Origin of the sequence: Streptomyces sp. NPDC096132, from assembly GCF_044763345.1 — a bacterium.
Taxonomy (GTDB): Bacteria; Actinomycetota; Actinomycetes; order Streptomycetales; family Streptomycetaceae; genus Streptomyces.
Map to the genome: position 1 here is coordinate 1 of NZ_JBIWGA010000027.1, position 115,343 is coordinate 115,343.

Sequence of the window (115,343 nt, forward strand, 5' to 3'; positions counted from 1 at the left end):
ATCCTCAGGGGGGGGTGTGGCGTGGGGGTGGGGGTTGTTGGGGGCCCCGGGGCCGGGCGCGGGGGGCGGGGCCCGGCGGCGGGGGGGGGGGGCCCCCCCCCGGGGCCCCCACCACCCCCCTTCTTCTTCTCTCTCTTCTCTCAGCCTGATGGACGGCATACGCATGAGATCCAAACCCCCACGTCTCTCCCCGACAGCCCTGCACCGGCCGATAGCCCTGGCCGTGTCGGCGCTCATGGTCGGCGGACTGATCCAGGCCGCGGCGAGTCCGGCCGCGGCAGCCGGCGGCCACCCCCTGCCCGCCGTGCCCAAGGCCGACAAGGCGGTCCCCGGTACCAACGGCATCAAGATCAAGCCCCGTACGCTCACCAAGGGCCCCAGGACGCCCGCGAAAGCACCGAAGAGCACCTGGCCGAAGGCCGCCGCCGCCACGGTGAGGCTGCCGGAGCACGGCACCGCCCGGGCCGGCGCGCTGCCCCTGGCCTTCGCCCCCGTGAAGAAGGCGGGCGAAGCCGCCCAGGGCACCGTCGAGGCCCGCGTCACCAGCCGTGACCAGGCCCGCCGCGCCGGCATCGACGGCCTGCTCTTCACCCTTGAGGCGAAGAACCCCACGAACAAGGCACCCGCGCTCAGGTCCGCCGACGCGGGCAAGGGGGCCGGCAAGGTCTCCGTCACCGTCGACTACGCGGACTTCGCCGAGGCCTACGGCGGCGGTTACGCCTCCCGGCTGCACCTCGTGCAGCTGCCCGCCTGCGCGCTCACCACCCCCGCCAAGGAGGCCTGCCGCAAGAGCACGCCCCTGGCCGGCCGCAACGACACCGACGCCAGGACGCTGACCGCGAGCGCGGTGAGCCTGCGCTCCGGCAGCATGACGGTCCTGGCCGCAGCCGCCGAGACCGGCGGCGAGAAGGGCGACTACAAGGCCACCTCGCTCTCCCCGTCCGCGACCTGGAACACCAATCTCAACACCGGTGACTTCACCTGGTCGTACGACATGCCGGTGCCCGACGTGCCCGGCGACCTCACACCGGAGGTGGGCCTGGACTACTCCTCGGGCTCCGTCGACGGCCGCACCGGCACCACCAACAACCAGGGCTCCTGGGTGGGCGACGGCTTCGACCTGTGGCCCGGCTACATCGAGCGCCGCTACAAGCCCTGCGCCGAGGACGGTGAGAAGAGGGCCGACGGCAGCAAGCCGGGCGACCTGTGCTGGTCCTACGACAACGCGTTCATCTCCTTCAACGGCAAGGGCGGTGAGCTGGTCCCCGCCGGCGACGGCGAGTTCAAGCTGACGCAGGACGACGGCACCCGCGTCGCCCATCTCGACAGCACCGACCGCGGCAACGGCGACGACAACGGCGAGTACTGGCGGGTCACGACCCCCGACGGCACCCGCTACTACTTCGGCTACCACCGTCTGCCCGGCTGGACCGACGGCAAGGAGACCACCGACTCCACCTGGACCGTGCCGGTCTTCGGCAACAACGCCGGTGAGCCGTGCCACGCCTCCGACTTCGCCGGCTCCTGGTGCCCTCAGGCCTGGCGGTGGAACCTCGACTACGTCGTGGACACCCACGGCAACGCGATGGGCTACCACTACGTCAAGGAGACCAACAACTACGGCCGCAACCTCAAGGCCGAGGACGACACCCCGTACACCCGCGGCGGCTACCTCCAGCGGATCGACTACGGTCTGCGCTCCTCCCGGATGTTCGCGGACAAGCCGCTCGCCCAGGTCGTCCTCGACAACGCCGAGCGCTGCCTGCCCCAGGACGGCGTGACCTGCGCCCCCGACACCATCGGCGACAAGTCGTTCTACTGGTACGACACGCCGTGGGACCTGAACTGCAAGGCCGACACCAAGTGCGACAGCGGCCGCCTCTCGCCCTCCTTCTGGACGCGTAAGCGGCTGACCGAGGTCACCACCCAGGTCCTGAAGTCCGACGGCACCTACGGCAAGGTCGACTCCTGGAAGCTCGGCCACCGCTGGGGCATGGCCGACACGGACTACCAGCTGCTGCTCGACAGCGTCCAGCACACCGGCCACACCGCCACCGCGCCGATCACCCTGCCGAAGACCACCTTCGCCTACACCCAGCTCGCCAACCGGCTGGACAGGATCGGCGACGGCTACGCCCCGTTCATCAAGGCCCGCCTGTCCACCGTGGCCGACGAGTCGGGCGGACAGATCGACGCCAACTACTCGGCGCCCGCCTGTGACGCGGACGCCCTGCCCACCCCGCAGACCAACACCACTCGCTGCTTCCCGCAGTACATCGGCGGCGACAGCACCGACGCCCCCGAGCGCGAGTGGTTCAACAAGTACGTCGTCACCTCCGTCACCGCGACCGACCGCACCGGCGGCGCCCCCGACCAGGTGACCTCCTACGAGTACCTCGACGGCGCGGCCTGGCACTTCGACGACGACGACGGCCTCACCAAGGAGAAGTACAAGACCTGGTCGCAGTGGCGCGGCTACGGCCACGTCCGCGTCAAGAACGGCGGCCAGGGCGGCGCCGCCGCCATGAAGTCGCAGGAGGACCACTACTTCCTGCGCGGCATGGACGGCGACCGCAAGGACACCACGGGCGGCACCAAGTCCGTGACCGTCGCTCTCGGCACGGGCGAGGGCGACCCGATCACCGACCACGGGTCGGCCGCCGGCTTCGAGTACAAGCAGGTCGCCTTCGACCAGCCCGGCGGCAAGGTGATGAGCAAGACGGTCAGTCGGCCCTGGCACCACGAGACGGCGAGGAAGACCCGCGACTGGGGCACCGTCACCGCCGACTTCACCGGCGTCTCCGACAGCCGGGCCTGGGTCTCCCTGGACGACGGCGCGGGCACCAAGTGGCGCACCACGTCCAGCTCGACGACCCACGACACCGTCGCCGGCCGGGTCACCCAGGTCGACGACCAGGGCGACCCGGCGACGGCCGCCGACGACCGGTGCGTGCGCACCACGTACGCCACCAACACCGAGAAGAACATCCTCCTCCTGCCGTCCCGCGAGGAGACCGTCGGCAAGGCCTGTGACGCCACCGTCGACCGCTCCAAGGACGTCATCGACGACGTGCGCACCGCCTACGACGGCGGCGCCTACGGCGCGGCGCCCACCAAGGGCGACGCGACGGCCACCGCACCGCTGAAGAGCCACAACGGCACCAAGGCGACCTACCTGGAGGCCGGCGCCACCTACGACGACTACGGCCGCGAGCTGGCCGTCACCGACCTCACCGCCGACGTCACCGTCACCGGCGACGCCGAGCCCGTCCGCACGGTGCGCAAGGACGGCCGCACCACCACGACGGCCTTCGTCCCCACCACCGGACTGCCCACGCAGACGAAGACGACCACCCCGCCCGCCGACCCGGCCGTTCCGGCCACGGCGCAGACCACCACCAAGGATCTCGACCCGCTGCGCGGCCTGCTCCTGAAGCAGACCGACACCAACAACAACACGACCACGTCCACCTACGACGCGCTCGGCCGCCTCAGCAAGGTGTGGCTCGCCGACCGCGCGACCACCGGCGTGCCCACCTACGAGTACGCCTACATGGTCACCGAGGGCAAGCCGGTCACCGTCGCCACCAAGCTGCTCGACAACGAGGGCGGCCAGATCACGTCGTACAAGCTCTACGACGGCTTCCTGCGGGAGCGGCAGTCCCAGGCGCCGGGCCCGGACGGCGGCCGGATCATCTCCGACGTCTTCTTCGACGAACGAGGCCTCACCGCCAAGACGTTCGCCCCGTACTACGCCACGGGCGCGCCGGTCACCGAGCTGTTCAAGCCGGCCGACGCCCTCGGTGTGGAGACCCAGACCCGTACCGCCTACGACGGTATGGGCCGCCCGGTGGAGGAGAAGCAGCTCGCCGGCAACGGCGACGGCGGCAAGGTCCTCGGCGTCACGAAGACGATCTACGGCGGCGACCGCACCACGGTGATCCCGCCGGTCGGCGCCACCACGGTCACCACCCTGACCGACGCCCGCGGCAACGTCACCGAACTGCGCCAGCACCACACCCGCGCACCCGAGTCGGCGTACGACACGACCACCTACCAGCACACCCCGGCGGGTCAGCTGCTGAAGGTCACCGACCAGGCCGGCAACAGCTGGAGCCACACCTACGACCAGCGTGGCAACCAGCTCTCCTTCACCGACCCCGACAAGGGACGCACCGACACCAGGTACGACGACCGCAACCTGGTCCTCTCCAGCACCGACGCCCGCGGCACCGGCCTGTTCAACTCCTACGACGGACTGGGCCGCAAGACCGAACTGCGGGAGGGCTCGGCGACCGGCAAGCTGCGGGTCAAGTGGACCTACGACACCGTCACGGGCGCCAAGGGCCAGCTCGCCGAGTCCACCCGGTACGTGAACGGTGAGGCGTACACCACCGCCGTCACCGCGTACGACAAGCTCTACCGGGCGACGAAGACGGCGACCGTGATCCCCGCGTCCGAGGGCGCCCTGGCCGGCACCTACCAGTCCGGCACCGCCTACAAGCCCTCCGGTCTGATCGCCTCACTCAGCTACTCGGCGGCCGGCTCCCTGCCGGGCGGCTCGGTCAACTACACGTACGAGGACCAGACCCTGCGCCCGGTCTCCGTGTTCGGCCAGGGCATGACCTCCACCGCCACCTACAGCCAGACCGGCAAGCCGCTGGTGTACACCTTCGGCCTGACCAGCGGCGGCAAGAAGACGCAGGTCACCAACACCTACGAGTTCGGTACCCAGCGTCTTTCGACCACCCGCGTCGACCGTGAGGAACAGGCGGGCGTCGACCAGAACGTCACCTTCCGCTACGACGAGGCAGGCAACGTCCTCTCCCTCAACGACGTCTCCCGCACCGGCACCGACAACCAGTGCTTCAGCTACGACTACCTGCGCCGGCTGACCGAGGCCTGGACGCAGGGCGACCAGACCTGCGCCGCGACCCCGTCCGCCGCGAAGATCGGCGGCCCGGCCCCGTACTGGCAGTCGTACACCTACGACAAGGCCGGCAACCGGCTGACCGACGTCCAGCACAACCCCGCAGGCGACACCACCAAGGACGTCAAGCGCAGCTACGAGTACCCGGGCCCGGGTGCCGCCCAGGCCCACACGCTGACCTCGGTCACCACCGAGGGCCCGGCCGGGGCGAAGACCACGACGGACTACAAGTACGACCCGACCGGCAACACCACCGACCGCGGCAAGCAGCACCTGGACTGGGACGCCGAGGGGCTCCTCGCCAAGGTGACCGAACCCGTCGACGGCAAGCCGGACAACGTCACCGAGTACCTGTACGACGCCAACGGCAACCGGCTCATCTCCCGCACCGGCACCCGGACCACGCTGCACCTCGGCCACACCGACGTCACCCTCGACAAGGGCGCGACCAAGGCCAAGGCGACCCGGTACATCGACCTGGGCAGCGGCCACCAGGCGGTCCGTGCCGACGACGGCACGTTCTCCTTCACCCTCGCCGACCACCACGGCACCGGCCTGCTGGCCGTCGCCGCGGCGGACCTGACCCTCACCCAGCGCCGGGTGACGCCCTTCGGCGGCAGCCGCGGCACCGCGCCGGCCTCCTGGCCCGGCACGAGATCCTTCGTCGGCGGCATCGACGACACCAAGGACACCGGCCTCACCCACCTCGGGGCGCGCGAGTACGACCCGCAGACCGGCCGGTTCCTCTCCGTCGACCCGGTGATGGACCTGGCCGACCCGCAGCAGATGAACGGCTACACCTACGGCAACAACAACCCGCTGGTGTACGCCGACCCGGACGGCAAGTTCTTCGGGTTCCTCAGCATCTTCAAGGCCGTGAAGAAGGCCATCCACAAGCTGCTCAACAGGGTGCCCAACAAGAACCCGGGCTTCATGCAGCGGCGGGCGTCCGCGCCGGCGGTGAGCAACGGCAAGTTGCGCGGGGCGCTGCAGCAGATCTATCCCAAGGCACGCGCCAAGCAGGTCTTCGGCAACGGGAAGATATCGACGGCGATCGTCTACGAGTTCAACACGGGGGAGCCCCTCGACGGCCACACCGAACTGCACGTCCAGAAGGGCTGGTCGACCATGAAGGCCCTCTCGGACGTGCTGGACAACGACCGCAAGGCCAGGGAGACGGGAAAGAACACGCAGAAGTTCCTGCTGTCCGACAAGGACCTGGCAGTCGCCAAGGCCGAGGCGCAGGAGCTGTGGGACGCGCTGAACTCCCGTGACGTCACCGGCAACATCAAGAAGGCGATGGACGGTGACGCGCACATGAAGACGGCCATCAAGACGAACTTCGACGCCGTGATGAAGACGCCCGCCGTCAAGGACCTCACGGGCCAGGACTTCAAGCCGGCGACGAAGTTCAAGGGCCCCGAGCCCGTCGGGCAGCCCACCCGGCTGCGCGGCTTCTCCCGGACCCTCGGAATCGCCGGCGGCGTACTGCAGGCGGCCCAGGCTCCTTCCTACGTGAGGGAGTACGGCGCGAAGCGAGGCGCCTGGGAGATGTTCAAGGACGTCTTCGACCCGTTGGGCGTCTCCGACGCCACTGTGGACCCGTTCTACCCCGACACCGGGGGATCATCGGTCTGCGACCCGTCGAGCGGTAACTGCGCCTGACGTCCACTGTGTGCGGGGCCCGTCGTTCCGGCGGGCCCCGTGCCTGTGCCCCCGTACCACCCGACCCCGGAAAAGACATGACTGAGATCCCCGTCGACGAACTTCCCGCCCTCCTGCTGGGCACGGTCCCCGAGACCGCGCCGTTCATCGCCGACAAGTACGACATGCCGGCCGAGCGGGCCGTTCTGACCGAGGACGCGTCCCTGGATCTTTACTCGGTGCTGGCCGAGTGCTTCACGACGCCCGTTCTGATGCCGCAGCTGGAGAGCGACACCCCGGACAGGGAACTGCTCGAACGCTGCTGGACCTTCGTGGAACGGCTCACGGAGCATTCGCTGGAGAGCGTCCGGGGCGCCGCCTACTTCGAGGTTCTCGAACAGCTCCTGAACGCCGAGGGCCTCGTCGAGGCCGCCTGGCCGTACATGAAGGAGCGGACGCGGGCACGCACCCTGAAGATGCTGGACTTCTACGGCGTCCACGTGCCCGGCATCAACCGCCGTTAGGTGTATCGACCCTCACAGCCGCACGACGACGAGTGCCGTGTCGTCGGTGGCACCCCCGGGCAGCATCGCCTCCTGCAGGGCGAGGGCCACCTCCCGTTCCCGGGCGTGCGCCAGGCGCAGCCGCTCGTTGAGCTCCTGCAGCTCCCGGGCGCGCGTGTACAGCTCGGCCTCCAGCACCCGGGCCCGGCTGCCCGGGCGCCCCACGGTCCGGGAGTTGCGGGCCCGGATCAGTTCGGTGACCTCCTCGACGCGGTGCACGAGCAGCACCACCGAGCCGTCCGGGCCGAACACCGGCGCGTTGACCGGGCTCCAGTACCGCTCGTCCCACTCCCCGGGCCGGTCGGGGTCCTCGACGTCGTAGCGCTGCAGGGCCATCGCGTCGCGCTCGCCGGTGGCCAGCACCCGGTCCAGCGAGGCCTGCAGATTGCGGACGCCGCTCGCGCCCGGGTCGTTGGGGTTGTCCGGGAAGACCTCGAAGAGATGCCGGCCGATCACCTGCTCGCGCCTGCGGCCCGCGACGCGCAGGAACTCCTCGTTGGCGTCCGCGTACACGAGATCGGGTCTCAGCAGCGCCACCATGCCGGGCAGGGCCTGGAAGACCGCCGCGTAGTCGATCGCCGTGTCGTTCATCGCCGCGCCCCGTCCGCCGGTACTGCGCCATATTCACCGGTTCGGGTAATTTTCGCACGTCATGTGAGGTGTAAGGGCCCGGGCGTCACGCATCGGGCTCCGTGAGGGACTGCTCGGCCCAGATGATCTTCCCCTCGCCGAGGAAACGGGTGCCCCAGCGCTGGGTGACCTGGGAGACCAGCAGCAGGCCGCGGCCCCCCTCGTCGGTGGCGCGCGGATGCCGCAGATGGGGTGCGGTGGCGCCGCCGTCGAAGACCTCGCAGACCAGGGTGCGCTCACGCACCAGCCGCAGCCGGATGGGGCCGGTGGCGTACCGGATGGCGTTGGTGACCAGCTCGCTGACCACCAGCTCGGTGGTGAACGACAGCTCCGCCAGTCCCCACTCGGCCAGCCTGCGACTCGCGGTCTTGCGGGCCTCGGCGACCGCGGCCGGGTCGGCGGGCAGCTCCCAGTCGGCGACCCGGTCCGGGGACAGCAGGCGGGTACGGGCCATCAGCAGGGCCACGTCGTCGAACGGGCGGGCCGGGACGAGCGCGTCGACCACGGCCCGGCAGCGCACGTCCAGCGTGTCCGCAGGCTGTTCCAGGGCCTGCCGCAGCCGGGTGCGGTCGGCGTCCAGCGCCCACTCGTCGCCCTGCGCCAGCAATCCGTCGGTGTGCAGCGCCAGCGTGCTGCCCTCCGGCAGGGTCAGCTCCGCCGACTCGAACGGCGGCCCGCCGGCGCCGAGCGGCGACCCCTGCGGCAGGTCCACGAACGTGATCGTGCCGTCGGGCAGGACGACCGCCGGGGCGGGGTGCCCGGCGGCCGCCATCGCACACCGCCCGTCCACCGGGTCGTAGACGACGTACACGCATCCGGCACCCTCCGTCTGGGCGCCCGCCTCCAGCCCCTCCTCGCGGTGCATCCGGGCGACCAGATCGTCCAGGTGGGCGAGGACTTCCTCCGGCGGCAGGTCCAGGGCGGCGAGGGTGCGTACCGCGGTCCGTACGCGCCCCATGGCGGCGGCGGCGTCGATGCCGTGTCCCGGCACCTCGCCCACCACGAGCGCCACCCGTGCCGCCGACAGCGGGATCAGGTCGTACCAGTCGCCGCCGAGGCCGGTCAGCTCGTCCGCGGGCCGGTAGCAGGCGGCCACCTCGACCGCGTCCTGCTCGGGCAGCCGGTGGGGGAGGAGGTTGCGCTGCAGCACCAGGGCCGCGTCCCGCTCACGGGTGTAGCGGCGGGCGTTGTCCACACAGACGGCCGCCCGCGAGACGAGATCCTCGGCGAGCGCCACGTCGTCGGCGTCGAACGGCTCCCGCCGGCGGCGCCGCAGGAAGGTGGTGACACCGAGCGTGGCGCCCCGCGCCCGCACCGGCACGATCAGCGCGCTCACGGGACCGGACGCCGGCTCCCCGGGCACGTCCGGCACCCAGTCCTCGACGAGCGGGTCGAGCGACTCGCCCCGCCAGGGACGGCCGGTACGAAGACAGCGGACGGGAGGGGACGCGGCCGCGTACAGGACCACGGGCACGTCGGCGTCCCCGGTGCCGTCCCGGCCCGGGGGAGTCCCGGTCCGCCGCAGCCCCGCCCGGCGCAGCGGTACGGCGTCGGGCGAGCCCGGCGGTGTCGCCTGGGCCGGTGCGGGTTCCGCGCCGCGCAGGACCGGCTCCAGCAGGTCCACGGCGACCGCGTCGGCGAATCCGGTGACGGCCACGTCGGCCAGTTCCTGGGCGGTGCGGACGATGTCCAGGCTGCTGCCGATACCCCGGCCCGCCCGGTCGAGGAGGGCGAGCCGCTGCCGGGCGCGGTGGCGGTCGGTGATGTCGACGACCGTGTAGTAGACACCCATCGGGTTGCCGTGGTCGTCGTCGAGCCGGGTGAACGACAGCATGTGCGCGGTCTCGCGGTGCGGGGCGGTCCGCAGATGCCCGACGTGCTCGTAGCCGACGACGGTCTCGCCGCTCTCGAGCACCCGCCGCATCTGCGCCTCGGCCGCCTCGGCGTCAAGGCCCGGCTGGACGTCCGCCATCCGCAGCCCCAGCCGCTGCTCCGGCCGGCCCCCGCCGAACCGGGCCAGGGCCTCGTTGGACCACACGAACCGCAGGTCGGTGTCCACGATCGCGATGCCGATCGGCGACTCGGACACCATCTGCTCCAGAACGGAACGGCTCATGGTCCAGCCGGGGGAGTCCCCCATCTCGTTCAGCAGCACCAGCCAGCGGGCCGGACCGCCGGGCTCGTGCGCGGACGTGAACCGGGCCATGACCGGCACCGGCCGGCCGTCCTCGCGCCGGGCGGACAGCAGCCCGCTCCAGCCGCCGTCCCGACGGCACCGTTCCAGCATCTCCGGCATCCGGCCGGCGTCCCCCTGGGTCAGCAGCCCGGCCAGATCCTTGCCCACCGCCTCGGCCGCCGCATACCCCAGCAGCCGCTCGGCGTCCCTGGTCCAACTCGTCACCACGCCCCGGCCGTCGAGCAGCAGGGGCGCGGCGTCCGCCACGTCGAACCGCCGGCGGGCAACGCCGTCCTCGTCGTGTGTGCCCACGGTCGACCTCTCTGTCGCTGAGAGTGGTCTACCACCTCCTGACTCAATCTTCACCCTGCCTGCACGACACCGACCGGGCCACCCGGGAGGCCCCTGTCAGGTCATCCGCAGGGCGCGGGGCCTAGGTCGTGTCCGCAAAGTCCCTCCCCCAGAGGGGGTGCCCCCAGCCCCGCGACGCCCGGCACGCCGAGAGCACGCACCGGACACCGCGGGGCCCGCCCTTCGGGCGGACGACGGGACTTTGCGGACACGACCTAGGACCCCTGAGTCAGTGCCTTCTCCAAGGCCTCCAGCGCCGAGCGCAGTTCCTCGCCCGTGATCGTCAGCGGTGGCGCCAGCCGGATGGTCGAGCCATGGGTGTCCTTGACCAGGACGCCCTCCCGCATCAGCCGCTCGCTGACCTCGCGGCCGGTGCCGAGGGCCGGGTCGATGTCGACGCCCGCCCACAGGCCCCGGGCCCGGAAACCCACGACGCCCTTGCCGACCAGGCCGGTCAGACCGTCCCGCAGGACGCTCCCCAGGTCCGCCGCCCGCTGCTGGAACTCGCCCGTCTCCAGCAGCTCCACCACCGCCGTGCCGACCGCGGCCGCCAGCGGATTGCCGCCGAACGTCGACCCGTGCTCGCCCGGCCGCAGCACGGACAGCACCTCGCGCCGCGCCACCACCGCCGACACCGGCACGATCCCGCCACCGAGCGCCTTGCCGAGCAGCAGGACGTCGGGGACGACCCCCTCGTGCTCCACGGCCAGCGTCCGGCCGGTCCGCCCCAGACCGGACTGGATCTCGTCCGCGATGAACAGGCAGTTCGCCCGGCGGGTCAGCTCCCGCACCCCGGCCAGATAGCCGTCGTCGGGGATCACGACCCCCGCCTCGCCCTGGATCGGCTCGATCAGCACCGCGGCCGTGGTCTCGTCGACCGCCGCCTCCAGCGCCGCCAGATCGTTGTACGGCACGATCCGGAAGCCCGGCGTGAAGGGCCCGAAGCCCGTCCGGGCCGTCTCGTCCGTCGAGAAGCTCACGATCGTCGTCGTACGGCCGTGGAAGTTCTCCGCCGCGACGACGATCGTCGCCCGGTCGGCCGGGACGCCCTTCACCTCGTAGGCCCACTTGCGGGCGACCTTGATGCCGCTCTCGACCGCCTCGGCGCCGGTGTTCATCGGCAGCACCATGTCCAGGCCCGTCAACTCCGCGAGCCGCTCGGCGAATTCGGCCAGCCGGTCGTTGTGGAAGGCGCGGGAGGTGAGGGTGAGCCGGTCCAGCTGGCGGTGCGCCGCCTCGATCAACAGGGGGTGGCGGTGACCGAAGTTGAGGGCCGAGTAGCCGGCCAGCATGTCCAGGTAGCGGCGGCCCTCCACGTCCTCCACCCAGGTGCCCTCGGCGCGCGCCACGACCACGGGCAGCGGATGGTAGTTGTGCGCCAGGACCGGCTCCTCGGCGCGGATCAGCTCACCGGAGGAGCGCGCGGTGACGGCCTCGGACGAACGCGCGGGGACGACGGGTGCGGTCATGAACGGATCTCCTGGGTGCAGCACTTGATGCCGCCGCCGGCCTTCTGGAACTCGGACAGGTCGACGGGGACGGGGACATAGCCGCGCTCGGCCAGCCGGGCGGCGAGCGCCTCGGCGCGGGGCGCGATGAAGACATGGCGGCCGTCGGAGACGGAGTTGAGCCCGAACACCATGGCGTCGTCGCGGGTGGCGAGCACCGCGTCCGGGTAGAGGCGCGCGAGCACCTCGCGGCTGCCCGGCGAGAACGCCTCCGGGTAGTAGGAGATGTTCTCGCCGTCCAGGACGAACAGCGCGGTGTCCAGGTGGTAGAAGTGCGGATCCACCAGGGTCAGGCTGATCACCGGGTGGCCGAAGAACTCCTGCACCTCGCGGTGCGCCTCCCGGGTCGTACGGAAACCGGTGCCGGCCAGCACGTACCGGCCGGTCCACACCAGGTCGCCCTCGCCCTCGCAGACCGACTCCGGCCGGTACACCTGGTACCCGGCGGTCTTGAACCAGGTGTCGTAGTGCACGGACTCAGCGCGCCGCTCCGGGGCGTGGAAGAGCGAGCCGAAGACCCGGCCGCCCACCACGACCGCCGAGTTCGCGGCGAAGACCATGTCGGGCAGACCGGGGGCGGGCTCCACGGTGTCCACGCTGTGGCCGTGGGCCCGGTAGGCGCTGATCAGCGCCCGCCACTGTTCCTGGGCGAGATCCACGTCGACGGGTGTGTCGGGATGCATCCAGGGATTGATCGCGTACTGCACGGCGAAGTGTCTGGGTTCGCAGACGAGGAAGCGCCGGGCGCTCGGCACACGGCCGGTGGTCACACTCTCGGACATGTCTTCAAGGTAAGAAGCGACAGCGGAGCGCTACAAGAAACGAACGCTGCGTGTTCACGCATGATTGCTGCGCAATCAGCGCTGCTCACGCAGGTTCGCTGCGTCATCCGGGGCCGCATGGGTGGCTCCCGCCTCCGGGCTCTCCGGCAGCAGATGCGACAGCACCATCACACTGATCGTCTTCCGGATGAACGGCTCGACCCGGATCCGCTCCAGCACCTCCTCGAAGTGCTCCACGTCCCGCGCCCGCACATGCAGCAGCGCGTCCGCCCCGCCCGTCACCGTCATCGCCGCCGTGATCTCCGGATGGTTGCGCACCACCTCCGCGAGCCGCCGCGGAGGAGCGGCCCCCTCGCAGTACACCTCCACGTACGCCTCCGTGCGCCAGCCCAGCGCCGCCGGCTTCACCGTGGCCGTGAACCCCGTGATCACCCCGGTGTCCCGCAACCGGTCCACCCGGCGTTTGACCGCTGTCGCGGACAGGCCGACCGCCGACCCGATCTCCGCGAAGCTGCTCCTGGCGTTCGCCATCAGAGCGGTGACGATCTTCCGGTCGAGCTCGTCGAAAGGGGCAGTGCCGCTGTTCATGCGGGCACTGTATCCAGCGGATACGTCCACACCCCGGCACATGTCCAGCCGTGCCGATCGCCCCTACACTCCACGTTCATGCTGCGCGCCCTCGCCGTCGACGACGAACGCCCCTCGCTCGAGGAACTGCTGTACCTGCTGAACGCCGATCCCCGCATCGGCAGCGTGGAGGGCGCCGGCGACGCGACCGAGGCGCTGCGCCGCATCAACCGGGCCCTGGAGTCCGGCCCCGACGGCCCGGAGGCCATCGACGTCGTCTTCCTCGACATCCAGATGCCCGGCCTCGACGGCCTCGACCTGGCCCGGCTGCTCACCGGGTTCGCCCGGCCGCCGCTGGTCGTGTTCGTCACCGCCCACGAGGACTTCGCCGTCCAGGCCTTCGACCTCAAGGCCGTCGACTACGTCCTCAAGCCCGTCCGCAAGGAACGCCTCGCCGAGGCCGTCCGCCGCGCCGCCGAACAGCGCGGCGCCGCGCCCCGCATCCCCGTGCACGAGCCCGACCCCGACCACATACCCGTCGAGCTCGGCGGCGTGACCCGGTTCGTCGCCGTCGACGACATCACCCACGTCGAGGCCCAGGGCGACTACGCCCGTCTGCACACCGACCGCGGCAGCCACCTCGTCCGCATCCCCCTCTCCACCCTGGAGGAGCGCTGGCGCGCCCGCGGCTTCGTCCGCATCCATCGCCGCCACCTCGTCGCCCTGCGCCACATAGGCGAGCTCCGCCTGGACGCCGGCACGGTGAGCGTCCTGGTCGGCGCCGAGGAACTCCAGGTCAGCCGCCGCCACGCCCGCGAACTGCGGGACCTGCTGATGAGGAGGCCCTGACCGTGCCGCACCAGGACCCCGCCGAGCGGCGGGTCGTCGTCACCGGCCCGCCCCGCCGTACCCGCCGCACCCGCCGTGACTCCGGCTACTACCGCCCGCGCACCGAGATCGACGAGCAGACCACCCTCGGCCACACCTACGTCCGCTCCCTCATGCGCTCCCAACTGCGCGCCGCGCTCACCGTGTTCGCGGTCCTGGCCCTCCTGGTCGGCCCCCTGCCGCTGCTCTTCGCCGCGATGCCCGACGCCCACCGCCTGGAATGGGCGGTGCTCGGCTTCTGTCTGTACCTCCCGCTCGTCCTGCTGGCCCGCTGGTACGTCCGCCGCGCCGAACGCAACGAACGGGACTTCGTGCGGCTGGTCGAAGACCGATAGGGGCGGGTCGGATGAACTCGGCGTACGCCGTCCCCGCCGTCGCCCTGGTGGTCGTCGCGACCGTCCTCGTCGGCGCCTTCGGCCTGCGCATCTCCCGCACCACCTCCGACTTCTACGTCGCCTCCCGCACCGTCGGCCCCCGCCTCAACGCCGCCGCCATCAGCGGCGAATACCTGTCCGCCGCCTCCTTCCTCGGCATCGCGGGCCTGGTCCTGGTCCAGGGCCCCGACATGCTCTGGTACCCAGTCGGCTACACCGCCGGATACCTCGTCCTGCTCCTGTTCGTCGCCGCCCCGCTGCGCCGCTCCGGCGCCTACACCCTGCCCGACTTCGCCGAGGCCCGCCTCGCCTCGCACGCGGTACGACGGCTCGCGGGCACCCTCGTCGTCGGCGTCGGCTGGCTGTACCTGCTGCCCCAGCTCCAGGGGGCGGGGCTGACCCTGACGGTCCTCACGGGTGCGCCGGACTCGCTCGGCGGGCTGATCGTCGCGGTCGTCGTCACCGCGACCGTCGCGGCGGGCGGTATGCGCAGCATCACCTTCGTGCAGGCCTTCCAGTACTGGCTCAAGCTCACCGCCCTCCTCGTGCCCGCGCTGTTCCTGGTCCTCGCCTGGCAGGGCGACGGAGCCTCCCGGCACGCCTTCGAGGAGCCGGCCGCCTTCCGTGAGCAGCGCACGGTCCGCGTCGACGACACCCTCGACCTGAAACTCGACCGCCCCCTGACCGTGACGGTGGACGGCGCGGTCGACGGCCGCCCGCACCAGGACACCGTCCTGAGCCTCCCCGCAGGCACCCACCACATCGAGCGCGGCACCCGCCTCACCTTCGCCGAGGGCACGCCCGTCCCCACCGCCGAGCGCGGCGCCAACGGCGGCATGTCGACCTCCCTCGCCGCAGGCCGCCAGGAACGCCCGCTCTATGCGACGTACGGCCTGATCCTCGCCACCTTCCTCGGCACGATGGGCCTGCCGCACGTCGTCGTCCGCTTCTACACCAGCCCGCACGGAGTCGCCGCCCGCCGCACCACGGTCGCCGTCCTCGCCCTGATCGGCGCCTTCTATCTCCTGCCGCCCGTCTACGGCGCCCTCGGCCGCCTGTACGCCCCCGAACTCGCCCTCACCGGCGACGCCGACGCCGCGGTCCTGCTGCTGCCCGACCGCATGATCGGCGGTGTCGGCGGCGACCTGCTGGGCGCACTGGTCGCCGGGGGTGCCTTCGCCGCGTTCCTGTCCACGGCGTCCGGGCTGACGATGGCCGTCGCGGGCGTCCTCACCCAGGACGTCCTGCCGACCCGGGGCGTACGGCACTTCCGGCTGGGCACCGGCCTCGCCATGGTCGTACCGCTGGCGGCCAGCCTGCTGGTGGGAGGACTGCCGGTGGCCGACGCGGTCGGCCTCGCCTTCGCGGTGTCGGCGTCCTCCTTCTGCCCGCTGCTCGTCCTCGGCATCTGGTGGCGCCGGCTGACCCCGCCGGGGGCGGTCGCCGGGATGGTGGTGGGCGGCGGGTCGGCGTTCGTGGCGGTCGCCGCGACCATGGCCGGCCTGCCGGTCACGGGCACTCCGCACGCGCTCCTCGCCTGGCCGGCGCTGTGGTCCGTACCGCTCGGCTTCCTCACCATGATCCTGGTGTCCCTGGCCACCCCGGGCCGCATCCCGGCCGGCACGGCGGCGATCCTGGCCCGCTTCCACCTGCCGGAGGAGCTGCGCACGGAGGAACTGAGGGCGGCGGAGGAGCTCAGAGCGAGAGGGGCCGAGGCATGAGCGGATTCCTGGCGGGCGTGTGCATGGCGATCCTGCCCTTCCTCGCCGTCGGCTTCTGGCTGGGCCGCCGCACCGCACGCCCAGAGAACCTCGGCGGCCTCGGCACCCCCGTCGAGCACGCCACCTTCCAGACCCTGCACACGGCCTCCCTCGCCGCGCCCCCGCTCCGGGCCGGCCTCACCGAGGAGACGGCCCGCAAGTCCGCCCGCCGGCTGCGCACCCTGCTCGGCACGGACGCGCTCTGCCTCACCGACCAGAAGGAGGTGCTGGCCTGGGACGGCGTGGGGTCGCACCACCGCACCGAGATCATGGAACGGCTGGCCGAACCCCTGGAGAGCGGCCGCGGCGAGGCCTTCCGCCTCAGCTGCGGCCACGCCGACTGCCCGGTCCGCTGGGCCGTGGTCGCCCCGCTCACCGTCGACGACCGCGTGCACGGCGCCCTGGTCGCCTGCGCGCCCCGCGAGTCGGCCGTCCTCGTCCGGGCGGCGGGCGAGGTGGCCCGCTGGGTGAGCGTCCAGCTGGAGCTGGCGGACCTCGACCAGTCCCGCACGAAACTGATCGAGGCGGAGATCAAGGCGCTACGGGCCCAGATCTCCCCGCACTTCGTCTTCAACTCGCTCGCCGTCATCGCGTCCTTCGTCCGCACCGACCCCGAACGCGCCCGTGAGCTGCTGCTGGAGTTCGCCGACTTCACCCGCTACTCGTTCCGCAGGCACGGCGACTTCACCACCCTCGCCGACGAACTCCACGCCATCGACCACTACCTGGCCCTGGTCCGCGCCCGCTTCGGCGACCGCCTCGCCGTCACCCTCCAGATCGCCCCGGAGGTGCTCCCGGTCACCCTGCCCTTCCTCTGCCTCCAGCCCCTCGTGGAGAACGCCGTCAAGCACGGCCTGGAAGGCAAGGCGGACAAATGCCACATACAGATAACGGCGCAGGACGCCGGCGCCGAGGCCCTGGTCGTCATCGAGGACGACGGCGCCGGAATGGACCCGGTCCTGCTGCGCCGCATCCTGGCCGGCGAGGTCAGCCCCTCCGGCGGCATCGGCCTGTCCAACGTCGACGACCGGCTCCGCCAGGTGTACGGCGACGACTACGGCCTCGTCATCGAGACGGCCGTAGGCGCGGGGATGAGGATCACCGCCCGGCTGCCGAAGTACCAGCCGGGCGTCCACTCGGCGGCCCGCCTCACCCCCGAGTGATCAGCCGGTCTTCAGCACGATCATCGCGAGCGTGATCAGCCCGAGCACGACCCACCCGAACCACAGCCAGCCATTGCTGCCGAGCGCCACCGTGTAGGCGGTCACCACGACGAGCCCGCCGACGGTGAGCACCCCCATGGTCTTCGTGGAACTGTCCGTGGAACCTGCCATCGCGACACCCTCCTCAGGGCCGCCCTCCGCTGGGCGTGTCCACCTCCATGGTGCCCCGGCTTCCCCGACGGCGCCCCGGGTTCTTCACGGTGGCCCGGCCTCAGCCGCCGCCGCGGGCGTTGAGCGACGCGAGATAGGCGTTGTACGCCTCCAGCTCCTTGTCGCCGTCCCGGTCGGCCGCCCGGTCCTTGCGGCGGGCCTGCCGCTGCTCGGAGCCGTACCACTGGAACAGCAGTGCGATCAGCACCAGCACCGACGGGATCTCGCTGAACGCCCAGGCGATACCGCCGGCCGCGTTCTGGTCGGAGAGCGCGTCGATGCCGAGCGAGGCGGGCGGGTCGCCGAACGACTCCACCATCGGCGCCGACGCCATCATCAGCGCGATGCCGAAGAACGCGTGGAACGGCATCCCGGCGAACAGCTCCAGCATCCGCATCAGGTACCCCGGCCGGTGCGGCCCCGGGTCCACCCCGATGATCGGCCAGAAGAACACCACACCGACGGCGAAGAAGTGCACCATCATCGCGATGTGCCCGGCCCTGGAACCCATCAGGAAGTCGAAGAGGGGCGTGAAGTACAGCGCGTACAGCGACGCGATGAACATCGGAATGGTGAACGCCGGATGCGTGATGATCCGCATGTACCGGCTGTGCAGCAGCATCAGCAGCAGCTCACGCGGCCCCTTGCGCCCTCCGCCGGCCGTCGGCAGCGCACGCAGCGCCAGCGTGACCGGCGCGCCGAGCAGCACCAGGATCGGCGACAGCATGCTGATCACCATGTGCTGGACCATGTGCACGCTGAACATGACCATCCCGTAGTCGTTCAGCGCGGTGCACATCATGAGCATCACGGTCAGCACGCCGGCCACGAACGACACGGTCCGCCCGACGGGCCAGGCGTCCCCCCGCCGCCGCAGCCGCACGACCCCCCAGCCGTACAGCCCGAGCCCGGCCACACAAGCCACGAGAAAGAACGGGTCCGCCGACCACTGCAGCCCCCGCCCCAGCGTGAACGGCAAGAGATCCGTATGCATGCCGTGCCCGCTGTGATCCATTTGGGCGGCTCCTGATTCGTGGGGGGTTGTACGTTTACTGCCGCCCACAAGAGTAGAACCGCCCCCGGCCGAACTCTCGACCGGGGGCAAGCATGCCTACCTGAAGGGGCGCGGGACTGTGTCGATTTGCGGCTCCGCCGCGCGGGCGCGAGCAACCACACACAACCCGCACCCGCCGGACGGCTAAAGCACGCACTCCGCTTCGGCGTACCGCTCGGCAGGCACCGTCTTGAGCGTCTCGACGGCCTCGGCCAGCGGCACCATCACGATGTCCGTCCCCCGCAGCGCCGTCATCTTCCCGAACTCCCCCCGATGCGCAGCCTCCACCGCATGCCACCCGAACCGAGTGGCCAGCACACGGTCGTACGCGGTGGGCGTACCGCCTCGCTGCACATGCCCGAGGATGACAGGACGGGCCTCCTTGCCGAGCCGGTCCTCCAGCTCGATGGACAACTGCCGCGCAATCCCGGCAAACCGCTCGTGCCCGTAGATGTCCTTGCCGCCCTCGTCGAAGTCCATGGTCCCGGCGCGGGGCTTCGCGCCCTCCGCCGCGACGACGATCGCGAACCGCTTCCCCGCCTCGAACCGCTCGCCGACCCTGCGGGCCAGCTCCTCGATGTCGAAGGGCCGCTCCGGTACGACGATGGCGTGGGCGCCCGCCGCCATGCCGGACTGCAGCGCTATCCAGCCGGTGTGCCGCCCCATGACCTCGACGACGAGGACCCGCTGGTGGGACTCGGCGGTGGTCTTCAGCCGGTCGAGGGCCTCGGTGGCCACGCCGACGGCCGTGTCGAAGCCGAAGGTGACGTCGGTGACGGCGATGTCGTTGTCGATGGTCTTCGGCACACCCACGATGGGCAGTCCGGCGTCGGACATCAGCCGGGCGGCCTTGAGGGTGCCCTCACCGCCGATGGGGATGATCGCGTCGAGGCCGAGCTCCTCGACATGGCCCTTGGCCCGCTCCACACCGTCCCGCAGATGCGAGGGCTGGACCCGGGAGGAGCCGAGGATGGTGCCGCCGCGGGCCAGGATGCCGGCCACGGCGTCGAGGTCGAGCTTGAGGTAGTCGCACTCCAGGAGGCCTTTCCAGCCGTCCCGGAAACCGATGACCTCGTCGCCGTGGTCGGCGACGGCACGGTGCACGACGGACCGGATGACGGCGTTCAGGCCGGGGCAGTCGCCGCCGGACGTGAGGACACCAATGCGCATAGCCCGTTAAACCTTCTCCACGAGGGCCGGATCCGGACCCCGTCGTCCGGCTCGATCCCCGCCACCCTAGCGGCAGGAGGGGGCGGGGCCGAAGCATGCGTCCGCCTGCTGGACGTGCCTGCTCACCTGTGCGGATGCACCGTCAGACGGGCTGCTGACGGTGCTCCGAAAAGCAGGTGAACGGACAACTCACGCAGGCGGCCGCGCAGGCTGCTGCGCAACTGTGTTCACGCAGGCTGCTGCGCAGCCGCGATGCGCTCGTTGCGCAGGGCCTCGTACCAGCGGTCGTCGGTCGGCGGGAGCGCGTTCACGTCGAGCGCCAGCTTCAGCAGCAGGTCCGCGATGAGGGGGTTGCGGGCGAGCACCGGCCCGTGCATGTACGTACCGAACACGGTGTCGTTGTACGCCCCCTCGGTGCCGTCGCCGGTGCCGTTGCCCTTGCCGAGCTGGACGCGGGCGAACGGGCGGGCGGTCGGGCCCAGACGGGTGACGCCCTGGTGGTTCTCGAAGCCCGTCAGCGGCGGCAGCCCGAGCCGCGGGTCGATGTCCGCGAGGACGTCACCGACGCACCGCTCGCCCTCACCGCGCACGGTCGTGACGTCGAGCAGACCGAGGCCCGGCTCGCGCTGGCCGAGGTCGTTGATGAACTCGTGGCCCAGGATCTGGTAGCCGGCGCAGACCGCGAACACGATCGCGCCGTTCTGCACCGCCTGGTACAGGTGCCCGTCGCGGCGCAGCCGCTCCGCCGCGAGCCGCTGCGGCCGGTCCTCGCCGCCACCGATCAGGTAGATGTCCCCGGAGGTCGGGATCGGCTGGTCGCTGCGCACGTCGAGGCGGGCCACGTCGAGGCCGCGCTGCCGTGCCCGGCGCTCCACGACCAGGACATTGCCCTGGTCGCCGTAGGTGCTGAGCAGGTCCGGGTAGACCCAGACGATCCGCAGTTGGTTGTCGCTCATGAACTGGTCGTCCTTCGTGGTCAGTTGCCGACGCGGCGGCGCAGGTCCTGGAACGCGGTGTAGTTCGCGATGACCTCGATCCGGCCCGGCGGGCACATCTGCACCGCCTGGTCGACGTTCTCGCACACCTGGAAGTGCTGGTTCGCCACTTCCAGACGCACCGCGAGGTCCAGCTTGCGGTCGCCGATGACGAAGATCGGGTGGCCGGTCAGCCGCGTGTAGTCGACGTCCCACAGCCAGGAGGTGTCGGTGCCGTCGGCGCCGCGCGCGTTCACCGAGAGGATCACCGGAGCCGGTGCAGGATCGATCAGGCTGAACGTTTCGAGCCAGCCCGCCGGGTTCTTCGCGAGCAGCAGCCGCAGGTCACGGCCCTGGAACTGGACGACGTCGTAGCGCCCGGCGACGGCCTGCACCTGGTACATGCGCTCCAGTGCCACCTGCGGCGGCACCCCGAAGACGGCGGCGACGGCGGCGGAGGAGGCCGCGTTGGCCTTGTTGGCGCGACCGGGCAGCTGGAGATGGATGGGCCAGGCGGACCCGTGCGGATCGAGCACGTGGTCCCCGGACAGCGCCCAGCTCGGCTGCGGACGCCGGAACCCGCACTCACCGCAGAACCAGTCGTCACCCGGCCGCTGCATGACACCACCGCAGGACGGGCACGACCAGGCGTCGTCCTTCCACATCTGCCCGGCGGCGACCCACACCACGTTGGGGGAGGAGGAAGCGGCCCAGACGACCAGCGGGTCGTCGGCGTTGGCGACGATGACCGCCTTGGAGCCGGCCAGCCCCTCCCGCCAGTTCTCCGCGAGCATCCGCGTCTCGGCGGCGCGGTCGAGCTGGTCGCGGGAGAGGTTGAGCAGGGCGATGCACTTGGGGGCGGTGTCCCGGGCCACGCCCGCGAGGTACTTCTCGTCGACCTCGATGACGCCGTACTTGGACTCCGAACCGCCCGCGAGCGCCGAGGTGATGCCGGCCGGCATGTTGGCGCCGAGCGCGTTGGACACCACGGGCCCGGCGGCCCGCAGCGCTTCGGCGATCAGCCGGGTCGTCGTCGTCTTCCCGTTGGTCGCCGAGACGAGGACGACGTCCAGGTGCTGGGCGAGCCGGGCGAGCAGGTCGGGGTCGAGTTTCAGCGCCACCCGGCCACCGATCACCGAACCGCTGCCGCGTCCGGCGGCTCGGGATGCCGCAGCGACCGCCTTGCCGGCGGTCACGGCCAGCTTGGCCCGCGGCGTGAGCGGGTCCGAGTTGCCTGCCATCAGTTCTCGATCCTCCTTGCGTACGCGCCGCGCCTATGGCCTGACGGCACCGTGGTAGGTGGTCAGCCTATCGAGATCCATTCGCACTCCCGAACCGCGGCACCACCCACACGCCCGTACGGCATGCGCGTGTCAGAAGGGACCGTACCCTTGCCGCCATGCGACACGGCTCCATCCCGGGCGCGCGCGGGCGCGTCAGACCCCTCAGTCTCCTCGGTGATCCCGTCCTGGGGGAACCCTGTGGGGAGGTCACCGAATTCGGCCCCGAACTCGCCCGACTCGTCGAGGACATGTTCGCCACGATGTACGCGGCCCAGGGCGTAGGCCTGGCCGCCAACCAGGTCGGCGAGTCCCATCGCGTCTTCGTCTACGACTGCCCCGACGACGAGGACGTCCGCCACGTGGGCCATGTCGTGAACCCGAGGCTGGTGGAGGCGGACGGAATCGTCCTGCGGGGCCCCGAGGGCTGCCTCTCCCTGCCGGGCCTGGAGGCGGGGACGGAACGCTACGACCACGCCGTGATCGAGGGCCACACGATGACCGGCGACCCGATCACGATCCACGGCACGGGATTCTTTGCCAGATGCTTGCAACACGAGTACGACCACCTGGAGGGGATGGTGTACGCGGACAGGGTGGAGGGCTGGCGCAAGAGAAGGCTCATGCGCCAGGTGGGCCGAGCCTCTTGGAGCTAGGGGAGCTGTCCGACCTCAGGGGCGCGGGGCTGTGTCAAGGTGCGGCTCCGCCGCGTGGGCGCGACCAGCCACAACGGACCGTCACGCGCCCCACAACCCTCAGAACCCCGGACCCCCGATCTTGTCCCCCGCCGCCGCAAGACGACCCCACAACAGATCCGCCAGACTCCGCACCAGCTCCGCACGAGAACACGGCCGCTCCCCGAGCCACCAGTCCCCGGCCGCATGCATCATCCCGACGATCCCGTGCCCCCAGACACGGGCCAGCTGTTGCGACCCGGGCCCGAGGTCCAGCCGATCCTCGATCACCTGAGCCAACTCCTCGCCCATCCTGCGGAGCAACGGCGCGCTGTGCTTGCCCACGTCGAACCCCTGGTCCCCGCCCTGCCCGCCCTCGGAGGGGTGCATGAGGAACCGGTACACCTGAGGCCGGGCCTCGATGGCGGCGAGGTATGTGTCGAGGGTCGCCTCCACCCGCTCCCGGCGCTCGGCGGGAGCGTCCAGCGCGGCCCGGAGCGAGTCCAGCAGCGCGTCCGTGTGCCGTTTGGCAAGGGCGGCGTAAAGCCCGCCCTTGTCGCCGAAGTGGCGGTAGAGGATCGGCTTCGTGATGCCGGCCTCCGCTGCGATCGCGTTCATCGAGGCCTGGGGGCCGTCGCGCAGTACCACCCGGTCCGCGGCCTCCAGCAACTCGCGCCGTCGGCGGTCGGCCGACCTCTGCTGTTCGGTCCGCTGCGTGGTGTCCATGTGCTCTCCCCACCCGTGGTGTTTCGGTGACGCCTGCGCAAACTAACACCTGACAGCAGCCTGACAGCGAACGGGCCGGAGAGCTCCACGGCTGTCGTCAGGAGTTGACTTTTCCTACCCGTGAGTAACAGACTCGGGTTACCGCTAGTAACACGCACGTTCCGCCGCTGGAGGGGACATGGCCGAGTTCACCATGGAGCTCAACGACGAACAGAAGGAGGTCCGGGACTGGCTGCACGGTTTCGCCGCCGACGTGATCCGTCCCGCGGCCGCCGAATGGGACGAGCGTGAGGAGACTCCCTGGCCGGTCATCCAGGAGGCCGCGAAGGTCGGCATCTATTCCCTCGACTTCTACGCGCAGCAGTACTTCGACCCCACCGGCCTCGGTATCCCGATGGCCATGGAGGAGCTGTTCTGGGGCGATGCGGGCATCGCCCTCTCGATCGTAGGCACGGGACTGGCCGCCGTGGGCGTTCTCGCCAACGGAACCGAGGAACAGATCGGCACCTGGATCCCCCAGATGTACGGCGACGCCAATGACGTCAAGGTCGCCGCGTTCTGCTCCTCCGAGCCCGACGCCGGCTCCGACGTCGCCTCCATGCGCACCCGTGCCGTGTACGACGAGGCCAAGGACGAGTGGGTGATCAACGGCACGAAGACCTGGGCGACCAACGGCGGCATCGCCAACGTCCACGTCGTGGTGGCCGTCGTCGACCCGGAGCTGGGCTCCAAGGGCCACGCCTCCTTCATCGTCCCGCCGGGCACGCCGGGTCTCGCCCAGGGGCAGAAGTTCAAGAAGCACGGCATCCGCGCCTCGCACACCGCCGAGGTCGTCCTCGACAACGTGCGGGTTCCCGGCTCCTGCCTGCTCGGCGGCAAGGAGAAGCTGGACGAGCGGCTGGCCCGGGCCCGGGAGCGGGCGAAGTCCGGGGGCGAGCGGGTGAAGAACGCGGCGATGGCCACGTTCGAGGCGTCGCGCCCCGCCGTCGGCGCGATGGCCGTCGGCACGGCACGTGCGGCGTACGAGGTCGCCCTCGACTACGCCATGACCCGTGAGCAGTTCGGGCGGCCGATCATCGACAACCAGGGTGTCGCCTTCCAGCTGGCGGACATGCGGACCCAGATCGACGCGGCCCGGCTGCTCGTCTGGCGCGCCTCCTGGATGGCGATCAGCGGGAAGCCGTTCACGGCGGCCGAGGGGTCGATGTCCAAGCTGTACGCCAGCGAGACGGCGAAGAAGGTCACCGCGCAGGCGATCCAGATTCTCGGTGGCAACGGGTACACCCGGGAGTATCCGGTGGAGCGGATGCACCGGGATGCCGCGATCTACACGATCTTCGAGGGGACGAGCGAGATCCAGCGGTTGGTGATCGCTCGGACGCTCTCCGGGATGTCCATCCGGTAGTACGCGGTCTGCGGGCGCGTGGGGGTTGTTCGCGCAGTTCCCCGCGCCCCTTCAGGTGGGAGTGCTCGGCCCCGGCTAGGAAGTCCCCCCGCTGCTGTGCGCGATGCACGCCACATCGATGCGGTCGGCCAGTTTGGCCAGCTCGATGGTCAGCGCGGCGACCGTGTCCTCGTCGAGATCCTCCGCGCCCGCCTCGACGAGGTGCAGCCACCTCCCGCCCAACGTGCGGAGCAGCTTGCTCACATCGGCGGCAGCCACCTGCAAGCTCCCGCGGTCGTCGACGATCAGGGGCAGGGTCACTTCGCGGTTCACACCCGGGATCGTAGCCGCGCGGCGCTCAGGCGCCGTGCCAAACCGTGGTGATGTTGCAGAACTCGCGGATTCCGTGCCCGGACAGCTCACGCCCGTACCCCGACCGCTTCACTCCGCCGAAGGGGAACGCGGGGTGGGACGCCGTCATCCCGTTGAAGAAGACGCCCCCCGCCTCCAGATCCCGTGCGAAACGGTCCACCTCGGCCTCGTCCGTCGTCCAGACGTTCGAACTCAGGCCGAACGGTGAGTCGTTGGCGATGAGTACCGCCTCGTCCAGGTCGGCCGCCCGGTACAGCGTCGCGACCGGGCCGAACGCCTCCTCGCGGTGGATGCGCATCTCGCGGGTGATGCCCGTCAGGACGGTCGGCGGGTAGTACCAGCCGGGCCAGTCGGGGCGTTCGCCACCGCACAGCACCGCGGCGCCGCCGCGCCGGGCGTCGTCGACCAGTTCCTCCAGGTCGGCCCGGCCCTGTTCGCTCGCCAGCGGGCCGACTTCCGTGTCGTCCTCCAGCGGGTCGCCGACCTTCAGCGCCTTCATTCCTTCGGTGAAGCGTTCGGCGAACGCGTCGTACACGTCCGAGTGGACGATGAACCGCTTGGCGGCGATGCACGACTGCCCGTTGTTCTGCACACGGGCCGTGACGGCGACCCGGGCGGCCCGGTCGAGGTCGGCCGACGGCATGACCACGAACGGGTCGCTGCCGCCCAGCTCCAGCACCGTCTTCTTGACCATCGCGCCGGAGGTGGCGGCGACGGCCCGGCCCGCGGGCTCGCTGCCCGTCAGGGTCGCCGCCCTGACGCGCTCGTCACGCAGGATCTCGTCCACCGCGCCCGACCCGATGAGCAGGGTCTGGAAGCAGCCCTCGGTGAAGCCGGCCCGGTGGAAGAGGTCCTCCAGGTAGAGGGCGGTCTGGGGGACGTTGGAGGCGTGCTTGAGCAGGCCGACGTTGCCCGCCATCAGCGCGGGCGCGGCGAAGCGGATCACCTGCCACAGCGGGAAGTTCCACGGCATCACCGCGAGGACGGGGCCCAGGGGCCGGTAGCGCACCAGGGCCCGCGCGGCGCCGGAGTCCTCGACGTCGGCCTCGGCGGGCCGCTCGTCGGCGAGCAGGGCCTCCGCGCGCTCGGCGTACCAGCGCATCGCCTTGGCGCACTTCGCGGCCTCCGCTCGCGCCTGCTTGATCGGTTTGCCCATCTCGGTGGTCATCACCCGGGCGATGTCCTTCTGGTCCTCGTCCAGCAGGTTCGCGGCCTGGATCAGGAGGCGTCCGCGGTCGACGAAACTGCTGAGCCGGTACGTACGGAAGGTGGCCTCCGCGAGCTGGAGCCGCCGCTCCAGCTCCTCCTCGCCCATGGCCTCGTACGTCTTGAGCGTCTCGCCGTTCGCCGGGTTCACCGTCGCGATGGGCATGACCGACCTCCTGGAGAGCTGCCTGCTTCGACCTTCCCGCGCCGCACCGGACACCGCAACGTGTGCGCGTCCGCTCAGGCCGAGTGCTCCCCGAGGCGGTCGAGAAACGCGGCCTGGGCCGGGACGATCACCTCGCGGGCGCGGTCCAGGCCGTACCAGGCCACCCGGTCCAGCTCGGGGAACTCCTGCGTCCGCCCGGACCTGGGCGGCCACTCCATGGTGAAGGTGCCCGGGTCGACCGACGCCGGGTCCAGGTCCGCCTCGATCCCCCATACGGTGACGATCTTGCCGTTCGTCTGCCGGACCTCCCCGAGGTCGATCGCCTCGCCGTCGGGCGGCGGCAGCCCCAGCTCCTCCTGGAACTCGCGGCGGGCCGCGTCCCAGGCGGGCTCGTCGGGCTCGTACTCGCCCTTGGGGACCGTCCAGGCCCCGGCGTCCTTCTTCGCGAAGTACGGGCCGCCCATATGCCCCAGCAACACCTCCGTGCCGTCGTCGGTGTGCCGGAACAACAGCAGGCCGGCGCTGCGCTTCTGGGTCACGGGTGCACCTCCGGGTGGGCGGCCAGCAGGGTCTCCACCGTGTCGGCCTCCTCCGGCCGCTTGTCCTCCCGGTAGCGGACCACGCGGGCGAAGCGCAGCGTGACGCCGGCCGGGTAGCGGGTGGAGCGCTGGAGGCCGTCGTAGGCGATCTCGACGACGAGTTCGGGGCGTACGGTCACCACCCAGCCGTCGTCCCCGACGGCCAGCTCCCGCAAACGTTCCGTCTGCCAGCCGAGCATCGCGTCGGTCATGCCCTTGAAGGTCTTGCCGAGCATGGCGAAGCCGCCGTCGGCGGTGCGGGCGCCCAGGTGGAGGTTGGAGAGCTTGCCGGTGCGCCGGCCGTGGCCCCACTCGGCGGCCAGGACCACCAGGTCCAGGGTGTGCACGGGCTTGACCTTCAGCCAGGACGCGCCGCGCCGGCCCGCGCTGTAGGGGGCGTCGAGGGACTTCACGACCACTCCCTCGTGTCCGCGCCGCAGGGTCTCCTCGAGGAACGCCTCCGCCTGTGCCAGGTCCTGCGGGCCGGTGACGACCGCCCTGCGCACCCGCATCGGCTCCGGTACCAGCCGGGCCAGCTCCGTGTGCCGTTCGATGAACGGCAGGTCGAGGAGGTCGTGGCCGTCCACGGACAGCGCGTCGAAGAAGACGGGGGAGACCGGGACCGCCTCGGCGGCCGCCGCCACGTCCACCCGGGAGCCGACCCGGCCGGCCGTCTCCTGGAACGAGCGGGGCCGGCCGGTCTCGTCCAGGGCGATGACCTCCCCGTCCAGGATGAAACGCTCGCCCCTCAACTCCCTTGCCGCCGACGTCACTTCGGGCAGCCGGTCGGTGATGTCGTCGAGTGTGCGGGTGTAGAGGCGGATGTCGTCGCCGTCGCGGTGCACCTGGACGCGGATGCCGTCCAGCTTCTCCTCCACCGCGCAGGCGCCGAGCTTGCCGACCGCCTCGGCGACGGAGGACGCGGTGTGCGCCAGCATCGGCAGGACCGGGCGGCCGACGGTCAGCCGGAACGCCTCCAGCGCGGCCGGACCGTCCCTGAGCAGGGACTCGGCGACGGTCTGCAGGGAGCCGGCGAGCATCACCGCCCGTCGTACGTCCGCCGGGGGAGCTCCGGTCGCCTGCGCCAGACCTTCGACGGCCACGGCGTCCAGGGCGCCCTGGCGGACCTCGCCGGTGATGAGCCCGAGCAGGAAGCGCTGCTCGTCGGCGGTGGCCGCGCCCATCAACTCCCCGACCAGCCGTGTCCGTTCGGCCTGGGAGCCGGGGCCGGACACCTTGCCCAGCTCGCCGAGCCGCGCGTCGACCTCGCGCACGGTCAGCGTCGGCGACCCGGCGGGCGCGACCGGACGGCTCAGCACCTTCCAGCCGACGCCGAGCCGGCCCTGGGGGAGCCGTCCGGCCAGGTAGGGGATGACGACCGGCACGTCCTCCGCCTCCGCCTCCCGGAAGAGTCCGGCGAACAGAGCAATCTTCCGGGAGCGCGCCGAGGTGGCAGCAACCTCCCGCGACACATCAGCGAGCCGGGCCAGCAACATGCAGCCATGGTGCAACGCCGGGGGCCCGGCTACACCCGCACGGCCCCGACGGGCAGCGTCGAAGGCGCCGGCTCGCACCGGCACGGCTCCGACAACGCGGGAGCTCGGCCGGCACCCGCACGGCCTCGACGAGGGCCCTGGCGGCCCCGGCGTGCGACGCCGAGGGCGCCGGCTCGCACCGGCAAGGCCCCGGCGAGCTCCGGCTGCACCCGCACGGCCCCGACGGGCAGCATCGAAGGCGCCGGCTCGCACCGGCACGGCTCCGGCGAGCTCCGGCTGCACCCGCGCGGCCCCGGCGTGCGGCGCCGAGGCGACGCCGGCAGAGCCCGGCTACACGGGGCCGGCCTCCACGGCCAGCGCCGAGGCGTCGGCCGCACCCGCGCGGCCCCGACGGGCAGCGTCGAGGGCGCCGGCTCGCACCGGCACGGCCCCGGCGAGCTCCGGCTGCGTCCGCGCGGCCCCGACGGGCAGCGTCGAGGGCGCCGGCTCGCACCGGCACGGCTCCGGCGAGCTCCGGCTGCGTCCGCGCGGCCCCGACGGGCAGCGTCGAGGGCGCCGGCTCGCACCGGCACGGCTCCGGCGAGCTCCGGCTGCATCCGCGCGGCCCCGACGGGCAGCGCCGAGGGCGCCGGCTCGCACCGGCAAGGCCCCGGCCAGCTCCGGCTGCACCCGCGCGGCTCGGCGTGGGACGCCGAAGCCCGGGGGCATCCGCAGGCACTCGGCTGCGGCGCCGCCGACGCCCCGGCTACACCCGCACCGACTCCGCGGCCGTGTCGGCTACACCCGCACCGACTCCGCGGCCGTGTCGAGGTCCGTCATCAGGAGGGCGCCGTTGATCGCGGCGCCGGCGCGGTAGCCGCGGCTGGCCGCGTTCACGACCTGTTCGGCGAAGCCGGAGGCGTTGCCCGCCGCCCACACGCCGGGGACGGTGGTGGCGCCCCGGTCGTCGACCAGGGGGTAGGTGCCGAAGGGCGTCTCGGTCATCTCGGCGCCCAGCCGCTCCAGGAGGCCCGTTCGGGGCACCGTGCGCGGCGCCACGAACAGCACCTCGCGGTCGTACGCCGTCCCTTGCGTGAGTCGGACCCCGGTGAGCCGGTCGTCCTCGACCAGCAGCCCGGCCACCTCGCCGGGCACCACCCGCACCCCGGCCACCGCCAGCCGGCGCAGGTCCTCGTCGGTCAGCTCCTCCTCGGCGACCTGGTGCAGGAAGAAGGTCACGTCCTTCGACCACTGGGTCACCATCAGCGCCTGGTGCACGCTGAGCGCACTGGTCGCGAGCACCCCGAAGGCCCGGTCGCGGACCTCCCAGCCGTGGCAGTACGGACAGTGCAGCACGTCCCGGCCGAAGCGCTCGGCGAGGCCCGGCACCGGGGGCAGCTCGTCCTTCAGCCCGGTCGCGACGACGAGGTGCCGGGCCCGGACGGCCCGTCCTCTCTCCAGGACGACGACGAAGTCCTCGCCCCGGGTGACGTCCACCGCACGGCCCCGGACCAGCTCCACCCCGTACCGGGCGATCTCCTCGCGGCCGGCGGCCAGGAACTCGCCGGGGGACATACCGTCCCGGGTCAGATAGCCCTGCATATGGGCGGCCGGCGCGTTGCGCGGCTCGCCCGCGTCGACCACCAGCGTGCGGCGCCTGGCCCGGCCCAGGACCAGGGCCGCGGACAGCCCGGCCGCTCCGCCGCCGACGACGACCACCTCGTACACATCGGTCATGGTGACCACCTCCACCGCGAAGGTGGCCCGCACACTGCCGGATTGACAAACCTCTTTGCCGATTCTGCAATACGAGGTATGAGTACCGAAGACGTTCTCGCGGAAGTGGGCCCCCGCCTGCGCCGGATCCGGAAGGAGCGGGAGGTGACCCTGACGGCGCTGTCCGAGGCGACCGGCATCTCGGTCAGCACCCTGTCCCGGCTGGAGTCGGGCCTGCGCAAGCCCAGCCTGGAACTGCTCCTGCCGATCGCCCAGGCCCACCAGGTGCCGCTGGACGAACTGGTCGGCGCCCCGCCGGTGGGCGACCCCCGGGTGCGGGCCAAGCCGCTGGTGCGGTACGGCCGCACCTTCTGGCCGCTGACCCGGCAGCCCGGCGGACTCCAGGCCTTCAAGGTGCTCGAACCGCAGCGCAAGGACGAGCCGGAGCAGCGCACCCACGAGGGATACGAGTGGCTGTACGTGCTGTCCGGGAAACTGCGGCTGGTGCTCGGGGACCACGACGTGGTGCTGACGGCGGGGGAGGCCGCCGAGTTCGACACGCGGGTCCCGCACTGGTTCGGATCGACCGGCGAGGGCCCGGTCGAGTTCCTGAGTCTGTTCGGTCCGCAGGGCGAGCGGATGCACGTACGGGCGCGTCCGTCGCGGACGTGACGCACCCGACTGTTCCCTGATCGGCAAGCGACCGCTTAGTATGCCGTCGACCCCGGTCAGACGAAGCAGTCCCGTGGAGGCTCCGCATGCAGGCATGGCAGGTGCACGAGAACGGCGAGCCGAGTGAGGTGATGCGGCTCCAGGAAGTGGAGCGGCCCACGCCCGGCGACGGCCAGGTCCTGCTCAGGGTGCGCGCCGCGAACATCAACTTCCCGGACGTACTGATGTGCCGGGGCCACTACCAGGTCCGGCCGCCGCTGCCGTTCACCCCGGGGGTGGAGATCTGCGGCGAGACCGAGGACGGCCGGCGCGTGATCGCCAACCCGGCGCTGCCCCACGGCGGGTTCGCCGAGTACGCCGTCGCGGACGCCGCCGCCCTGCTGCCCGCCCCGGACTCGCTGGACGACGCCGAGGCCGCCGCGCTGCACATCGGCTACCAGACGGGCTGGTTCGGCCTGCACCGGCGGGCCGGGCTCGAAGCCGGCGAGACGCTGCTCGTCCACGCCGCCGCAGGAGGGGTCGGCAGCGCGGCCGTGCAGCTCGGCAAGGCCGCGGGGGCGCGGGTCATCGGGGTCGTCGGCGGCGCCGACAAGGCCGCCGTCGCCCGGGAGCTCGGCTGTGACGTGGTCGTCGACCGGCGCGCCGAGGACGTCGTCGCCGCCGTGAAGCAGGCCACCGGCGGGCGGGGCGCGGACGTGATCTACGACCCGGTGGGCGGCGAGGCCTACACCCAGTCGACCAAGGTCGTCGCCTTCGAGGGCCGGATCGTGGTCGTCGGCTTCGCGAGCGGCACCATCCCCAGCCCCGGGCTCAACCACGCCCTCGTGAAGAACTACTCGATCCTCGGCCTCCACTGGGGTCTGTACAACACCAAGAACCCGAAGCTGGTCCAGCACTGCCACGAGCAGCTCACCGAGCTGGCCGCCCGGGGAGCGATCAGGCCGCTGGTGAGCGAGCGCGCGCCGCTGGAGGAGGCCGCCGCCGCCGTGCAGCGGGTCGGCGACGGCGTCACCACCGGCCGGGTCGCCGTCGTACCGAACGGAGCCGCAGCATGACCGACGCAGCCGAACTCAAGCGCCGCACAGCGGAGTTGCTGGCCGCACACCCGCCCGCCAGTACCGACCGCCTCGACTTCCTCAGGGCCCGCTTCGACGCCGGACTCGCCTGGGTGCACTACCCGGAGGGCCTCGGCGGACTCGGTGCGCCCCGCTCCCTCCAGGTCGTTGTGGACGCCGAACTGGAGGCCGCGGGCGCCCCCGACAACGACCCGCGCCGCATCGGCATCGGCCTCGGCATGGCCGCGCCGACGATCCTCAAGTACGGCACCGAGGAGCAGAAGCAGCGGTACCTGCGGCCCCTGTGGACGGGGGAGGAAGTCTGGTGCCAGCTGTTCAGCGAGCCGGGCGCCGGATCCGACCTCGCCGCGCTCGGCACGCGGGCGGTACGGGAAGATGGGGGTCCCTCCCGCTCGGGCGAAGCCGAGAGTGGGGGAGAGTGGGTGGTCAACGGGCAGAAGGTGTGGACGTCCAGCGCCCACCTCGCCCGCTGGGCCATCCTCATCGCCCGCACCGACCCGGACGTGCCCAAGCACGCGGGCATCACCTACTTCCTCTGCGACATGACCGACCCCGGTGTCGAGGTCCGGCCGCTGCGCCAGGTCACCGGCGAGGCCGAGTTCAACGAGGTCTTCCTCACCGACGTCCGCATCCCCGACTCGCGCCGTCTCGGCGAGATCGGCGACGGCTGGAGGGTCGCGCAGACCACGCTGAACAACGAACGCGTCGCCATCGGCGGCATGCGGCTGCCCCGCGAGGGCGGCATGATCGGCCCGGTGTCGAAGACCTGGCGCGAGCGCCCCGAACTGCGCACGCACGACCTGCACCAGCGGCTGCTGAAGCTGTGGGTCGAGTCCGAGGTCGCCCGGCTCACCGCCGAACGCCTGCGCCAGCAGCTCGTCGCGGGTCAGCCCGGCCCCGAGGGCGCCGGCATGAAGCTCGCCTTCGCCCGCCTCAACCAGGAGATCAGCGGCCTGGAGGTCGAACTCCGCGGCGAGGAAGGCCTGTTGTACGACGACTGGACCATGCGCCGCCCGGAGCTGGTGGACTTCACCGGGCGGGACGCCGGCTACCGCTATCTGCGCTCCAAGGGCAACAGCATCGAGGGCGGGACCAGTGAGGTCCTGCTGAACATCGTCGCCGAGCGCGTCCTGGGCCTGCCCCCGGAGCCGCGCACCGACAAGGACGTCGCCTGGAAGGACCTCGCCCGATGACGGATCTTCTCTACTCCGAGGAGGAAGAGGCACTGCGGTCGGCGGTGCGGGACCTGCTCGCCGACCACTGCGACGCGCCGGGCGTGATCGCCCGCACGGAGTCGGACGCCCCGCACGACCTGGCGGCCTGGAAGGCGCTCGGCGACGGCATGGGCCTCGCGGGCCTGCTGGTCCCGGAGGCGCAGGGCGGACAGGGCGCCACCCACCGCGAAGTCGCCGTCGTCCTGGAGGAGTTGGGGCGCGCGGTCGCTCCCGTGCCCTATCTGACCAGTGCCGTGGTCGCCACCGAGGCGCTGCTCGCCTGCGGGGACGGGGAGCTGCTGGCCGAGCTGGCGTCCGGGCGGCGGATCGGCGCCCTCGCGGTCGCCCTGAACATCGCTCCCGACCGCGCCTACCGTGTCGTACGGCATGAAGGCGGCGCCCTGCACGGAGAGTTGACCGGCATCGCGGACGCGGCGGTCGCGGACGTCCTGCTGGTTCCGGCGGACGACGGCGGACTGTACGCGGTGGACGCGGCCGCGGCGACCGTCGTCCCGCAGGTGTCCCTGGACCTGACCCGGCCGCTGGCGACCGTGCGTCTGGACGGCGCGGCGGGGCGGCTCCTGGGCGACGCCGAACCCGCCGTGCGCCGCGCCCTGCGTGCCGGTGCCGGGCTGCTCGCCTCCGAACAACTCGGGCTCGCCGACTGGGCGTTGACGGAGACGGTGCGCTATCTCAAGGAGCGCAAGCAGTTCAACCGGCCCGTCGGCGGCTTCCAGGCGGTCAAGCACCGGCTCGCCCAGCTGTGGCTCGAGGTCGTCAACCTGCGCGCCGCCGCCCGCAACGCGGCCGACGCGCTGGCGAGGGGCGAGGACGCCGACATCGCGGTCGCCGTCGCCCAGGCCTACGCGGCGCCCGTCGCCGTGCACGCCGCCGAGGAGGCGCTGCAACTGCACGCCGGCATCGGCATGACCTGGGAGCACCCGATCCACCTGTACCTCAAGCGGGCCAAGGCCGACTCGATCGCCTACGGCACGGCCGGCGCCCACCGCTCCGCCCTGGCCGAACTCGTCGATCTGCGGTCCCCCTGACCCCGGCGCCACTGCCGCCCGGTGAAGCCCGCCCCACCTGGGGCGGGCTTTTCCGTGCGCCTGCGCGGATCGAGTGAACAAGCGACGGCAGTCCGGCCAACTCCTGGCATGTACAGGTTCGTTGGGCCTTCGACAGCCCCATACTCCCTGTGGTTCCGACCCGCCCCACAGGGAGGCAGAACATGGCCGTCGTCACCCGCCGCAGAGCTCTCACCGCCTTCGGCGCCACGCTCGCCGCAGTGCTCGCCCCGCCCGCCGGCAGCGCGTTCGCCGACGGACAGAAGCGCGGCCCCCGCCCGTTGTGGCGTGCCCACGCGCACAACGACTACGAGCACCCGCGCCCCCTCTTCGACGCCCTGGACCACCGCTTCGGCAGCGTCGAGGCCGACATCTTCCTCGTCGACGGCGAACTCCTCGTCGCCCACACCGCGGAGGAACTGGACCCCACCCGCACCCTGGAGTCCCTCTACCTCGCCCCGCTCGCCGCCCGCGTCAAGGCCAACCACGGTTCCGTGTACCGGGGTTATCGGCAGCCGCTGCAACTGCTCGTCGACATCAAGACGGAGGGCTCCTCGACCTACCTGGCACTCGACGAGCGGCTCAAGCGCTACAAGCACCTGTTCACGACGTACGCCCACGGCCGGATCCACTCCGGCCCGGTCACCGCCGTCATCTCCGGCGACCGCGCCGCCCGCACCCCCATGGCGGCGCAGACCGTCCGGCGCGCCTTCTACGACGGACGCCTCGCCGACCTCGGCACCACCGAGGCCTCCTTCGCCTCGCTGATCAGCGACAACTGGACGCTCAACTTCACCTGGCTCGGCGTCGGCGCGTTCCCCGACGCGGAGCGGCAGAAGCTGCGCGGGATCGTCGACGCGGCACACGCACGCGGACAGAAGGTCCGCTTCTGGGCCACCCCCGACCTGGCCGGACCCGAGCGCGACGCGCTGTGGACCGAACTCCTCGCCGCCGGCGTCGACCACCTCAACACCGACGACCTGGCCGGCCTGGAGGCCTTCCTGGACTCGCACCGGTAGGCACGGGACACCACCCGTTCGGACGACAGGTCAGCCGCCCGGACGAACCCTCCGTTACGCCACACTTGCGGCCGAACGCCGCGAAAGCGGACGTGGCGGAGGAGGTTGACGATGGCCGTTTCCATTTCCGTGGTGCTGTTGCTGTTCATCCTGGCGGTGATCTTCGTGCGCAACAGCGGACTGAAGGTCTCGCACGCACTGGTCTGTCTGCTGCTCGGCTTCTTCCTGGCCGGCACGAGCATGGCCCCCACCATCCACAGCGGCCTCACGGCGACCGCCGATCTCGTCGGCAGTCTTCGACCGTGAGGCCGCGCGGGGCCGGACCTACTGGGTGAAGACCCCGATGCCGTTCGCCACCGAACGCTCCGACCCGTCGGACGGATGGTTGCGGACCGTGACCTTGGTCGAGCCCGCCGGGCGGGCCACCAGGGTTGACGATCCGCCGCCGTCCAGGCTGAAGCCCTCGGTCGCGCCGAGGCCCTTCAGTGCGGCGGCGACCTCGGCGATCGTCAGACCCTTGCGGTACGCGGTCGCGCCGTCCAGCGCGAACAGGAACACCCGCCTGCCGCCGTTGCCGATGCCCACCGCCGTCCGTACGGCCGACACGTTCGTGTCCAGCCCCGACAGCGACTGTCCGCCCGCCAGGAGCGGATAGCCGCCGACGGCGAAGCGGTACGCCGCGCCCGACCCCGAGGTGAGCCCGTGACGCACCGTCACCCGCTCACCCACCTTGAGCGTCCTCAGGCGCTTCGCGCCCGCCTCCCGGCCGACGAGCACCGTGGTGCCCGCCGCGATGGTGCCGCTGCCGGGTGTGGCCGAGACCGACACGACCCGGCCCTTCCTGACCGTCACCTCGTAGGTGTCGGCGCTGCACGCCGCGGCCCGGCTGGTGTCCGTGCCGCAGGTGGCCCGCTTGCGCGAGACGCTGCCCCACTCCGAGGTGAACGCGCCGACGGAGTCCACCGGCAGGGCGTACTGGTTGAGCCCGCCCAGGACCAGCCGCCGCTGGAACGCGGTGACCGTGCCCTTGAGCGCCAGCGTGTCCAGCCGGGCCCTGCCGTCGGTGCCGACGCCGACCACGGCCTTGGTGTCGGTGCCCGGCGGCAGTTCGGGGCCGAACCGCTGGGCGTCCGGCACCGCCCCCTTGAGTACCTTGCCGTTCGCGATCGCCGGACCCACGCTCGCCCCGGTCACGGCGACGCCGGGGTGCTGGGCCTCGGTGATGTTGAAGAAGTCGCCGTTGATGGCGGCGACCGCCTTCTGGCCGTTGGCCATCGAGGAGACGGCCGCGCGCGACGCGACCTTCCCCGGGTACAACAGCCCTAAGCGCACCCGGCTGTTGGTGAGGTCGACGTTGAGTACGTGCACATGTGCGACCCCGGCGGCGGTTGGCAGGACGTACTGCCGGTAGCTCACGCCCGCCGCCACGGTGGTCCAGGTGGCGGCACTGGCCGGCGCGGCCCCCACGAGGGCCGCGCCGGCCAGCGTGGCGAGTGCCGTGAGCAGCGTCGACGACGTTCTGCGTGCCCCGGACCGTTTCTGATGTCGTGTCACAGACCCCCCTGAGTGATGTGGCGCCGCAACTTTCTCACGGGCTACGGGACCGGCCGCCAGAGGAACGGTCGCCAACACCACGAGAACGGGTGGCGAAACTCATGAATCCGGGTGTTCCGCACCGTCATTCGGGCGTGCCGTCCGAGCGTTCGTGCTACTCCTCACGGACACGTCGGGAGACGGGAACGGTCGGACCGCGGGCGGGGGAGGAGCGCCGGCGGGGGCCGCGTACGGTGTGAAGTGGGCCGGGGCGTGGTCGATGGGCAGGTCCGGGCGCCAGGCGGTGAGGGACTGGGCGCTGCACTCGAACAGGGACGGCGGCAGGCGGTCCAGCGGGTACCAGCGCCAGTCGCCGACACTCTCGCCCGGCTGGTCGGCAGGTTCGCCGCGCCACGCGCCGACGACGGCGCCGACCGTCACCCGGACCACCCCCGCGACCCGGTCCAGGCTGGTACCGAGGAGCTTTACGTCCGAGGGCTCGGCCCGCAGTCCCGTCTCCTCGCGCAGTTCCCGCACGACCGTCTCCTCCAGCGACTCACCCGGTTCCACCGTGCCGCCGGGCAGCTCCCAGGTGCCCCGGCGGTGGCGGCCGAGCAGCAGTCCCCGTGGGCCGTTCAGGATGGCGCCGACGCCGAGGGCGGCGTGCGCGACGGGTGGGAGCGCGGTGCGCGGGCGGGCGGAGATCCGCGGCGGGCGGCGGGCGCGGAAGACGCGGTAGGCGGCCTGGTTGGCGGGGTCGGGCGCGGTCACCGTCTCCACGCGGTCGACCCGCAGGCCGTGGTCGGCGAGGAGCCGCTCCCACACGTCGGGGGCCGGCACCCACATCCGGACCGTGGTCTCGCCGCCACCCGCGAACCGCAACGTCTCCGGACGGGCGGTGAGGTCAGAAGTCGGCCCGTCCCCCCGGGAGTTGGTGTGCAGCACCGAGAAGCACAGCGTCCCGCCGGGCCTCAGCGCGGTCGCCAGCGCGGGCAGCAGCCGACGGGGGTCGACGTACGGGACGGCGTTGACGGAGTAGATCACGTCGTACGGCTCCGAAGCGCGCAGATGGGCGACGGCGTCGGCGTGGATCAGGCGCAGGCCGGGCAGCGAGCCGTACCGGGCGCGCGCCCGCTCGATCTGGCCCGGCGCGGAGTCGACCGCGTCCACCTCGGCCCCGTACGCCCGCACCAGGTGGGCGGCGTACCGCGCCGTGCCGCAGCCGAGGTCCAGGACGCGGCGCCCCTTCAGTTCCCCGAGGAACCCGTCGTCCGGCCCGGCGCCCGGGAACCCCCAGTCGATCCGCCCCGCCTCCGCCAGGACCGTGCCGCGCCGCAGGTGATGAGCGGCGTACGCCTGCCAGGCCTCGGCGTTGACGGACTCCGGTCCGCCGGGGGCGAGGGGGTCGGACATGGGCGGTCCTCCAGGACGTCGGTCGGATGACCAGGCGATTCTTACCGGGCGCGCGGGCGGGCAATCACCTCGCGCGAGCGGTGGTGTCCGTGAGCGCGCGTGCGCTGTGGGGACGGGGTCCGTGCACGCAGGGACACGCGCGGCGCCCTCCTCGGCCCTAGCGTCGGGGCGCCGTGGCCGTTCGGCCGGATGTACGGCCGTACGCGCGAGGGCGTGGGCACGAGAGGGGTGTGGGCATGAACGAGCAGGTGGACGTGGTCGTCGTGGGCCTGGGTCCGGGCGGCGAGCATGTCGCGGGCACACTGGCCGAGGCCGGTCTGGACGTCGTCGGCGTCGAGGCGGAGCTCGTGGGCGGCGAGTGCCCGTACTGGGGTTGTGTGCCCAGCAAGATGATGATCCGGGCCGCGAACCTGGTGGCCGAGGTGTGCCGGGCGCCGGCGCAGGCCGGTCCGGCGAGCGTGACGCCGGACTGGTCGAGGGTCGCCGACCGCATCCGCCGTGAGGCCACCGACGACTGGAACGACCAGGTGGCGGCGGAGCGGCTGGAGTCCAAGGGCGGCCGCCTGGTACGGGGCACCGGTCGCCTCGCGGGACCGCGTCGGGTGACGGTCGGCGACCGCACCTTCGAGGCCCGCCGGGGCGTCGTCCTCGCCACGGGCGGCCGCCCCCGGATCCCTCCCGTGGAGGGGCTGTCCGGAACGCCGTACTGGACCAACCGGGACGTGATGGCCGCCAAGGAGCTGCCGGCGTCGATGATCGTGCTGGGCGGCGGCGCGGTGGGCGTCGAAGTGGCCCAGGTCTTCGCCCGGTTCGGCTGCCGTGTCACGGTGGTGGAGGGGCGGGAGCGGCTGCTGGCGCAGGAAGAGCCGGAGGCGGGGGAGCTGGCGGCCAAGGCCCTGCGGGCGGACGGCGTGACGGTGCTGACGGACATGAGGGCGCGTCAGATCACATATGACGGTGCCGAGTTCGACGTACGGGTCGACGGAGAGGCGCTGCGCGCCGAGCGGCTGCTGGTGGCGGCGGGCCGGTACGCCGCCCTCGGCGGCCTCGGCGTGGACACGGTCGGGCTCGACCCGGCGGCCCCGGCCGTCCCGACGGACGGCCGGATGCGATCGGCGGACGGCCTCTGGGCGGTCGGCGACGTCACCGGACGCGGGGCCTTCACCCATGTCTCGATGTACCAGGCGCAGATCGCCGTACGCGACATCCTGGGGCAGCCGGGCCCCGAGGCCGACTACCGGGCCCTGCCCCGCGTCACGTTCACGGACCCGGAGATCGCGGCCGTGGGCCTCACCGAGCACCGGGCCCGCGAACGGGGCCTGCGGATCCGTACCTCGCTGGTCCCGCTGTCCGCCTCCACCCGCGGCTGGATCCACGGGCCGGGCGGCGAGGGCTTCCTCAAGCTGGTCGAGGACGCCGACCGGGGTGTTCTGGTCGGCGCGACCTCGGCGGGCCCGGCGGGGGGCGAGCTCCTCTACGGCCTGAACGTCGCCGTCCACGCGGAGGTCCCGGTGGAGAGGCTCCAGCACATGATCTACACGTACCCGACGTTCCACCGCGCGGTGGAGCCGGCCCTGGCGGCCCTGAGCTGAACCGTGGTCCTCAGTGCACGGGGTGCTTGCTGAGGATGGACACCCGGTTGAAGGCGTTGATGGTGACCGCGACCCAGATCAGCGCCGAGATCTGGTCCTCGGTGAGGACCTGCCGGGCGTCGGCGTACGCGGCCTCCTGCGCGGCGGCGTCGGCGGGGAACGTGGTCGCCTCCGCCAGCGCCAAGGCCGCGCGCTCCGCCGGAGTGAACAGCTCGGTGTCCCGCCAGGCGGCGAGGACGCCGAGCCGCCGGGTGTCCTCGCCCCCGCGCAGCGCCGCCTTGGTGTGCACGTCCAGGCAGAACGCACAGCCGTTGAGCTGCGAGACACGCAGGTTGACCAGTTCCACGACGGTGCGCTCCAGACCGGCGTCGGCGGCGGTCGCCCGCACGGCCTCGGACGTCTGGACCAGCGCGTGGTAGGCCTTGGGGCTCTGTTTGTCGATGAAGATCCGTCGAGTCATAGTTGAATATCCAAGCACTGAAACGAGAGGTGGCGCAGGTGAGCGAGGTGGAGGTCCTCACCCCACGGGACGTGCCGCTGGGCGGTCCCCGGGCGATGACCGTACGCCGCACGCTGCCCCAGCGGACGCGCAGCCTGATCGGGGCGTGGTGCTTCGCCGACGTCGCCCCGCATCCGCACATCGGGCTGCAGGCGGTGAGCCGGCTGTTCAGCGGCGAGATCGAACACCGGGACAGCCTCGGCAGCCACGCCCTCGTACGCCCCGGCGAACTCAACCTCATGACCGGCGGACACGGCATCGCCCACTCGGAGGTCTCCACCCCGCGCACCACGGTCCTGCACGGCGTCCAGCTCTGAGTGGCCCTCCCGGACGTCCACCGCGACGCCCCGCGACTTCCAGCACCACGCACCACAGCCGGTCCACCTCCCCGGTCCGCACGTCACCCTTCCTGTCGACCCCGCCTTCGAACACGGCCTCCTGCGGCGGCGCCCCGCTACCGGCGCCGGAACTGCCTTCGGTACCGCTGAAGCCGCGGGGGAGGGCGCGCTGATCTGTGGTTTTGTGGCGTGGTTGTGTGACTCTGCTTGGAACACACCAGGAGAACCTCGTCCTTCGTTCCCGCCGGCACGCACCAGTCGGCGAGCACGGTGCGAGCGCGATGACGCACCGCGGTGACGGCTTCCGGTGTGTGTGCCGGCGGGCACGTGTACGCCCGCGGCGGCGACGGGAACGGCGTCCGGGCCGATCTGCTGCACCGGCAGGCGCAAACCTGCGGCGAGCTCGGCACTGTGGGACACGAGTACGATGCCGACGTGTGCACTCATGAACAGTCCCGCTGAATCTCGGAATGCTGTTCAGAAATACTGAATCGGAGATTTCCATGGTCCAGGCTGTGCATCGGGCAGTGCAGATCCTGCGAGAGCTCGCCTCCGGCGGGCCCCGGCTGGGTGTGACGGAACTGGCCGACCGACTGGGTGTCGCCAAGCCCACGGTGCACGCACTGCTGCGCACGCTGGAGATCGAGGGACTCGTCTCGCAGGACCGGGACAGCTCGAAGTACCAGCTGGGGCCGAACCTGGTGCAGCTGGGCAACGCCTATCTGGACACCCAGGAACTGCGGACGCGGTCGTTGACCTGGGCGGATGCCCTGGCCAACCGGACCAGGGAAGCCGTGTGGGTGGGGGTCCTCACCGGCGATCACGTGCTGATCGTCCACCACGCCTTCCGCCCCGAGGGGGCGGTGCAGATCCTCGAGGTGGGCGCGAGCATCCCGTGGAACACCTGCGCCCTGGGCAAGGCCATCGCGGCCTCGCTGCCGGCGGATGAACGCGACCGCCTTCTCGCCGGGGAGCTGACCGTGCTCACCGGCGCCAGCATGACCGACCGGGAGGAACTGGACCGGCACCTGCAGGACGTCTTCAAGGCGGGTTATGCCGTCGAGGACCAGGAGTCGGCCATCGGGGACGCGGGGATCGCCTCGCCGGTCTTCGACCGCTCCGGCCAGGTGGTGGGTGCCATCGGCGTCATCGGCCCGGTCGAGCGCATGCTGGGCGAACCGGTGCTGCAGGAACTGGCCGTCGCGGTCCGGGAGACCGCCCGCAATCTCTCCCGCGACCTGGGCGCCCCGCGTCGGGGCGCGTTCGCCGCGGGCACCTGACCCCGCTGCCGCGCGAGACGCCGTCCCTGGCGCCGCGGCGTACGGCCGACCGCTGCACCGACCTCTTGACAGGCGCGAAACGTGGGCTTAGCTTCCGGAACAATGTTCATCAATGATGAACATTGCCAGGAGGGCGGACCGCCCGGTTTCCAGGGAGTGCCGTGCTGGTGTTCATGGGCGTGGGGTCCGTCCCTGCGGCCGCGACCAGCGGCGGCGACGCCCCGTTCACCGTGGCGCAGCCGGGGCGGGGCTCTGCATGAGGCGCGGACCAGGCGATGCGGCCGTGTGAACCGCGCCCCGCCACGACCCTCCCCACCACCGACCCCGTAGGCACCGATCATCGAACGGAGACCCCCATGGACATCGACCTCGCCCGTGCGTGGGTGCAGGCCATCGCCGCCGCCGTGGGCCGGCACAAGGATCACCTCACCCAGCTCGACTCGGCGATCGGTGATGCCGACCACGGGACCAACCTGGACCGCGGATTCACCGCCGCTGCCGCTGTCGTGGCGGACCTCACCCCAGACACGGTCGGAGCCGTCTTCACCAGGACCGGCACCACCCTCATCTCCACCATCGGGGGTGCCTCGGGACCGTTGTACGGGGGCGCGTTCCGTGCTCTGGGCCAGGCCCTGGATGTCCCTTCCGCCGCCCCGCAGGCGTTTGCCGCGGCTCTCGCCGCTGGTCTGGAGAGCATCCAGAAACTCGGCACGGCTTCCCCTGGTGACAAGACCATGATCGATGCGTACGCGCCTGCCGTCGCCGCCTTCGATGAACGGGCCCGTCAGGGAACTGACTTCGCCGCGGCGGCAGCGGCTGCCGCCGACGCCGCCGAAGAGGGTATGCGCGCCACCACTCCCTTGCAGGCGCGCAAGGGTCGCGCCTCCTACCTCGGCGCCCGCAGCGTCGGCCACCAGGACCCGGGGGCCACTTCGACCGCCCTGATCTTTCGCGCCCTGGCCAACACCGCCGCGAATCCGTGACCGACCGTATGAACCTGTCACTCGTATCTCGCCCAGTGGCTTCAGGCCCGTCCCGATGTCACGAACATCGTGGTGAGCGAGGCCACGGTCAGCCGAGCCGTTATCGACCGTTACGCGGCGATCGTCTCCCAAGCCCATGACAACCTCACCGCCCCCGACCGGTTCGTCGGCGTCGGCGACTTCGGCGACATCCTGGCCGGCGGCGTGCGCCGGGCGGTCAAGCTCAATCAAGCGGGCACCGACGGCGTGGCCGCCCTGGCCGAGGCCTTCCTCAACGACGTCGGCGGCAGCAGTGGCCCGATCTTCGGACTCTTCTTCCAGCATTTGGCCACCGTGTCCTGGTCCGACGGCGAGGCGCCGGGGGCTCTGGCTGTGGCCGACGCAGCGAAGTCCAGCCTTGCCGCCATCCACCGGGTGGGCAGAGCAAAGGTCGGAGACCGCACCCTCGTGGACGCCCTCGCGCCCGCCACCGACGCTTTGGAGGCGGCCGCCCGCGAGGACGCCGACACTCCCTTCACCTTGTCGTCGGCGAAGTCGAGGGTCCGGACGGTGGCGGTCTGCCCGGCGAGTGCGCGCAGGACGGGGACGAGGGCGGCCGCGTGCTGGTTGCGGGTCGGCCAGTCGGCGTGGTTGAGGAAGGGCAGTTCCGTGCGGAGCAGGCCGACGCCGTCGGCGTCGGCCCCGCCTCGCGATCTACACCCTTATCGTGTGTCTGCGGTCAGGGCCGCCCGGGCCTCGGGCGGCGTGGCCACGTTGGCCCGCGGTACGACGTCGTGCTCGTCCAGCGTCCGGGCCGGCAGGTGGCGCTCTTGCGCGAGCGCGAGCCGGCGGACCCGGGCAGCCTCGATGGCATGCAGCGCGGTGGCGCGTTCGTCGTCGTCGGGTTGGACGACGGCGACGGCCCGGGCGGTATCGAGGAGGACTTCCTGTCCGTCGGGCAACTCGAGCAGCTCCGGGTCGACGGCGAGCAGGAGTGGGATGCCCTGGGAACGGGCGACGATCGCGGCGTGGGAGTTCGGGCCGCCGGCGACGGAGATGGCGCCGGTCACGGTCTGGCCGGGTTCCAGCAGGTCTGCCGCGCCGATCTCCTGGGCAACCAGAACGAGGGGCTGGTCGGGTGCGGGGCCGCTGTCGCCGTACGGGTGGGCCAGGACACGGCGGCCGACCTGCCGGACGTCGGCCGCACGGTCGGCGAGGTCGGGTCATCCAGGGCGGCGATGACTCCGGCGTAGGCGTCGATGGCCTGCCTCACGGCGACGGACGGCCACCGGCCGGCCTTCGCCGGCTCGCTCGACTGCCTGGTGGCGGTGCGCCCTTCGTAGGCGAGGCGGTCGGTCATCGGGCCGCCGCCGTGTCGGCGAGGGCGCGGAAGATCAGGGCGGTGGAGGCGGCACCGGGGTCGGGGTGACCGATACTGCGGGCGCCGAGGTAGGAGGCGCGGCCCTTGCGCGCCTGCAGCGGGGTGGTGGCGCGCATGCCGTCCTCGGCGGCGTCCGCTGCGCCCAGGGCGGCCGCGGTGAGATCGGCACCGGCAGCGGCCTGCTGCTGGAAGGCGGCCAGCGCGGGCGTGTAGGCGTCGATCATCGTCTTGTCGCCCGGCGAGGCCGCGCCGAGTTTCTGGATGCTTTCCAGGCCGGCGGCGAGTGCGGCGGCGAATTCCTGGGGCGTGGCCTTGGGGGCATCCAGCATCTTGCCGATGGCGCGGAAGGCACCCCCGTACAGCGGGCCGGAGGCGCCCCCGACGCTGGAGATGAGGGTGGTGCCCACCTTGACCAGCAGGGCTCCGACGGTGTCCGGTTCGATGCCGTCCAGGGCTGTGGTGACGGCGGAGAGGCCTCGGTGCATGTTGACGCCGTGGTCGGCGTCGCCAATGGCCGAGTCGAGCTGGGTGAGGTGGTCCTTGTGCTGGTCCACGGCGGCGGCGATGGCCTGCACCCACGCGCGGGCGAGGTCGATGTCCACGGGGTCTCCGTTCATGGCTTGCGTGGCAGGTTCACGGGGGGATGAGCCGGGGCGGGACCGCTGGATGCGGAAGGGTGCGGTCCGGGGAGAGCGGCCGGCGGGGAGGGCTCTGGCCCGGCCCTCGCGTGTCGCGGGGCCCGCCCCGGCTCGGTTCAGGCGCCCCAGCGCAGGGCGGGGGTGTTCACGGGCGCGTCCCACAGGGCGAGCATGTCGGCATCGGCCTTGCACACCGTGATGGAGACGCCCGCCATGTCCAGGCTGGTCACGTAGTTGCCCACCAGGCTGCGGGCGATGGTCACGTTCTTCGCGGCGAGCACGGAGGCCACCTCGTTGAACACCACGTACAGCTCGATGAGCGGGGTGCCGCCCAGGCCGTTGACCATGACGATGGTCTCTTCCCCGGCGGCCAGGGGCTGGTCGGCGAGGATCGCGTCGAGGGCGGTGGCCACGATCTCCTTGGCGGTGCGGAGCTTCTCCCTGCGGCGGCCGGGTTCGCCGTGGATGCCGACGCCGACCTCCATCTCGTCCTCGGGCAGGTCGAAGCCGGGCTTGCCCGCGGCGGGGGTGGTGCAGGCGGTCAGTGCCACGGCGAAGGACCGGGAGGCGGCGTTGACCCGTTTGGCCATCTCGGCGACGGCGGCGAGGTCGGCGCCCTGCTCGGCGAGGGCTCCGGCGATCTTCTCGACGAAGACGGTGGCCCCGGTGCCGCGGCGGCCGGCGGTGTAGGTGGAGTCCTGGACGGCGACGTCGTCGTCGACCAGGACGGTCTCCACACCGACGCCTTCCTCGGCGGCGAGTTCCGCGGCCATCTGGAAGTTGAGGACGTCACCGGTGTAGTTCTTCACGATGAACACCACGCCCGCGCCGCCGTCGACGGCCTGGGCCGCGGTGAGCATCTGACCGGGGACGGGCGAGGTGAACACCTCACCGGGGCAGGCCGCGTCCAGCATGCCCAGTCCCACGAAACCGCCGTGCAGGGGCTCGTGCCCGGAACCGCCACCGGACAGCAGGGCCACCTTGCCCGCCCGGGTGCCGCCCGCGCGGGTGATCACCTTGTTCTCCGTGTCGACCGTCAGGCCGGGGTGGGCGGCGGCGATACCGGCCAGGGCGTCACCGAGGACCGCCTCCGGGGCGTTGATGAACTTCTTCACGACAGGGCTCCTTCGGCCGTGGCGGGCGCGACCGCCTGAGACTCGGCGGGGGTTGCGGCGACTGCCTTGCGGTGGGCGTTGAGGGCGGTGTAGAGAAGGCCGGCGGCTACCGCGCCGATGATCTCGGCGGCCAGGTAGACCGGCAGCTGGTTCCAGTGGACGGTGCCTCCGAACAGCTCGCCCGTGATCATGGGGCCGAGTGTCCGGGCGGGGTTGATGGACGCCGAGGTGGCCGGCGCCACCGGAAGGATGATCGCGAAGACGCCCAGTCCGATGGCCAGGCCCGCGAAGCCGCCGGGCGCACGCCGGTCGATCGCGCCGAACACGACGAACGCGAGGAGGAACGTGCCGATCGCCTCGGCGAAGAAGGCCTGACCGGCGCCGACACCGGTGCCGTAGGCGGCGATACCGAGGCCGACGTCGACCGCCTTCTTGCCCAGCACCCCGACGATCGCGAGCGAGCCCAGCACCGCTCCGGCCACCTGGGCCGCGATGTAGCCGGGGACGTCCCGCCAGGGCATGTTCTTCGTGGCGGCCAGGGCGAGGGTGATGGCCGGGTTGATCTGACAGCCGGAGATGTGGCCGATCGCGTAGACCATCGCGATGACCGCGGTGGCGAACGCGAGCGAGATCATTCCCAGCTGCGCCATGGTGAACGGGGCGTCGCCGCCGACGATGAGCGTGGCGGGGACCGAACCGACGCCGATGAACACCAGCACTGCGGTGCCCAGCATCTCGGCGAGAAGCTTCTGTGGGTAGGTGTTCTCTTCCATAGTCCGGCGCCCGTGCCACGTTGCATCGGGCGCCTCACCTCCTCCGCATGAGCGGGCTGTGAAGGGAGGGGGCCGCCAGGTGGTCAGGGTTGGGCAACCCGGCGGCCGGCTCGAGGGGAAACCGGAAGGCCGACGGCATCCGGATCACTTGTTCACCATTGATGAACGATGTTCCGAGAAATTAAGTCCGTGTTTCGTCCCTGTCAAGAGGTTCGGCGACGAGTGCTGTCAGTCGTGCTGGGACAGGGCTGAGCTGGTGCGCAAGACTGCGACGTCAGAAGAATTTCCTGAGAGTTCAGTATTGATGAACGGCGTTCCTAGATTTAATGTATCCGTTCATGAACGTACCCGTTGGCATCGTACTTGTGTCCCACAGTGCCGAGCTCGCTGCAGGGCTTCGCCTGCTGGTGGAGCAGATCGGCTCGCAGGACGTCCCCCTCGCCATCGCCGGAGGAACCGACGACGGCCGGATCGGCACCAGCTACGACCTCGTTCTCAACGCGATCAAGGACGCTGACCGTGGGGGCGGCGTCATCGTCCTTCCCGACCTCGGCAGCTCCGTCCTGACTGCCCGCACCGTCCTGGAAGACCATCCCCGTCCCGACGTGACCATCGTCGACGCCCCCTTTGTCGAGGGAGCCGTCGCCGCCGCCGTCACCGCCGCATCCGGCGCCGACCTCAAGACCGTCGCTGACGCCGCCAAGGAGGCCCGCAATGTCCTCAAGCTCTGACTCCAGCACGACGACCACGGCCGGCCACGAAGTCGCCGTAGTCCTGCCCGCCAACCTGCACGCCCGACCCGCGGCCCAACTCGCCCGCGCCGCAGCGGAATTCACCAGCGCCATTCAACTCGAACACGCCGGCCGGACCGTCAACCCAACGGGTGTCCTGTCGGTCATGGGCCTGGGCGCCACCGCGGGAAGCACCGTGACCGTGCGTGCCGAAGGCCCCGACGCCGAACAGGCCGTCGCGGCACTGGCCGACATCCTCGCCACCGCCGAATAGCCCGGCCACCACCACCGAACGAGCCGCCGTGGCCGACATGGGAAGTGCGGGACAGGTCGTCGGCGTCGACCAGATCCGGTCGATGACCTCCGCGCAGCCGGCGATCTCGTGGACGAGCCCCAGTGTCTGGGCGGCCCACCACAGGCCGTCTTCCATGTCGCCATCGCCCGCCTCGGAGACGCTACGGCGGGCGGCGCGGGCGGAGTTGTGGGACTCCCGGAACAACATGCGGGTGCAGCGTTCGTCGCCTGCGACGATCTGCCACTTGATGTTCTCGTGCACCGGCGGGGGTGGGGTCCAGGTGGCCATGCGTGATCTCGGCACTGGTCGGGTAGCAATGCCGTGCTTTTGCTGCCGCTGGGGGAGGGGGACAGCAGGGTGTCGGACGACGACCCGCCGGATGGCTGGGGAGGGGATGAATGTCGCGTCTGGGAGGCGTACCGGCGTGGTGAGTGGTGCGACGACGTACCCGTGGTCCATGCCGAAACCTTGCGATGGCTGCTGGTCGCCGAGCCCCGCCCCATGCCGGGGAGACTGGCCCGGCTCAGGCTCCGTGGCGCGCACATCACCGGAATGTTGGATCTGTCCGAGGCGGTTGTCCAGGGTGCGATACGCCTTCGGTCCTGCCGCTTCGACGAGCCGCCCCGCTTTGACGGCGGTCAGTTCAGTGCGCTGGAGCTGACGGACTGTGCCTTACCAGGACTGACCGCGGTCGGGGCGCGGGTGGGCCAGGAGTGCGAAATAGTGGGTTGTGTGCTCGACGGCACCCTGGACCTCCGCTCGTTGACCGTCGGCACCCGCCTGTTGCTCGACCGATCCACGGTGAACGCCCCCGAGGACAAGGCGGCCGTCGACGCACAGTCGCTTGCCGTCGAGGAACACTTCTCGGCGACCGAACTGGTCTGTATCGGGCCGATCTACCTCAACAGTTCTCGCGTGCAGGACACCCTCGGCTTCCGGGGCTCCTCGATCCAGGGCGGCCGAGCCTATCTCCAGGCGCCTGAACTCACCGTGGGTGGCGGTCTCTATCTGGACCGAGGGTTCTCGAACGACGGGGGGATCAACCTGTACGGAGCCTCGATCGGCGGAACACTGCACATGGAGGACAGCACCCTGACGGGCACGGGCGAGGGAAGGGGAGAGCCGGCCCTGCAACTGCTGTGTGCCACCGTCGGAGGCGACATACAGGCAGGTTCGGGACTCGTCGCACGCGGGTGCGTCGATCTCAGGGACACCACGGTGCGGGGAACCGTGGTCCTGAGGCGGGCCCGGCTGCACCATCCGGCCGGGACGGCGCTGAAGGCCCACCGCCTGCACGTCGGCGGTGACGTCAACTGCCGTGACGGATTCGTGTCGCAGGGCACGGTTGACCTTCGGGATGCCAGAATCGGCGGATCCGTCCTCCTCGAAGGTGCGGATCTGACCGGCCTCACCGGGCCGTCCCTGCGGGCCAATGGCATCGAGGTGGGCGCCGAGTTCAAGTGCTGCGACGGCCTGACGGCACACGGTCGCATCTCGCTCAACAGCATTACCGTACGAGGCAGGCTCTGCTTCAAGGACGCCTTGTTCGATGTACCAGCTGGAGAGCACACGTTGATGTGCCGGGGTTCCACGGCATCCGAGTTGGAGTTCAACCTCCGCGAGGCGCCGGCGGGAATCGTCGACTTCAGTCACATGCGGGTCGGCGTGCTGCGGGACGATCCGGCCAAGTGGCCGAACTCGCTGATGCTCGAGGGCCTCGTCTACGACAGCATCGATCCCACGCTTCCGGGCCGTCAGAGGCTGTCCTGGCTCGACCGGAATCCGACGGGCTTCACACCGCAGCCCTACGAGCAACTGGCCGCCAACTACCAGCGCCACGGCCGGGACGCCGACGCCCGTACCGTGCTGCTGACCAAACAGCGCCGGATGCGCACCACCCTTGCCTGGCCGGCCCGGGCTTGGAGCTTCCTGCAGGACGCCACAGTCGGCTACGGCTACCGGCCGCTGCGTGCGGTGCTGCTGCTCGCCGTATTCTTCACCGTCGGCACTGCGATGTTTTCCACGTGGCCGCCCGCGCCCGCTGGTGAAGGCACCCCACGCGACTTCCAGCCGGCTGCGTACACGCTCGACCTGCTGCTTCCTTTGATCGACTTCGGGCAGGAGCGTGCGTTCAACGCGCAAGGCGCCATGCAATGGACGGTGGTCGTCCTGGTCAGTGCGGGATGGATTCTCGCCACGACGGCCGCGGCGGGAGCAAATCGAATCCTTCGCAGAGCCTGATCGTCGTCGGCAGCTGCGGGGGCCGTCGCGCTTCGGAGCCGTCACGGGTCTTGTCACCGGTGCGGGCGTCGTGCCAGTGTCCGGCCATGGTTACGTAACCATGGCCGGTTTACGTGGTTCTGGGCGTCTGTATTCGGCCCCTGGATCATCAGTGGCTCGGCTCAGGTGACGAACCCGCAGTCCGCACTTCGCCCTCCGCGATTCCCGTCACTGGAGACGACATGACCAAGACCCTGACGAGGTCGAGAAAACTGGCCGGTGTGATCACGGCCGGCTTCGGCGCGGCTCTCATGTTCCTGACCGCTCCCACCCCCGCCCTCGCCCAGTCGTCCGCCGCGGCGTCAGCCGCCCCGTACGCGCCGAAGGGCGGTACCAGCGACTTCCGCGGGGTGAACTGGGCGGACCCGCGGGACAACTACGCGAGCGACGCCGTGGTGCCCAGCGGGCTGTCGGTGACCGACGACTACCGCACCGTGTACCGCACCACGAATCGCATGGTGCGCGGCTTCAAGAAGAACCTGGGCGCCAACACGCTGCGACTGCCGATCAACCCCGCGACCGTGGGCACCACCTGGTGGAAGTCGTACCGGGCGACGATAGACGCGGCCACGGCCTACGGCGACAAGGTCATCGTCAGCTACTGGGAGGCCAACACCAGCAAGGATGGGCTGGTCGACGACACGGCCGCCTGGAAGACCATGTGGAACACCGTGGTGCGGGAGTACAAGAACAACCCGCGGGTCTACTTCGAGCCGATGAACGAGCCGCACGGCTACACCCTGGACGAGTGGGTGTCCGTCACCAGTGGCTGGCTGGCCCAGCACAAGGACGTTCCGCGCGGCCGCGTCGTGATCAGCGGTACCGGCTACAACGACAACGTCACCGGCGTCGGCGCGGCACGCGCGCTGAAGGGCACGCTGCTGTCGCTGCACTTCTACGGCTTCTGGGCCAGCCACACCCAGCAGGCGGACTGGGTCGCCGACCTCGAAGCCCGCATCGGCGACTACGCCGGCCGGACCGTCATCGACGAGGCAGGCGCCCCGATGACCATCGGTCTGAACTACGGCGCGTGGAACGGCAACATCTACACCTCGTATCTCGCGGCCGTGACCAACACCGCCCGGAGCAAGGGGATGGGCCTGGTGTACTGGCCCGGGCTGAGGTTCGGCGACGCCTACTCGATCGAGTCGCTGGACTCCGAGGGCAACCTGGTGGACAACAGCACCAGCGGGGTCGCGCAGCTGCGCTGGGGCTACGGCTTCGGCACGACCTCGCCCGAGAACGACCTGCCGGCCGCTCCTCCCGGCGAGGTCCTGCGCGGAGTGGGCTCGGGCCGCTGCGTCGACGTCCCCGGCTTCAGTACGACCAACAACACCCAGCTCGACCTCTGGGACTGCAACGACGGCGGCAACCAGTCCTGGAACTGGAACGCGGAGAAAGAACTCACCGTCTACGGCAACAAGTGCATGACGGTGGGAGGCACCGGAGCCACGGCGGGAGATCCCGTGGTGATCTCCGACTGCACCGGTGCGGCGGCACAACAGTGGAACGTGAACGCGGACCTCACCGTGACCAGCGTCGCGAACCCGGAGCTCTGCCTGGACGCGGCCGGAGCGGGCACCGGCAACGGCACGTCGGTCGATGTCTGGTACTGCAACGGAGGCAGCAACCAGCAGTGGACCAGGAGCTGACGGCACCGGGCCCGTGAGGGTCAGCGCCGCCGAGCCTCGCCCTGCGGCGAGGGCGGCGGCGCTCCCGTGCTCGCGCGGACCACCAGCCGGGTCGGGACCAGGGTCTTGTCGATCACTTCAGGCCCAGAGTGACCGATCTTGCTCAGCAGCTTCTGAAGACTGAGCCGGCCGACCGCGGCGAAGTCCTGCCGCACGGTGGTCAGCGGCGGCCAGAAGGCATGGGCCTCCTCCATGTCGTCGAACCCCACCACGCTGACCTCCTCGGGAATCCGGCGGCCGAGCTCGTGCAGGGCCCGCATGACACCGAGCGCCATATGGTCGTTCGCGGCGAAGATCGCCGTGACCTCCGGCCTCCGCCCCAGGGTCAACCCGTGCCGGTATCCGGATCGGGTGGTCCAGTCGCCGTACAGCACCGGGGGCGGGACGATGCCGGCATCCTCCAGGGTGCGCCGCCAGGACTCGACCCGATGGGTTGCGGAGAACGACGTAGGGGGTCCGGCGATGTGCCACACCTGCCGGTGGCCGAGTTCCAGCAGGTGCTCCGTGGCCTGACGAGCGCCCTGTGCCTGATCGGTGTCCACCACGGTGTAGCCCGGGCCGGTGTCGGAGTCGACCACCACCATCGGAACCCCTGGTGGGAGGCTGAACTCCGCATTGTCCAGGAGATGCGCCTCGAAGACGAGGATCACTCCGTCGACGGCTGCCTCGCTGAGCCGGTCGTAGGCACCGGAGACCCTGCCCATGGTCGGGTCCGAGACGGGGATGAGGGTGACGGCGTACTTGGCGCGTGCGGCTTCCTCGGCTATGGCGTCGAGCGTGCGCGTATTGCCGAACGTCCTGAGCGTGAAGGTGATGACACCGATCGTGTTGAACCGCCCGCTCTTGAGCGCGCGTGCGGCTCCGTTCGGCCGGTAGCCCAGCGCCCGCATCGACTCCACGACCCGCTGCCTGGTCGCCGGGTCGACGTTGCTGTGGCCGTTGGACACACGCGAGACCGTCTGCGGCGCGACGCCGGCGTGACGGGCGACATCCGCCATCGACGGCCGGGGCCGTCCGGACTTGGGCTTGTCCCCCATCGCCATGATCCCTTGTTTCCCCTGTTGCTGGGCCCTGACCACAGCCTAGGCCCACTCCCCGGACAAGCGCGGCCGCTGAGGTCCGGTCCGTGGCCGCGCGGGTCAGTTCACGGGGAACGGCGGTTGCATACGTTTCCTCCCACACCCGCCCGTGAAGCGGGGTGAACGAGGAGGCAGGCCCGTGAAGGAAAGCCAGTTGGACCAGTTGGACACGTGTGTGATCGGGGCGGGACCTGCCGGGCTGGCGGTCGCCAGGGCTCTGGCGGAGCGGAATCTGCCGTACACGCACCTCGAGCGGCACACCGGGCCCGGCGGGATCTGGGACATCGACAATCCCGGCAGCCCGATGTACGAATCGGCCCATTTCATCTCCAGCAGGACCCTGTCGGGATTCGGCGGTTTCCCGATGCCCGACCACTTCGCGGACTACCCGCCGCACCGGCAGATCCTGTCGTATCTGACGTCCTTCGCCGAGGCGTACGGGCTGACCGAGCGCATCGAGTTCGGCGTCGAGGTGGAGAGGGTCGAGAAGAACGCGGACGGCACCTGGACGGTCACCCGCTCCGACGGCAGGGAGAGCGTGCACGGGCAGGTCGTGGTGTGTACGGGGTCGCAGTGGCACCCCAGCATCCCCGAACTGCCGGGAGAGTTCAGCGGCGAGGTCCGGCACACCGTCGGCTATCGCGGCGCGGAGGAGCTGCGGGGCAAGCGGGTCCTGGTCGTGGGTGCGGGGAACTCCGGGTGCGACATCGCGTGCGATGCGGCGCGGAGCGCGGACCACGCGGTGATCAGCATGCGGCGCGGTTACTGGTTCATCCCCAAGCACCTGTTCGGCCGGCCCGTGGACACCATCGCCGTCGGCGGCCCGAAGCTGCCGATGTGGCTGGAACAGCGGGTCTTCGGCGCCCTCCTGCGGCTCCTCAACGGTGATCCGACGCGCCTCGGCCTGCAGAAGCCGGACCACAAGCTGTTCGAGACCCACCCGGCCGTCAACTCGATGCTGATCCACCACCTCCAGCACGGCGACATCACCGCCAGGCCCGGGATCGCCCGCACGGCGGGCAGGACCGTGCACTTCACCGACGGCACGAGCGACGACTTCGATCTCATCCTGCTGGCCACGGGCTACGTCCACAAGGTGCCGGTCGCGCAGAAGTACTTCGGCGACGAGCAGCACCCGGACCTGTATCTGTCGTCGTTCTCCCGCGAGCACGAGGGCCTGTTCGGCATCGGCTTCGTCGAGACCAACTCCGGCGCGTACCAGCTCTTCGACACCCAGGCACAGCTGATCGCCGGGTATCTCCACGACGTCCGGCACCGGCTGCCGAACGCGGAGCGGTTCGCCCGCATGATCCGCGCCGACCGTCCGGACCTGTCCGGCGGCATCAGGTTCGTCGACTCGCCCCGCCACACCGGCTATGTCGACAGCGGCGCCTTCGTGAAGTACCTGGGCAAGGTCGCGGGCGAGATGGGCTGGCGTACCGAGGGCCGGCCGCCGCACGTACGGTCCCTGCGGAGCACGGAGGCGGCGGCGTGAGCGGGTTCGACTTCTCCGACAAGGTCATGCTGGTGACCGGCGGTGCGGGCGGCATCGGCAGCGCCCTGTGCCGCCGGTTCGCCGAGGGCGGTGCCCGCTGCGTGGTCGTCGACATCGACGAGACCCGTGCCGGGAGGGTGGCCGCGGAGCTTCCGGGCGCCGGGCACACGGGTGTGGGCTGCGACCTGACGGACCGCGCCCGGGTGGAGCGGCTGTTCGAGCTGGTCGCCGACTCCTACGGCCGCCTCGACGTGCTGGTCAACAACGTGGGCATGACCAGCGCGGAACGGTTCGACGTGCGCAGCGTCGAGAGCATCGAGCGGGAGATCACCCTCAACCTGACCTCCCCGCTGGTCGCGACCAGGATCGCGATCCCCTTGCTGAAGGCCTCCCGGGATGCCCGGGTGGTCACCACCGTCTCCCTCGGCGGGATCTTCCCGCTGGGCGAGACTCCGATCTACACGGCCTCGAAGTTCGGGCTGCGCGGCGCGATGCTGGCGATCGGCCTCGACCTGCGGAGCAAGGGGATTCTCGCCGGGGCGGTGCTTCCGTCGGCGACCGACACCCGGATGCTGCGCCAGGAGGCCGTGGACGGTGGCAACTCCCTGCAGTTCCAGGATCGGCCCCAGCGGCCCGCCGACGTCGTCGCGGCCGTGGTGAGCCTGCTCGACAGGCCCCGCCTGGAGGCGTACCCGCGCCCCGGCGAGTCCCGCCTCGTGCGGCTCGCGATGCTCGTACCGAACCTGCTGCCCGGGATCCTCCCGCTGTTCCGCAAGCGCGGTGATCGCGGCATGGCCCGCTATCTGGAGGAACTCCGGCAACGCGGACTGGCCCGCCGTACCGACGGACGCTGGGAGCTGGTGGAGGAAGCATGACCACGTACGAGACGCTGCGGGTCGTCAACCCCGCCACCGGGGAGCCGATCACCACGCTGCCCGCCGCGAGCGCCGACGACGTCGCCAAGGCCGCCGAGCGGGCCCGGCAGGTCTTCGACGCCGGGGTGTGGTCGCGGCTGCCGGTCCGGGAACGCGCCGCCGTGTTGCTGCGGCTGGCCGGCCTGATGGAACGCGACGCCGAGATCCTGGCCCGGCTGGACAGCGAGGACGCGGGCAAGCCGATCACCGAGTGCCGTACGGGCGACGTACCGGGCGCGATCGAGTCGGTCCGCTGGTTCGCCGAGGCGGCCGACAAGGTCTTCGGCCGCATCGCGCCGGGCGGGCCCGAAGGACTGGGGCTCATGAGCCGCGAGCCGGTCGGGGTGGTGGCGGCGGTCCTGCCGTGGAACTATCCGCTGGCCATGACCGCGTGGAAGGTCGGGCCCGCCCTGGCCGCCGGCAACTGCCTGCTGGTCAAGCCCGCCGAGGCGACCCCGCGCTCGGCCCTGCACCTGGCCGCGCTCGCGGCCGAGGCCGGTCTGCCGGACGGGGTGCTCACCGTGCTGCCCGGGTACGGCTTCGAAGCCGGGGCGGCCCTCGCCCGTGACCCCCTCGTGGGGGCGCTCTCCTTCACCGGGTCCACCGCGACCGGCCGCCGCATCCTCAAGGACGCGGCCGACAGCAACTTCAAACGCGTCTCACTGGAGATGGGCGGCAAGAATCCCCAGGTGCTGATGGCCGACGCGCTCGTCTACGGCGACGAGCTCATCGGCGACATGATCGAGGCCGCGTTCCTGACGACGGGGCAGAACTGCACCGCCGGCTCGCGCGTCCTGGTCCACCAGAGCATCGCCGACGAGGTCCTGGACCGGTTCACGGAGGCGGCGCGACGGCTCGTGATCGGCGATCCGGCCGACCCGCGCACGCAGCTGGGGCCGCTCATCGACCGCGCCGCCTTCGACCGGGTCGCGGCAGCCGTGGACGCCGCCCGGGCCGGCGGCGCCCGGATCCACACCGGGGGACTGCCCCACGGTCTGCCTCCGTACGGCGCCTACTACCCGCCCACCGTGATCACCCGCGCCCCCGCCGGCAGCGACGTCCTCACCAAAGAGCTGTTCGGGCCGGTCGTCACCGTCCAGACCTTCACCACGGAGGACCAGGCGGTACGGATGGCCAACGCCACCGAGTACGGACTTGCCGCGTCCGTGTGGACCCGTGACCTCGATGCCGCATTCCGGCTCGCCCGCGGCATCGAGGCCGGGGTGATCTCCGTGAACGCCTACAGCGAGGGCGACATCACCACCCCCTTCGGCGGCTGGAAGCAGTCCGGATTCGGTGGCGTGGAGAAGTCCACCAACGCCTTCGACCAGTGGACCCGGGAGAAGACGGTCTGGATCCGCACCCGCTGACCCCGGTCTCCAGGCGGGCCTCAGAGGCGGTCCGCACGCATCCGCTCGCGCAGATGGACCGGGGAGGTGCCGTGCCAGCGGCGTACCGCGCGGCGCAGGGCGCGTTCGTCGGAGAATCCCGCCCGGCGGGCGATGTCGCGCAGCGTCAGTTCCGGGCGGAGCAGCAGCTGTTCGACGCGTTCCCGGCGTACTCCCTCGACGAGCGCCTCGTACGTCGTGCCGCAGCCGGCCAGCCGGCGGCGGAGCGTCCGCTCGCTCGTCGCGTGTCGCCGTGCCTGCTCGGCGAACGAGGGGATCACCGGAAGGCTCTGGGCGACGGAGATCTCCAGTACCTCCAGCAGATCCTGCTGGCCGCGGCGGGCGGCCAGCTGCGCGTCGAGCAGCTCCAGAGTCGACGCGTAGGTCACCGGATCCCGGCCGGGCATCCGGGCACGGGCCCAGACCGGGTCGATGACCATGCGGTTGGCCGGGGCGCCGAAGCGGACCGGGCAGTCGAACACGGCACCGTACGGGTCGCTGCGGCGCGGTGGAGGACAGGCGAACTCCACCACTCTGGGCGCGAAGGCCGGACCGACGGCCAGCCGGGACACGGTGACCACGGAGGCGAGTGCCTCCTCGATCAGGAAGCCGGCGACCGCCGGGTCCGTGGCCGGATCCGGGAGGTCGGCGCGCAGCACGAAGGCCCCGTCCTCCTCGCCGATGCCGGCCGACCACACCACCATCGCCCCGGACAGGTTCTGGTACCTCACTCCCGTCTCGATGGCGTGCCGCAGGGTGTCGTCGGCCATCAGGGCGAAGCCGAGCAGGCCCCAGGCGGTCAGGTGCTGTGCCGCTCCGACCTTCAGCCCCAGGTGTTCGTCCCCGGTGAGCTCCAGTGCACGACGGATCACGGCGCTGCCCTGCCGGTACGACACCCTCAGCGCGGCGGAACGCATGACCGTCTCGTCCAGCCCGACCCGCTCGAGCTGAGGTCGCAGATCGATGCCGCGCTCGTCGGCGACCGTGACGAGATAGGTCAGGATGTTCGGTTGGATCGTCGCCGATGTGCTGCGGCTGGTCCCCGGAGGGTTCGCGGGGTCGGGGGCAAGGGACATTGCGCTCACCTTCTCCGGTCGTCAGGCCGTCTTCACCGTCTTCATCGTGAAGTGCGAGGTGATGTTCTTGATCCGCGGGATGGTCATGACATGACGGCTGAGGAAGCTCTCGTAGGCGGCCAGGTCGGCGACGGCGACGCGTACGAAATAGTCCGGACTGCCGAACAGTCTTCTCAGCTCGAGGACTTCCTCGGCCTGCGCCAGGGTCTGTTCGAAGTGTTCCACCGTGTCCGAGTCCTGGGCTTCGAGGCTGAGGTCGAGGAGCACCTCGAAAGAGCGGTTCACGGCCGCGGGGTCGACGACGGCCCGGTAACCGCGGATGACGCCGTCGGCCTCCAGCCGCTGGACACGCCGCAGGCACGGCCCGGTCGTGAGGCCGACCCGCTGTGCCAACTCGACATTGGTCAGCCGCCCGTCCCGCTCCAACTCGGCAATGATTGCCAGATCGATCGCATCCATGACAGAAGATTGCACCCTGGGTGGTTCGGTGAGCAATCTTTGCAACCATATGTCGTGCGTTTTCCGCGACGATAAACAGATGCAGTACGTCCTCCCCCGCACAGCGAAAGCCCCTCCGGCTCCGACCGGCAGGCGCCGACAGATCGCCGCCGGAGTCCGCGACTCCTTCTCCGCCGGCCTCGGGATCTTCCCCCTGGGCATCGCCCTGGGCCTGCTGATCATTCAGGCCGGCCTGCCCTGGTGGCTGGCTCCCGCCCTGTCCCTGGCCGCGTTCGCCGGCTCCCTGGAACTGCTGCTGGTGGGCATGATGGCCACCGTCACCCCACTGGCCGCCGTCGCACTGACCGTCCTCGTGGTCAACTTCCGCCACGTCTTCTACGCCTTCTCCTTCCCCCTGCACCTGGTCAGGCACCCGGTCGCGAAGGCGTACGCGGTCTACGCGATGATCGACGAGGCGTACGCCGTCAACGCCTCCCTGCCCGAGGCGGAACGCTCGGCGCCCCGGCTGCTGGCGATGCAGCTCGCCTGCGAGACCTACTGGGTCGGCGGCGGCCTGGTCGGTGTCGCACTCGGCGCCGTGCTGCCCGCGCCGGTCAAGGGGCTGGAGTTCGCCCTGTGCGCCCTGTTCACCGTGCTCACCCTGGACGCCTTCCGCTCCCGTCGTGAACTCCCCTCGGTCCTGCTCGCCGGCGCCGCCGCCGCGGTCGCGCTCGTACTGACCCCGGGCCTCGCGTTGTTCACCGCGTTGCTGCTGTTCGTCGGCCTGCTCCTGGTGCGCCACGCGCTCACCGCCACCCGCCCCGCCGAGGAGGCCGCCGATGCCTAGCACCTCGTACCTCATCGCCGTCCTGGCGATCGTCTTCACCATCACCCTCGCCCTGCGCGCCCTGCCGTTCGCGGTACTGCGCACCCTGCGCGGCTCGGTGATCGTGCAGCGGCTGTCGGTGTGGATGCCGGTCGGCATCCTCGCGATCCTCACCGTGACAGCCCTGCGCGGCACCATCACGACCGACCCGTACGGAGCGGGATACGCACTGCTCGCGGTCGCCGTCACCGTCGGCGTCCATCTGGCCTTCGGCCGCCGCACGATCCTGAGCGTGGGCGTCGGCACCGCTCTCTACGTCGTCCTGCTCAACACCCTGTGATCAGCCCTGTGATCAGCCCTGCGATCAGCCCGAGGAGAAACGTCCGTTGAACACCGGCACCCCGGTCCCCGACAGCTACTACGTGCGCATCGACGAGCACCACTACAAGCCGACGACCCACGCGGGCGGGGCCTGGGACCCGGACGAACAGCACTTCAGCCCGCTCGGCGGTCTCGTCGTCCACGCCATCGACCGTCATCGGGCCGCGCGGCCGGACACGGGCCTGGTCCTGGCCCGGATCAGCTACGACATCCTGGGCCGTCTCGCCCTCGACGAGTGCGAGATCCGGGTGGAGACCATCCGCCCCGGCCGCACCATCGAGCTGATCGAAGCCGTGATGCTCATAGCCGACCGCCCAGTGGTCCTGGCCCGCGCCTGGTACCTCGCCGGCCTCGACACCTCCACCGTCGCCGGCGGCCCCGACGCCCCGCTCACCCCTCCCGAGGTGCTCACCCCGTGGCCGATGACGCAGGTGTGGCCCGGCGGGTACATCGCCTCTCTGGACGTCCGCCCGCTCGCACCGCCCCAGCCGGGCCGAACGACCGCCTGGGTCTCCACTCGCCTCGGCCTCGTCGCCGGCGAGCGCAGCAGCCCTGCCGCGTCCCACATCGCCCTCGTCGACACCGCCAACGGCATCGCCGTACGACAGCCGCCCACCGCCTGGATGTTCCCCAACGTCGACCTCACCGTCCACCTCCATCGAAGGCCCGAAGGCCACTGGACCGGCCTGGACACCACGGTCACGTTCGGCCCCACCGGCCAGGGCCTCACCAGCACCGTCCTGCACGACATCAACGGCCCGGTCGGACACGCACAGCAGATCCTCACGGTCCGCCCCATGCCCGACCACTGAGTCCGACCCGGACGGGGCCCCCTTTTCCGGCGCTATCGGGCGAACGGTAGTGCGAAGGAAGGGTGTGCCGGGGATGATGTGGGATCTTCGAGGGCGGCTGCCCGGCGCGCCGGGTGACAGCAAGTCAGGGGGGCTTCGCGGTGGAGGCGTTCGAGGCGCTGGAGGCGGGGGATCCGGAGCAGGTGGGGCGGTACCGGATCGTGGCGCGGCTGGGCGCGGGCGGGATGGGGCGGGTGTACCTGGGGCGTTCGCCGGGTGGGCGGGCGGTGGCGGTCAAGGTGGTGCGTGCGGAACTGGCCGAGGACGGTGACTTCCGCCGCCGGTTCGCTCGAGAGGTGGCCGCCGCCCGCCGGGTCAACGGGGTGTTCACCGCGGGTGTGGTCGACGCCGATCCGGAAGGGGCGCCGGCGTGGCTGGCGACGGCGTACGTGCCGGGGGTTCCGTTGGGCGACGCGGTGGCGGCGCACGGGCCGTGGCCCGAGGGTCCGGTGCTGGCGCTCGGGGCGGGGCTGGCCGAGGCGCTGGAGGCGATCCACGCGGCGGACGTGGTGCACAGGGACCTCAAGCCGTCGAACATCCTGCTCGCGGCGGACGGCCCGCGGGTGATCGATTTCGGGATCTCGGTGGCCGGCGAGGCCAGCGCGCTGACCCGGACCGGCATGGTGGTGGGCACGCCGGGGTTCATGTCCCCCGAGCAGCTGACCGGCAAGCCCGTCGGACCGGCCAGTGATGTCTTCTCACTGGGGGCGGTGCTGGCCTTCACCGCCACCGGGGCCGGGCCGTTCGGGACGGGCGCGGCCCACGCCCTGAGTTTCCGCGTCGTGTACGAAGAGCCCGACCTGCGTCAACTCCCGCCCGCCCTGCGGGCCGTGGTGGCCCGATGCCTGGCCAAGGCCCCCGAACAGCGGCCCACCGTGGCCGCCCTGCTGCACCAACTGGCCGAGGCCGCGGGCGACGAGCGGCCCGTCGCCCGCACCCCCACCCAGCCCGGCTGGCTCCCCGAACCGGTCGCCGCGACCGTGCACGCGCGCACCGTCACCGCGCCCCGGCGCCAGGCGCCACCACCCGCATTGCCCGCGACGTCCGAGCCCCCGCCCACGGACCCGGTGCCCAGCGCCCCGGGGCCCACGGTCTCGGCGCCGGCGGACCCGGTACCGGCGGACCCGGTGCCCGCAGATCGCGGTGCCGGCCCGTCAGTCCGCCCGGCATCGACCCGGCTGAGGGCGCGGGGCGGCTTCGTCCTCCCGCCGCGCGGCGAGCGGCTCCCGCCCCGATCGCCCGCGAACGCCGCGGGACGCCCTGCGGGGATCACCCGAAGACGGGCCCTGCTCGGCCTCGGAGGCGCCACCGTCGCGGGACTCGGCTACGCCGGCTGGAAGAGCGGTGACGGCGGCTCCTCGTCCGCGGAACCCGACTCGGACCCCACACTCACCGCCCCGTCCGGCAAGCAACGTTGGAAGTTCCACACCAGCCTCGGCGTGCACGCGTCGCCTGCCGTCGCCGCCGGGGCGGTGTACATCAACGTTCGTGGCGACCTGTACGCGGTGGACACCGCCACCGGAAAGCAGCGGTGGAAGTCCTCCACCGGCAGCGCCGACAGCTTGTCGCCGGCTGTGGCTGCGGGAGTGGTCTACATCGGCGGCGCGGACGGCACCCTGCACGCGGTGGACGCCGTCACGGGCAAGCGCCGGTGGAAGTTCCCCACCGGCGACGCCGTGCACACGGTGGCGGCTGTGGCCGCGGGAGTGGTCTGCGTCGGCAGCGGTGACGGCGCTCTGTACGCGGTGGACACCGCCACCGGCAGGCAACGGTGGAAGTTCCCGGCCCGCCTCACCACCCACACCTCGCCGGCGGTGGCCGAGGAGGCGGTCTACGTCGGCGGCGACGACGGCGCTCTGTACGCGGTGGACTCCGCCACCGGTGAACAACGCTGGAAGTTCCCCACCGGCAAGAAGACGCTCTCGTCTCCGGCCGTCGCCGACGGGGTGGTCTACGCCGGGAGCCCGGACGGCAATCTGTACGCGGTGGACTCCGCCACCGGCAGGCAGCGGTGGAAGTTCCCCACCGGCGACGCGGTGTACTCATCGTCGGCGGTGGCCGACGGGGTGGTCTGCGTCGGCAGCGGTGACGGCGCTCTGTACGCGGTGGACACCGCCACCGGTGAACAACGCTGGAAGTTCGCCGTCCGCGATCGTCGGCTTACGTCGCCGACGGTGGCCGACGGAGTGGTCTGCGTCGGCAGCAACGACGGCGCTCTGTACGCGGTGGACACCGCCAGCGGCAAACAACGCTGGAAGTTCCCCACCGGCAGCATCGTGTCCTCGTCGCCCGCGGTGGCCGACGGGTGGTCTACGTCGGCACCGGGGACGGCAACCTGTACGCGGTGACGGAGTAGTTCCCGAGCCGGCGAAGGGAGAAGACGATGACCGCCGTGTCCCCGGCCCCGAACGGCCTTGACGGGCCTGGTGAGTTCGCGCACCGTGGTGCACGACCTGCAGCGGGCCGCTGTCACCCCCCGAGGGCGAATGGCGACCGGGCGGTCCGCGTCCTCCTGGACGTCTACGAACGCGTCCTCGACCGCAACCCGGTCTGCCCGCCGGCACGCTGGTGATGGAGCACGGGGGCCTGGCCGGCCCGAACAGCGCGCCGTACCGCGAGACCCCGCTCCTGACCGGCTTTGCGGGCCCAGTTGCTGCGGTGCATCAGCCACAGGAACGAGGGCTTGATCCATGTCATCCGGTGGAACGAGAACGGCGTGACGAAGCGTCCCGCCCGCAGCGCCGCGTCAGCGATGGCAGGCGAGTACGCATGGTGGACGACGCTCGTGCGAGCGTCGTAGTCGGCACGAATCCGATACTGGGACGCCATGCGCCGCCCCCCGCCATCCGCTCCGCCGACGCCCCGAGCCGATTTCCCTTGAGTCGGGCGACGGCGGCCAGCGCCGCGACCGTCACGGCGACGAGCAGCGGGTGCCCGACCAGCCACGTCTGGATGCCCTCGAAGGGGTCGGACGACGTCAGCGTGGCACGTTCGAGCATCCAGGAGATCGAGAACACGAGGCCGACCACCGCCACGCCGATGCGGAACGCGGGGTAGAGGGTGGTGCGGGCCATGACGAGCAGCGACGGCATCATCAGCGCGACCACGAGCAGTTGGGTCAGTTCGATGCCCAGGTTGAAGCCCAGCAGCGTGGTCACCAGCGATCCGCGGTCGAGTCCGAGGTCGCCGATGAGCGAGGCGAAGGCCAACCCGTGGACGAGCCCGAAACCGCTCGCGACGATCACCTCGCCACGGGCCACCAGCGGCCGCACGGCATGGGCCGCGGAGACCGCGATCGAGAAGGCGATCAGCGTCTCGACCGGCCGGGTCGGCAGGTCGATCACTCCCGTGGCCGCAAGCGCGAGCGTGAGCGAATGACCGACGGCGAACGCGGTCACGACGTGCACGACGCGGCGGGCGGCGCGCCGGGGTGACGGGGCGGTGTGCCACCGGCCCCCGGTGGCCACCAGCGGGGCGGGGATGAGCAGCATGAGCAGGAACAGCAGATGATCGGCACCCTCGCCGACGTGCTCGATGCCCAGGCCCGCCGTGGTGGCGAAGCCCCGCAGCCACGAGCCCTCACCCGCCGGTACCCGGAGGCTCTTGGTCGTGTAGTCGAAGATCCCGAGGGTCTGGGCGTCGTCGGTCCTGAGGATGCCACGGTTGAAGTCGTGGCGGACGGTGACGATGACGTTGTGGGTCAGCAGCTCCTCGACGACGACGTCGTAGCGCAGGTCGAAGTCGGTGATCCGCCCGTCGGGCGGACGGATCTCCAGTGGGTAGACGAGGTGCGGCGTCCCGTCGACCGTACGGACCGCTCCCGTGCCGAGGGTGACGGCCCAGGGCCGGTCGTCCTCGCCGACGGCGCTGATGTGCCCGGCCGTGTACTCCTTCAGGAAGGTCCGGTCGGCGCCGAGCACGCTCTCGCGGGTGAGATCGCGGTGCACGGCCACGGCGAGACGGTCGACGGGCAGTTGCACCTCCCCCTCGACGCGGTCGTCGCCGATGTCGAGGAGGACGGCCGAGGTGCTCATCGGATGGGCGCCGGCCGGCGACGCGAGGCCGCCGGCCAGCAGGAGTGCCGCGATCAGGAACGCGGACAGGAGACGCTTCACTTGGCAGGCCCCGGTCCGGTCATTCCCAGCCGTAGTCGGCGGTCTCGTCCCGGAAGATGGTGTGCTGGTGGACGCCGCCGGTCTCGGGGCCGGGCTGGTTGGAGAACTCGATCCAGGCGGACGGACCGTCGAGGCGTACGTACGTCTGCGTGTTGTCGAGCGTCGTGCCGCCGCTCCAGCCGAGGTAGGTCTCGTCGTACTCGGAGACGTACTTGGCGAGGAGGCGCGCCGCGGCCCTTTCGTCCAGGTCGTCGATCCACGCCTTGAGCATCGCCGTCACCTTGGCCTGCTGCTTCCTGGTGAGGTCGGAGACGAGGACGCCCTCGGGCTCGGGGAAGGGGCCGTCGTGGCGGGGGCCGAGCAGCAGGTCGTCGAAGCTGCCGTCGATCTCCGCCGCGGCCAGCTCGGTCTCCGTCAGTGACTGGATGGCTCCGATGGTGCCGGTCCGCTTGTCCGCCAAGGGGGCGTAGAACATCTCCTCCCAGTCGAACTCCATCGGCTCCACCGCGGTCAGGGTGGGGGAGATGCTCACGTTTCTGCCGGCGTAGGTGATGTTGTACGCCGCGTGGTGGCCGCCGTACTGAAGCGTGAACTGTCCGGTCCTGCTGGGTTCGCCGAAGAAGGAGATGTAGTACCACTCCGAGCCGAAGTGGACGCGCCCGTTGCCGGCGCCCGGCAGCGAGCCGAGGTAGTCGTCGGCCTTGCGGATCTCGACGAGCTCCTTGTATCCCTGCTTGCTCAGCGCGGCCGCCATGAGCTTCATCACCGCGGCGTCCTGCGCCTCGGTGAGGTCGCCCAGCTTGAGACCGTTGCGCGTCACCACGGGGATCGGGAAGTTCGACCAGCCGGTCTTCTTCGCCGCGTCGTCGAAGTCGTACAGGACGGTGTCCTTCTGCTCGTCGGACAGCGTCGCGAGGAACGCGTCGGCCGCGGCGACGACCTCGGCGGTGTTCGCGCCGCCGACGCCGGAGACCGCCTTCGCCGCCGAACTCCTCCCCGTCGTGAGGGCCGCCGAGGAGGTGGAGCGCGTGGTCGCGTCGGCGGCGCAGCCGGCGACGCCGAGGCTGAGACACGCGGCGAGGACGATCACACCGCGGCGTACGCGTGCCTGCCGGGACCAGTGTGCGGGGATGAGGGGGGACATGGGACTCCTGTGGGGTGTGTGTCAGGGGTACTCATGCTGGGCGCGCTGCATCAGAACCGGTCCGGAGCCGTTCCGGAATTGGGCAAAGTCCGAATCGCCACCGCGCATGGCCGAAACCGCGCAGGGACGGTGGGCCATCATGTGGAGGTGCCGAACCGTGTCCTCATAGCCGACGACGATCGCGCGATCCGCGAATCCCTCGCGCGGGCGCTGGAGTTGGAGGGGTACGACGTCGTCACCGCCGCCGACGGTGTGGAGACGCTGACCCGGCTCCGCCGGGGCTCCTTCGACGCCCTGGTGGTCGACGTGATGATGCCCCACGTCGACGGACTGGCCGTCTGCCGCGTGCTGCGCGCCGACGGCGACCGCACCCCGATGCTGCTGCTCACCGCCCGCGACGGGACCTCGGACCGGGTCGCCGGCCTGGACGCCGGCGCCGACGACTATCTGCCCAAACCGTTCTCGGTGCGTGAACTGCTCGCCCGGCTGAGGGCGTTGCTGCGCCGAGCCGAACTGACCCCGGGGGCGGGAGAGCGGAGCGGGGCCGGTGCGCCGCTGCGGATCGCGTCGCTGCGAGTCGACCCCGCCGCCCGGCGCGCCTGGTGGGCCGACGAGGAACTGCAGCTGTCGAGAACGGAGTTCGACCTGCTGGAGCTTCTGGTGCGCAACGAGGGCATCGTCCTGGACCACGCGACCGTCTACCGGCAGGTCTGGGGCCGGGATCCCGGCACGGACGCCAAGAACCTGGCCGGCTACGTCGGCTATCTGCGGCGCAAACTGTCCGACGCCGGCGCGCCCGACCTGATCCGCACGGTGCGTGGCGTGGGCTACGCGGCGCGGCGGCCATGAGTCTGCGCTCGCGGCTCGCTCTCGCCTTCGCCGTCGTCGGCGCCGTGGTGGCGGTCCTGGTGGGGCTGCTGAGCTATCGTGCCGCTTCCGACCGCGTCATCGCCGAGGTCGACCGGTTCCTGCGGTCGACCACGGTCGCTGCGGCACAGGACGCGGACCGGGTCCCGGCCGGCTCCGCGTCGTTCACAGCGGGGCCGGACCTCTTCCCCGGCCCGGACCGGCCGGGCCCGGGCGACGAGGAGGAGTGGCAGCCGGTCGTGCGGGCCGTGGACCGGGACGGCAGGTCCAGCCACCTCGGCGGCCCGCGCGTCCCGCTGCCGGTGTCCGACACCTCCCGCGACCTCGCCGGCTCCGGCGCGTACGGGCAGTCGCGCACCACCGAGGTGGTCGTCGACGGCCGTACCTACCGGCAGCTGACCACCGCGCTCGGCGGGGACCGCGGCGCCCTTCAGGTGGCCGTACCGGTCGACCAGACGCAGTACGTGCTGGGCGGCATGGCACGGGAGATCGCCGGCGTCAGTCTCGCGGTCCTGCTGGCCGCGGCGGGTGCCGGATGGCTGCTCGCGCGGCGCATCACCCGGCGCCTGGTACGGCTGGCCGCGGTCGCCGAAGAGGTCAGCGTCGAAGGGCACGTCGACGGGTCCGGCCTGGAGGGCGGACGCGACGAGGTCGGCCGGCTCTCGGCTTCGTTCAGCCGGATGCTCGCCCGCCTCGCCGTCGCCCGCGAGGCCCAGGAAAGGCTGGTGCAGGACGCCGCCCACGAGCTACGGACCCCGCTGACGAGCCTGCGCGCCAACGCGGAGGTGCTGCGCCGCGTCGCTGATCTCTCCCCGGACGCGCGCGAGAGGCTCCTCGACGACGTCGACGGCGAGACACGCGAACTCGGCCACCTGGTCGACGAACTCGTCGAACTCGCCCTGGCCCGGGGCCGAGCCGAAGCCGAGGAACCCGTCGCACTGGCGGCGGTTGCCCGGAGCGCCGCGCGGCGCGTGTACCGGCGCACGGGCCGACTGGTCCTGTGCGACACGGACGACTGCGTGGTGCGGGGCCGCCGTCAGGGACTCGAACGCGCGGTGGGCAACCTGCTCGAGAACGCGGCCAAGTTCGACTCCGGATCCGACCGCGACGAGCCGATCGAGGTGCGGATCCACCGGGGAGTGATCACCGTCCGCGACCGTGGGCCGGGTATCCGCGCCGACGACTCCGAGCGCGTCTTCGACCGCTTCTACCGCGCCGACACCGCCCGCGGCCTGCCCGGTTCCGGGCTCGGCCTGGCCATCGTCCGGTACGTCGCCGAGGCCCACGGCGGCACCGTCTTCGCGAGAACCCGACGCGGCGGCGGGGCCGCGGTCGGGTTCACCGTGGATTCCGCCCGACTCCTGCCGGACCCGAAACCGGACCCGAAACCGGACCCGAAACCGGACCCGAAACCGGACCCGAAACCGGACCCGAAACCGGACCCGAAACCGGACCCGAAACCGGAACCGGGAGACCCCGGCTAGAGGGCTGGTCAGAGATGCGGGGCCGCGGTGGCGGCACGTGCCCCGCTCGCGACGGAGGCCGCCGTGTCGCCGCTGTGGTGCTTGGCCCGCTGGATCTGTTCGTAGACGTGCGCGCGCAGTTCGCCGAAGCGGGTGCTGGAGCGGGTGTGCAACTGGTCGCGCTCGTCGGGCAGGTCGATGGTCAGGTCCTCCTGGACCACGGTCGGCGACTTGGACAGGATGATCGTGCGCTGGCCGAGATAGACCGCCTCGTCGATGTCGTGGGTGACGAACAGGACCGTGACCCCTAGTTCGCGCCACAGACGGCGGATGAGGTCCTCCAGATCTGCCCGGGTCTGCGCGTCGACCGCCGCGAAGGGCTCGTCCATGAGCAGCACCTTCGGCTCGTAGGCGACGGCGCGGGCGATGGCGACGCGCTGCTGCATGCCGCCGGAGAGCTGCCAGGGGTAGGCGTGGTGGGCGTCGGCCAGGCCGACCACCTCCAGGGCGTGGTCGACGAGTTCCCGCTCGCGGGCCTTGCCGAGCTTCTTGCGGCGCAGCGGAAGGGCGACGTTGTCGCGCACGTTCATCCAGGCGAACAGGGAGCGGCCGTACTCCTGGAAGACCACCGCCATGCCGGCCGGGGGCCCGCTGACCGGCCGCCCGTCCAGGCGCACTTCGCCGCCGGTGGGCGTGAGCAGCCCGGCCATGCACTTGAGCAGGGTCGTCTTGCCGCACCCGGACGGGCCGACCAGGCACACCAGTTCACCGGCGTCGAGGTGGAAGCTGAGACTGCGCAGTGCCTCGACGGTGCGGTTCCGGCCGGTGTAGGTCTTCTGCAGGTTGCGTACGTCGAGCATCGACGTCTCCTTCATGGGCGGACCGGGGCGGCCGGTCAGGTGTCGCGCTGGGCGCGGCGCAGGCCGTGGTACCAGGCCAGGACGCGGTTCTCGGCGAGGCGGAAGAGCAGGGAGAGGACGAAACCGAGCAGGCCGAGCAGCAGGACGCCGCTCCACATCTCGGGGATGGCGAAGGTGCGCTGGAACTGCACGATGGTGAAGCCCAGTCCGTTGCTGGCGGCGAACATCTCGCTGATGACCATGAGGATGATCCCGATCGACAGCGACTGCCGGACACCCGTGACGATCTGCGGGCTCGCCGAGCGCAGCACGAGGTGCCACAGGCGGGCGGGGCCGGTGATGCCGTAGGAGCGGCAGGTGTCGCTCAGCACCTCGTCCACGGCACGTACGCCCTCGACCGTGTTGAGCAGGATCGGCCAGACACAGCCGCTGACGATGACCAGGACCTTCATGGTGTCGCCGATGCCCGCGAACAGCATGATCACGGGGACCAGCACCGGCGGCGGGATGGCGCGGAAGAGCTCCAGCACCGGCTCCAGGACGTCCCGTACGACGCGGTGCGTGCCGACGACGAGACCGAGTCCGACGCCGATCACGACGGCGAGGAGGTAGCCCACGGTCAGCCGGAGCAGGCTGGGCAGGACGTCGGACGTCAGCCGGTCGCCCGCCCAGACCTCCCCGAACTTCCGCAGGATGACGGAGAGCGGGGGGAAGTAGAAGTCGGTGCTGCCGGCGGTGGCGAACCACCACACGGCGAACAGGACCGCGGGCAGGCCCAGCACGAGCAGGGCACGACGGCCCACAGTGAGGACGGTCATCGGATCATCCCTCCGTGCGCAGGGACTGGTGCCAGTGCAGCGCCCGCCGTTCCACGGCCCGCGCCACCAGGTTGATCGCCACTCCGAGCAACCCGGTGACCAGCACCAGGGCGTACACCCGTGGTACGGCGCCGGAGTTCTGCGCGACGGCGATCTCGTGGCCCAGGCCGGGTGAGCCGATGACGAGTTCGGCGGTGATCGCGAGGACCAGCGCCACGGCGGACGCCAGCCGTACGCCCGTCATCACATACGGCAGCGCGGTGGGCCACAGGACGTACCGCATCCGCCCCCATCTGCCGAGCTGATAGCTGCGGGCGGTGTCGTCCGCGACCGGGTCGACGTCCTGCGTGCCGGCCAGTACCTGGACGAGCACCTGCCAGAAGGAGGCGTACACCACCAGCAGCAGCGTCGACTCCAGTTCGGTGCCGTAGAGCAGCACCGCCACCGGGATCAGCGCCACCGAGGGGATGGGGCGCAGGAACTCGATGGTGGAGGCGGTCACCGCGCGCAAAACGGGAACGGAGCCGATCACCACCCCGGCCACCACCCCGGCCACGACCGCGATCGCCGTGCCCAGACCCCACCCGGTCAGGGTGTCGCCGAGCGCCGTCCAGAACGCGCTCTCGGCGAGCAGTTGCCACAGCGTGCGGCCGATCTCCGAAGCGGGCGGAAGGTAGTCGGCCGACACCGCACCGGTGTGGGGGAGTACCTCCAGGACCGCCACCAGAGCGGCCAGACCGGCGAGGCCGCGCAGCGCGGTGACGGTGGCGGGCCCGTGCCGGGCGGGAGCCCCGCCGGGACCGGTGCCGGTCCCGGCGGTCTGCGTCTTCACGGACGCGATGGCCGACGGTGTCACTGGAACAGCGCCTTCAGGTCGGGCTTCTTGCCGTCGAACAGGCCGTCCTGCTCACCGAGCGAGGCCAGCTTCTCCAGGGAGGCCATGTCGTACGCGGCGGGCCAGGACGGCAGCGTCAGGTTCTTCAGCACCTCGCCGTCGATCTTGGTGTAGGTGGTGAGGATCTGGCGTGCCTCGTCCGGGTGTGCGGAGGCGTAGGCCTGCGACTCGGTCATCGCCTCGGCGAACTTCTTCACCAGGTCGGGGTTCTTCTGCGCCACCTGGGCCGAGGTGAAGTAGGCCGTCAGCGTGAGCTTGGGGTCGGTCTCGGCGAACGGCGAGGACACGACCCGGGCGCCCTGGGACTTGGCGATCGTCAGGGCCGGCTCGGCCATCCAGGCCGCGTCCACCTGGCCGCTGTCGAGGGCGGCGGGCATCTGGTCGAAGGCCAGTTCGGCGAACTTCACCTTCGAGGGGTCGCCGCCGTCCTTGCGGATCGCCTCACGCACGGTGGTGTCACCGATGTTCTGCAGGGTGTTGACGGCCACCGTCTTCCCGGCGAGGTCCTTGGCCGACTTGATCGGGCTGTCCTTCTTGACGGCCACGCCGCTGACGTCCGTCGTGGTGTTGCCGGTGGTGGCCGACCCGTTGGTCACCGACGTCACCGGGACTCCCTTGGTCTGGGCGATCATCAGCGAGGTGGTGTTGCTGAACCCGAACTGGAACTGACCGCTCACCACACCCGGGATGATCGCGGCGCCGCCCTGGGCGCTCTCCATCTTCAGATCGATGCCGCGGCTGCTGAAGAAGCCCTTCTTCTGGCCCAGATAGAGCGGTGCCACATCGACGATCGGAACGATGCCGACCTTGACCTGGGTGGTCTTGCCGCTGCCCGAGGCCGATGAACCGCCGGCGTCGGCGGACGACGACCCGCATCCGGCCGCACCGGCGGCCGTGATCACTGCTGTCGCAAGCCCGAGAATGCGCCGTCGCATAGGGCTCCTCCTGACGAAGAGGTGGATGAGAGGGGGATTCGCTTTGTGCACTTATGTGCCGAATTGAGCGAGTTGGGCGGACGCTATGCCGTCGTTGTGGAGTCGTCAATGGGGTGCCGCGTCGGCGGCGTTGGTGGCCGTTCGGGGCGGCCTGCGGGCCGCGACGCCCCTCGGTCGAGATGTTGTGCATCTTCTTGACGGCGGCAATCTACATGCCTACCTTCGCGGTGTCATGCCCCCGGACGAAAGAGATGTCCGCCTCATGAAGTCCCGGGTGAACTCCTCCGATGTGGACGACGGGTCCACCGGTACCGCTCCGGCCTCGCCGGCCGGCCCGCACCTTCGTCCTCAGTCGCTGCTGCTCGCCTTCTTCGGCGACCACGTCCTGGAAGAGGGCCCGCTGTGCGTGTACTCGGGCAGCGTCATCGACGTCCTCGGCCGCGTGGGAGTCGGGGAGCACGCCGTCCGCTCCACGCTGACCCGCATGGTGAACCGCGGCCTGCTGCAACGTCAGCGGCAGGGGCGGCGCATGTACTTCGGTCTCACCCCGCACGCGACGCAGATCCTCCACAACGGCCGCACCCGCGTCTGGCACACCAGCGCGGTCAACGACGACTGGAACGGAACCTGGACCCTGCTCGGGTTCTCACTCCCCGAAGCCTGGCAGCGCCAGCGCCACGACCTGCGCTCCCGGCTCACGTGGACCGGCTTCGGCCCCCTCTACAGCGGCCTGTGGATCGCGCCGGGCGACGTCGACCTCTCCGAGATCGTCGCCGAACTCGGCATCGCCGCCCACGTCAAGATCTTCCACGCCCGCGCCGACGCCGCCACCGACATCGACGTGATGATCCGCGACACCTGGGACCTGGAGACGATCGCCGCCCGCTACACGGCCTTCGGGAAGCGCTGGATCGCCCACCTCGACGGTCCGTCCGTCGATCCGCTGGCCACCCATCTGTGCCTGGTCGCGGAGTGGCTGGGCGCCATCCGCGCGGATCCCCGGCTGCCCGCCCGGCACCTGCCGTCCGACTGGCCGGCCCGGTCGGCGGAAGAGACCTTCCGGCGCATAGCGGAGCGGACGACCCGGCCCGCCCGTCAGGTGGCCGCCGCACTGCTGGAGACGACGCCTCTGGAAGGCTCCTGAGCATCACCGGCGCGTCAGCGCTCGGCAGGGGCTCCGCCGACCGTGGAGGTTCCTCCGGCCCTGGAGGCTCCTCCGACCGTGGAGGCGACGTACTCGAAGGCCTGGGTCTCGAGGAGTTCCCTGAGTTCATGGGCGAGTTCCTGGGCGGCTTCGCCGTGCCAGCCCGTCGGCAGCAGCTGTTCCGGCAGGCCCGGGTCCAGGTAGGGGAAACGCATCCACTGCTCGAGGGCCAGGGTGTAGACCGCGAAGGCTTCGCCGGGTTCGGCGATGCCGCCCGCCTCCCGGACGGAGGCCAGCACCGGGGACCATGAGCGCAGGTACTTGTCGTACGAGGCGGCGAGTTCTTCGAGGTTCCAGGCGCGGCGGACGAGCGTGGCGGTGTCGCCGAGACCTTCGTGGTGCGCGGTGAAGGCGTCGACGTACTGTTCCAGGCCGAGCCGGCGCACCCATTTCAGAACAGTGGGAAGGACACGGGCGGGAGCGATCCACAGTCCGCTGTCGAGCTGGCCCATGCCGAGCCAGACGAGTCGTTTGCGCAGGGTGTACCGCTTCTCCCGCTCGGCTTCGGGTACGGAGAACGAGACGATGACCCAGCCGTCCTCCAACCGGGCCGGCTTCAGCGGGGCGTAGACGACTTCGTCGCCCTCCTCGAAGATGAGCCGCGCCTTGGCGGTCGCGGTGTATCCGCGCACCGTCCCGTTTCGTTGCGGGGCCAGCAGGTCGCGGCGCGTCATCCGGGTCACGGCCGAGCGTGTCGCCTGAGCCGGCACTCCCAGCCGCTCCATGAGCGTGATCAGGTCGGCCACCGAGGACCAGCCCCGCAGCAGCCGTGAGTAGTGCCCGTAGACGGCCAGGATCAGCAGTTGGGTGCTGTTCTTCGCCTCGTCCTGCGGCAGGTCCACGCGCGGTCTCCTCACTCGCCTCTCGTCCTACGGACTTCGCGTCCCATTCTCGCCCGGGACGCGGCCTCGCCCTCGCCAGATTTATGTCGGATGGCTTCCGATCGCTCTGGAACCGACATACTCTGGCTTCCGGGCGCAGTGGCCGACGCACGATCGAGGAGAGACATCCCGTATGAAGCGCGATCTCTACGACACGGACCATGAGGACTTCCGCGCCATGGCCCGGGCTTTCGTCGCCAAGGAGGTCACTCCGCACCTCGCCGCATGGGAGGCCGCGGGCGAAGTCGACCGGTCGCTGTACCGGGCCGCGGGCGCCGCGGGACTGCTCGGGCTGGGTGTCGAGGAGGAGTACGGCGGCAGCGGCGTGGACGACTTCCGCTACAACGCGGTTCTCATCGAGGAACTGTGCCGCGCGGGTGCCACCTCGGTCTCCATGAACCTCAACGGTTTCACCGACCTGATCGCCCCGTACTTCCGGGAACTGGCCACCCCCGAGCAGAAGGCACGCTGGATGCCCGGGCTCGCCGACGGCAGCCTGGTCGCGGCCATCGCCATGACCGAGCCCGGCGCCGGCAGCGATCTGCGGGGTATCCGTACGTGTGCCGAACGGCGGGCGGACGGATACCTGCTGAACGGCACGAAGACCTTCATCAGCAACGGCATCCTCGCCGACCTGGTGATCGTGGTCGCCCGCACGGCTGCCGACGACGGCCGGGACGGACTCAGTCTCCTGGTGGTGGAGCGGGGCATGCCCGGGTTCGAACGCGGCCGCAAGCTCGACAAGCTCGGCCTGTCCGCCCAGGACACCGCGGAACTGTTCTTCACCGACGTCGTCGTACCGGCAGCGAACCTGCTCGGTGAGGAAGGGGGCGGCATGGCATACCTCAAGCGCAACCTCCCCCAGGAGCGCCTCAGTGTCACCGTGATGGCCGCCGCCACCATGCGGCGTGTCCTGGGCGAGACCATCGCCTACACCCGGGACCGCGTCGTCTTCGGACGCCCGCTCTCATCCCTCCAGGCAACCCGCTTCACCCTGGCCGAACTGGCGACCGAGGCGGAGATCGCCCAGACCTTCACGGACCGCTGCGTCGGCGAACTCGCCGCCGGCCGCCTGACGGACACCGAGGCCGCCATGGCCAAATGGTGGGTGACCGAACGCCAGCAGCACCTCGTCTCCCGCTGCCTGCAACTGCACGGCGGATACGGCTACATGACGGAGTACCCGATCGCCAAGGACTTCGTCGACACCCGCGCCGGCACACTGTTCGCGGGTACCACCGAGATCATGAAGGAGATCATCGGCAAATCGCTGCTGCGTTGACTGTCAGGGCAGTACGACGATCTTTCGTCCCTGGCCGGCCGCGAACTGTTCCAGCGCCTGCGGGTACTGGGCCAGCGGCAGCCGATGGCTGATGAACACCTGCGGATCGAGTACCCCGGTGGCGAACAGCTCCGCCGCCCGCTCGTAGCTGTGCAGCACCGCCATGGAGCCGGTGATGGTGATCTCCTGGTTGTAGATGCGGTACGGCGAGATGGTGGCCGTCGTCGCGTAGTCGGAGACCCCGAACTGAAGGAACGTGCCGGCCTTGGCGACCCGCTCCAGACCGTCCTGGATGGCGGCGGCGTTGCCGGTCGCGTCGATCACCACGTCCCAGCCGGCCGGACGCCCCAACTCCGCGGCCGAGAGGGCCGCTTGGGAACAGCCCAGCTTCTCCGCCGTCGCCAGCCGTTCCGGGTTGACGTCGACGACGTCCACCGAGGAGGCCCCGGTGCGCTTGGCCAGCTCCAGCATCATCAGGCCCATGGTCCCGCTGCCGTAGATCAGCACATGGGAGCCGATCCTGCTGTTGAGCACGTCGTAGCCGCGCACGGCGCAGGACAGTGGCTCGATGAGGGCCGCGTCCTGGACGGCCACATGGTCGGGCAGCCGTACGCAGTTGGCGACGGGCGCCACGGCGTACTCGGCGGCGCCACCCGCCACGGTCACCCCGATCGCCCGCCAGCGGTCGCAGAGGTTGTTGCGGCCGACTCGGCAGTAGCGGCACTCGTTGCAGTACAGCGAGGGGTCCACGGCGACCCGGTCGCCGATCGCGAGTTCGGTGACCTCGCTGCCCAGACCCACGACCTCGCCGGCGAACTCGTGGCCCGGCACGACCGGCAGTGTAGGTGCGAACTCGCCCTGGAGGATGTGCAGATCGGTGCCGCACAGCCCGCAGGCCGCCACCTCGACCACGACCTCGCGGGGCCCGGGAGTGGGGTCGGGCACCGTGGTGACGGTGACCTTGCCGGGGGCTTCGATGACAGCGGCTTTCACTTGACTGCTCCTAGGGACAGGCCGCGGACCAGTTTGTCCTGGGCGGCGAAACCGGCGATGAGGACCGGCAGGGAAACCAGCGTGGCGGCGGCGCAGAGCCGGGCGAGGAAGAGGCCCTCGTTGGTGATGAAGCCGACCAGGAAGACCGGCGCGGTGGACGCCTTGGTCGCGGTGAGGTTGACGGCGAACATGAACTCGTTCCAGCTGAAGATGAAGCAGATCAGCGAGGTGGCGGCGAGGCCGGGCATGGCGACCGGTGCGACGATCCGCCAGAGCACGGTGGGGAGGCCCGCGCCGTCGACCTCGGCGGCTTCGAGGATCTCCTTGGGTACCTCGGCGAGGAAGGAGCGCATCATCCAGACCGCGATGGGGAGGTTCATGGCGGTGTAGAGGACGATCAGTGTCCAGACGTTGTCGAGCATTCCGGCGTCCTTGACGATCAGGTACACCGGCAGCAGGGCCGCGATGGCGGGCAGGAACTTGGTGGACAGGAAGAAGAACATCACGTCGGTCCACTTCTTGACCGGCTTGATGGACAGCGCGTAGGCCGTAGGCACCGCCAGGGCGAGGACCAGCAGCGTCGAAATGACGCTGGCCATGGCCGAGTTGAGGAGGAAGGGGGTGATGTCCCGGCTGAACAGGAGCTTGTACTGGTCGAAGGTGACCGGGGCGAAGAGGGACGGGGGATTGGTCGCGGCGTCGGCCTCCTGGTGGAAGGAGGTGAGTGCCATCCAGGCCACCGGGGCGAAGAACACGAGGGTGGCGAGCCAGGCGACGAAGGTCCACAAGGGGGACAGTCGTGCGGTCATCGGGACACCTCCTCGCGGAACAGTGACGCGATGGTGCGCAGGGCGAAGGTCGCGATGACGATCGAGCCGAGGACGACGACGACCCCGGCGGCGGCCGCCTGGCCGTACTCGTATTTGCGGAACATGGTCAGGTAGATCTCGTAGGGCAGGTTGGTGGTCTGGGAGCCGGGGCCGCCCTGGGTGATGGTGTAGACCGCGTCGAAGGTCTGCACGACGTAGATCGTGCCGAGCAGGATGCCCAGTTCGATGTACTGGCGCAGGTGCGGCAGCGTGATGTGCCGGAAGGTCTGCATCGCCGACGCCCCGTCGACGCGGGCCGCCTCCAGGACGTCGCCGGGCTGGGCCTGCAGGCCGGCCAGCAGGATCAGCATCATGAACGGCGTCCACTGCCACACCAGCGAGACCACGACGGCGGGCATGGGATACGACGAAATCCAGTCGACCGTCGGACCGTTGTCCGCGCCGAAGAGCCGCCATACGGCGTTGAGGGTGCCGTTGAGCAGGCCGTAGTCGGGGTTGTAGATGGCGTGCTTCCACAGCAGGGCGGCCGCGACCGGCATGACGAGGAACGGTGCGATGAGCAGGGTGCGGGCCAGGCCGCGGCCGGTGAACCGGCGGTCGAGCAGCATGGCCAGACCGAGGCCGAGGAGCACGCTGATGAGCACCACGGACGCGGTGAGGACGACGGTGTTCAGGACCGCGGTGCGCAGTCGTTCGTCGGTGAAGACGAAGGTGAAGTTGGACAGGCCGACGAAGTGCCGTTCGCCCGGCTTGAGGATGTTCCACTGGAAGGTGGAGATCACGAGCGTGGCCACGAAGGGCAGCTGCGTGACGACGACGGTGAACACGAGTGCCGGCAGGAGCGGGGCACGGCGCTTCCATCTGCTGACGCCGGTGGACGTGCGCGGGCGGCTGGGGGGTGGTGCTGTCGTGGATGGGGCGGTGAGCGTGGTCATGAGGATTCCTCTGCCGGTGACGGCGGGGGTGGGGGAAGCGGTGCCCGGCCGGCGCGGAGGTCGGCCGGGCGACGAGGTCATTGCTGGTAGTTCTTGGCGACGTCCTCGGCGAGCTTCTGTCCGTCGTCGAGCGCCTTGTCCACGCTGGTCTTGCCGGCGATGGCGGCGGAGATCTCCTGGGTGACCTTGGTGCCCAGGTCCTGGAACTCGGGGATGGCCACGTACTGCACGCCCACGGTCGGCCGGGGCTGGACGCCCGGGTTGGCCGGGTCGGCCTGCTCGATCGACTTCAGGGTGATGTCGCCGAACGACCCGGCGGCCTTCTGGTACTGCGGGATCTCATAGGTGCTGGCCCGCTTGCCGGCCGGGACACGGGACCAGCCGAGCTTCTCGCCGACCAGCTTCTCGTACTCCTTGCTGGACGCCCACAGCATGAACTTCGAGGCCGCGTCGGCACTCTTGGTGGTCTTCGGCATCGCCCACGCCCAGGCCCACAGCCAGCCGCTGCTCTTGGTCTCGACGGTCGGCGCGTACGCGTACCCGACATGCCCGGCGATCTTGCTGGAGCTGGGGTCCTCCAGCGAACCGGCGGCGCTGGTCGCGTCGTACCACATGGCGACCTTCTTCTGGCTCAGCGCGTTCAGGCACTCGGTGAACCCGGCCTGCGGGGCGCCCGCCTCACCGTGCTTCCTGACCAGGTCGACGTAGAAGCCGGTGGCCTTCTTGAACGCGGGGCTGTTGACCTGGGCCTTCCAGTCCTTGGTGAACCAGGTGCCGCCGAAGGTGTTGACCACCGTCGTCAGCGGCGCCCCCAGCTCGCCCCAGCCGGCCAGACCGCGCAGGCAGATGCCTTTCATGCCGGGCTCGGCACCGTCGACCTTGGCCGCGATGTCGGCGACCTGCTGCCAGGTCGGATGCTCGGGCACGGTGATGCCCTTCGCGCTCATGACGTCCTTGTTGTACATGAGCATCGAGGACTCGCCGTAGAACGGCAGGGCGTAGAGCTTGCCGTCCGAGCCGGACAGCGATGTGACCATTGGCCCCAGCAGGTCGGCCTTGTCGAAGCTCGCGTCCTTGTCGGCGTAGGAGCCCAGCTCGTGCAGCCAGCCGTTCTTCTCCCAGATCGGGACCTCGTAGGCGCCGATGGTGGCGACGTCGTACTGGCCGGCCTGGGTGGCGATGTCCTGGGTGACTTTGTCCCGCAGCTCGTTCTCGGGAAGGATCGTGAAGTTGACCTTGATGCCGGTGTCCTTGGTGAAGGTGTCCTTCGTCAGCTTCGCGATGTCCTCCATCTGCGGGTTGCCGACCATCAGCACGTTGATGCTGTCCCCGCCGCCGGAGCCCGACGAGCCGCCCGCTCCACTGCAGGCGACCAGCAGTGAGCCCGCGGCCGTGGCCGTGACGAGGGCGTGGGTCATTCTTCGTGCGCGCATGACTGACTCCAGGGGATGTTTCGAGGGAGTGAGGAACCAGACCCCCGGGCTTGCGAGGGCGGCGTGAGGTGGGGATAGGGAGCTGGACGAGGGCTCAGGCCCGGATGACCTCGGGGCCCAGCAGTGAGTAGCGGTGCGCCTCGGAGGCGGGCATACCGGTGTCGGTGACGATCGCCTCGAACTCCGTGACCTCCGCGAAGCGGCAGAAGCTCACGGCGCCGAACTTCGTGTGGACCCCGGAGAACACCCGGCGTCTGGCGACCCTCATGACCTCGGCCTTCAGTGCGCTGACCGCGGGATCGGGGGTGGTGAGTCCGTACTCCCGGGAGATGCCGTTCGCGCCGACGTACGCCAGGTCGATGACGAAGCCGGACAGCATGCGGGTCGCCCAGTGGTCGACCGTGGCCAGCGTCCCGCCGCGCACCCGGCCGCCGAGCAGCAGCACGGTGATGTTCTCGGTGGAGGCCAGATCACCGGCGGTGGCCAGCGAGGACGTGACCACGGTCAGTGGCCGGTCGCGGGGCAGGGCCGCGGCGATGAGCTGCGGGGTGTACCCCTCGTCGATGAACACGGTCTCGGCGTCCCCGAGCAGTTCGGACGCGGCGGCCGCGATCCGGGACTTCTCGGGGACGTGCATGGTGGTCCGGAAGGCGAGCGTGGTCTCGAAGCCCGCGCTCTCCACGGGATGGGCGCCGCCATGGGTACGGCGCACCAGCCCGTGTTCCTCCAGTACGTTCAGATCTCGCCGCACGGTCTCCTTGGAGACCCCGAGGTCGGCGGCGAGCTTTCCGACGTCCACGGATCCGGTACGGCGTGCCGTCTCCAGAATCCCGCGTCTTCGCTCCTCGGTGTCCACGGCGACACCTCCGTTCCACGGCTCCACGCGGTGAGCCCGCGCCAGAAGATTTCCGAAGGCCCTGCCCGTTTGGGCGTCCGGTGGCTAATTTCTACAAGCGGACCGCCCCGCTGACCAGGTTCGTCGTAGAGCACTTCATGACCGAATGTGCCCGTTTCCCGAAGGCCGGAGGCCCTGGACGGAGCGGTGCAGGGGCTCAGGGATCGCAAGACCCGTGCCTGGTTGTCCGCTGTGCGTGCCCGTTTGCCGCCCGTTTCGCCGAACGATGCCGGCGTCCGGCAGCGGCTGAGGTCACGACTCCTTCGGCCGGGCGTGCTGAAGCAGGTGATCGGCGAGCAGGTCGAGGACCGCCTGACTGTGGTCGGTGTTGCGGTCGACGAGCCAGACCAGGTTGAGGCCGTCGATCACCGAGAGCACGTACCGCGCGAGAATCGGCACGGGCTGCGTCCACTCGATGCCGGCGTTGTGAGCCGCGAGGTCGAGGAGGGCGGTGAAGGCCCGCAGGAAGATCTCGTACTGCCGCTTCGCGACGGTCTCGAAGCCGGGGGTGCGCAGCGCGTACTGGGTGAGTTCGTAGCTGATCTGGTGTTCCGCCGGGGCGGCTTCGAATCCCTTCCAGAAGGCACGCAGACTGTCCGTGACGCTGTCGCGGATGTTCTTCTGGGGTGCGAACAGGCTCCGCACCTCGGCGACGTACCGCTCGGTGAGCGTTTCCGTGACCAGCTCGAGCATGTGCGCCCGCGACTCGAAGCAGTAGTGGAACGCCCCGAGGGTCATGTCGGCCTCGTTGACGATCGCACGGGTCGTGGCCTTGGCCACCCCGTCGCGTGCCATCACCCGGATCGCCGCCTCCAGGAGCTCGGCCCTCCGGTCGCTCGCCGCCATGCGGGGCACGTGGTCTCCTCCGTCTACCCGTGCGCTCGCCGGTCCTTCTGCCTGTGCGTTCGCCGGTCCTTCTAGCTGTGCGTTCGCCGGTCAGGATAGCCAACCCCGACCGAGAAGTGGGTCAAGCGTCCAAGACGGTTGACTTACTTCTCGTCGTGGGCGATCGTGACGTAACCACCACCTGGGCCCCTCAGGAGCCGCAGTGCATCTCACGACCGACCGTTCCCCCTCGCAGCTGCACCGCCTGCAGACGGCGACCGCCGGGCTGGAACCGCCGTTCGGCGTCGTCGACCTGGACGCCTTCGACAGCAACGCCGACGATCTCGAACGCCGCGCGAACGGCAAGCCGATCCGGCTGGCCAGCAAATCCCTGCGCTCCCGTGCGCTCATCCGGCGCGCCCTCACCCGCCCCGGCTTCCACGGCATCCTCGGTTTCACCCTGCCGGAGGCGCTGTGGCTGGCCGAGGAGTTCGACGACATCGTGGTCGGCTACCCCACCACCGACCGCACGGCGCTGCGGACACTGGCCCGTGACGAGCGACTCGCCTCGCGGATCACCCTCATGGTGGACTCCGTCGACCATCTCGACCTCATCGACGAAGCGACCGGCTCCGGGCGCGCACGCATCCGCGTCTGCATGGAACTGGACTGCGGCCTGCGCCTGGCCGGTGGCCGGCTGCATCTGGGCCCGCGCAGATCCCCTCTCCACACGCCCCGGCAGGCGGCCGAGTTCGCGCGAGCGGTGACGGCCCGGCGCGGCTTCGAACTGACCGGGATCATGGCCTACGAAGGGCAGATCGCCGGTATCGGAGACAACCAGCCCGGATCCCGGCTCAAGCAGGCCGCCGTCCGCCGCATGCAGCGTTCCTCCGCCGCGGAACTGCATCGACGGCGAGCGGCGGCGGTCGACGCCGTCAGGGCCCTCGCCCCGATCCGATTCGTCAACGCGGGCGGCACGGGCAGCCTGGAGACCACCACCCAGGAAGCCGCCGTCACCGAACTCGCCGCGGGCTCCGGCCTGTACGGTCCAGGGCTGTTCGACTTCTACCGGACCTTCCGTCCCACGCCGGCGGCGTTCTATGTGCTCCCTGTCGTACGCAGACCGTCGTCGTCGATGGCGACGATCCTGGGCGGCGGTTGGGTGGCGTCCGGCCCGCCGGGCAAGGACCGGCTGCCCACCCTGGCCTGGCCCCCGGGACTACGGGTGACCGCCACCGAGGGCGTCGGCGAGGTACAGACCCCCGTCCTCGGCAAGCCCGCGCACACCCTGCGCCTCGGTGACCGGGTGTGGTTCCGGCACGCCAAGGCCGGTGAAATGTGCGAGCGCGTGGGCGAACTGCACCTGGTCCAGGGCGGCGAGGTCGTCGAGACCGTGCCCACCTATCGCGGCGAAGGCCGCCACTTCCTCTGACACCTCGCCAGGAACTCTGACACCTCGTCACGAACCACGAAGGGGAAGCGAAGAGATGGGGAAGATCATCGGCAGGACGGTTCTCGTCGTCGGCGCCTCGTCCGGCATCGGAGCCGAGGTGGCCCGCCGACTCGCCCCGGGCGGCAACCGACTCGTGGTGGTGGCGCGGCGGGCCCCCGAACTGGCCTCCGTGGCCGAGACCGTCCGTGCCGCCGGCGGCACCTGCCTGGACATCGCCGCCGATGCCCTGGATCCGGGAGCGGCCGCGGATGTGGTGGCGTCCGCCGTCACGACGTACGGATCCGTCGACATCGCGCTGCTGAACGCCGGCCAGGGACCGGACATGGCCATGGACGACGTCAGCACGGACGACGTCGCACGGATCATGGCGTTGAACTACGACGTGGTGGTCAACTACCTGGTCCCCTTGATCGAACAGATGAAGAAGCAGCCCCACGGCGGCCTCATCGCCCACACCAACTCGCTGGCAGGGCTGATGGGCATCCCACGGCAAGGCCCCTACTCGGCGGCGAAGGCGGCGGCACGGACCCTGATCGACGCCGCGCGCGTCGAACTGGCTCCCCAAGGCATACGGTTCACCACGATCCACCCCGGATTCGTGGCGACCGACCGCGTCGGCGCGGACGGCCTGCCCAAGCCCTTCCAGATCAGCCAGGAACGCGCGGCCCGGTATGTGATACGCGCCCTGGAGAAGGAACCGGCCAACTCCTACTTCCCCTGGACCACCGCCACCCTGGTCCGCGCGCTGCGCATCCTGCCGGCACCGCTGTCCTCCCTGGTACTGCGGGCCATGGCCGCCCGGTGAGACCGAACCGTGGTTATCTCGCCAACGGGGCCACGACCCAGCGCCGGGTCACGAAGCCGCCCTCAGGTCCGATCTCGATCCGCTTGCGGGCAACGAGATACGCCTCATTGGCCTCGATCTCGTAACCCACCTCGGTGCTGCCCGGCACGTCACGTACCTGCAGCTCCGGACCACGGTCGCTGCGCACCGACAACTCGGCGGGTATCCGCGTCCGGGCCGCGTCGAGTGCCTCCTGCGGATCCCGGGCAGCGGACTGCGGCTGCTCGGCCGCGGCGGCGCCGGCGGCACCGGGTCCGCGACGCTGGAGGTGAGGCGGGCAGTGGAGCGTACGAATTCGCGGGTGGAGATGTTGGCCGGGACCACACGTCCGTCGTTGTCCACCGAAACCCGAACCTCGCCCCGGCCGGGCGTGACGACGGGCAGGCCGCCGAATGCCTGGCGGAACGTCACCAGGGTCTCCACCAGACGGGGCTGCTCCACCTCTCCCGAACGGGTGCCGCAGCACTCCATCACCTCGTGCACGCCCTCCGGCACCAGGTCCGACCGAGCTGTCAGTGCCGGGCGGTAGCTTCGGTGCATGGCTGACGCGTACACCACCCTGTGGACCAACGACCTGTGCAAGGCGCTCATCTCCGGCGGGTTCGAGGGGCAGCGGTTGAACGTGCTCTTCGGCGGTCCGCACCAGTCGCTCCCCAGCTTCGAGCGGGCCGGCGTCAAGCCGGGCGACACCGTCTATCCGATACGGGTCTTCCGCAAGCAGATGTGGGTGCTCGGGCGCATGGAGGTCGGCCGGCTCCTGGAGTACGACACCGTGGGGGATCACCTCGCGATGGAGGACTATCTCCGGCTCGTCCACTGGAAGCCGTTGAAGGCCGGCTGTGTCAGCGAGGTCCTGGTCGGGCCTCCGGGCACGCCCCTCACCTTCGATCGGCCGGTTCCCGGGGACCTGCTCGGCCGGTTGACCTATCGGTCGCGGCGCGGCGAGCGGCAGATCAAGCATGTCGTGGACGGTGAACTGCTGCGGGCGGTCAGCGTCCACGGGATCTACCGGCTGGCGCCCGAGTCCGCCGAGGAACTGCGGGCCGTCCTGGATCCCGTCCCGGTTTCCGCAGGGCGGTGACCCTCCCCACTGTGCGGTGGTAGGAAGAGGCTGTGATCGGCACTGCGGACAGCAGCCAAAGTGCCACCGAACGAGGGGAGTTGGGCATGGTGGCGGAGAACATCGACGATGTCGTGGACGGGCTCGCCGGGATCGTGCGGGAGGCCGGCCGCGCCGGTGACCGGGTCGGGTACTTCGCGGCGCTGTACCGACAGGTGACCGTCGAGGTCCGCACGGCCATTCACGAGGGGCTGTTCGACGACGGCGCCCGAATGGACCGCTTCGACACGCACTTCGGCAACCGCTACTTCGAGGCGTACGACGCCTGGCGTCGTGACCGGAGCGGGCCGCGCTGTTGGCGCGAGGCGTTCGGTCTGCTCGACGACGCCGACACCGTCATCGTCCAGCACCTGCTGCTCGGCGTGAACGCGCACATCAACCTCGACCTGGCCGTCGCCGCCGCGCGGACCAGCCCGGGTGAGGACATCCACGCGTTGCGGCGCGACTTCCTGCTGATCAACGACATCCTTGGGCGGGTGGTCCTGGCGGTGCAGGACTCGGTCGACGCCCTGTCGCCCCTCATGTCGCTGCTGGACAAGGTCGGAGGCCGCACCGACGAGCAGATCCTCGACTTCAGCGTCCGTCAGTCCCGCGAGGAGGCGTGGTACAACGCCGTCCTGCTCGCCGGCCAGAACGAGGAGGAGCGCGAGGCCACCATCAAGAGGCTCGACATCCGGGCCGCCGTGCTCGCACGGTTGATCGCGCGACCCAGCGGCGTCGTCCGGCCCGCCCTGCGACTGATCCGGAGCACCGAGAGCGATGACGTGTCGGCCGTCATCCGTCATCTGGACAACGCCATGGACCGACCCTCCGCCCGCCAGGAGACGGCAGGAGGCTCGGCGCATCGACCGTAGCGGCCCGCCCGCCTCGATGTCGTACCCCGCTTCTATGCTCCTGCGATGAGGTCTTACGAAGGTACGCACCCCACCGTTCCCGTCCGGGTCGGTGACCGCCACGCCCAGATCGACGAACAGCTCGCACCCGCGATCCAGGCGATCTGGGAGTGTGGCTTCGACACCTTCACCTGCTGTCAGGATCTCGCGGAGAGCAACGCGGACTGGCCGAAGAAGCTGCCGCACATGGCGGAGTGGGTGGAGTCCAGACGCGGCTGGATGCTCATCGACTTCCCGGTCGACAGCGGACTCGCCTTCCTCTCGGCGGTGGCGAACGCCGGCCCGCGGGACGCGTTCTACGTGCGGATGACGCACTGGGTGGCGCCGGGCGCGTGGGACGTGACGGTCAAGCCGATGGACACGGCGATGTTCAAGGAGGACCTCCCGTCGCGGTTCCGCCTGCAACTGCTCCAGGTGAGCTTCCCGTCCTTCGACCTGCCGGAACTGACCCGGCGCCTCCACGATCACGCCGCAGGCCGCTCGGTGCCGCCGGCCCCCGCCGACTGGAGCACTGTCGGCCGTTAGGTTCCGGGCTCCCGCCGAGGTGGTACCGGAGCCCCTCACTATGCTCCAGCACCATGACCAGTGATCTCGGATTCACGTGCACGTGCTGCGGGGCCCACCACCCCGAGCTGCCGATGAACTACAAGGCCGAGGCCCCGGCCGTATGGGATCCGGCCTTCGCCGACGCCGACGACTGCACGCTCTCGTCGGACCAGTGCGTGATCCGCGGGCACTACTTCGTCAAGGGCCTGATCGAGATACCGGTCATCGGCAGCGACGACGTGTTCTCCTGGGGCGTCTGGGTCTCGCTCAGCCGCGAGAACTTCTCCCGGGCGGCGGACCTTTGGGACAGGCCCGGCCGCGAGGCTGAGAAGCCGTACTTCGGCTGGCTCACCACCGACCTGCCGGTCTACTCGCCCACGACCCTCAACCTGAAGACCCACGTCCACACCCGCCCGGTCGGTGAGCGCCCCTACGTCGAACTCGAGCCCACCGACCATCCCCTCGCCGTCGAACAACGCACGGGGATCACCCCGGACCGCGTACGGGAGATCGCGACAGCCGTGCTCCACTCCGGCGACGGCGACGGCGACGGCCGCGGCGAGCAGCGGTGACGACGGACCACCCTGCATCGGTGATCCCGATCGCGCCCGCCGGACTGAGCCGCAGAGCCCGGAGGTTCGTCGAGGCGGACGGCATCCGTGTCCCTCGGGAGGACATCCGGCGCCACCGCGACGTGTGGATCGAGCGCGGGATCCCTGCCACTGAGATCGACCGGGCAGCGGCCTTCCAGGACCGCTGGGGCGGCCTCGCGCTGCCGCCGGCCCCCGCGTACGAGGGCGGCCCGCGCATCCTGGACGCCGACTGTCCCCAGGGCTCGGCCGCCCAGGGCTGGTCGTTCCCGGCCGGGGACTGCCGGGTGTCCATGGCCTACGGATTCATGATCGGTCCCGACGGCGCCTTCGGGATCGACGCCGACCGCTGGACACCCCTGCACGCCGACGCAGACGGATGGGTGGAATCGTTGGCGCTCGCCGCCCACGCGGGACGCTGGGCCAGAACCGTCACGAAGATCACCGGCCCGGCGGTCGAGTCTCTGGACCTCGCGGGGTACGAGCCGGTACCCGAAGTACGGGGAGTGACCGACACCTGGTGGCGGGGCAGGGACTCGCTCATCGCCGTCTACCGGGGCGAGGCCGTCGGTCTTGACGCCCCGCGATGCCTCGAAGCGCACGTGTACGGCGGCCTCGACGAGTGGGGTCTCCAGGGCGGCTGACCGCTCGCCTGCGCCACCGGATCGGACCAGGGCGTGAACCATCCATATCGGCAGGCGATTCCGGACTCTGGGAAGAGCAACTGACCCGTGCCTTCCAGGCCCTGCTCGGCCGACCGCTGTCGACCTACGAACCCGACGCGGTCTACGTCGCGTACTTCGATGGCAATCTCATCTCCGAGTCCGGGTACAACCGGGACGCTGCCTGGGTGAATCCGCGGGCTTTGAGCGGAGCCGAACCGGTCGTCTGCGACTACTCTCCCGTCCTTCTCGCGCGGCCTCATCCGGGGCGCGGACCTGGCCCCTTTGCTGGAGCGGCATGAAATCGACCTCACCAGCGCTGAATTGAACGGCAAATGGACTGTCAGCTACCCGCGCATCGCTTCCGACGGCACGCTCTTCGACGCGATGCGAGTCGCTCTGTGCATCGGTCACGGCCCCGAGAGCGGGAGGAAGCCGAGTGCCAGGTCGAGTTCGCGGTCGTCCAACTCAGCGACCTCGTCACCGGACCGCGCCCGTCCTGACAGGTCATCTATTCGCAGAAACCTGAGAGGTGCGGCTGAAACAGCCGCCCGCCCAGCAGTAAGGCCCACGCCCTCATGACCTCCGCTCCGGAATCCGTCCACCAGACAGCGACCGGAGAGCGCGGTCTCTGGCGCCGCATCCGGACGCCCATGAATCAACGGCCCGGAGAAGAACCTGGCCTTCCGCGACATCCTGCTCCTCGCGTCCTGACCCCGGCCTTCGTCGGTCCGGCAGTCCGCCCGTGGACGGTCATGGTGCGGCCGTCCACGGGCGGGTGGGTCAGCGGCTCCGGGGGAACCAGAAGGGCCCGGAGCCCGGGTGGAAGCCGTGGTCGTCGGACGAGTGCTTGGTGATGGTCACCGTGAGGGGTGGGGATGCCTCACTCACGTTGCCGGCGAGGTCCTCGAGCAGCACGGCGAAGCCGTACCTGCGGGCGGCGAGCGCGGCGCTGACGACCTCGTAGGCGCCGCCGGAGGTGACGACGTCCTTGCCGACCACGGCCGGGCCGTCGGCTCCCGCGGGATCGGCGGTCAGGCGCACCAGCGCGTTGGGCTCGACCGGTGAGCCCTGGAAGGCCGGCTTGGTGATCTTCGTGATGTTGTCGTCGTTGACCCCGGTGTCGCTCGACGGCAGCAGGTCCGGGGCCGGCGGGCGGGCCGGCGCGACGGTGTCGAGCGTGATCAACAGCCGGTGCGCGCTCTCCGCGCCGGAGCCGACGACGTGGGTCGTGCCGTCGCCCGGGGCGTCGGACGGGTCGACGATCACCACCTCCGCGGTGATCTGGTTGTCCCCTTCCGTGAGGACCGGGTCCAGCTGGATCCGGTACAGCCCCGGCTTGGTGACCGGGTTCACCGGCTGGGCGAAGCCGACCCGCTCGCCGTCCCGTTCCACGGCCACCTTGAAGCCGGGGGTGTCGTCCGCGAGCGTGGGGGTGGCGTCCTGCGGTGAGAACGGGATGCCCGCGGCCCGCAGGTGCGAGTCGTCCACCCGGAGGAAGAGCTCCGGCCCGGCGATCCTGGTGACGTCGTCGTTGTCGTGGCGGCCCGAGTCGGACGTGCGGGTGAGATCGAGACCGTAGGGTTCGGGGGCCGCGTGGCTCACGACGGTGAGGTCGTAGGTGGCCTGCGGCGGGTCGGTCGGCGCGGCGTCACCCGGCCTGGTCGGGTCGGTGATGCCGGCGTCGGCGACCACGACGAAGTACGGCTCGTCCTTGACCACCGGGATCGCCAGCCTGCTGGTCGAGCTGCCCGGCCTGGTCGTGGCGGTGCTCCCGGTCGCGACCCGGTTGCCGAACTTGTCGTAGGCGTGGACCCGCAACCCGGAGATCACCTCGTTGAAGGCGATCTCGGCCTGCAGATGCCCGGTACGGCGGGGCGTGAACCTGAAGAAGTCGACGTCGGTCGCGCTGTGCAGGGTCAGCCGTCGCTTGGTGACCCTGTTCCTGGTGCCGAGCGCGGTGGCTACGGCGGTGTCGATCGACTCGTTCGGCTCGAATCGGTCGGGAAACGCGCCGAGCAACGAGAAGACGTCGAAGTAGGTCGTCTGGGCGCCCTGGGCCGCGGTGGTGGCCGTCGGCGGGGTGGTGTTGCCGGTCCAGCTCGCGTAGCCGATCCCGTCGACCGTCCACAGTCCGTTGTACTCGCCGATGCGCAGCGTCTGCGTGGTGGAGCCGGGGGCGCAGCTGAAGCGGCAGCGGGCGCCCAGGTCCGGGTCGAAGGGGGAGTCCGCGACCCGGAAGTCCTGCGCCCAGGTCTGCCCGCCGTCCCGGCTCGTGGTGCCGTAGAGCTCCAGCAGGAAGTTGTTGCTCCCGTTCGGACCCGTGCCGCCGTTGGTCCGGCCGCTGCGGTTGTCGTACCAGGTGACGACCGCGTTGCCGTCCTGGTCGATGTGGGCGGTGGGCATCACGGCGAAGGTCCGGCCCGGACCGTGGTCGACCCTGCCCCGGGTGAAGGTCTGGCCGTTGTCCGTGGAGCGGGCGATGACGACGTCGGCGTCGTCCCCGCTTCCGAAGGCGTTGTCGGGGTCGTCGTTGGCGACGACGTAGACGTTCCCGGGCCGGGCGGGGTCGGGCAGGATCCAGGGCTGCATGCTGCCCTGGAGCCAGAAGTCGGTTCCCGGGATGTCACCGCCCGCGGTGTCCTGCACGTTGCAGGTGACGGTGGCCTCGCCCGCCCCGAAGGGAGCGGTCTTCTGCGGGATCGTGCCGGCGGCGAAGTCGGCGCCGCCGGAGCCGTCGCGCAGGAGCTGGGTGCTGCCCTGGAGGGGTGTGCCGTCGGCCCCCTCCGGGCACAGGTCGGCGTGGTAGCCGACGTAGAGGTCGCCGTTCTGGCCGACGGCGGCGTGGGAGGGCCACACATTGCCCTCCCCGGCCGCGGACAGGACCCTCGGCGTCGACCACATGGTGCCGCCGTTGACGAAGCGGGAGAACTGGATCTCCCACGGGGTGCCGAGGTGCGTCCACACGAGGTAGAGGTTGTCGCGGTACGGGCTGGTGGGGTTGGCGTCGGCCACCAGCCACGGCTTGTCGTGGTTGAACGCGCTGTTCCCGCTCACCTGGGTCGCGGTGTACGTCTGGGTCCCCGGCGTCGTCAGGTCGTTGATCTGGCCGACCCCCACGCCGAAGCCGCCGCCGCCGGTGTTGAAGGCCGAGGAGAGATGGGTGACGAACAGGCGCCCCTGTGAGTCGAAGGCGAGGGACGGGTCGCCGGAGCACTGGTTCGGGGGCAGGGTCGACGCCCGCGTGACGGGGAAGCCGTCCTTGCCGAAGTTGTTGTCGATCCGGACGGTGCATCCCTGCATGACGGCGACCTGGTTCGGTCTGCGGGGATTGGCCGTGGCGTTGTGCGGCTCGAAGCCGCCCGTGGCCAGACTCCGGTCCTCACCCGCCCACGCGGGTGAGGCGGGTCCGACCACCACGAGTGACTGCAGCACCAGGAGCATGCCGCCGACGACGGTGAGGGCGCGTCGTTGAACGTGGTTGCTCAACACGCGCCCTCCTGTCCGGTGTCGCTCATTCCTCTCCTTCCGACCCGGCCGAGGTGATGGACACCTGCCGGTGCGCTTATCGGATAAATCGGGCAAGAGGAATGTGGCATCGCGTCGCCGTCCGGACGGAAGGCTTCGGGTCGCGTCACGCCGAATTCACCGGCGCCGCCGGTAGAACCACCCGTACGGAGGACCCAGAACGTTCGTGCGGGAGTGGCCGCCGGCGGAGCGGCTCAGCCCGGTCGGCGTCCTGTGAGCCGTACACCGCCGACGCCGCCGCCCGCGAACAGGCCGCTGACCGTGTCGTAGAAGCGCAGCAGTCGTGCGGCGAGCGGCTCGCCGTGCAGCCTCGCGTGCTTCGCGTAGTCCTGCCGGAAGCTCTCGGCCCGGTTGTGTACCCAGGGCGCCCAGAGGTCGGTGGCGTCCGTCCAGGTCACGTCCGTGAGGCCCGCCCGGGTGAGGTCCTCGCGGTAGCGGGCCTCGTCCGGAAGGTAGGGGCAGGCGACCAGGGCGGCGAGATCGCCCCGTTCCCGGTCGGTCAGGGGGCGACGGGCGTAGAAGTCCTCGAGGTAGAAGGTGGCGCCGGGGCGCAGGAGGTCGCGGAAGACGTCGAAGAGGTCCTCGCGGCGCGGAATGTGCAGGATCGCCAGGAGCGAGATCAGGTGGTCGTACCGCCGCGACCAGGGCGCGCCACGCAGCGTCAGGGCGTCTGCCCGGACGGCCCGGACGCGCTCCGACAGGCCGCACAGCGAGGTGAGTTCCCCGCTCAGCTCGTGGAGTTCCTGCTGCAGTTCGACCGCCGTGACCCGGCACTCGTACCGGTCGGCGAGATAGCGGGCCGGGCCGCCGAGCCCGGCGCCGATGTCCACGATCTCCGCGCCGGGGGCGACACCCAGTCGGGCGGCGGCGTTGTCGAGGGCGCGGTGACCGAGGTAGTGCAGCTGGTCGTAGGGCTCGAGATCGTCGGGTGTGAGGGGGGTGGGGCGGGTCAGCAGGGGGGTCAGGGCGTTGCGGACGTGCTGGAGGTCGTACAGGGCCATGTCGTCGAAGCGACTGCTGGGTTGTTCCGTCACGTACACATGTCAGCACAAAGTCTTGACACCTCCCTGAAACGCAAGCATGCTCTGCGCACCACCTAAAGCGCTTTAAAAACCCTCCGGTGATCACCACCCATGGCATCCCGCCCGCGTCCCATCAGGACCGGCGGTGGCCCACTCCCGTCGTTCCCCCGTGCCCGGGACCACTCCCGGCGCGCGAGGGACATAACGCGATAGATCCCTCGATGTTCTCCAGGCCTCGCCCCACGCTCGCGCCTTGTTTCACCTGAAGGAGCACCCAGTACATGGAACGCACGCACTCCATGCGGAGACTGCCCGGCCGCCTTCCGCGAAGAGTCCTGACCGCGGTGGGCCTGCTCGTCGCGACGGCGACCACCCTGGCCGGATGCAGCAGCGGCGCCGCCAAGACCGGCGACGCGGACGAGACCGCTGCGGGCGGCGCCACCTCGACGGCCGCCGCGAACAGCGGCAGCGGCAAGATCTCCCTCTACGTCATCGGCGGCAAGTCCGACGACCCGTTCTGGTCCGCGGTCAAGCGCGGCGGCGAGGACGCGGCGAAGCTGGTGAAGGCGGCCGGCGGTTCGGTCACCTTCCTCGGGCCGCAGAACTACGACAACCTCGGCCCGGACGCCGCGAAGCTGACGCTCACCGCGCTGTCGCAGAACCCCTCGGCGATCATCGGCCCGGACTGGGTGCCCGAGAACCAGGACTCCGCGTACCAGCAGGCCACCGGCAAGGGAGTCCCCGTCTTCATCTACAACTCGGGCGGTTCGGCCGCGGCCGAGAAGGTCGGCGGTCTGAAGTACATCGGCTCCGACGACTACGAGGCGGGCAAGGCCGGCGGCGTCAAGTTCGCCGAGGCCGGAGCCAAGAACATCCTCTGCGTCAACACCCTCCCCGGCGGGGCCAATTCGGAGGCCCGCTGCGACGGCATCAAGGACGGCGCCAAGAGCAAGGGCGCCACCTCCAAGCAACTGGCCCTGCCCTCCTCCAGCTTCGGCAACCCGTCCGCCGTCACCCAGGCGATCAAGGGGGCGTTGCTGAAGGACAGCAGCGTCGACGCCCTGGTGACGATCGGTGTCGGGGACGCGGACAGTGCCGCCGCCGCGATCAAGCAGGCCGGCATCGGCGACAAGGTCGACCTGGGGACCTTCGACGTCTCACAGACCCAGCTCGACCGGATCAAGGCCGGTGACCAGCTGTTCGCCATCGACCAGCAGCCGTATCTCCAGGGCTTCTACGCCGTGTCGATGGCCTACCAGTACCTGGCCTACGGACTGTTCCCGCCGCAGGACCCGCTGCTGACCGGTCCGCTCCTGATCACCGAGGACAACGTCGCCCAGGCGATCGAGGGCACCAAGTCCGGCGTCCGCTGATCCGTGCCCGAGGTGCCGGGCCCGGCCCCGCCCGGGCCCGGCACCTCGGCCCCCGCGCCCACAGGTGCCGGACATCCATGACCCACAAAGGTGGTACCAGACCCATGACAACCTCTCTTCCGGCGGCGCCGGACGAAACGAAGACCACGGCCGCGCGGCCCCAGGCGTCCGGCGGCGCCCTGCGGCAGCTGCGCTACCGTCCCGAGGTCGGCGCGCTCATCGGCACGATCGGCGTCTTCGTCTTCTTCGCGATCTTCGGCGGCACGAAGTTCCTCGCCCCGGCGGGGGCGGCGAGCTGGCTGAACATCGGCGCGGAGCTCGGCATCATCGCCATTCCCGTCGGACTGCTGATGATCGCCGGCGAGCTCGACGTGTCCGTGGGCTCGGTGCTGGCCGGCAGCTCCATGACCCTGGCGATCGTCTCCGGCCACTGGGGCGCACCGATGATCGTCGGCATCGTCCTCGCCCTCGGCCTCGGCCTCCTGGTCGGTCTGCTCAACGGGCTCCTCGTCACCCGGACCAACGTACCGTCCCTGGTGGTCACCCTGGCCACGCTGTCCGGCCTGGCCGGTCTCACCCTCGGCCTCTCCCGTGTCACCACCGGCACCACCAGCGTCGCCATCAACCCCGACCCCCTCTCCAAGGCCGTCTTCGGCACACTGATCGGCGGCCAGTTCGAGGTGGCGATCTTCTGGTGGCTCGCCCTGGCGGCCGTCGTCGCGGTGCTGCTGCAGATGACGCCGTACGGCAACTGGATCTTCGCGATCGGCGGCGACAAGGAGAGCGCCCGCGCCACCGGCATCCCGGTCGCCCGGGTGAAGATCGCGCTGTACATGGGCAGCGGCTTCGGCGCCGCCCTGGTCGGTGTGATCCAGACCATCCTCTACAACGGCGCGCAGGTCGCCAACGGCCAGTCCTTCGTCTTCAACTCCATCATCGCCGTGGTCGTCGGCGGCGTGCTGCTGACCGGCGGCTACGGCTCGGTCGTCGGCGTCGTGCTCGGCACCCTGACCTTCGCCATCGTCAACCAGGGCATCTACTACACCGGCTGGAACTCCGACTGGGCCAGCCTGATCCTGGGCGTCCTCATCCTGACGGCCGTGCTGATGAACAACACCTTCCGCCGGCTCGCCCTGTCCGCCTCCCGACCCAAGAAGGCCTGACCATGACCGCACCCCTGCTGCGCCTGACCGGCATCGGCAAGTCGTTCCTCGGCACCAACGCGCTGCAGGACATCTCCCTGGAGGTCGACGCGGGCAAGGTCCTGTGCCTGCTCGGCGACAACGGCGCCGGAAAGTCGACCCTCATCAAGATCCTCTCCGGGTTCCACAAGCCGACCACCGGCACCATCGAGGTCAACGGCGCACCGGTCGTCTTCGACAGCCCCCGGGAAGCCAGTGCCCAGGGCATCGCCACCGTCCACCAGTTCGGTGGTACGTTCCCGCTGATGGGCGTCGGCCGCTGCTTCTTCGTCGGCGCCGAACCCACCAAGGGGTGGGGCCCGTTCAAGCTGTTCGACAAGAAGCTGGCGGGGGAGATCGCCGTCCGCGAGATGCAGTCCCTGGGCATCACCCGCGTCACCGACGGCGGCCGCCTGGTGGGGAGCCTGTCCGGCGGCGAGCGTCAGGCCCTGGCCATCGCGCGGGCCGTCTACTTCGGCGCCAACGTCCTCATCCTCGACGAGCCCACCGCCGCGCTCGGCGTCAAGGAGGCGGCCCACGTCCTGCGGATCATCATGCAGGCCCGTGCCAAGGGCGTCGCGGTCATCCTCGTCACCCACAACGTCCGCCACGCCATGATGGTCGGCGACCACTTCGCCGTCCTCATCCGGGGGCAGAAGGCCGACGACTTCCGCAAGGGCGAGCGCACCCGGGAGCAGATCACCGACCTCATGGCCGGCGGCGAGGCCATGGCCGACCTCGAGGCCGAACTGGCGCAGATGCAGCTGGAGATGGAGTTGCAGTCCGACAGCTGACCGTCCGCAGCGCGCGGCGCCGAGCGACCGGGAGGGGTGCCCGCGGGGGCGCCCCTCCCGGCGGTCGAAAGGCACCGCGCCCCATACGTCAGGACCACGCGATGCGGGATGAACACCTGGACGTCCAGCCACGCGGCTCCACTCCTCCCGGTCTCGTCCTCGACCGAACGAGCCGCACACCGCTCCACAGACAACTCGCCGAACAACTCGGCCGCGCCATCGAACAGGGGCAGCTGGTGCCCGGCTCCCTCCTGACCAGCGAGCCCAGGATGGCGGCGGAGATCGGCCTGTCGCGCATCACCGTCCGTCACGCCATCCAGTCGCTGACGGAGCGGGGCCTTCTGGTGCGCCGCCGCGGCGTCGGCACGCTGGTGGCGCACGGCCGGTCCGAGCGAGCCCCGGCTCCCGCCGCCTTGGACGAGGACCTGAGGGGGGAGGGGCGTGCCCCGGCGGCGGACGTCCTGCGCTGCGGGACCGAACCCGCCTCGGCGGAGGTGGCGGCCGCGCTGGCGATCGCCGACGGCGGCGAGGTCATGGTGCTGGAGCGGCTGCAGTACGAGGACGCCGTGTGCGTCGGCCGTCTGCGCAACCATCTGCCCCGCGATCTGGTGGGTCCCGAGTTGCTGAGCCCACCCGACGGCCGGCTGCGAGCCGTCGGACTTCAGGGGCTGCTGCGGGCGCTCGGAGTCGTCCTGTACCGGGCCCAGCACACGATCGGGGCACGGGTCGCCACCGCCGAGGAGTGCGAGTTGCTCGACGTCGGCGAGGGAACGGCACTGCTGACCCTGACCCGCACCACCTTCGACCGTACCGGCCGCCCCGTCGAGTACGCCACCCACTGCTACCCGCCGGCACGGCGGGGCTTCGAGTTCCGGCTGTCCTGCTAGAGACCGGCGCGGCGGGGCTTCGGCTCTCCGGCTGTCCTGCCAGAGGCCGGGCGGTGCTTCGGCCTTCCGGCTGTCCTGCCGGAGGCCGGGCGGGCGGGGCTTCGGCTTTCCGGCTCTCCCCCACAGACCCGGTGCCGCGGCTACGACTTCCGGCTCTCCTGCCAGCGGCCGGGCGGTGCTTCGGCCTTCCGGCTGTCCTGCCGGAGGCGGCTCTGCTCCTAGAGACCGGGCGGCGGGGCGGTCGAGTTTCGTACCACGAGGCGGGTGCCCACCTCCATGTGTTCCATGAGCAGCCGCTGGCCTTCGATGAGGGACAGCAGCGCACGGGCCGCCTTCTGGCCCATGTCGTGCAGGGGCTGGCGCACGGTGGTCAGGCCGGGGAAGCTCTGCGCCGCCTGCGGGAGGTCGTCGAAGCCGACGACCGAGAAGTCGGCCGGTACGGCCAGGCCGCACGCCCGCGCGGCGTCTATGGCGCCGAGCGCCATCAGATCGGCACCGGCGACGATCGCCGTCGGACGGTGCTCGGTGATCAGCCGGGAGGCGGCGCGAAAGCCGCTGGCGTAGGAGAAGTCGCACGAGGCGACCAGCCGCTCGTCCACCTTCAGCCCGGCGAGACGCATCGCGTCCTCGAAGCCCTGGAAGCGGATGGACGTGCTCTCGAGGTCCTCCTCGCCGCGGAGGTAGGCGATCCGGGTGTGCCCCAGGTCGATCAGGTGCTGTGTGCCCTGGCGCATCCCGTGGTAGTTGTCGACGCTCAGCCGGGGGAGCGGTACGTCCAGGCGGCGGGGGTCGATGATGACGCAGGGCAGTTTCTGCCTGCGCAGCAGCTCGACCGTCTCGTCCTCCAGGACGGGCGCGATCATGAGGACGCCGTCGACCAGGCCACGGCCCAGGAACTCGATCCGGTCCTTCTCCCGTACCGCGTCGTGGTACGAGGCGTTGACGAGCAGCTCCTGCTCGGCGTCGGCCAGCTCGTCGGCGACGCCGCGCAGGATCTCCAGTCCGTACTGGCTGGTCAGGTCCAGGGCGATGAGGCCGATGAGCCCGCTGCGGCCGGCCTTGAGGTTGCGGGCCGAGACGTTCGGCCGGTACCCGAGTCGCGCGGCCACCTCCATGACGCGGCGCCGGGTCTCCTCGGAGGCGCCCGGCTTGCCGTTCATGACGTTGGACACGGTCATCGCGGAGACGCCGGCCTCCTCGGCCACCTGCGCGATGGTCACCCGCCCTGCCACCCCAACTCCTTCTGCCTGCCGACCCCGGTGGCGAAGACCTTAGGGCCTGCTCTTTCTCCCCTTCGCCACATACTCACGGAAACTTTAACGATAAGTTGCAGGCGGCGTCAATGAAGTCCCCGGTGGGGGCGGGGTTCGGCTCTGCGAACAGGGCGTGTGGCGGCATTCTTGGCGCGGAGCCCGGCGGGTGCGGCCACTGCGACCCGCTGAGTCGACCACGGAAAGTTACGTATAGATGTCACCTAAGTTTTGCGTTACAGTCCCGGCCATCGGCGCGTAACGTTCGCCGCAACTCGGGTCGACCGACCCCTTTCCGTCCGTATCAGCACTGCACCCACACGGAACAGGCTGATCGATTCAAAGACCCCTTCAGACATGACAAGTCGGTGCGAACCGACGACGGGTGAGGTGTGCAATGAAGCGTTCTGGGAGATGTCTCGCGGTCGCCACCACGGTCGCCGCCATGGCGATGTCGCTGGCCGCGTGCGGTGGCGGGGACTCCGGTGCCTCCGCCGACGGCACGGTGACCATCCACGTGCAGGCGTGGAAGGGCGGCGGGGCGGAGCCCGCGAACGTCGCGGAGATCAACAAGGCGTTCGAGAAGGCCTATCCGAAGATCAAGGTCGACTTCGAGTACATCACCGCGAACGACACCTACGTCCAGAAGCTCCAGCCCGAACTGCTCGGCGGCAAGGCCGGCGACGTCATCATGGTCGACACGGACAAGATGAAGAAGTGGGGCGCCTCCGGCTACCTCGCCGACCTGTCCGGGGAGTCGTGGGCCAGCCGTATAGCCCCCGACGCCAAGCCGTTCGCGCAGTCCGACGGCAAGACCCTCGCCATGCCGATGGAGCTGATCGGCATCGGCCTCTACGCCAACATGGACCTGCTGAAGAAGGCCGGCATCACCGAGGTCCCCGCCGACTGGCCGACGTTCCTCGCGGACCTCGCCAAGATCAAGAAGGCCGGCATCGACCCCATCGCGCTGCCCGACAAGAGCGCCTGGACCGGCAGCTCCGTCTTCCAGGCCGCCGGATCGACCCTGGTGTACCAGAAGAGCAAGGACTGGGACGCCGACTTCCTGAACGGCAAGGCCTCCTTCGACCCCGACTGGAAGGCCTCCCTGGAGCAGCTGAAGACCCTGGAGGACGAGGGGTACGTCAACTGGAAGAACGAGCTCGGCGTCGACGAATGGGCGCAGGGCCCGCAGGACTTCAGCGCCGGCAAGAGCGCCTTCTGGTACCAGGGCGCCTGGCAGGTCTCCAACATCAAGAAGGCGGGCTTCCCGGTCTCCTTCGCCCCCTGGCCGGGCGGCGCCGCGGGCACCAAGCCCAACGGGATGCTCTTCTCCGGCACCATGTGGGCCGTCAACTCCCAGTCCCAGCAGGGTGACGCGGCCCGTGAGTACGTCAAGTTCTGGTCGCAGAACCAGAACCTCTCCAAGTACCTCGAGGCCGAGCACGCGGAGTCGCCCTTCATCAGCGGCCTGACCCCGGAGAGCACCGAGACCACGGCCTTCACCGACGCCTTCAAGGACGGCCGTTACCGGATCCTCCCGTCCAACTCCTGGTACGCCGCGGCCGCCGAGACCACCACCGGCTCCAAGATCCAGGCCTACCTGCTGGGCAAGGCGTCCGCCGCGCAGACCCTGAAGGACATCCAGACCGCGGCGTCCGCGAAGTAACCCGCCCACCCCCCGGTCAGCCGTGGTGGGGGCGCGAGGAACGGCTCCCGACCGTCCCCACCACGGCTCTTTCGGGCAAGAGGAGGATCCCCGTGTTCCACCGACGGCGCGCCACCATGGCCGCCTTCCTGCTTCCGGCGATCGCCGTGTACGGCGTGTTCATGCTGTATCCGCTGGCCCGAGGCGTCTACCTGAGCATGACCGACAGCCTCGGCGGCCCGATCGCCCACTTCGTCGGCACCCAGCAGTACCGCGCCATGGCCGACGACCCGGCCGTCACCGCCGCCCTGTGGCACACCGTGCTGTACGCGGCCGTCGTCGTGGTCGTGCAGAACGGCCTCGGGCTGCTCTTCGCGAGCATGCTGTTCCGCCGCCCCCGGGTCCGCAAGGCGCTCAGCGTCGTACTGCTCACCCCGACGCTGATCTCTCCGGTGATGGCCGCCTTCATCTGGTCGTACCTGTTCGCCCCGACCGGCGGCATCAACGCCCTCCTCGACCTGGTCGGCCTGCACGGGCTGAACCACGTCTGGCTCGGCGACACCGCCACCGCGCTGTACTCGGTGGCCGCCGTCAACATCTGGATGTTCACCGGCTACTCCTGCGCGATCTTCCTCGCCAGCTACATGAGCATGCCGACCGAACTCCTCGAGGCGGCCGCGCTGGACGGCGCGAGCGGCTGGCGGCGCTTCGTCAGCATCGAATGGCCCCTGCTCGCCCCCGCACTCACCGTCAACGTGACTCTCAGCCTCATCGGCTCGCTCAAGGTCTTCGAGTTCCCCCTCGTCCTGACCAACGGCGGCCCCGCCGGAGCCACGGACACGCTGACGCTGCTGGTGTACCGGAACGTCTTCGGCGGCGGGAAGTTCGCCTACGGCGTCGCGCTGTCGGTCGTCCTCCTCGTCACCGTGGTCGTCCTGTCCAGCGCCACCTCCTCCCTGCTCCGGCTCCGCGAGCGACGCATCTGATGGAACCCGACGGAATCTGACGGATCGCCACCATGACTTCAGACATCACCTCGCCGCCGGCCGAGACCCGGCCCGCCCCCGTCGCCGAGCACCGGGCGCCCCTCCAGCCCCGTACGCCGTCCAGGACGTCCCGCAGCCCGCTGCGCCGACTGACCGGAGGCCTCGGCACCGTCCTGCTCTGCCTGGGCACGCTGCTGTTCGTCCTGCCGTTCCTCTTCACGGTCGTCACCTCGCTGCGCACCGCGGCCGACGTGGCCCGCTCCCCGCTGGGCATCCCGCACTCACTGACCCTGAAGAACTTCTCCGACGCCTTCAGCCAGATCCACTACGGGCCCAGCACCCTCAACACCCTGCTCGTCACCAGCCTCTCGTGCGTGGCCATCACCGTGATCGGCTCGCTCGCCGCCTACCCCCTCGCCCGGATCACCCAGCACTGGTCCACCGCGGTGTACCGGCTGTTCATCCTCGGCACGTCAGTCCCCGTGTTCGTCGTGGTGGCACCGCTGTACCTGCTGATGCGCGACCTGAACCTGCTGGACACCTACGCGGGCGTCGTCCTCATCTACACGGCCCTGAACCTCCCGGTCGCCGTGTTCTTCTACACCAGCTTCATCCGCTCCATCCCGGCCGACCTCGAGGAGGCGGCGGCACTCGACGGCTGCGGCGCCTTCCGTACGTTCTTCACGGTCATCCTGCCGCTGCTGCGCCCGGTCACCAGCACGCTCCTGACCTTCGTCTCCCTGCAGATCTGGAACGACCTGCTGGTCCCGCTGGTCTTCCTGCAGGACCCCGGCAAGCGGACCGTCATGGTCAACGCCTACTCCTTCATCGACCCGCACACCGTGCAGCCGACCACCCTGTTCCCGGCCGCCCTCCTCGGCGTGCTGCCCCTGCTCCTCATCTTCGTCTTCTTCCAGCGCCAGGTGGTCGCCGGCATGTCCGCCGGGGCGGTCAAGTCCTGAACAACCCCGCGGGCCGGGAACGGGAGGACGCACCCGTTCCCGCGATCACCCCTGCGCCGGCCCGCTGATCCGCGGCCGCCCCACACACGACGATCCCAGGCTGCCGGGGTGCCCCCTGCCCCGATGCCCACGTTCCGGAAGGACCCTCCACGATGTACGTGGTCTCCTACTTCACCGACGCCGACGAGGCGCTGCACCTGGCCTACAGCCACGACGGCCACGACTTCGTGCCCGTGAACGGCGGCCTGCCCGTCCTGCGGGGCACGGTCGGCACCGGCAGACTGCGGGATCCGTTCATCGGGGTCGGCCCCGACGGCCTGTTCCATCTGCTGGCCACCGACGGCTGGACGAGCCCCCACATCGTCCACGCCACCTCGGGGGACCTGCTCACCTGGTCGGACCAGGAACTCCTCCCGGTCATGGCCGCAGTGGACGGCGCCCTCAACGCCTGGGCGCCGGAGTTCTTCCTGGACCGCGGGACCGGGCTGTACCACCTCATCTGGTCCTCGGTCGTCGAGGCCGGAAGCACGGCCGAGGGCCGCGACTTCGAGCACATCGGCCAGAACCACCGCATCTGGCACTGCACGACCGAGGACTTCAGAACGTTCTCCGCCCCCGGCGTGTTCTTCGACCCCGGCCACACGGTCATCGACGCCACCGTGCGGGAGCTGGAGGGCGGCGGATTCCTCATGGCCTACAAGGACGAACGCGGCACCAACGACCTGGCCACCGCGCACAAGGACATCCATCTGACCACCTTCGACACCCCCGGCGGGCCGTGGACCTCCGCCGTGGGGCCGGTCACGCCCTCCGTGGTGGAAGGCCCGTCGATCTTCCGCCGCGGAGACGAGATGGTCATGATCTTCGACCACTTCCTCGAAGGACGGTACGGAGCCGCCCGCAGCAAGGACGGCGTGGACTGGGAGCCCGTCTCCCTCGGCCTGCCGCGGGGCATGCGCCACGCCTCCGTCCTCGAGACACCCGACCTGACGGCCCTCCCGTCGCACTGAGGCGACGCGGGCCCGCACAGACTCCGGGACACCGGCTCGCCCGAGCTCAGGACGGCCTGCCCGCGCGATTCCTGGACACCGGCCTGTACGACCCCGGGACTCCGGCCTGTACGACCCCGGGCCGTCGGCTCGCCTGACCTCGGGCCGCCGGCCCGCCCCCACCCCTAGTCCTTCGACCCGCCCGCCCCCCAGTCCGCCGACCGGCCCGCCCCGGCCCGTCGGCCCCGCAAGACCCCAGGACACCCCCCCACACACAGTCTCCGGGCGCATCCGCTTCGGCGGCCGGCCCGCCCGGTGCAGGAAGATCCGCGTCGCAGCCCGCGGCGCGGAGGACACATCCAGCCACAAGGAGCGTCGCGATGAAGCGTCGCAGAACGGACCGCCCGGGAGTCCGGGCATCCCGCATCCTCACCCTGCTCGCCACCCTGGCGGGCGCCCTCCTCCTCCCGGCCCACACCGCCCTGGCCGCCGGCACCACCTACTACGTCAACTGCTCGGCCGCCACCAACGGCAGCGGTACCCAGTCCAGCCCCTGGAACTCGGTCGGCAGCGTCAACGGCACCACCTTCGCGGCCGGCGACAGCATCCTCTTCGCGGCCGGCACCACCTGCACCGGTCAGCTCACCCCCGGCGGCTCGGGCGCCTCCGGCAGCCCCATCACCATGGGCGCGTACGGCAGCGGCGCCAAGCCCGTCATCGACGCGAACGGCGCCACCGGACCCGTCATCCACCTGCTCAACCAGCAGTACTGGGAGATCGGCGGCCTGGAGCTGACCAACGCGGCGTCCTCGCCCGCCTACCGCTCCGGCGTCCTCGCCGAGAACAGCTCCGGCGGCGTCCTGCGCCACATCCGTGTGCACGACATGAACATCCACCACATCAGCGGCTGGCCCGGCGGCTGGTACTCCACCAACGCGGGCGTCGGCGTCCAGACCGACCACACCACCCCGGTCTCCACCTGGGACGACGTGGTCGTCGAGAACAACACCTTCGACCACGTCGACCGCATCGCCGTCGCCGTCACCCCGGACGGGGACGGCCAGGGCACCGGCCTGACCACGGGCACGGTCATCCGTGGCAACACCATGACCTACGACGGCGCCGACGACATCCTCGTCGTCAAGAACGACGGCGCCCTCATCGACGGCAACAAGGCCGGCTACGGCGGCGCCAAGAACACCTGCCCGCCCTCCGGCCAGTACTGCAACGGAGCCTCCGCCGGTATCTGGATGTCCGGCAGCTCCAACACCGTCGTCCAGAACAACGAGGTCTACTGCCACGTCAACGGCGCCGACGGCACCGGCTACGACGTCGACTGGGGCAACCACAACACCACGTTCCAGTACAACTACAGCCACCAGAACCTCGGCGGCTTCATGCTGGTGATGCCGCCCTTCACCATCGCCAACGAGCCCACCTCCACCGTCCCCAGCGACGGCACGGTGATCCGCTACAACATCAGCGAGAACGACGGCACCAACGCCGGCTGCCCCGCCTCCGGCACCCCGACCCACGGCACGGGCGTCTTCCACTTCGTGGGCAACATCCCCAACCAGAGCGGCAGTTCGGTCGCCGTCCCGCTGATCTACAACAACAGCATCTACGTCAACAAGAGCGGCCTGAACACGCCGATCCTGTACTCGCGCCGGGGCGGCAGCGTCACCGGAACCCTGTCCTTCCGCAACAACGCGGTCTTCAACTACGGCACCGGCGGCTACTTCACCACCAGCTCCGGCTCCGTCTACTCCAACAACCTCTTCTACGGCACCCACCCGTCCTCCGAGCCCGCCGACTCGGCGAAGGTCGTCACCGACCCCGAGTTCCGCAACCCCGGCAACGCCAACACCTCCTCCTCGTACACCGGCGCCAACGCCTACCAGGTCCACCCGTCCTCCCCGGTGATCCGGGCCGGTGCGGTCATCAGCGGCAACGGCGGCAAGGACGCCTTCGGCAACACCGTCTCCGCTACGGCCGCGCCCAACATCGGCGCCTACAACGGCACCGGCGGCAACCTCGTCTCCAACGCCGGCTTCGAGACCGGCGCCCTGAGCCCCTGGACCCAGGCCAGCGGCAACTCCTCGTCCGTGACCGGCTCAGGCGCCCGCACGGGTACCTACGCCCTGACCACCACGGCGAGCAGCAGCGGCGCCAACCAGACCCTGACCGGCCTGAGCCCCAACACCACCTATCTGCTCACCGGCTGGGCCAAGGTCGCCACGGCGGGGGAGACCCTCGCGATCGGCGTCAAGAACTTCGGCGGTACGGAGACGTACACCAACATCGCGACCACTTCCTACACCCAGGCCGCGGTCCTCTTCACCACCGGCTCGTCGAACACCTCGGCCCTGATCTACTGCTGGAAGAACGCCGGCGGCAGCGGCGCGGGCTACTGCGACGACCTCGCGGTGGAGCCCCTGTCCTCCGCGACCAACGCGATCACCAACGCCGGCTTCGAGTCCGGTGCCCTGACCCCCTGGGCCCAGAGCACCGGTACGGCGTCCAGTGTCGTCGCCTCCAACGCCCGCAGCGGCACCTACGCGCTCCAGACCGGGGCCGGCGCCAGCGGCGCCATCCAGACGGTGAGCGGCCTCACCTCCAGCGGCACGTACCTGCTGGCCGGCTGGGCCAAGGCCGCCACCGCCGGTGAGGAGGTCGCGGTCGGCGTGAAGAGCTTCGGCGGTACGGAAACGTATCTGCGGACCTCGACGACGTCCTACGCCCAGCAGCCGATCTTCTTCACCACGGGCGCGTCCACCACCTCGGCCGCCGCCTACTGCTACAAGAACGCGGGCACGGCGGCCGGTTACTGCGACGACTACACCCTGATCAAGCTCCCCTGACCCGCGACACACCCTCCGCAAGGAGTTCCGCACCACCGAGAACCGTGGGCGGGCCGGCACGTCCGGCCCGCCCACGGGCGTCCCCTGAGGTCTTCATTTCCGGTGGAAGCGCGGAAAGGCGCTGTGGCCCATGCTCAGCGGTGGCAGGTGGTCGCCCCCGGCCGCCACGGGCAGGCGAGGGCCGCGAAGCCGCCGTTGGCGCTGACGCCGACGGGGAGCGTGTCCCCGCCGCGTACCACCTGCCGGTCCTGGACGAGCCCTTCGGCGCCGTCGCGGACCGTCTCGACCAGCCACCGTCCGGGGCCGATCGACAGGGGTACCTCTGCCGTACGGGCCGCACCGGCGTACACCCCGCCGAGGAACCAGCGGTCGCCGCTGCGCCGGGCGAGGACGGCCTCCTGCCCGGGCTGCCCGGTGAGCAGTCGGGTGTCGTCCCAGGCGGCGGGGACCTGGTCGAGGTAGGCGCGGGCGAGGGGGCGTACGTCGTACGACTCCGGGGTGCCGGCGAACATCTGCAGCCCCGACTCGTAGGCGACGGTGAGTCCGACCTCGGCGGCGTCGGAGTTGGGGCGCAGGCCGACGCGCTGGAAGGCGCCGGGGGTGAAGTCCATGGAGCCGATGACGTTGCGGGTGAACGGCAGGGTGGTGAGGTGGGCGGCGGTGTTGGTCCGCTTCTCCTCGCCCGCGACGCCCTCCATGGTCATGACCTGCGGCCAGGTGCGCTGGATGCCCTTGGGGACCGTGGAGCCGTGGAAGTCGACCAGGAGGTGGTGGGCGGCGGTCTCCCGGAGGACGGCGTCGTACCACTGGAGGGTGGACTGCGCCTCGGAGTCCATGAAGTCGATCTTGACGCCCTTGACGCCCCACCGCTCCAGGGTGGGCAGCCACCGGGCGCGTTCCTCGGGCGTGTCGAGGTCGCGCTGGTGGATCCAGACGATGATCCCGACGCCCTTGGCGCGGGCGTACGTGACGAGTTCCGGCAGCCAGCTGTTCGTCTGCCAGTCCGGGTCGGTGGTGTCCCACTCGTCGGCCTTGAAGTACCAGCCCGCGTCGACGGCCTCGTAGGGCCAGCCCCGTTCGGCGGCGTAGTCGACGTACGCCTTCTGCGCCGTGAGGCTCTGGCCGGCCGGGCGGCCGCCGGCCAGCCAGGTCCACAGGACGGTGCCGGGCCGGATCCAGGAGGGGTCGGTGACCTCGGAGGCGGGGGCGAGGTCGTCGGTGAAGGTGGAGCGGGTGACGGTGGCGAGGTCGCCGGTGACCATGGCCCGCCAGGGGGTGGTGAGGGCGCGGCCGTCGGTGCGGACGCTCTCGTCGGCGAGCTGGACGCGGTAGGTGCCGGTGCCCTGGGTGTGGGCGAGGCGGGCGCCGGAGTAGGCGCCGGTGAGGTCGGACTCGGCGAGCAGGGTGTAGCCGCCGGGGGTGGAGAAGAGCGCCTGGTCCGAGTAGGTGCCGGTGGGCGCGGTCGCGGCGGTGTACCGGGTGAACTGCCCCTCGTTGTCCACCCGGTAGGTGCTCAGCCAGGCGCCCGCGTCCGGCGGCAGGGTGAAGGCGGAGGTCTCGCCGAGCACGTCGCCGTACCCGGCGGGCAGGACGTACCGGTAGGCGATGCCGTCGGCGGAGGCGCGGACGACGAGGTCGAGCCGGGCGCCGGCGGCGGTGGCGAAGGAGAGGCGGGTCTCGTTCATGCGGACCCGGCGGTCCAGCCGTTTGCCGGACTTCGTGCGGTAACGCTCCTCGACGCGGCGGTCCTTGCGGTGCAGGAAGCTCAACCCCTGTGACAGGTCCGCCTGTTCGGTGACGATGCCGACGGGCGACGGCTCGACGACCGTACGGCCGTCGCGGGACACCGCGAGGCTCAGCGTGCCGGTGGCCCCGTCCAGGGAGATCCGCGCACGGGGTGCGTGGGCCGCCGTCGAGACGGCCCAGTCCTGCTGTCGCTGCTCGGCCCGCGCGGGCCCGGTCGTGAGGAGTGCGGCCACCAGCCCGGCGCAGAGCGCGGCGACCGCGGTTCTGATCGGAACAGCCATGGGAACCCTTCCAGTCGTTCGTCCGGACGGACGGTGGTTACGGCAGTCCCCAGGCCGGACCCGGTTCGCCGACGGCGACGGGCGCGACGACGAGGTCCGGCCGGGGACCCGAGTGGACGAGCACCTCGCGGCCCCGGGGCAGCTCGATGGCGAGGGTGCCGTCGCCCAGGTCGTGGGTGCGGGCCGGGGTGCCGTCGTCCAGCAGCACGGTGAGGGTGCCGCCCAGGCCGTGCCGGAGCTTCAGCGGCTCGCCCGCCAGGCTCCTGATCCGGATGAACCGGGTCGTCCCCGCCTCGCGGACGGCACTGACCAGGAAGGCGCCCTCGGTGCGGAAGTCGTGCAGGGTGACGTCCGCCCAGTCGGACGGGACGGCCGGGAAGACGCGGATCACACCGCCCCAGCTCTGGCAGAACATGTCGTGCAGCGACTGCGAGGCGGACAACGGCGTCTCGATGACCGGACCGGCCTCGGTGTAGTGGGTGTTGGCCCGGCAGGGGTAGCGGGTGGTGGGGTCGAAGAACTTCCGTAGATACGAGATCGCGGTGTCGCCGTCGCCCATCATCGCGTACAGCGACGCGGCCCCGGTGTAGCTGTAGCCCCGGTGGGCGCCGGTCAGCGCGTGCCAGTGGGCGACGGACCTCGCGATCAGTTCCCGGTTCTCGGGCTGGTCCCAGTTGACGAGGTACAGCGGATAGACCATCAGCAGGTGCGAGTAGTGCCGGTGGGACTGCGCGTACGGGGTGCCGGCGCCGATCATGAAGCCGTTGTCGTCCACCGGGTACGGCGTGAGCCGGGCCAGCACCTCCTGCCAGCGCGGGATCGACTCGTCGTCGACGCCCAGCAGTTCGGCGGAGTCGAGGAGCGTCCGGCAGCCCCAGCGGATCAGGGCCAGGTCGTAGTTGGTGTCCTGCGGGGGCACGACCGGGTACTCGGGGGAGAGGGTGCTCGGCAGGTGCAGCCTGCCGTCGCCGCCCGGAGTGAGGAAGTGCAGGTAGTAGTTGATCGCCCGGCGCAGGACCGGGTAGATCGTGTCCCGCAGCAGGGACTCGTCCATGGAGTGCCGGTAGGAGAGCCACACGTTGTGCAGGGCCCAGGTGAGGTCGCCGGTCTCGGCGCCGGTGCCCGGGCGGCCCACCTCCCGGTTGGCGAACATGTCGGAGCTGCGGCCGACGCCGGAGCTGTCCGCGCGGTAGGCGGCGGGCACGTTTGCGACGAGCTGTTCCTGGTTCTGGCGCAGGGTGGTGGCGAGCGCGTCGAGTTCCGGGTGGTTGGAGCCGTGGATGAGCCAGTACTCCAGCTGCACGTTGAGGTTCCACCACACGGCGGGCCACGGTGTCGGCTCCAGCCACGGGCCGGAGGTGGCCATGACGGGGCCGCCGGCGCGGCTGGCGGAGGCGACCTTGTAGAGCTGGATCCAGTGGAAGCTCTGCAACCGCTGGTCGGGGAACGAGACGAAGCTCTTCGGGTAGAACGCGTGCCACCAGCGCAGATGCCGTCGTCGCAGGGCGCGGTACGAGGTCGCGCGCCGGAGGTTGCGCAGCGAGTCGGCCTCGGCGGCGCTGTCGGAGGGGTGGCTGTGCCCCACGCTGAGGAGGAGTTCGGCGCCGGTACGGCGGTACGACGTGGCGGTCAGGCCGCCGCCACTGAGGGGCTGGAGCACCTGCTCGGTGCCGTCGGTGGTGGTCCGGGTGGTCCAGGGCGGGTTGGCGGTGTAGCCGGCGGGCGGGGCCTCCTGGATGCGCCGGGGGCTGACGGCCTCCTCGGGGTGGAAGGTCCAGCTGACCTGTTCGCCGCCGTCGGCCGTCACACGGGCGGCCAGGACCTCGTCGTGGACGAGGGCGGAGAGGGTGAGGGTGCCGGCGGTGGTGGTGACGGTGCCGGTGAGTTCGGCGTTCCACAGGCTCAGCCGCCAGTCGACGGCGGTGATGGTGCCGACCGGATCGAGTGTGAGATGTCCGACCGGCAGCCGGCAGGTGCCCCAGCCGCTGCCGAACTGGGGCCGGTGGTCCTGGACTCGGCCGTGCTGCACGGTGAAGCGGATCCGGTTGGCGTCCGGTTCCTGGTAGATCATGCTGCCGAGCAGCCCGTCGCCGAGGAACGGACCCTCGTACCAGCGGGTGGGCAGCCGGGTCCACCGGAGGTCCTGGTCGCGCAGGAACCCGGCCCAGGCGTGGTCGGTGGTCATGGCGGAGCGGAGCCGCCAGGGGCGTCTGCCGCCGTTCGGGGCGCTCTCGGCGTGGGCCGGCCCGGGCAGGGCCGCCGCGGCCGCTCCGCCCAGCGCGGTGCCGATCACGGCTCTGCGGGGTAACGGGGAGGGGTGTCCCGACTGTGAGGTCATCATCGTCCTCCTGGCCTGACGGGTCATCAGTACAAGGCATTCATCGGGTGTATTTGGGACCGTAGGCAGGGTTCGTGTACCTGTCAATGGTTCAGGTCCTTGACTCCTCCGATGTCTTGGGGTTGCCTGCTGGTATGTACCTGGCATGTCCCTGACGCCCGCCCCCGTGGGAAAGGAACCCCTTCGATGAACCGGAGATCCGTCTTACGCGCAGGGGCCGGACTGCTGGCCGGCGGCGCCGTGGCGGCCGCGCCGGCGCCGGCCGCCGACCCGACCGACGGCTGGACGCCGACCTCGTTCACCTACAGCTGGCAGAAGCCCTGGAACCTCGACCTCGCCGACCGGCACGGCTACAGCGGCGGAGTCCACCGCATGTGGGTGTACGCCACGGACGAGCCCTTCGAGGAGGGCAGCTCCACCGACCCGCGCACCGAGATGCGCTGGAAGGTCGACTACACGACGGGCGACCGCATGTGGGACGCCGACGTCTACCTGCCCTCCGGCACCGACGGCGCGTCCTTCGTCCAGATCCTGCGGAGCGTCCACCCCTCGGGCACCCCGGCCACCGACATCATGCTCAACGTCTACGACACGGGCGGCGGCACCGTGCGCCGCTACGACGGCACGGTGCTCAGGACCGGCGCGTACGACACCTGGTTCAACGTGAAGATCGCCCACCGGGCGAGCAGCGGGACCGGCACCATCAAGGTCTACTTCGACGACTCCCTCGTCCTGACGGTCGCCGACCGGGGCCCCGCCACCCGCTACTTCAAGAACGGCGTCTACAACCACGGCTCCGGCCGCGCCGAGGCCCGCTTCCGCAACATCGCCTACTGGACCCGGTGACCCGGGGGCCGGGGACCCTCGGAGGGCGGCGCTGTGACGCAGCTCATAGATCCGATCCCAGGGGTGGCGTAATGCCCGGCCGTCCACGCGCTCTCCAGGGTGAGGCGGCGGAACCGGCCGCCGCCTCGCCCGACACCGGAGACCGCCGTGCACTTCAGCCTCGACCAGTCCACGGGCGCCTGCCTGCTCACCCATGACCAGCGGGAGCTGGCCGTGCCGGCCCACCTGCGCTGCACCTCCGACGACCCCCTCTCGGTGCGGCTCGTGTTCCCCGCCTGCGCCTCCCTGGACGGCGAGGAGGTCACCTGGGTCTTCGCCCGAGCCCTCCTGGAGGAGGGACTGCTGAGCCCCGCCGGTCTGGGCAGTGTGCGCATCCGGCCGTACGGACCGTCGCACACGACCGTGGAGCTGCGCGCGGCGGAGGGCGCGGCGCTGATCCGGTTCGACACCGCCGCCCTCCGGCGCTTCCTGACCCGGTCGCACAGGGTGACCGAGGTGGCATCGGCACCCGCGACAGCCACCACGGCGACGGCGACGTCCCCCCGGACGGACCCCAGGTCCCGGCGGCCGGTGGCGATGCAGCGGCCGGCGTCATGAGCGAAGCGACGCGGGGCGATCAGCCGAACTCCTCCACGTACTCCTCCGGCGGTCCCAGCTCGGGACGCTCCCGCAACTCCAGGGCCGCGCCGAGCCGTTCCAGCTCCAGCACGGTCACGGTGTTCTCGCCCGCCCGCAGCAGCGGTGCCGGGCAGTACAGGGTGACCTGCGGCCCGGTCTCCCGGTAGCGGCCGAGCAGGAAGCCGTTCACCCAGACCAGGCCACGGCTCGATCCCGGCAGTGCGAGGAAGGTGTCCGCGGGCGTGCCGACGGGGAACGCGGCGGTGGCGAATCCCGCACGCGTGCCCGCGGGGCCCGGGGCGACCGCGGCGGCCAGCTCCGCGGCGGACCACTCCTGCAGCGCGACCGGCACGCTGTCCCAGCCCTGCACGATGCGCCGGTCGACGAGCACGGGACCGAGCAGGCCCTTGTGCCCGCCGATGCCGGGCCCGTAGTTCACCCGGCCGAGGTTCTCGACCAGGACGTCGAGCCGTACGACCTCGCCCGTTCCGTGGAGGGGGAGTTCGGGGGAGTCGGGATCGGCGACGCCGAGCAGTGTGCCGTCGCGGAAGACCAGGGCCCGGTCCCGTACGTCGGTGAGCAGCAGCCGGTGCTCGCCCGCCGGGACGCGTGGGTGCGCCGTGTGCAGGACCATGCCGGCGTCGAGCCCGAGCTGCTCGAAGGACGCGGGGCGCGGCGCGGTCGAGACCGGGGCCGGTACGGCGCGCAGGCCGGCGAGCAGATCGGCGCGGTGCACGAGGGGAAGGCGGGCCGCGGGGAGCGTCGGCGGGCGGGCCGTCGACCGGAGGGGGCCGGGTGCGCCGAGCACCTCGCGCATCGCGAAGAACTTGGCGGTCAGGCTGCCGTCCTCGGCTACCGGCGCGTCGGAGTCGTAGCTCGTCACGACGGGCCGCAGCCGGCCCCCGTCCTCGTTCGCGCCCGCCCAGAGACCGAAGTTGGTGCCGCCGTGCGCCATGTAGATGCTCACGCTGCCGCCCTCGGCGAGGATGCCGCGCAGGGTGCCGACCGCGCTCTCCACCTCGCGGACGTGGTGCCGCTTGCCCCAGTGGTCGAACCAGCCGTTCCAGAACTCGGCGACCACGAACGGCTCGTCCGGTCGCCGGGCGGCGAGGAGCCGGCGGGCGGCGTCGGGCCCCGACCCCAGGGTGACGGCCGCGAGGGTCCCGGGCAGGGTGCCGCCGTCCAGCATCAGCTCGGTGGGGCCGTCGGCGGTGAACAGCAGCTCGCGGATGCCCCGGACGGCGAGGGCCCGGCGGTTCCAGCGCAGGTAGGCGCGGTCGTCGCCGAAGCTGCCGAACTCGTTCTCCACCTGCACCGCCACCACCGGGCCGCCCTCGCAGGCCTGAAGCGCGGCGAGGCGCGGGACCAACTCGTCGAACCAGCGGCCCACGGGGGAGGTGAACGCCGGATCCGAGCTGCGGACCGCGACGTCCCGGCCGGTGAGCCAGCTCGGCAGACCACCGTTGGACCACTCCGCGCAGATGTACGGGCCGGGCCGGACGACGGCGTCGAGGCCCTCCTCGCCCACCGTGCGCAGGAACCGCTCGACGTCCCGCCAGCCGTCGAAGCGCGGCGCCTCGCCCTCGCGGGGCTGATGGAAGTTCCACGGCACATAGGTGTCGACCGTGTTGAGGCCGAGGTCGGCGAGCCGGCGGATCCGGTCCCGCCAGAGGTCGGGGTGGACGCGGAAGTAGTGCAGCGCCCCGGACAGGATCCGGTGGGGGACACCGTGCCGGTACAGGCGGCCCCCGCGCCAGGTGAGGGCGCCGGTGGCGGCGCCGGTCGCCGCGTCGGTCGTGGTGTGGGCCGGAGAGATGTGTGTCGTGCTCGGCTCAGTCACGAGACGACCTTATGTTATCGATGCCATGCGTAACAAGAACGCTAGGATCTGTGGGGAACACGGAATGGAGCGCCATGACCGAGAGCAGCGCGAGGCTGAGGCAGCCGAGCATGGCCGACGTGGCCCGGACCGCCGGGGTGTCGGCGCAGACCGTCTCGCGCGCGCTCCGCGGCTCGCCGAACGTCAACCCCGAGACCAGGAGGCGCGTGCTCCTCGCCGTCGAGCAGGTCGGCTACCGGTTCAACAGCGCCGCGAGGGCGCTCTCCTCCGGGCGCAGCCACACCCTGGGGCTCGTCCTGCTGGCCTCGGGCGGGTACTACTCGCGCTCGGCGGTGACGGCCGGCGTCGAGGCCGCCGCCGGTGAGGCCGGGTACGCGGTGAACATCGCGACCATCGCCGCGCTCGACACCGGACTGATGGAACGGGCCCTGGCCAAGCTCGCGGACCAGGGCGTCGACGGCTTCGTCATCGCCGTACCTCTCATCTCCGTGACGCGGAAGATGGAGGAGATCACCCGCGACATCCCCACCGTCACCCTCGACGGCTCCCGGACCGCGGGCGCCCGCGTCCTCGGGATCGACCAGCGGGAGGCCGGCCGGGTCGCCACACGGCATCTGCTCGACCTGGGGCACGAGCAGGTCTGGCACGTCTCGGGGCCCGACGAGTGGATCGAGGCGCGCCGTCGGCGGCAGGGCTGGCAGGAGTGCCTGGCCGCGGCCGGGATCGAGGCACCGCCGGCCCTGGAGGGCGACTGGTCGCCCGACTCCGGCTACCGCCAGGGGCAGATCATCGCCATGATCCCCGAGGTCACGGCGGTCTTCGTGGCCAGCGACGAGATGGCGTTCGGGGTGATCCGGGCGCTGCGCGAGCGCGGCCGGTCGGTGCCCGAGGACGTGTCCATCGTCAGCGTCGACGACATCGCCCTCGCGGCCTACTGCTCCCCGCCGCTGACGACCGTCCGGCAGGACTTCTACCGCTACGGCGCGGCGGCCGTCGCCCTGCTGCTGGACGGCGACGAGGCCGGCGTCGAGGAATCCGCCGCCACGGCGTCGCTCTCGGTACGCGGCTCCACCGCACCCCCGCGCCGCTCCTGACCCGAGCCCCGGTCCGCCGGACCGGCCCCGGTCTTCCGCTCGTCGAAAAGGCTCCCGTGGGCCCCTTGCGTCCGCCTGGGATCGGTGCCACCGTAAGGCCTCATGTTATCGGTGCCACCGTAACAGTGTGGGTGGTTGCCGGGCTTGTTCCGTCCACGGGAAGGACCCCACATGAGGAGATCGCTCGTCCTCGCGGGCGCCGCGGTCACGGTGCTCGGGCTGCTCGCCGGCTGTTCCTCCGGCGACGGGAGCGGCGCGGACTCCGGCAGGACGACCCTCAAGGTCGCCGCGCTCGAAGGCGGCTACGGCCGGGACATGTACACGCGGGTCGTCAAGGCGTACGAGACCTCGCACCCCGACATCGATGTCCAGTTGCAGATCTCGAAGAGCATCGAGGACGAGATCACCCCGAACATGAAGGCGGGGCGCTACCCGGACGTCGTGGTCCTCGGGCAGGGCCGCAAGGCCGCCCTCACCGAGACCCTCGTCAAGGACAAGGCACTGGAGGACCTCACGCCGGTACTGAAGGAGAAGATCCCCGGCGAGGACCGCACCGTGGGGGACAAGCTCACCAAGGGCATCGTCGGCAACCTCAACACCAACCCCTACGGCACGGACCAGACGTATCTGATGCCGATGTACTACGCCCCGACCGGCCTCTTCCACAACAAGGGCCTGTTCGAACAGAAGGGCTGGAAGGTCCCGGCCACCTGGGACGAGATGTTCGCGCTCGGCGACACCGCCAAGAAGCAGGGCATACCGCTGTTCACGTACCCGACCGCCGGGTACCTCGACTCGTTCTTCTTCGCGCTCCTCGCGGACATCGGCGGCGAGCAGTTCTACACCGACGTCATGACGTACAAGAAGGACGTCTGGAAGACGGCGAACGCCCGCAAGGCGCTCGACATCACCACCCGCCTGCTGGGCTACGCCGCGCCGACCACCGTCGGCTACGCCAACGAACAGGACTTCACCAAGAACCAGCAGCTGATCCTCGACGACAAGGCGCTGTTCATGCCCAACGGCACCTGGATCGTCGGCGAGATGGCGGACGCGCCCCGCGCGAAGGGTTTCCAGTGGGCCCTGACCCCGCTGCCGGCGGCCACCGCGGGCGGCAAGCGCTACATCACGACGTCGGCCGAGTCGGCCTGGGTCCCGAGCGCCGCCCAGCACAAGGACGCGGCGAAGGAGTTCATCGCCTACCTCTACTCCGACGAAGCCGCGAAGATCTTCGCCGAGTCCCACGCGATCCAGCCCGTCGAGGGCATCGCCAGCAGCCTGACCGGGGAGAACGCCGGGTTCTACAAGGTGTACGAGGACCCCTCGGTCTCCGCGCTCGTCGGCGGCTTCGCGAGCACCGCGCCCGTCGAGGGCGTCGACATCAAGGCCACCCTCTTCGACACCGCGAACAGCATCATCAGCGGCGACACCACCGAGGACAAGTGGCAGTCCGCGCTGAACGACGCCAGTGAGAAGCTGCGCCAGGCGGGCGACTGAGGTGAGGACCGGCACGGTGAAGCCCCTCCTGAAACCCCTCTCCACCCCGCCCGACGGCACCACGGACCCCCCGTCCGCCCCGGCGCCGACCGCCCGGACCCTGCGGCGCGACGGCACCCGGACCCCGGCCCGCAAGCGGGGCAACACCGCATTCGTGCTCGCCTGTCTGCTGCCCGCGCTGGTGCTCTTCGCGGTCTTCATGGTCGTCCCGACCGTGAACGTGTTCCGGATGTCCCTCTACACCTGGAGCGGATTCTCCCCCGACATGCGGTTCGTCGGGCTCGACAACTTCCGACGCCTCCTCGACGACCGGCAGTTCGTCCGCGCCTTCCAGAACACGGTCGCCCTGCTGGTCGTGGTCACCGTCGTGACGATGGGCCTGGCCCTGTTCCTCGCCGCGATCATGACCCGGCAACGGCTGCGCGGACGGAACCTCTACCGCTTCGTCCTCTACATCCCGAACGTGCTCTCGGTGGTCGTCATCGCGGCGATCTTCTCCGCCGTGTACGACCAGAAGAACGGTCTGCTCAACGGCACGCTCCGGCTGCTGTCGCTCGACGGCTGGCAGCAGATCTGGCTCGGCGACCAGAAGATCGTCCTCTACTCCGTCGCGATCGCCATGGTCTGGCAGTCGCTCGGCTACTACATGGTCCTCTACATGGCGGGCATGGCGAGCATCCCGGAGGAACTCTACGAGGCGAGCGCCCTCGACGGGGCGTCCGCCGTCCGCCAGTTCTTCGCCCTCACGCTGCCGCTGATCTGGCAGAGCCTGCGCACCACCCTG

97 protein-coding genes and 6 pseudogenes (1 of these 103 running past the window's edge) are annotated in these 115,343 nt (G+C 70.8%); 55 read left to right on the forward strand and 48 right to left on the reverse strand.

Features of this window, described 5'->3' with window-relative positions; all coding sequences use genetic code 11:
* Positions 1-163: 163 nt before the first annotated feature.
* A complete protein-coding gene (locus tag ACIRF9_RS41720) occupies positions 164-6,595 on the forward strand; it encodes an RHS repeat-associated core domain-containing protein (protein ID WP_403833660.1) in 6,432 nt (2,143 codons plus the stop codon).
* Between the two features lie 77 nt (positions 6,596-6,672).
* Positions 6,673-7,098 carry a hypothetical protein gene (locus ACIRF9_RS41725; RefSeq protein WP_403833662.1) on the forward strand — a complete coding sequence of 142 codons (426 nt, stop codon included), beginning with the start codon at positions 6,673-6,675 and terminating at the stop codon, positions 7,096-7,098.
* Between the two features lie 57 nt (positions 7,099-7,155).
* Here ACIRF9_RS41725 and ACIRF9_RS41730 read toward each other — a convergent pair.
* The 5 genes and pseudogenes from ACIRF9_RS41730 to ACIRF9_RS41750 all read right to left on the reverse strand — a co-directional run.
* Positions 7,156-7,728 (reverse strand): annotated as a pseudogene (locus ACIRF9_RS41730) (PAS domain-containing protein); the annotation flags it as partial.
* Between the two features lie 85 nt (positions 7,729-7,813).
* Positions 7,814-10,255, reverse strand: coding sequence for a SpoIIE family protein phosphatase (locus tag ACIRF9_RS41735; RefSeq protein WP_403833664.1), 2,442 nt, complete (start codon positions 10,253-10,255; stop codon positions 7,814-7,816).
* 254 nt (positions 10,256-10,509) lie between these two features.
* Positions 10,510-11,763, reverse strand: a complete 1,254-nt coding sequence (gene rocD / locus ACIRF9_RS41740; protein ID WP_403833666.1) for an ornithine--oxo-acid transaminase — start codon at positions 11,761-11,763, stop codon at positions 10,510-10,512.
* Positions 11,760-12,584 (reverse strand): dimethylargininase, encoded by an 825-nt coding sequence (gene ddaH / locus ACIRF9_RS41745; RefSeq protein ID WP_403833668.1) that lies wholly within the window; start codon positions 12,582-12,584, stop codon positions 11,760-11,762. Before ddaH ends, rocD begins: the two co-directional genes overlap by 4 nt.
* A gap of 75 nt (positions 12,585-12,659) precedes the next feature.
* Positions 12,660-13,172 (reverse strand): Lrp/AsnC family transcriptional regulator, encoded by a 513-nt coding sequence (locus tag ACIRF9_RS41750; RefSeq protein WP_403833670.1) that lies wholly within the window; start codon positions 13,170-13,172, stop codon positions 12,660-12,662.
* 78 nt (positions 13,173-13,250) lie between these two features.
* Between ACIRF9_RS41750 and ACIRF9_RS41755 the strand changes: the two genes are divergently transcribed.
* The 4 genes from ACIRF9_RS41755 to ACIRF9_RS41770 are packed head-to-tail and all read left to right on the forward strand — an operon-like array spanning position 13,251 to position 17,336.
* Positions 13,251-14,000: a LytR/AlgR family response regulator transcription factor gene (locus ACIRF9_RS41755; protein ID WP_403833672.1), complete on the forward strand. Its 750-nt coding sequence runs from the start codon at positions 13,251-13,253 to the stop codon at positions 13,998-14,000.
* Complete coding sequence (locus ACIRF9_RS41760) at positions 13,997-14,374, forward strand: hypothetical protein (RefSeq protein WP_403833893.1); 378 nt, start codon at positions 13,997-13,999, stop codon at positions 14,372-14,374. The genes ACIRF9_RS41755 and ACIRF9_RS41760 overlap by 4 nt, the downstream gene beginning before the upstream one ends.
* Positions 14,375-14,385: 11 nt before the next feature.
* Positions 14,386-16,134 carry a cation acetate symporter gene (locus ACIRF9_RS41765; RefSeq protein WP_403833674.1) on the forward strand — a complete coding sequence of 583 codons (1,749 nt, stop codon included), beginning with the start codon at positions 14,386-14,388 and terminating at the stop codon, positions 16,132-16,134.
* Entirely contained in the window at positions 16,131-17,336 is a 1,206-nt protein-coding gene (locus ACIRF9_RS41770; RefSeq protein WP_403833677.1) for a sensor histidine kinase, read from the forward strand. The genes ACIRF9_RS41765 and ACIRF9_RS41770 overlap by 4 nt, the downstream gene beginning before the upstream one ends.
* Here ACIRF9_RS41770 and ACIRF9_RS41775 read toward each other — a convergent pair whose 3' ends face one another.
* The 5 genes from ACIRF9_RS41775 to ACIRF9_RS41795 form a co-directional block, all read right to left on the reverse strand.
* A complete protein-coding gene (locus tag ACIRF9_RS41775) occupies positions 17,337-17,507 on the reverse strand; it encodes a hypothetical protein (protein WP_403833679.1) in 171 nt (56 codons plus the stop codon).
* A 100-nt stretch (positions 17,508-17,607) separates the two neighbouring features.
* Entirely contained in the window at positions 17,608-18,561 is a 954-nt protein-coding gene (locus tag ACIRF9_RS41780) for a cytochrome c oxidase assembly protein (RefSeq protein WP_403833681.1), read from the reverse strand.
* Positions 18,562-18,744: 183 nt separating this feature from the next.
* Entirely contained in the window at positions 18,745-19,770 is a 1,026-nt protein-coding gene (locus ACIRF9_RS41785; protein WP_403833683.1) for a 6-phosphofructokinase, read from the reverse strand.
* Positions 19,771-19,997: 227 nt separating this feature from the next.
* Positions 19,998-20,726: a type 1 glutamine amidotransferase gene (locus tag ACIRF9_RS41790; RefSeq protein ID WP_403833685.1), complete on the reverse strand. Its 729-nt coding sequence runs from the start codon at positions 20,724-20,726 to the stop codon at positions 19,998-20,000.
* A 20-nt stretch (positions 20,727-20,746) separates the two neighbouring features.
* Positions 20,747-21,985 (reverse strand): MurT ligase domain-containing protein, encoded by a 1,239-nt coding sequence (locus ACIRF9_RS41795; protein WP_403833688.1) that lies wholly within the window; start codon positions 21,983-21,985, stop codon positions 20,747-20,749.
* Positions 21,986-22,143: 158 nt separating this feature from the next.
* Here ACIRF9_RS41795 and def point away from each other — a divergent pair, with 158 nt between their 5' ends.
* Positions 22,144-22,680: a peptide deformylase gene (gene def / locus ACIRF9_RS41800; protein ID WP_403833690.1), complete on the forward strand. Its 537-nt coding sequence runs from the start codon at positions 22,144-22,146 to the stop codon at positions 22,678-22,680.
* Between the two features lie 99 nt (positions 22,681-22,779).
* Here def and ACIRF9_RS41805 read toward each other — a convergent pair whose 3' ends face one another.
* Positions 22,780-23,424 carry a TetR family transcriptional regulator gene (locus tag ACIRF9_RS41805; protein ID WP_352341172.1) on the reverse strand — a complete coding sequence of 215 codons (645 nt, stop codon included), beginning with the start codon at positions 23,422-23,424 and terminating at the stop codon, positions 22,780-22,782.
* A gap of 178 nt (positions 23,425-23,602) precedes the next feature.
* Between ACIRF9_RS41805 and ACIRF9_RS41810 the strand changes: the two genes are divergently transcribed.
* Positions 23,603-24,829, forward strand: a complete 1,227-nt coding sequence (locus tag ACIRF9_RS41810) for an acyl-CoA dehydrogenase family protein (protein ID WP_403833694.1) — start codon at positions 23,603-23,605, stop codon at positions 24,827-24,829.
* Between the two features lie 75 nt (positions 24,830-24,904).
* Here the strand turns inward: ACIRF9_RS41810 and ACIRF9_RS41815 are convergent, their stop codons facing one another.
* The 5 genes from ACIRF9_RS41815 to ACIRF9_RS41835 form a co-directional block, all read right to left on the reverse strand.
* Complete coding sequence (locus ACIRF9_RS41815; RefSeq protein ID WP_403833697.1) at positions 24,905-25,141, reverse strand: DUF6213 family protein; 237 nt, start codon at positions 25,139-25,141, stop codon at positions 24,905-24,907.
* Between the two features lie 25 nt (positions 25,142-25,166).
* On the reverse strand, positions 25,167-26,552 hold the full coding sequence (locus tag ACIRF9_RS41820) for an NADP-dependent succinic semialdehyde dehydrogenase (protein ID WP_403833699.1): 1,386 nt from the start codon (positions 26,550-26,552) through the stop codon (positions 25,167-25,169).
* Positions 26,553-26,626: 74 nt separating this feature from the next.
* Complete coding sequence (locus ACIRF9_RS41825) at positions 26,627-27,091, reverse strand: NUDIX domain-containing protein (RefSeq protein WP_403833701.1); 465 nt, start codon at positions 27,089-27,091, stop codon at positions 26,627-26,629.
* The gene (locus ACIRF9_RS41830; protein ID WP_403833704.1) at positions 27,088-28,626 is read right to left on the reverse strand and encodes an ATP-dependent DNA ligase; all 1,539 of its coding nucleotides are present in this window, start codon (positions 28,624-28,626) and stop codon (positions 27,088-27,090) included. The genes ACIRF9_RS41825 and ACIRF9_RS41830 overlap by 4 nt, the downstream gene beginning before the upstream one ends.
* 777 nt (positions 28,627-29,403) lie before the next feature.
* Complete coding sequence (locus ACIRF9_RS41835) at positions 29,404-30,342, reverse strand: NAD(P)/FAD-dependent oxidoreductase (RefSeq protein ID WP_403833707.1); 939 nt, start codon at positions 30,340-30,342, stop codon at positions 29,404-29,406.
* Positions 30,343-30,420: 78 nt separating this feature from the next.
* Between ACIRF9_RS41835 and ACIRF9_RS41840 the strand changes: the two genes are divergently transcribed.
* From ACIRF9_RS41840 to ACIRF9_RS41865, 6 genes are all read left to right on the forward strand, one after another.
* Complete coding sequence (locus tag ACIRF9_RS41840; RefSeq protein ID WP_403833709.1) at positions 30,421-30,993, forward strand: helix-turn-helix domain-containing protein; 573 nt, start codon at positions 30,421-30,423, stop codon at positions 30,991-30,993.
* Between the two features lie 86 nt (positions 30,994-31,079).
* Entirely contained in the window at positions 31,080-32,048 is a 969-nt protein-coding gene (locus ACIRF9_RS41845) for an NADPH:quinone oxidoreductase family protein (protein ID WP_403833712.1), read from the forward strand.
* Positions 32,045-33,262 carry an acyl-CoA dehydrogenase family protein gene (locus tag ACIRF9_RS41850; RefSeq protein ID WP_403833714.1) on the forward strand — a complete coding sequence of 406 codons (1,218 nt, stop codon included), beginning with the start codon at positions 32,045-32,047 and terminating at the stop codon, positions 33,260-33,262. The genes ACIRF9_RS41845 and ACIRF9_RS41850 overlap by 4 nt, the downstream gene beginning before the upstream one ends.
* Positions 33,259-34,332, forward strand: coding sequence for an acyl-CoA dehydrogenase family protein (locus ACIRF9_RS41855; RefSeq protein WP_403833717.1), 1,074 nt, complete (start codon positions 33,259-33,261; stop codon positions 34,330-34,332). The genes ACIRF9_RS41850 and ACIRF9_RS41855 overlap by 4 nt, the downstream gene beginning before the upstream one ends.
* Before the next feature lie 182 nt (positions 34,333-34,514).
* Complete coding sequence (locus ACIRF9_RS41860; RefSeq protein ID WP_403833720.1) at positions 34,515-35,369, forward strand: phosphatidylinositol-specific phospholipase C/glycerophosphodiester phosphodiesterase family protein; 855 nt, start codon at positions 34,515-34,517, stop codon at positions 35,367-35,369.
* Between the two features lie 111 nt (positions 35,370-35,480).
* Complete coding sequence (locus tag ACIRF9_RS41865) at positions 35,481-35,675, forward strand: hypothetical protein (protein WP_189713867.1); 195 nt, start codon at positions 35,481-35,483, stop codon at positions 35,673-35,675.
* Positions 35,676-35,693: 18 nt separating this feature from the next.
* Here ACIRF9_RS41865 and ACIRF9_RS41870 read toward each other — a convergent pair whose 3' ends face one another.
* The gene (locus ACIRF9_RS41870; protein WP_403833724.1) at positions 35,694-36,923 is read right to left on the reverse strand and encodes a phosphodiester glycosidase family protein; all 1,230 of its coding nucleotides are present in this window, start codon (positions 36,921-36,923) and stop codon (positions 35,694-35,696) included.
* Positions 36,924-37,022: 99 nt separating this feature from the next.
* Positions 37,023-38,315, reverse strand: a complete 1,293-nt coding sequence (locus ACIRF9_RS41875; protein ID WP_403833727.1) for a bifunctional class I SAM-dependent methyltransferase/NUDIX hydrolase — start codon at positions 38,313-38,315, stop codon at positions 37,023-37,025.
* A 236-nt stretch (positions 38,316-38,551) separates the two neighbouring features.
* Here ACIRF9_RS41875 and ACIRF9_RS41880 point away from each other — a divergent pair, with 236 nt between their 5' ends.
* Positions 38,552-39,907, forward strand: coding sequence for a dihydrolipoyl dehydrogenase family protein (locus tag ACIRF9_RS41880; RefSeq protein WP_403833730.1), 1,356 nt, complete (start codon positions 38,552-38,554; stop codon positions 39,905-39,907).
* Positions 39,908-39,917: 10 nt separating this feature from the next.
* On the opposite strand, the gene ACIRF9_RS41885 is transcribed toward ACIRF9_RS41880, so the two are convergent.
* Entirely contained in the window at positions 39,918-40,367 is a 450-nt protein-coding gene (locus ACIRF9_RS41885; RefSeq protein WP_403833733.1) for a carboxymuconolactone decarboxylase family protein, read from the reverse strand.
* 95 nt (positions 40,368-40,462) lie between these two features.
* On the opposite strand from ACIRF9_RS41885, the pseudogene ACIRF9_RS41890 reads away from it, so the two are divergent.
* From ACIRF9_RS41890 to ACIRF9_RS41905, 4 genes and pseudogenes are all read left to right on the forward strand, one after another.
* Positions 40,463-40,847: pseudogene (locus ACIRF9_RS41890) on the forward strand (pirin family protein); the annotation flags it as partial.
* 400 nt (positions 40,848-41,247) lie between these two features.
* Positions 41,248-42,024, forward strand: a complete 777-nt coding sequence (locus ACIRF9_RS41895) for an IclR family transcriptional regulator (protein ID WP_403833736.1) — start codon at positions 41,248-41,250, stop codon at positions 42,022-42,024.
* 356 nt (positions 42,025-42,380) lie between these two features.
* Entirely contained in the window at positions 42,381-43,007 is a 627-nt protein-coding gene (dhaL, locus tag ACIRF9_RS41900; RefSeq protein WP_403833738.1) for a dihydroxyacetone kinase subunit DhaL, read from the forward strand.
* A gap of 72 nt (positions 43,008-43,079) precedes the next feature.
* Positions 43,080-43,538: pseudogene (locus ACIRF9_RS41905) on the forward strand (DAK2 domain-containing protein); the annotation flags it as partial.
* On the opposite strand, the pseudogene ACIRF9_RS41910 reads toward ACIRF9_RS41905, so the two are convergent.
* The 6 genes and pseudogenes from ACIRF9_RS41910 to ACIRF9_RS41935 all read right to left on the reverse strand — a co-directional run.
* A pseudogene (locus ACIRF9_RS41910) lies at positions 43,538-43,675 on the reverse strand (putative PEP-binding protein); the annotation flags it as partial. The pseudogenes ACIRF9_RS41905 and ACIRF9_RS41910 sit on opposite strands and share 1 nt — an antisense overlap.
* Before the next feature lie 33 nt (positions 43,676-43,708).
* Positions 43,709-44,158 carry a PEP-utilizing enzyme gene (locus ACIRF9_RS41915; protein WP_403833896.1) on the reverse strand — a complete coding sequence of 150 codons (450 nt, stop codon included), beginning with the start codon at positions 44,156-44,158 and terminating at the stop codon, positions 43,709-43,711.
* The gene (locus ACIRF9_RS41920) at positions 44,053-44,346 is read right to left on the reverse strand and encodes a hypothetical protein (RefSeq protein WP_403833906.1); all 294 of its coding nucleotides are present in this window, start codon (positions 44,344-44,346) and stop codon (positions 44,053-44,055) included. The genes ACIRF9_RS41915 and ACIRF9_RS41920 overlap by 106 nt, the downstream gene beginning before the upstream one ends.
* Positions 44,343-44,984 carry a dihydroxyacetone kinase subunit DhaL gene (gene dhaL / locus ACIRF9_RS41925; RefSeq protein WP_403833740.1) on the reverse strand — a complete coding sequence of 214 codons (642 nt, stop codon included), beginning with the start codon at positions 44,982-44,984 and terminating at the stop codon, positions 44,343-44,345. The genes ACIRF9_RS41920 and dhaL (ACIRF9_RS41925) overlap by 4 nt, the downstream gene beginning before the upstream one ends.
* A gap of 137 nt (positions 44,985-45,121) precedes the next feature.
* A complete protein-coding gene (dhaK, locus tag ACIRF9_RS41930) occupies positions 45,122-46,120 on the reverse strand; it encodes a dihydroxyacetone kinase subunit DhaK (RefSeq protein WP_403833742.1) in 999 nt (332 codons plus the stop codon).
* On the reverse strand, positions 46,117-46,893 hold the full coding sequence (locus ACIRF9_RS41935; RefSeq protein ID WP_403833745.1) for an MIP/aquaporin family protein: 777 nt from the start codon (positions 46,891-46,893) through the stop codon (positions 46,117-46,119). The genes dhaK and ACIRF9_RS41935 overlap by 4 nt, the downstream gene beginning before the upstream one ends.
* Before the next feature lie 338 nt (positions 46,894-47,231).
* Between ACIRF9_RS41935 and dhaM the strand changes: the two genes are divergently transcribed.
* From dhaM to ACIRF9_RS41955, 4 genes are all read left to right on the forward strand, one after another.
* Positions 47,232-47,624 (forward strand): dihydroxyacetone kinase phosphoryl donor subunit DhaM, encoded by a 393-nt coding sequence (dhaM, locus tag ACIRF9_RS41940; RefSeq protein WP_403833748.1) that lies wholly within the window; start codon positions 47,232-47,234, stop codon positions 47,622-47,624.
* On the forward strand, positions 47,608-47,898 hold the full coding sequence (locus tag ACIRF9_RS41945; protein WP_403833750.1) for an HPr family phosphocarrier protein: 291 nt from the start codon (positions 47,608-47,610) through the stop codon (positions 47,896-47,898). The genes dhaM and ACIRF9_RS41945 overlap by 17 nt, the downstream gene beginning before the upstream one ends.
* 378 nt (positions 47,899-48,276) lie before the next feature.
* Entirely contained in the window at positions 48,277-50,160 is a 1,884-nt protein-coding gene (locus tag ACIRF9_RS41950) for a hypothetical protein (RefSeq protein WP_403833753.1), read from the forward strand.
* A gap of 221 nt (positions 50,161-50,381) precedes the next feature.
* Positions 50,382-51,851, forward strand: coding sequence for a ricin-type beta-trefoil lectin domain protein (locus ACIRF9_RS41955; protein ID WP_403833755.1), 1,470 nt, complete (start codon positions 50,382-50,384; stop codon positions 51,849-51,851).
* Between the two features lie 20 nt (positions 51,852-51,871).
* On the opposite strand, the gene ACIRF9_RS41960 is transcribed toward ACIRF9_RS41955, so the two are convergent.
* A complete protein-coding gene (locus ACIRF9_RS41960) occupies positions 51,872-52,933 on the reverse strand; it encodes a LacI family DNA-binding transcriptional regulator (protein WP_403833757.1) in 1,062 nt (353 codons plus the stop codon).
* Between the two features lie 175 nt (positions 52,934-53,108).
* On the opposite strand from ACIRF9_RS41960, the gene ACIRF9_RS41965 reads away from it, so the two are divergent.
* From ACIRF9_RS41965 to ACIRF9_RS41975, 3 genes are read left to right on the forward strand one after another with little or no spacing between them, the layout of a single operon-like run.
* Entirely contained in the window at positions 53,109-54,464 is a 1,356-nt protein-coding gene (locus ACIRF9_RS41965; protein ID WP_403833759.1) for a flavin-containing monooxygenase, read from the forward strand.
* Positions 54,461-55,339: an SDR family NAD(P)-dependent oxidoreductase gene (locus ACIRF9_RS41970; protein ID WP_403833761.1), complete on the forward strand. Its 879-nt coding sequence runs from the start codon at positions 54,461-54,463 to the stop codon at positions 55,337-55,339. Before ACIRF9_RS41965 ends, ACIRF9_RS41970 begins: the two co-directional genes overlap by 4 nt.
* Positions 55,336-56,748, forward strand: a complete 1,413-nt coding sequence (locus tag ACIRF9_RS41975) for an aldehyde dehydrogenase family protein (RefSeq protein WP_403833763.1) — start codon at positions 55,336-55,338, stop codon at positions 56,746-56,748. The genes ACIRF9_RS41970 and ACIRF9_RS41975 overlap by 4 nt, the downstream gene beginning before the upstream one ends.
* Positions 56,749-56,768: 20 nt before the next feature.
* Here ACIRF9_RS41975 and ACIRF9_RS41980 read toward each other — a convergent pair whose 3' ends face one another.
* The gene (locus ACIRF9_RS41980; protein ID WP_403833765.1) at positions 56,769-57,842 is read right to left on the reverse strand and encodes an AraC family transcriptional regulator; all 1,074 of its coding nucleotides are present in this window, start codon (positions 57,840-57,842) and stop codon (positions 56,769-56,771) included.
* Positions 57,843-57,863: 21 nt separating this feature from the next.
* Positions 57,864-58,301, reverse strand: coding sequence for an Lrp/AsnC family transcriptional regulator (locus ACIRF9_RS41985; protein ID WP_403833767.1), 438 nt, complete (start codon positions 58,299-58,301; stop codon positions 57,864-57,866).
* Positions 58,302-58,380: 79 nt separating this feature from the next.
* On the opposite strand from ACIRF9_RS41985, the gene ACIRF9_RS41990 reads away from it, so the two are divergent.
* The 4 genes from ACIRF9_RS41990 (at position 58,381) to ACIRF9_RS42005 (ending at position 62,686) form a co-directional block, all read left to right on the forward strand.
* Positions 58,381-59,127, forward strand: a complete 747-nt coding sequence (locus ACIRF9_RS41990; protein WP_403833769.1) for an AzlC family ABC transporter permease — start codon at positions 58,381-58,383, stop codon at positions 59,125-59,127.
* Positions 59,120-59,446, forward strand: a complete 327-nt coding sequence (locus ACIRF9_RS41995) for a branched-chain amino acid transporter permease (RefSeq protein WP_403833772.1) — start codon at positions 59,120-59,122, stop codon at positions 59,444-59,446. The genes ACIRF9_RS41990 and ACIRF9_RS41995 overlap by 8 nt, the downstream gene beginning before the upstream one ends.
* Positions 59,447-59,492: 46 nt before the next feature.
* A complete protein-coding gene (locus ACIRF9_RS42000; protein WP_403833774.1) occupies positions 59,493-60,299 on the forward strand; it encodes a thioesterase family protein in 807 nt (268 codons plus the stop codon).
* Between the two features lie 113 nt (positions 60,300-60,412).
* Positions 60,413-62,686, forward strand: a complete 2,274-nt coding sequence (locus tag ACIRF9_RS42005) for a PQQ-binding-like beta-propeller repeat protein (RefSeq protein ID WP_403833777.1) — start codon at positions 60,413-60,415, stop codon at positions 62,684-62,686.
* A 259-nt stretch (positions 62,687-62,945) separates the two neighbouring features.
* Here ACIRF9_RS42005 and ACIRF9_RS42010 read toward each other — a convergent pair.
* From ACIRF9_RS42010 to ACIRF9_RS42020, 3 genes and pseudogenes are all read right to left on the reverse strand, one after another.
* Positions 62,946-63,167 (reverse strand): annotated as a pseudogene (locus tag ACIRF9_RS42010) (DUF4291 family protein); the annotation flags it as partial.
* 245 nt (positions 63,168-63,412) lie between these two features.
* Positions 63,413-64,372: pseudogene (locus tag ACIRF9_RS42015) on the reverse strand (HupE/UreJ family protein); the annotation flags it as partial.
* A gap of 100 nt (positions 64,373-64,472) precedes the next feature.
* On the reverse strand, positions 64,473-65,597 hold the full coding sequence (locus ACIRF9_RS42020) for a DUF3500 domain-containing protein (protein WP_403833779.1): 1,125 nt from the start codon (positions 65,595-65,597) through the stop codon (positions 64,473-64,475).
* 147 nt (positions 65,598-65,744) lie between these two features.
* On the opposite strand from ACIRF9_RS42020, the gene ACIRF9_RS42025 reads away from it, so the two are divergent.
* Positions 65,745-66,446, forward strand: coding sequence for a response regulator transcription factor (locus tag ACIRF9_RS42025; RefSeq protein ID WP_403833782.1), 702 nt, complete (start codon positions 65,745-65,747; stop codon positions 66,444-66,446).
* Positions 66,443-67,948 (forward strand): ATP-binding protein, encoded by a 1,506-nt coding sequence (locus tag ACIRF9_RS42030; protein WP_403833785.1) that lies wholly within the window; start codon positions 66,443-66,445, stop codon positions 67,946-67,948. Before ACIRF9_RS42025 ends, ACIRF9_RS42030 begins: the two co-directional genes overlap by 4 nt.
* A gap of 8 nt (positions 67,949-67,956) precedes the next feature.
* Here the strand turns inward: ACIRF9_RS42030 and ACIRF9_RS42035 are convergent, their stop codons facing one another.
* From ACIRF9_RS42035 to ACIRF9_RS42050, 4 genes are all read right to left on the reverse strand, one after another.
* Complete coding sequence (locus ACIRF9_RS42035) at positions 67,957-68,787, reverse strand: ABC transporter ATP-binding protein (RefSeq protein ID WP_403833787.1); 831 nt, start codon at positions 68,785-68,787, stop codon at positions 67,957-67,959.
* 35 nt (positions 68,788-68,822) lie between these two features.
* A complete protein-coding gene (locus tag ACIRF9_RS42040; protein ID WP_403833790.1) occupies positions 68,823-69,605 on the reverse strand; it encodes an ABC transporter permease in 783 nt (260 codons plus the stop codon).
* 4 nt (positions 69,606-69,609) lie between these two features.
* Positions 69,610-70,359: an ABC transporter permease gene (locus ACIRF9_RS42045; protein ID WP_403833899.1), complete on the reverse strand. Its 750-nt coding sequence runs from the start codon at positions 70,357-70,359 to the stop codon at positions 69,610-69,612.
* Between the two features lie 98 nt (positions 70,360-70,457).
* Entirely contained in the window at positions 70,458-71,435 is a 978-nt protein-coding gene (locus tag ACIRF9_RS42050; RefSeq protein WP_403833793.1) for an ABC transporter substrate-binding protein, read from the reverse strand.
* Between the two features lie 262 nt (positions 71,436-71,697).
* Between ACIRF9_RS42050 and ACIRF9_RS42055 the strand changes: the two genes are divergently transcribed.
* The gene (locus ACIRF9_RS42055; RefSeq protein ID WP_403833795.1) at positions 71,698-72,579 is read left to right on the forward strand and encodes a PaaX family transcriptional regulator C-terminal domain-containing protein; all 882 of its coding nucleotides are present in this window, start codon (positions 71,698-71,700) and stop codon (positions 72,577-72,579) included.
* Positions 72,580-72,593: 14 nt separating this feature from the next.
* On the opposite strand, the gene ACIRF9_RS42060 is transcribed toward ACIRF9_RS42055, so the two are convergent.
* A complete protein-coding gene (locus tag ACIRF9_RS42060; protein ID WP_403833797.1) occupies positions 72,594-73,481 on the reverse strand; it encodes a PaaX family transcriptional regulator C-terminal domain-containing protein in 888 nt (295 codons plus the stop codon).
* Between the two features lie 172 nt (positions 73,482-73,653).
* Between ACIRF9_RS42060 and ACIRF9_RS42065 the strand changes: the two genes are divergently transcribed.
* Complete coding sequence (locus ACIRF9_RS42065) at positions 73,654-74,802, forward strand: acyl-CoA dehydrogenase family protein (protein WP_403833800.1); 1,149 nt, start codon at positions 73,654-73,656, stop codon at positions 74,800-74,802.
* A gap of 3 nt (positions 74,803-74,805) precedes the next feature.
* Here ACIRF9_RS42065 and ACIRF9_RS42070 read toward each other — a convergent pair whose 3' ends face one another.
* From ACIRF9_RS42070 to ACIRF9_RS42095, 6 genes are all read right to left on the reverse strand, one after another.
* Complete coding sequence (locus ACIRF9_RS42070; protein ID WP_403833802.1) at positions 74,806-75,795, reverse strand: zinc-dependent alcohol dehydrogenase family protein; 990 nt, start codon at positions 75,793-75,795, stop codon at positions 74,806-74,808.
* Positions 75,792-76,604, reverse strand: coding sequence for a carbohydrate ABC transporter permease (locus ACIRF9_RS42075; protein WP_403833805.1), 813 nt, complete (start codon positions 76,602-76,604; stop codon positions 75,792-75,794). The genes ACIRF9_RS42070 and ACIRF9_RS42075 overlap by 4 nt, the downstream gene beginning before the upstream one ends.
* Positions 76,601-77,560, reverse strand: a complete 960-nt coding sequence (locus ACIRF9_RS42080) for a carbohydrate ABC transporter permease (protein ID WP_403833807.1) — start codon at positions 77,558-77,560, stop codon at positions 76,601-76,603. The genes ACIRF9_RS42075 and ACIRF9_RS42080 overlap by 4 nt, the downstream gene beginning before the upstream one ends.
* A 77-nt stretch (positions 77,561-77,637) precedes the next feature.
* A complete protein-coding gene (locus ACIRF9_RS42085; protein WP_403833810.1) occupies positions 77,638-78,993 on the reverse strand; it encodes an ABC transporter substrate-binding protein in 1,356 nt (451 codons plus the stop codon).
* 94 nt (positions 78,994-79,087) lie between these two features.
* Positions 79,088-79,849 (reverse strand): DeoR/GlpR family DNA-binding transcription regulator, encoded by a 762-nt coding sequence (locus tag ACIRF9_RS42090; RefSeq protein WP_403833813.1) that lies wholly within the window; start codon positions 79,847-79,849, stop codon positions 79,088-79,090.
* A gap of 291 nt (positions 79,850-80,140) precedes the next feature.
* On the reverse strand, positions 80,141-80,734 hold the full coding sequence (locus tag ACIRF9_RS42095; protein WP_403833901.1) for a TetR/AcrR family transcriptional regulator: 594 nt from the start codon (positions 80,732-80,734) through the stop codon (positions 80,141-80,143).
* A gap of 202 nt (positions 80,735-80,936) precedes the next feature.
* Between ACIRF9_RS42095 and ACIRF9_RS42100 the strand changes: the two genes are divergently transcribed.
* From ACIRF9_RS42100 to ACIRF9_RS42130, 7 genes are all read left to right on the forward strand, one after another.
* Positions 80,937-82,145 (forward strand): amino acid deaminase/aldolase, encoded by a 1,209-nt coding sequence (locus ACIRF9_RS42100; RefSeq protein WP_403833815.1) that lies wholly within the window; start codon positions 80,937-80,939, stop codon positions 82,143-82,145.
* Positions 82,146-82,200: 55 nt separating this feature from the next.
* Positions 82,201-82,971, forward strand: a complete 771-nt coding sequence (locus ACIRF9_RS42105) for an SDR family NAD(P)-dependent oxidoreductase (protein ID WP_403833818.1) — start codon at positions 82,201-82,203, stop codon at positions 82,969-82,971.
* A gap of 577 nt (positions 82,972-83,548) precedes the next feature.
* Positions 83,549-84,091, forward strand: a complete 543-nt coding sequence (locus tag ACIRF9_RS42110) for a hypothetical protein (RefSeq protein WP_403833820.1) — start codon at positions 83,549-83,551, stop codon at positions 84,089-84,091.
* An 86-nt stretch (positions 84,092-84,177) separates the two neighbouring features.
* Positions 84,178-84,984, forward strand: coding sequence for a DUF5995 family protein (locus ACIRF9_RS42115; RefSeq protein ID WP_403833822.1), 807 nt, complete (start codon positions 84,178-84,180; stop codon positions 84,982-84,984).
* A 45-nt stretch (positions 84,985-85,029) separates the two neighbouring features.
* Complete coding sequence (locus tag ACIRF9_RS42120; protein WP_403833824.1) at positions 85,030-85,548, forward strand: hypothetical protein; 519 nt, start codon at positions 85,030-85,032, stop codon at positions 85,546-85,548.
* A gap of 113 nt (positions 85,549-85,661) precedes the next feature.
* A complete protein-coding gene (locus tag ACIRF9_RS42125; protein ID WP_403833904.1) occupies positions 85,662-86,141 on the forward strand; it encodes a DUF2199 domain-containing protein in 480 nt (159 codons plus the stop codon).
* Positions 86,142-86,161: 20 nt separating this feature from the next.
* Positions 86,162-86,803 (forward strand): hypothetical protein, encoded by a 642-nt coding sequence (locus ACIRF9_RS42130; protein WP_403833827.1) that lies wholly within the window; start codon positions 86,162-86,164, stop codon positions 86,801-86,803.
* Positions 86,804-87,604: 801 nt separating this feature from the next.
* Here ACIRF9_RS42130 and ACIRF9_RS42135 read toward each other — a convergent pair.
* Entirely contained in the window at positions 87,605-90,310 is a 2,706-nt protein-coding gene (locus tag ACIRF9_RS42135) for an Ig-like domain-containing protein (RefSeq protein WP_403833829.1), read from the reverse strand.
* A 233-nt stretch (positions 90,311-90,543) separates the two neighbouring features.
* Positions 90,544-91,383: a methyltransferase domain-containing protein gene (locus ACIRF9_RS42140; RefSeq protein ID WP_403833831.1), complete on the reverse strand. Its 840-nt coding sequence runs from the start codon at positions 91,381-91,383 to the stop codon at positions 90,544-90,546.
* Positions 91,384-91,652: 269 nt separating this feature from the next.
* Here ACIRF9_RS42140 and ACIRF9_RS42145 point away from each other — a divergent pair, with 269 nt between their 5' ends.
* The 4 genes from ACIRF9_RS42145 to ACIRF9_RS42160 all read left to right on the forward strand — a co-directional run bounded on the left by ACIRF9_RS42145 (position 91,653) and on the right by ACIRF9_RS42160 (position 95,606).
* A complete protein-coding gene (locus tag ACIRF9_RS42145) occupies positions 91,653-92,744 on the forward strand; it encodes a sugar ABC transporter substrate-binding protein (RefSeq protein WP_403833833.1) in 1,092 nt (363 codons plus the stop codon).
* Between the two features lie 104 nt (positions 92,745-92,848).
* Entirely contained in the window at positions 92,849-93,907 is a 1,059-nt protein-coding gene (locus ACIRF9_RS42150) for an ABC transporter permease (RefSeq protein WP_403833836.1), read from the forward strand.
* A gap of 2 nt (positions 93,908-93,909) precedes the next feature.
* Positions 93,910-94,719 (forward strand): ATP-binding cassette domain-containing protein, encoded by an 810-nt coding sequence (locus tag ACIRF9_RS42155; protein ID WP_403833839.1) that lies wholly within the window; start codon positions 93,910-93,912, stop codon positions 94,717-94,719.
* Between the two features lie 101 nt (positions 94,720-94,820).
* Positions 94,821-95,606 (forward strand): GntR family transcriptional regulator, encoded by a 786-nt coding sequence (locus ACIRF9_RS42160; protein ID WP_403833841.1) that lies wholly within the window; start codon positions 94,821-94,823, stop codon positions 95,604-95,606.
* Positions 95,607-95,824: 218 nt separating this feature from the next.
* On the opposite strand, the gene ACIRF9_RS42165 is transcribed toward ACIRF9_RS42160, so the two are convergent.
* Positions 95,825-96,838, reverse strand: a complete 1,014-nt coding sequence (locus tag ACIRF9_RS42165; RefSeq protein WP_403833843.1) for a LacI family DNA-binding transcriptional regulator — start codon at positions 96,836-96,838, stop codon at positions 95,825-95,827.
* A gap of 415 nt (positions 96,839-97,253) precedes the next feature.
* Between ACIRF9_RS42165 and ACIRF9_RS42170 the strand changes: the two genes are divergently transcribed.
* The 5 genes from ACIRF9_RS42170 to ACIRF9_RS42190 all read left to right on the forward strand — a co-directional run bounded on the left by ACIRF9_RS42170 (position 97,254) and on the right by ACIRF9_RS42190 (position 104,299).
* Positions 97,254-98,522, forward strand: a complete 1,269-nt coding sequence (locus ACIRF9_RS42170) for an ABC transporter substrate-binding protein (RefSeq protein ID WP_403833846.1) — start codon at positions 97,254-97,256, stop codon at positions 98,520-98,522.
* Between the two features lie 92 nt (positions 98,523-98,614).
* Entirely contained in the window at positions 98,615-99,487 is an 873-nt protein-coding gene (locus tag ACIRF9_RS42175) for a carbohydrate ABC transporter permease (protein WP_403833848.1), read from the forward strand.
* A gap of 32 nt (positions 99,488-99,519) precedes the next feature.
* A complete protein-coding gene (locus tag ACIRF9_RS42180) occupies positions 99,520-100,449 on the forward strand; it encodes a carbohydrate ABC transporter permease (RefSeq protein WP_403833851.1) in 930 nt (309 codons plus the stop codon).
* 152 nt (positions 100,450-100,601) lie between these two features.
* Positions 100,602-101,459 carry a glycoside hydrolase family 43 protein gene (locus ACIRF9_RS42185; RefSeq protein WP_403833854.1) on the forward strand — a complete coding sequence of 286 codons (858 nt, stop codon included), beginning with the start codon at positions 100,602-100,604 and terminating at the stop codon, positions 101,457-101,459.
* 359 nt (positions 101,460-101,818) lie between these two features.
* Positions 101,819-104,299, forward strand: coding sequence for a carbohydrate binding domain-containing protein (locus ACIRF9_RS42190; RefSeq protein ID WP_403833857.1), 2,481 nt, complete (start codon positions 101,819-101,821; stop codon positions 104,297-104,299).
* 134 nt (positions 104,300-104,433) lie between these two features.
* Here ACIRF9_RS42190 and ACIRF9_RS42195 read toward each other — a convergent pair whose 3' ends face one another.
* Positions 104,434-106,326 (reverse strand): glycoside hydrolase family 97 catalytic domain-containing protein, encoded by a 1,893-nt coding sequence (locus tag ACIRF9_RS42195; RefSeq protein ID WP_403833859.1) that lies wholly within the window; start codon positions 106,324-106,326, stop codon positions 104,434-104,436.
* Between the two features lie 37 nt (positions 106,327-106,363).
* Complete coding sequence (locus ACIRF9_RS42200; RefSeq protein ID WP_403833862.1) at positions 106,364-108,664, reverse strand: glycosyl hydrolase family 95 catalytic domain-containing protein; 2,301 nt, start codon at positions 108,662-108,664, stop codon at positions 106,364-106,366.
* 186 nt (positions 108,665-108,850) lie between these two features.
* On the opposite strand from ACIRF9_RS42200, the gene ACIRF9_RS42205 reads away from it, so the two are divergent.
* Positions 108,851-109,510: a polysaccharide lyase family 7 protein gene (locus tag ACIRF9_RS42205; protein WP_403833865.1), complete on the forward strand. Its 660-nt coding sequence runs from the start codon at positions 108,851-108,853 to the stop codon at positions 109,508-109,510.
* Between the two features lie 147 nt (positions 109,511-109,657).
* Positions 109,658-110,107, forward strand: coding sequence for an SsgA family sporulation/cell division regulator (locus tag ACIRF9_RS42210; protein ID WP_403833867.1), 450 nt, complete (start codon positions 109,658-109,660; stop codon positions 110,105-110,107).
* 19 nt (positions 110,108-110,126) lie between these two features.
* On the opposite strand, the gene ACIRF9_RS42215 is transcribed toward ACIRF9_RS42210, so the two are convergent.
* Positions 110,127-111,968, reverse strand: a complete 1,842-nt coding sequence (locus ACIRF9_RS42215) for a glycoside hydrolase family 35 protein (protein ID WP_403833870.1) — start codon at positions 111,966-111,968, stop codon at positions 110,127-110,129.
* Between the two features lie 74 nt (positions 111,969-112,042).
* On the opposite strand from ACIRF9_RS42215, the gene ACIRF9_RS42220 reads away from it, so the two are divergent.
* From ACIRF9_RS42220 to ACIRF9_RS42230, 3 genes are all read left to right on the forward strand, one after another.
* Entirely contained in the window at positions 112,043-113,062 is a 1,020-nt protein-coding gene (locus tag ACIRF9_RS42220; protein ID WP_403833873.1) for a LacI family DNA-binding transcriptional regulator, read from the forward strand.
* 171 nt (positions 113,063-113,233) lie between these two features.
* Positions 113,234-114,559, forward strand: a complete 1,326-nt coding sequence (locus ACIRF9_RS42225; protein ID WP_403833875.1) for a carbohydrate ABC transporter substrate-binding protein — start codon at positions 113,234-113,236, stop codon at positions 114,557-114,559.
* Between the two features lie 16 nt (positions 114,560-114,575).
* Positions 114,576-115,343, forward strand: partial view of a carbohydrate ABC transporter permease gene (locus ACIRF9_RS42230; RefSeq protein ID WP_403833877.1) — the 5' portion only. 231 nt of this gene lie beyond the right edge of the window; only the first 768 of its 999 coding nucleotides appear in the window; it begins with the start codon at positions 114,576-114,578; the stop codon falls past the right edge of the window.

Coding starts and splice junctions, on each gene's coding strand:
- ACIRF9_RS41720 (WP_403833660.1), top strand. CDS start 164: ATGAGATCCAAACCCCCACGTCTCTCCCCGACAGCCCTGCACCGGCCG.
- ACIRF9_RS41725 (WP_403833662.1), top strand. CDS start 6,673: ATGACTGAGATCCCCGTCGACGAACTTCCCGCCCTCCTGCTGGGCACG.
- rocD (WP_403833666.1), bottom strand. CDS start 11,763: ATGACCGCACCCGTCGTCCCCGCGCGTTCGTCCGAGGCCGTCACCGCG.
- ddaH (WP_403833668.1), bottom strand. CDS start 12,584: ATGTCCGAGAGTGTGACCACCGGCCGTGTGCCGAGCGCCCGGCGCTTC.
- ACIRF9_RS41750 (WP_403833670.1), bottom strand. CDS start 13,172: ATGAACAGCGGCACTGCCCCTTTCGACGAGCTCGACCGGAAGATCGTC.
- ACIRF9_RS41755 (WP_403833672.1), top strand. CDS start 13,251: ATGCTGCGCGCCCTCGCCGTCGACGACGAACGCCCCTCGCTCGAGGAA.
- ACIRF9_RS41765 (WP_403833674.1), top strand. CDS start 14,386: ATGAACTCGGCGTACGCCGTCCCCGCCGTCGCCCTGGTGGTCGTCGCG.
- ACIRF9_RS41770 (WP_403833677.1), top strand. CDS start 16,131: ATGAGCGGATTCCTGGCGGGCGTGTGCATGGCGATCCTGCCCTTCCTC.
- ACIRF9_RS41775 (WP_403833679.1), bottom strand. CDS start 17,507: ATGGCAGGTTCCACGGACAGTTCCACGAAGACCATGGGGGTGCTCACC.
- ACIRF9_RS41780 (WP_403833681.1), bottom strand. CDS start 18,561: ATGGATCACAGCGGGCACGGCATGCATACGGATCTCTTGCCGTTCACG.
- ACIRF9_RS41785 (WP_403833683.1), bottom strand. CDS start 19,770: ATGCGCATTGGTGTCCTCACGTCCGGCGGCGACTGCCCCGGCCTGAAC.
- ACIRF9_RS41790 (WP_403833685.1), bottom strand. CDS start 20,726: ATGAGCGACAACCAACTGCGGATCGTCTGGGTCTACCCGGACCTGCTC.
- ACIRF9_RS41795 (WP_403833688.1), bottom strand. CDS start 21,985: ATGGCAGGCAACTCGGACCCGCTCACGCCGCGGGCCAAGCTGGCCGTG.
- def (WP_403833690.1), top strand. CDS start 22,144: ATGCGACACGGCTCCATCCCGGGCGCGCGCGGGCGCGTCAGACCCCTC.
- ACIRF9_RS41805 (WP_352341172.1), bottom strand. CDS start 23,424: ATGGACACCACGCAGCGGACCGAACAGCAGAGGTCGGCCGACCGCCGA.
- ACIRF9_RS41810 (WP_403833694.1), top strand. CDS start 23,603: ATGGCCGAGTTCACCATGGAGCTCAACGACGAACAGAAGGAGGTCCGG.
- ACIRF9_RS41820 (WP_403833699.1), bottom strand. CDS start 26,552: ATGCCCATCGCGACGGTGAACCCGGCGAACGGCGAGACGCTCAAGACG.
- ACIRF9_RS41830 (WP_403833704.1), bottom strand. CDS start 28,626: ATGTTGCTGGCCCGGCTCGCTGATGTGTCGCGGGAGGTTGCTGCCACC.
- ACIRF9_RS41835 (WP_403833707.1), bottom strand. CDS start 30,342: ATGACCGATGTGTACGAGGTGGTCGTCGTCGGCGGCGGAGCGGCCGGG.
- ACIRF9_RS41840 (WP_403833709.1), top strand. CDS start 30,421: ATGAGTACCGAAGACGTTCTCGCGGAAGTGGGCCCCCGCCTGCGCCGG.
- ACIRF9_RS41845 (WP_403833712.1), top strand. CDS start 31,080: ATGCAGGCATGGCAGGTGCACGAGAACGGCGAGCCGAGTGAGGTGATG.
- ACIRF9_RS41850 (WP_403833714.1), top strand. CDS start 32,045: ATGACCGACGCAGCCGAACTCAAGCGCCGCACAGCGGAGTTGCTGGCC.
- ACIRF9_RS41855 (WP_403833717.1), top strand. CDS start 33,259: ATGACGGATCTTCTCTACTCCGAGGAGGAAGAGGCACTGCGGTCGGCG.
- ACIRF9_RS41860 (WP_403833720.1), top strand. CDS start 34,515: ATGGCCGTCGTCACCCGCCGCAGAGCTCTCACCGCCTTCGGCGCCACG.
- ACIRF9_RS41865 (WP_189713867.1), top strand. CDS start 35,481: ATGGCCGTTTCCATTTCCGTGGTGCTGTTGCTGTTCATCCTGGCGGTG.
- ACIRF9_RS41875 (WP_403833727.1), bottom strand. CDS start 38,315: ATGTCCGACCCCCTCGCCCCCGGCGGACCGGAGTCCGTCAACGCCGAG.
- ACIRF9_RS41880 (WP_403833730.1), top strand. CDS start 38,552: ATGAACGAGCAGGTGGACGTGGTCGTCGTGGGCCTGGGTCCGGGCGGC.
- ACIRF9_RS41885 (WP_403833733.1), bottom strand. CDS start 40,367: ATGACTCGACGGATCTTCATCGACAAACAGAGCCCCAAGGCCTACCAC.
- ACIRF9_RS41895 (WP_403833736.1), top strand. CDS start 41,248: ATGGTCCAGGCTGTGCATCGGGCAGTGCAGATCCTGCGAGAGCTCGCC.
- dhaL (WP_403833738.1), top strand. CDS start 42,381: ATGGACATCGACCTCGCCCGTGCGTGGGTGCAGGCCATCGCCGCCGCC.
- ACIRF9_RS41920 (WP_403833906.1), bottom strand. CDS start 44,346: ATGACCGACCGCCTCGCCTACGAAGGGCGCACCGCCACCAGGCAGTCG.
- dhaL (WP_403833740.1), bottom strand. CDS start 44,984: ATGAACGGAGACCCCGTGGACATCGACCTCGCCCGCGCGTGGGTGCAG.
- ACIRF9_RS41935 (WP_403833745.1), bottom strand. CDS start 46,893: ATGGAAGAGAACACCTACCCACAGAAGCTTCTCGCCGAGATGCTGGGC.
- dhaM (WP_403833748.1), top strand. CDS start 47,232: ATGAACGTACCCGTTGGCATCGTACTTGTGTCCCACAGTGCCGAGCTC.
- ACIRF9_RS41945 (WP_403833750.1), top strand. CDS start 47,608: ATGTCCTCAAGCTCTGACTCCAGCACGACGACCACGGCCGGCCACGAA.
- ACIRF9_RS41955 (WP_403833755.1), top strand. CDS start 50,382: ATGACCAAGACCCTGACGAGGTCGAGAAAACTGGCCGGTGTGATCACG.
- ACIRF9_RS41960 (WP_403833757.1), bottom strand. CDS start 52,933: ATGGCGATGGGGGACAAGCCCAAGTCCGGACGGCCCCGGCCGTCGATG.
- ACIRF9_RS41975 (WP_403833763.1), top strand. CDS start 55,336: ATGACCACGTACGAGACGCTGCGGGTCGTCAACCCCGCCACCGGGGAG.
- ACIRF9_RS41980 (WP_403833765.1), bottom strand. CDS start 57,842: ATGTCCCTTGCCCCCGACCCCGCGAACCCTCCGGGGACCAGCCGCAGC.
- ACIRF9_RS41985 (WP_403833767.1), bottom strand. CDS start 58,301: ATGGATGCGATCGATCTGGCAATCATTGCCGAGTTGGAGCGGGACGGG.
- ACIRF9_RS41990 (WP_403833769.1), top strand. CDS start 58,381: ATGCAGTACGTCCTCCCCCGCACAGCGAAAGCCCCTCCGGCTCCGACC.
- ACIRF9_RS41995 (WP_403833772.1), top strand. CDS start 59,120: ATGCCTAGCACCTCGTACCTCATCGCCGTCCTGGCGATCGTCTTCACC.
- ACIRF9_RS42020 (WP_403833779.1), bottom strand. CDS start 65,597: ATGTCCCCCCTCATCCCCGCACACTGGTCCCGGCAGGCACGCGTACGC.
- ACIRF9_RS42030 (WP_403833785.1), top strand. CDS start 66,443: ATGAGTCTGCGCTCGCGGCTCGCTCTCGCCTTCGCCGTCGTCGGCGCC.
- ACIRF9_RS42035 (WP_403833787.1), bottom strand. CDS start 68,787: ATGCTCGACGTACGCAACCTGCAGAAGACCTACACCGGCCGGAACCGC.
- ACIRF9_RS42040 (WP_403833790.1), bottom strand. CDS start 69,605: ATGACCGTCCTCACTGTGGGCCGTCGTGCCCTGCTCGTGCTGGGCCTG.
- ACIRF9_RS42050 (WP_403833793.1), bottom strand. CDS start 71,435: ATGCGACGGCGCATTCTCGGGCTTGCGACAGCAGTGATCACGGCCGCC.
- ACIRF9_RS42055 (WP_403833795.1), top strand. CDS start 71,698: ATGAAGTCCCGGGTGAACTCCTCCGATGTGGACGACGGGTCCACCGGT.
- ACIRF9_RS42065 (WP_403833800.1), top strand. CDS start 73,654: ATGAAGCGCGATCTCTACGACACGGACCATGAGGACTTCCGCGCCATG.
- ACIRF9_RS42075 (WP_403833805.1), bottom strand. CDS start 76,604: ATGACCGCACGACTGTCCCCCTTGTGGACCTTCGTCGCCTGGCTCGCC.
- ACIRF9_RS42080 (WP_403833807.1), bottom strand. CDS start 77,560: ATGACCACGCTCACCGCCCCATCCACGACAGCACCACCCCCCAGCCGC.
- ACIRF9_RS42085 (WP_403833810.1), bottom strand. CDS start 78,993: ATGCGCGCACGAAGAATGACCCACGCCCTCGTCACGGCCACGGCCGCG.
- ACIRF9_RS42095 (WP_403833901.1), bottom strand. CDS start 80,734: ATGGCGGCGAGCGACCGGAGGGCCGAGCTCCTGGAGGCGGCGATCCGG.
- ACIRF9_RS42105 (WP_403833818.1), top strand. CDS start 82,201: ATGGGGAAGATCATCGGCAGGACGGTTCTCGTCGTCGGCGCCTCGTCC.
- ACIRF9_RS42110 (WP_403833820.1), top strand. CDS start 83,549: ATGGCTGACGCGTACACCACCCTGTGGACCAACGACCTGTGCAAGGCG.
- ACIRF9_RS42115 (WP_403833822.1), top strand. CDS start 84,178: ATGGTGGCGGAGAACATCGACGATGTCGTGGACGGGCTCGCCGGGATC.
- ACIRF9_RS42120 (WP_403833824.1), top strand. CDS start 85,030: ATGAGGTCTTACGAAGGTACGCACCCCACCGTTCCCGTCCGGGTCGGT.
- ACIRF9_RS42125 (WP_403833904.1), top strand. CDS start 85,662: ATGAACTACAAGGCCGAGGCCCCGGCCGTATGGGATCCGGCCTTCGCC.
- ACIRF9_RS42145 (WP_403833833.1), top strand. CDS start 91,653: ATGGAACGCACGCACTCCATGCGGAGACTGCCCGGCCGCCTTCCGCGA.
- ACIRF9_RS42150 (WP_403833836.1), top strand. CDS start 92,849: ATGACAACCTCTCTTCCGGCGGCGCCGGACGAAACGAAGACCACGGCC.
- ACIRF9_RS42155 (WP_403833839.1), top strand. CDS start 93,910: ATGACCGCACCCCTGCTGCGCCTGACCGGCATCGGCAAGTCGTTCCTC.
- ACIRF9_RS42160 (WP_403833841.1), top strand. CDS start 94,821: ATGCGGGATGAACACCTGGACGTCCAGCCACGCGGCTCCACTCCTCCC.
- ACIRF9_RS42170 (WP_403833846.1), top strand. CDS start 97,254: ATGAAGCGTTCTGGGAGATGTCTCGCGGTCGCCACCACGGTCGCCGCC.
- ACIRF9_RS42180 (WP_403833851.1), top strand. CDS start 99,520: ATGACTTCAGACATCACCTCGCCGCCGGCCGAGACCCGGCCCGCCCCC.
- ACIRF9_RS42185 (WP_403833854.1), top strand. CDS start 100,602: ATGTACGTGGTCTCCTACTTCACCGACGCCGACGAGGCGCTGCACCTG.
- ACIRF9_RS42190 (WP_403833857.1), top strand. CDS start 101,819: ATGAAGCGTCGCAGAACGGACCGCCCGGGAGTCCGGGCATCCCGCATC.
- ACIRF9_RS42195 (WP_403833859.1), bottom strand. CDS start 106,326: ATGGCTGTTCCGATCAGAACCGCGGTCGCCGCGCTCTGCGCCGGGCTG.
- ACIRF9_RS42200 (WP_403833862.1), bottom strand. CDS start 108,664: ATGACCTCACAGTCGGGACACCCCTCCCCGTTACCCCGCAGAGCCGTG.
- ACIRF9_RS42205 (WP_403833865.1), top strand. CDS start 108,851: ATGAACCGGAGATCCGTCTTACGCGCAGGGGCCGGACTGCTGGCCGGC.
- ACIRF9_RS42220 (WP_403833873.1), top strand. CDS start 112,043: ATGACCGAGAGCAGCGCGAGGCTGAGGCAGCCGAGCATGGCCGACGTG.
- ACIRF9_RS42225 (WP_403833875.1), top strand. CDS start 113,234: ATGAGGAGATCGCTCGTCCTCGCGGGCGCCGCGGTCACGGTGCTCGGG.